Source organism: Sulfitobacter aestuarii (assembly GCF_042685005.1).
Taxonomy (GTDB): domain Bacteria; phylum Pseudomonadota; class Alphaproteobacteria; order Rhodobacterales; family Rhodobacteraceae; genus Sulfitobacter; species Sulfitobacter aestuarii.
In genome coordinates this window covers 1-109,284 of sequence record NZ_JBHUMP010000009.1, presented here as the reverse complement: position 1 = coordinate 109,284, position 109,284 = coordinate 1, and the positions used below count along the sequence as shown (strand labels likewise).

At 64.4% G+C, this 109,284-nt stretch carries 115 protein-coding genes (1 of these 115 only partly in view); 71 read left to right on the top strand and 44 right to left on the bottom strand.

What is annotated here, in order from left to right; all coding sequences use genetic code 11:
- From ACFSUD_RS11795 to ACFSUD_RS11775, 5 genes are all read left to right on the top strand, one after another.
- Window positions 1–873, top strand: the 3' portion of a protein-coding gene (locus ACFSUD_RS11795) for a sensor histidine kinase (RefSeq protein WP_386374729.1). Its footprint begins 438 nt before the window's first position; 873 of the gene's 1,311 nt are visible here — the last part of the coding sequence; the start codon falls outside the window, past its left edge; it ends in the stop codon at window positions 871–873.
- A gap of 74 nt (window positions 874–947) precedes the next feature.
- Window positions 948–2,375, top strand: a complete 1,428-nt coding sequence (locus ACFSUD_RS11790) for a cytochrome ubiquinol oxidase subunit I (protein WP_386374634.1) — start codon at window positions 948–950, stop codon at window positions 2,373–2,375.
- Window positions 2,362–3,369: a cytochrome d ubiquinol oxidase subunit II gene (gene cydB / locus ACFSUD_RS11785; protein WP_386374632.1), complete on the top strand. Its 1,008-nt coding sequence runs from the start codon at window positions 2,362–2,364 to the stop codon at window positions 3,367–3,369. Before ACFSUD_RS11790 ends, cydB begins: the two co-directional genes overlap by 14 nt.
- Window positions 3,369–3,476, top strand: a complete 108-nt coding sequence (locus ACFSUD_RS11780; RefSeq protein WP_386374630.1) for a DUF2474 family protein — start codon at window positions 3,369–3,371, stop codon at window positions 3,474–3,476. The genes cydB and ACFSUD_RS11780 overlap by 1 nt, the downstream gene beginning before the upstream one ends.
- An 86-nt stretch (window positions 3,477–3,562) precedes the next feature.
- Window positions 3,563–4,525: an NADPH:quinone oxidoreductase family protein gene (locus tag ACFSUD_RS11775; protein WP_386374628.1), complete on the top strand. Its 963-nt coding sequence runs from the start codon at window positions 3,563–3,565 to the stop codon at window positions 4,523–4,525.
- Window positions 4,526–4,529: 4 nt separating this feature from the next.
- Here ACFSUD_RS11775 and ACFSUD_RS11770 read toward each other — a convergent pair whose 3' ends face one another.
- Window positions 4,530–5,507, bottom strand: coding sequence for a DMT family transporter (locus ACFSUD_RS11770; protein ID WP_386374626.1), 978 nt, complete (start codon window positions 5,505–5,507; stop codon window positions 4,530–4,532).
- A gap of 106 nt (window positions 5,508–5,613) precedes the next feature.
- On the opposite strand from ACFSUD_RS11770, the gene ACFSUD_RS11765 reads away from it, so the two are divergent.
- The 11 genes from ACFSUD_RS11765 to ACFSUD_RS11715 all read left to right on the top strand — a co-directional run bounded on the left by ACFSUD_RS11765 (window position 5,614) and on the right by ACFSUD_RS11715 (window position 14,262).
- On the top strand, window positions 5,614–6,135 hold the full coding sequence (locus ACFSUD_RS11765; RefSeq protein ID WP_386374624.1) for a CoxG family protein: 522 nt from the start codon (window positions 5,614–5,616) through the stop codon (window positions 6,133–6,135).
- 59 nt (window positions 6,136–6,194) lie between these two features.
- Window positions 6,195–7,124: an ABC transporter ATP-binding protein gene (locus ACFSUD_RS11760; protein WP_386374622.1), complete on the top strand. Its 930-nt coding sequence runs from the start codon at window positions 6,195–6,197 to the stop codon at window positions 7,122–7,124.
- On the top strand, window positions 7,121–7,882 hold the full coding sequence (locus ACFSUD_RS11755; RefSeq protein ID WP_386374620.1) for an ABC transporter permease: 762 nt from the start codon (window positions 7,121–7,123) through the stop codon (window positions 7,880–7,882). Before ACFSUD_RS11760 ends, ACFSUD_RS11755 begins: the two co-directional genes overlap by 4 nt.
- 54 nt (window positions 7,883–7,936) lie before the next feature.
- A complete protein-coding gene (locus ACFSUD_RS11750; RefSeq protein WP_386374618.1) occupies window positions 7,937–8,734 on the top strand; it encodes a S49 family peptidase in 798 nt (265 codons plus the stop codon).
- A gap of 24 nt (window positions 8,735–8,758) precedes the next feature.
- Complete coding sequence (locus tag ACFSUD_RS11745; RefSeq protein WP_386374616.1) at window positions 8,759–8,902, top strand: hypothetical protein; 144 nt, start codon at window positions 8,759–8,761, stop codon at window positions 8,900–8,902.
- Window positions 8,903–8,904: 2 nt separating this feature from the next.
- Complete coding sequence (locus tag ACFSUD_RS11740; protein WP_386374727.1) at window positions 8,905–9,876, top strand: calcium/sodium antiporter; 972 nt, start codon at window positions 8,905–8,907, stop codon at window positions 9,874–9,876.
- A gap of 10 nt (window positions 9,877–9,886) precedes the next feature.
- A complete protein-coding gene (locus ACFSUD_RS11735; protein WP_386374614.1) occupies window positions 9,887–10,666 on the top strand; it encodes an SDR family oxidoreductase in 780 nt (259 codons plus the stop codon).
- Between the two features lie 290 nt (window positions 10,667–10,956).
- Entirely contained in the window at window positions 10,957–12,822 is a 1,866-nt protein-coding gene (gene uvrC, locus ACFSUD_RS11730) for an excinuclease ABC subunit UvrC (protein ID WP_386374612.1), read from the top strand.
- A gap of 84 nt (window positions 12,823–12,906) precedes the next feature.
- Window positions 12,907–13,572 carry a CDP-diacylglycerol--glycerol-3-phosphate 3-phosphatidyltransferase gene (pgsA, locus tag ACFSUD_RS11725; protein ID WP_386374610.1) on the top strand — a complete coding sequence of 222 codons (666 nt, stop codon included), beginning with the start codon at window positions 12,907–12,909 and terminating at the stop codon, window positions 13,570–13,572.
- Window positions 13,569–13,817 carry a molybdopterin converting factor subunit 1 gene (gene moaD / locus ACFSUD_RS11720; RefSeq protein ID WP_386374725.1) on the top strand — a complete coding sequence of 83 codons (249 nt, stop codon included), beginning with the start codon at window positions 13,569–13,571 and terminating at the stop codon, window positions 13,815–13,817. Before pgsA ends, moaD begins: the two co-directional genes overlap by 4 nt.
- Before the next feature lies 1 nt (window position 13,818).
- Entirely contained in the window at window positions 13,819–14,262 is a 444-nt protein-coding gene (locus tag ACFSUD_RS11715; protein WP_386374608.1) for a molybdenum cofactor biosynthesis protein MoaE, read from the top strand.
- A gap of 60 nt (window positions 14,263–14,322) precedes the next feature.
- Here the strand turns inward: ACFSUD_RS11715 and ACFSUD_RS11710 are convergent, their stop codons facing one another.
- The 3 genes from ACFSUD_RS11710 to ubiA form a co-directional block, all read right to left on the bottom strand.
- Window positions 14,323–14,649, bottom strand: coding sequence for a hypothetical protein (locus ACFSUD_RS11710; RefSeq protein ID WP_386374606.1), 327 nt, complete (start codon window positions 14,647–14,649; stop codon window positions 14,323–14,325).
- Entirely contained in the window at window positions 14,642–16,561 is a 1,920-nt protein-coding gene (locus ACFSUD_RS11705; protein WP_386374604.1) for an OmpA family protein, read from the bottom strand. The genes ACFSUD_RS11710 and ACFSUD_RS11705 overlap by 8 nt, the downstream gene beginning before the upstream one ends.
- Window positions 16,562–16,623: 62 nt before the next feature.
- Window positions 16,624–17,598: a 4-hydroxybenzoate octaprenyltransferase gene (gene ubiA, locus ACFSUD_RS11700; RefSeq protein WP_386374602.1), complete on the bottom strand. Its 975-nt coding sequence runs from the start codon at window positions 17,596–17,598 to the stop codon at window positions 16,624–16,626.
- Window positions 17,599–17,610: 12 nt separating this feature from the next.
- On the opposite strand from ubiA, the gene ACFSUD_RS11695 reads away from it, so the two are divergent.
- The 3 genes from ACFSUD_RS11695 to ACFSUD_RS11685 are packed head-to-tail and all read left to right on the top strand — an operon-like array spanning window position 17,611 to window position 20,367.
- On the top strand, window positions 17,611–18,351 hold the full coding sequence (locus tag ACFSUD_RS11695; protein ID WP_386374600.1) for a 16S rRNA (uracil(1498)-N(3))-methyltransferase: 741 nt from the start codon (window positions 17,611–17,613) through the stop codon (window positions 18,349–18,351).
- Window positions 18,352–18,409: 58 nt separating this feature from the next.
- On the top strand, window positions 18,410–18,937 hold the full coding sequence (locus ACFSUD_RS11690) for a hypothetical protein (protein ID WP_386374724.1): 528 nt from the start codon (window positions 18,410–18,412) through the stop codon (window positions 18,935–18,937).
- Window positions 18,938–18,996: 59 nt separating this feature from the next.
- Complete coding sequence (locus ACFSUD_RS11685; RefSeq protein WP_386374598.1) at window positions 18,997–20,367, top strand: glutamate--cysteine ligase; 1,371 nt, start codon at window positions 18,997–18,999, stop codon at window positions 20,365–20,367.
- A gap of 27 nt (window positions 20,368–20,394) precedes the next feature.
- Here the strand turns inward: ACFSUD_RS11685 and plsY are convergent, their stop codons facing one another.
- The 4 genes from plsY to ACFSUD_RS11665 form a co-directional block, all read right to left on the bottom strand.
- A complete protein-coding gene (plsY, locus tag ACFSUD_RS11680; RefSeq protein WP_386374596.1) occupies window positions 20,395–21,003 on the bottom strand; it encodes a glycerol-3-phosphate 1-O-acyltransferase PlsY in 609 nt (202 codons plus the stop codon).
- A complete protein-coding gene (gene pyrC, locus ACFSUD_RS11675; protein WP_386374594.1) occupies window positions 21,003–22,283 on the bottom strand; it encodes a dihydroorotase in 1,281 nt (426 codons plus the stop codon). The genes plsY and pyrC overlap by 1 nt, the downstream gene beginning before the upstream one ends.
- A gap of 279 nt (window positions 22,284–22,562) precedes the next feature.
- Window positions 22,563–23,102: a hypothetical protein gene (locus tag ACFSUD_RS11670; protein ID WP_386374592.1), complete on the bottom strand. Its 540-nt coding sequence runs from the start codon at window positions 23,100–23,102 to the stop codon at window positions 22,563–22,565.
- A gap of 98 nt (window positions 23,103–23,200) precedes the next feature.
- Window positions 23,201–24,142 carry an aspartate carbamoyltransferase catalytic subunit gene (locus ACFSUD_RS11665; protein WP_386374590.1) on the bottom strand — a complete coding sequence of 314 codons (942 nt, stop codon included), beginning with the start codon at window positions 24,140–24,142 and terminating at the stop codon, window positions 23,201–23,203.
- Window positions 24,143–24,291: 149 nt separating this feature from the next.
- On the opposite strand from ACFSUD_RS11665, the gene ACFSUD_RS11660 reads away from it, so the two are divergent.
- From ACFSUD_RS11660 to ACFSUD_RS11645, 4 genes are all read left to right on the top strand, one after another.
- On the top strand, window positions 24,292–25,071 hold the full coding sequence (locus ACFSUD_RS11660) for a uracil-DNA glycosylase (RefSeq protein WP_386374588.1): 780 nt from the start codon (window positions 24,292–24,294) through the stop codon (window positions 25,069–25,071).
- Window positions 25,072–25,126: 55 nt separating this feature from the next.
- Window positions 25,127–25,669, top strand: coding sequence for a molybdenum cofactor biosynthesis protein B (moaB, locus tag ACFSUD_RS11655; RefSeq protein WP_386374587.1), 543 nt, complete (start codon window positions 25,127–25,129; stop codon window positions 25,667–25,669).
- Window positions 25,670–25,817: 148 nt separating this feature from the next.
- Window positions 25,818–27,275, top strand: coding sequence for an efflux RND transporter periplasmic adaptor subunit (locus ACFSUD_RS11650; RefSeq protein WP_386374585.1), 1,458 nt, complete (start codon window positions 25,818–25,820; stop codon window positions 27,273–27,275).
- 2 nt (window positions 27,276–27,277) lie between these two features.
- Window positions 27,278–30,706, top strand: coding sequence for an efflux RND transporter permease subunit (locus tag ACFSUD_RS11645; protein WP_386374583.1), 3,429 nt, complete (start codon window positions 27,278–27,280; stop codon window positions 30,704–30,706).
- 45 nt (window positions 30,707–30,751) lie between these two features.
- Here ACFSUD_RS11645 and ACFSUD_RS11640 read toward each other — a convergent pair whose 3' ends face one another.
- Window positions 30,752–31,558 carry a protein-disulfide reductase DsbD domain-containing protein gene (locus ACFSUD_RS11640; RefSeq protein WP_386374582.1) on the bottom strand — a complete coding sequence of 269 codons (807 nt, stop codon included), beginning with the start codon at window positions 31,556–31,558 and terminating at the stop codon, window positions 30,752–30,754.
- A 153-nt stretch (window positions 31,559–31,711) separates the two neighbouring features.
- Between ACFSUD_RS11640 and ACFSUD_RS11635 the strand changes: the two genes are divergently transcribed.
- Window positions 31,712–32,266, top strand: a complete 555-nt coding sequence (locus ACFSUD_RS11635) for a YqgE/AlgH family protein (protein WP_386374722.1) — start codon at window positions 31,712–31,714, stop codon at window positions 32,264–32,266.
- 5 nt (window positions 32,267–32,271) lie between these two features.
- Here the strand turns inward: ACFSUD_RS11635 and ACFSUD_RS11630 are convergent, their stop codons facing one another.
- Window positions 32,272–33,213: an L-threonylcarbamoyladenylate synthase gene (locus ACFSUD_RS11630; RefSeq protein ID WP_386374580.1), complete on the bottom strand. Its 942-nt coding sequence runs from the start codon at window positions 33,211–33,213 to the stop codon at window positions 32,272–32,274.
- A 133-nt stretch (window positions 33,214–33,346) separates the two neighbouring features.
- Between ACFSUD_RS11630 and ACFSUD_RS11625 the strand changes: the two genes are divergently transcribed.
- From ACFSUD_RS11625 to ACFSUD_RS11605, 5 genes are all read left to right on the top strand, one after another.
- Complete coding sequence (locus ACFSUD_RS11625; protein WP_386374578.1) at window positions 33,347–35,059, top strand: acyl-CoA dehydrogenase; 1,713 nt, start codon at window positions 33,347–33,349, stop codon at window positions 35,057–35,059.
- The gene (locus tag ACFSUD_RS11620) at window positions 35,059–36,117 is read left to right on the top strand and encodes an MBL fold metallo-hydrolase (protein WP_386374576.1); all 1,059 of its coding nucleotides are present in this window, start codon (window positions 35,059–35,061) and stop codon (window positions 36,115–36,117) included. The genes ACFSUD_RS11625 and ACFSUD_RS11620 overlap by 1 nt, the downstream gene beginning before the upstream one ends.
- 3 nt (window positions 36,118–36,120) lie before the next feature.
- Entirely contained in the window at window positions 36,121–36,600 is a 480-nt protein-coding gene (locus tag ACFSUD_RS11615) for a DUF6173 family protein (RefSeq protein WP_386374574.1), read from the top strand.
- 109 nt (window positions 36,601–36,709) lie between these two features.
- Window positions 36,710–36,844 carry an aa3-type cytochrome c oxidase subunit IV gene (locus ACFSUD_RS11610; RefSeq protein ID WP_386374572.1) on the top strand — a complete coding sequence of 45 codons (135 nt, stop codon included), beginning with the start codon at window positions 36,710–36,712 and terminating at the stop codon, window positions 36,842–36,844.
- 35 nt (window positions 36,845–36,879) lie between these two features.
- Entirely contained in the window at window positions 36,880–37,485 is a 606-nt protein-coding gene (locus ACFSUD_RS11605; RefSeq protein ID WP_386374570.1) for a hypothetical protein, read from the top strand.
- A gap of 224 nt (window positions 37,486–37,709) precedes the next feature.
- Here ACFSUD_RS11605 and ACFSUD_RS11600 read toward each other — a convergent pair whose 3' ends face one another.
- Together ACFSUD_RS11600 and ACFSUD_RS11595 are read right to left on the bottom strand one after the other, a co-directional pair.
- Window positions 37,710–38,036 (bottom strand): AzlD domain-containing protein, encoded by a 327-nt coding sequence (locus ACFSUD_RS11600; RefSeq protein WP_386374569.1) that lies wholly within the window; start codon window positions 38,034–38,036, stop codon window positions 37,710–37,712.
- On the bottom strand, window positions 38,033–38,752 hold the full coding sequence (locus ACFSUD_RS11595) for an AzlC family ABC transporter permease (RefSeq protein WP_386374567.1): 720 nt from the start codon (window positions 38,750–38,752) through the stop codon (window positions 38,033–38,035). The genes ACFSUD_RS11600 and ACFSUD_RS11595 overlap by 4 nt, the downstream gene beginning before the upstream one ends.
- Window positions 38,753–38,799: 47 nt before the next feature.
- On the opposite strand from ACFSUD_RS11595, the gene ACFSUD_RS11590 reads away from it, so the two are divergent.
- Genes ACFSUD_RS11590 through ACFSUD_RS11575 form a run of 4 tightly spaced genes read left to right on the top strand, consistent with a single transcriptional unit; the run spans window position 38,800 to window position 42,837 of the window.
- Window positions 38,800–39,687, top strand: coding sequence for a formate dehydrogenase accessory sulfurtransferase FdhD (locus ACFSUD_RS11590; RefSeq protein ID WP_386374566.1), 888 nt, complete (start codon window positions 38,800–38,802; stop codon window positions 39,685–39,687).
- Window positions 39,684–40,286, top strand: a complete 603-nt coding sequence (gene mobA / locus ACFSUD_RS11585) for a molybdenum cofactor guanylyltransferase MobA (RefSeq protein ID WP_386374564.1) — start codon at window positions 39,684–39,686, stop codon at window positions 40,284–40,286. The genes ACFSUD_RS11590 and mobA overlap by 4 nt, the downstream gene beginning before the upstream one ends.
- On the top strand, window positions 40,283–40,774 hold the full coding sequence (mobB, locus tag ACFSUD_RS11580) for a molybdopterin-guanine dinucleotide biosynthesis protein B (RefSeq protein ID WP_386374562.1): 492 nt from the start codon (window positions 40,283–40,285) through the stop codon (window positions 40,772–40,774). Before mobA ends, mobB begins: the two co-directional genes overlap by 4 nt.
- Window positions 40,771–42,837 (top strand): molybdopterin-binding protein, encoded by a 2,067-nt coding sequence (locus tag ACFSUD_RS11575; RefSeq protein ID WP_386374560.1) that lies wholly within the window; start codon window positions 40,771–40,773, stop codon window positions 42,835–42,837. Before mobB ends, ACFSUD_RS11575 begins: the two co-directional genes overlap by 4 nt.
- A gap of 21 nt (window positions 42,838–42,858) precedes the next feature.
- On the opposite strand, the gene ACFSUD_RS11570 is transcribed toward ACFSUD_RS11575, so the two are convergent.
- Window positions 42,859–43,899, bottom strand: coding sequence for a hypothetical protein (locus ACFSUD_RS11570; protein ID WP_386374558.1), 1,041 nt, complete (start codon window positions 43,897–43,899; stop codon window positions 42,859–42,861).
- Between the two features lie 14 nt (window positions 43,900–43,913).
- On the bottom strand, window positions 43,914–44,384 hold the full coding sequence (gene greA, locus ACFSUD_RS11565; RefSeq protein WP_386374556.1) for a transcription elongation factor GreA: 471 nt from the start codon (window positions 44,382–44,384) through the stop codon (window positions 43,914–43,916).
- 358 nt (window positions 44,385–44,742) lie between these two features.
- Between greA and ACFSUD_RS11560 the strand changes: the two genes are divergently transcribed.
- From ACFSUD_RS11560 to ACFSUD_RS11550, 3 genes are all read left to right on the top strand, one after another.
- The gene (locus tag ACFSUD_RS11560) at window positions 44,743–46,392 is read left to right on the top strand and encodes an electron transfer flavoprotein-ubiquinone oxidoreductase (protein ID WP_386374554.1); all 1,650 of its coding nucleotides are present in this window, start codon (window positions 44,743–44,745) and stop codon (window positions 46,390–46,392) included.
- A 154-nt stretch (window positions 46,393–46,546) separates the two neighbouring features.
- Entirely contained in the window at window positions 46,547–48,262 is a 1,716-nt protein-coding gene (locus ACFSUD_RS11555) for a tetratricopeptide repeat protein (RefSeq protein WP_386374552.1), read from the top strand.
- Window positions 48,259–49,122, top strand: coding sequence for a 4-(cytidine 5'-diphospho)-2-C-methyl-D-erythritol kinase (locus ACFSUD_RS11550; protein WP_386374550.1), 864 nt, complete (start codon window positions 48,259–48,261; stop codon window positions 49,120–49,122). Before ACFSUD_RS11555 ends, ACFSUD_RS11550 begins: the two co-directional genes overlap by 4 nt.
- Here ACFSUD_RS11550 and ACFSUD_RS11545 read toward each other — a convergent pair.
- The gene (locus tag ACFSUD_RS11545; RefSeq protein WP_386374720.1) at window positions 49,115–50,020 is read right to left on the bottom strand and encodes a polyprenyl synthetase family protein; all 906 of its coding nucleotides are present in this window, start codon (window positions 50,018–50,020) and stop codon (window positions 49,115–49,117) included. The genes ACFSUD_RS11550 and ACFSUD_RS11545 overlap by 8 nt on opposite strands.
- A 150-nt stretch (window positions 50,021–50,170) precedes the next feature.
- On the opposite strand from ACFSUD_RS11545, the gene ACFSUD_RS11540 reads away from it, so the two are divergent.
- The 3 genes from ACFSUD_RS11540 (at window position 50,171) to ACFSUD_RS11530 (ending at window position 51,406) form a co-directional block, all read left to right on the top strand.
- On the top strand, window positions 50,171–50,386 hold the full coding sequence (locus ACFSUD_RS11540; RefSeq protein WP_386374548.1) for a putative signal transducing protein: 216 nt from the start codon (window positions 50,171–50,173) through the stop codon (window positions 50,384–50,386).
- Entirely contained in the window at window positions 50,383–51,135 is a 753-nt protein-coding gene (locus ACFSUD_RS11535) for a tRNA1(Val) (adenine(37)-N6)-methyltransferase (protein WP_386374546.1), read from the top strand. Before ACFSUD_RS11540 ends, ACFSUD_RS11535 begins: the two co-directional genes overlap by 4 nt.
- A 106-nt stretch (window positions 51,136–51,241) precedes the next feature.
- Window positions 51,242–51,406, top strand: coding sequence for a YdcH family protein (locus tag ACFSUD_RS11530; RefSeq protein ID WP_386374544.1), 165 nt, complete (start codon window positions 51,242–51,244; stop codon window positions 51,404–51,406).
- 5 nt (window positions 51,407–51,411) lie between these two features.
- Here the strand turns inward: ACFSUD_RS11530 and yddG are convergent, their stop codons facing one another.
- The 4 genes from yddG to ACFSUD_RS11510 all read right to left on the bottom strand — a co-directional run bounded on the left by yddG (window position 51,412) and on the right by ACFSUD_RS11510 (window position 55,363).
- A complete protein-coding gene (gene yddG / locus ACFSUD_RS11525; RefSeq protein ID WP_386374542.1) occupies window positions 51,412–52,278 on the bottom strand; it encodes an aromatic amino acid exporter YddG in 867 nt (288 codons plus the stop codon).
- A 91-nt stretch (window positions 52,279–52,369) separates the two neighbouring features.
- A complete protein-coding gene (gene phbB / locus ACFSUD_RS11520; RefSeq protein ID WP_386374540.1) occupies window positions 52,370–53,092 on the bottom strand; it encodes an acetoacetyl-CoA reductase in 723 nt (240 codons plus the stop codon).
- 74 nt (window positions 53,093–53,166) lie between these two features.
- Window positions 53,167–54,342, bottom strand: coding sequence for an acetyl-CoA C-acetyltransferase (locus ACFSUD_RS11515; protein ID WP_386374538.1), 1,176 nt, complete (start codon window positions 54,340–54,342; stop codon window positions 53,167–53,169).
- A gap of 178 nt (window positions 54,343–54,520) precedes the next feature.
- Window positions 54,521–55,363 carry an EAL domain-containing protein gene (locus ACFSUD_RS11510; RefSeq protein ID WP_386374535.1) on the bottom strand — a complete coding sequence of 281 codons (843 nt, stop codon included), beginning with the start codon at window positions 55,361–55,363 and terminating at the stop codon, window positions 54,521–54,523.
- Window positions 55,364–55,495: 132 nt separating this feature from the next.
- Between ACFSUD_RS11510 and ACFSUD_RS11505 the strand changes: the two genes are divergently transcribed.
- The 5 genes from ACFSUD_RS11505 (at window position 55,496) to ACFSUD_RS11485 (ending at window position 59,595) form a co-directional block, all read left to right on the top strand.
- Entirely contained in the window at window positions 55,496–56,071 is a 576-nt protein-coding gene (locus ACFSUD_RS11505) for a DNA-3-methyladenine glycosylase I (protein ID WP_386374533.1), read from the top strand.
- Between the two features lie 131 nt (window positions 56,072–56,202).
- A complete protein-coding gene (gene rpsD, locus ACFSUD_RS11500; protein ID WP_386374531.1) occupies window positions 56,203–56,823 on the top strand; it encodes a 30S ribosomal protein S4 in 621 nt (206 codons plus the stop codon).
- Window positions 56,824–56,954: 131 nt separating this feature from the next.
- A complete protein-coding gene (gene hisC, locus ACFSUD_RS11495; protein ID WP_386374529.1) occupies window positions 56,955–58,064 on the top strand; it encodes a histidinol-phosphate transaminase in 1,110 nt (369 codons plus the stop codon).
- Entirely contained in the window at window positions 58,064–58,984 is a 921-nt protein-coding gene (locus tag ACFSUD_RS11490) for a prephenate/arogenate dehydrogenase family protein (protein WP_386374527.1), read from the top strand. Before hisC ends, ACFSUD_RS11490 begins: the two co-directional genes overlap by 1 nt.
- Complete coding sequence (locus tag ACFSUD_RS11485; protein WP_386374525.1) at window positions 58,981–59,595, top strand: extensin-like domain-containing protein; 615 nt, start codon at window positions 58,981–58,983, stop codon at window positions 59,593–59,595. The genes ACFSUD_RS11490 and ACFSUD_RS11485 overlap by 4 nt, the downstream gene beginning before the upstream one ends.
- On the opposite strand, the gene ACFSUD_RS11480 is transcribed toward ACFSUD_RS11485, so the two are convergent.
- Window positions 59,596–60,600 carry a DUF2125 domain-containing protein gene (locus ACFSUD_RS11480; protein WP_386374523.1) on the bottom strand — a complete coding sequence of 335 codons (1,005 nt, stop codon included), beginning with the start codon at window positions 60,598–60,600 and terminating at the stop codon, window positions 59,596–59,598.
- A gap of 69 nt (window positions 60,601–60,669) precedes the next feature.
- Between ACFSUD_RS11480 and ACFSUD_RS11475 the strand changes: the two genes are divergently transcribed.
- The 3 genes from ACFSUD_RS11475 to ACFSUD_RS11465 all read left to right on the top strand — a co-directional run bounded on the left by ACFSUD_RS11475 (window position 60,670) and on the right by ACFSUD_RS11465 (window position 64,242).
- Window positions 60,670–61,200 (top strand): gamma-glutamylcyclotransferase, encoded by a 531-nt coding sequence (locus ACFSUD_RS11475; RefSeq protein ID WP_386374521.1) that lies wholly within the window; start codon window positions 60,670–60,672, stop codon window positions 61,198–61,200.
- A 73-nt stretch (window positions 61,201–61,273) separates the two neighbouring features.
- Window positions 61,274–62,482: a biopolymer transporter ExbB gene (locus ACFSUD_RS11470; RefSeq protein ID WP_386374519.1), complete on the top strand. Its 1,209-nt coding sequence runs from the start codon at window positions 61,274–61,276 to the stop codon at window positions 62,480–62,482.
- A 2-nt stretch (window positions 62,483–62,484) separates the two neighbouring features.
- Window positions 62,485–64,242, top strand: coding sequence for a peptidoglycan -binding protein (locus ACFSUD_RS11465; RefSeq protein ID WP_386374518.1), 1,758 nt, complete (start codon window positions 62,485–62,487; stop codon window positions 64,240–64,242).
- Between the two features lie 139 nt (window positions 64,243–64,381).
- On the opposite strand, the gene clpA is transcribed toward ACFSUD_RS11465, so the two are convergent.
- Together clpA and gloB are read right to left on the bottom strand one after the other, a co-directional pair.
- Window positions 64,382–66,703, bottom strand: a complete 2,322-nt coding sequence (clpA, locus tag ACFSUD_RS11460; RefSeq protein WP_386374516.1) for an ATP-dependent Clp protease ATP-binding subunit ClpA — start codon at window positions 66,701–66,703, stop codon at window positions 64,382–64,384.
- A gap of 242 nt (window positions 66,704–66,945) precedes the next feature.
- Window positions 66,946–67,713 (bottom strand): hydroxyacylglutathione hydrolase, encoded by a 768-nt coding sequence (gene gloB / locus ACFSUD_RS11455; RefSeq protein WP_386374514.1) that lies wholly within the window; start codon window positions 67,711–67,713, stop codon window positions 66,946–66,948.
- A 167-nt stretch (window positions 67,714–67,880) separates the two neighbouring features.
- Here gloB and ACFSUD_RS11450 point away from each other — a divergent pair, with 167 nt between their 5' ends.
- The 7 genes from ACFSUD_RS11450 (at window position 67,881) to ACFSUD_RS11420 (ending at window position 74,470) form a co-directional block, all read left to right on the top strand.
- Complete coding sequence (locus ACFSUD_RS11450) at window positions 67,881–68,696, top strand: class I SAM-dependent methyltransferase (protein ID WP_386374512.1); 816 nt, start codon at window positions 67,881–67,883, stop codon at window positions 68,694–68,696.
- 417 nt (window positions 68,697–69,113) lie between these two features.
- On the top strand, window positions 69,114–69,674 hold the full coding sequence (locus tag ACFSUD_RS11445) for a F0F1 ATP synthase subunit delta (protein ID WP_386374718.1): 561 nt from the start codon (window positions 69,114–69,116) through the stop codon (window positions 69,672–69,674).
- Window positions 69,675–71,213: a F0F1 ATP synthase subunit alpha gene (gene atpA, locus ACFSUD_RS11440; RefSeq protein WP_386374510.1), complete on the top strand. Its 1,539-nt coding sequence runs from the start codon at window positions 69,675–69,677 to the stop codon at window positions 71,211–71,213.
- A 14-nt stretch (window positions 71,214–71,227) separates the two neighbouring features.
- Window positions 71,228–72,106, top strand: coding sequence for a F0F1 ATP synthase subunit gamma (locus tag ACFSUD_RS11435; RefSeq protein ID WP_386374508.1), 879 nt, complete (start codon window positions 71,228–71,230; stop codon window positions 72,104–72,106).
- A gap of 19 nt (window positions 72,107–72,125) precedes the next feature.
- Window positions 72,126–73,550, top strand: coding sequence for a F0F1 ATP synthase subunit beta (atpD, locus tag ACFSUD_RS11430; RefSeq protein WP_386374506.1), 1,425 nt, complete (start codon window positions 72,126–72,128; stop codon window positions 73,548–73,550).
- Window positions 73,551–73,562: 12 nt separating this feature from the next.
- A complete protein-coding gene (locus ACFSUD_RS11425; RefSeq protein WP_386374504.1) occupies window positions 73,563–74,000 on the top strand; it encodes a F0F1 ATP synthase subunit epsilon in 438 nt (145 codons plus the stop codon).
- Between the two features lie 119 nt (window positions 74,001–74,119).
- Window positions 74,120–74,470, top strand: a complete 351-nt coding sequence (locus ACFSUD_RS11420) for an H-type lectin domain-containing protein (protein ID WP_386374502.1) — start codon at window positions 74,120–74,122, stop codon at window positions 74,468–74,470.
- Window positions 74,471–74,596: 126 nt separating this feature from the next.
- On the opposite strand, the gene ACFSUD_RS11415 is transcribed toward ACFSUD_RS11420, so the two are convergent.
- Window positions 74,597–75,616, bottom strand: a complete 1,020-nt coding sequence (locus ACFSUD_RS11415; protein WP_386374500.1) for a ribose-phosphate pyrophosphokinase — start codon at window positions 75,614–75,616, stop codon at window positions 74,597–74,599.
- A gap of 107 nt (window positions 75,617–75,723) precedes the next feature.
- Between ACFSUD_RS11415 and ACFSUD_RS11410 the strand changes: the two genes are divergently transcribed.
- Window positions 75,724–76,320, top strand: a complete 597-nt coding sequence (locus ACFSUD_RS11410; protein WP_386374498.1) for a 2-hydroxychromene-2-carboxylate isomerase — start codon at window positions 75,724–75,726, stop codon at window positions 76,318–76,320.
- Window positions 76,317–77,135 carry an alpha/beta fold hydrolase gene (locus ACFSUD_RS11405; RefSeq protein ID WP_386374496.1) on the top strand — a complete coding sequence of 273 codons (819 nt, stop codon included), beginning with the start codon at window positions 76,317–76,319 and terminating at the stop codon, window positions 77,133–77,135. The genes ACFSUD_RS11410 and ACFSUD_RS11405 overlap by 4 nt, the downstream gene beginning before the upstream one ends.
- On the opposite strand, the gene ACFSUD_RS11400 is transcribed toward ACFSUD_RS11405, so the two are convergent.
- From ACFSUD_RS11400 to ACFSUD_RS11370, 7 genes are all read right to left on the bottom strand, one after another.
- Window positions 77,088–78,128 carry a threonine aldolase family protein gene (locus ACFSUD_RS11400; protein WP_386374494.1) on the bottom strand — a complete coding sequence of 347 codons (1,041 nt, stop codon included), beginning with the start codon at window positions 78,126–78,128 and terminating at the stop codon, window positions 77,088–77,090. The two genes, ACFSUD_RS11405 and ACFSUD_RS11400, sit on opposite strands and share 48 nt — an antisense overlap.
- A complete protein-coding gene (locus tag ACFSUD_RS11395) occupies window positions 78,128–78,598 on the bottom strand; it encodes a YcgN family cysteine cluster protein (protein WP_386374492.1) in 471 nt (156 codons plus the stop codon). Before ACFSUD_RS11395 ends, ACFSUD_RS11400 begins: the two co-directional genes overlap by 1 nt.
- A complete protein-coding gene (locus ACFSUD_RS11390; protein WP_386374490.1) occupies window positions 78,595–79,527 on the bottom strand; it encodes a bifunctional riboflavin kinase/FAD synthetase in 933 nt (310 codons plus the stop codon). The genes ACFSUD_RS11395 and ACFSUD_RS11390 overlap by 4 nt, the downstream gene beginning before the upstream one ends.
- 79 nt (window positions 79,528–79,606) lie before the next feature.
- Window positions 79,607–80,050, bottom strand: coding sequence for a MaoC family dehydratase (locus tag ACFSUD_RS11385; RefSeq protein ID WP_386374488.1), 444 nt, complete (start codon window positions 80,048–80,050; stop codon window positions 79,607–79,609).
- An 87-nt stretch (window positions 80,051–80,137) separates the two neighbouring features.
- Window positions 80,138–81,010, bottom strand: coding sequence for a TIGR01459 family HAD-type hydrolase (locus ACFSUD_RS11380; RefSeq protein ID WP_386374486.1), 873 nt, complete (start codon window positions 81,008–81,010; stop codon window positions 80,138–80,140).
- A gap of 127 nt (window positions 81,011–81,137) precedes the next feature.
- Complete coding sequence (locus ACFSUD_RS11375) at window positions 81,138–82,058, bottom strand: manganese-dependent inorganic pyrophosphatase (RefSeq protein WP_386374484.1); 921 nt, start codon at window positions 82,056–82,058, stop codon at window positions 81,138–81,140.
- Between the two features lie 108 nt (window positions 82,059–82,166).
- A complete protein-coding gene (locus ACFSUD_RS11370) occupies window positions 82,167–82,520 on the bottom strand; it encodes an MmcQ/YjbR family DNA-binding protein (RefSeq protein WP_386374482.1) in 354 nt (117 codons plus the stop codon).
- 52 nt (window positions 82,521–82,572) lie between these two features.
- Here ACFSUD_RS11370 and ACFSUD_RS11365 point away from each other — a divergent pair, with 52 nt between their 5' ends.
- The 4 genes from ACFSUD_RS11365 to ACFSUD_RS11350 all read left to right on the top strand — a co-directional run bounded on the left by ACFSUD_RS11365 (window position 82,573) and on the right by ACFSUD_RS11350 (window position 86,491).
- Window positions 82,573–83,253, top strand: coding sequence for a DUF2161 domain-containing phosphodiesterase (locus ACFSUD_RS11365; protein WP_386374480.1), 681 nt, complete (start codon window positions 82,573–82,575; stop codon window positions 83,251–83,253).
- 189 nt (window positions 83,254–83,442) lie between these two features.
- Window positions 83,443–83,730, top strand: a complete 288-nt coding sequence (locus ACFSUD_RS11360) for a co-chaperone GroES (RefSeq protein ID WP_067920348.1) — start codon at window positions 83,443–83,445, stop codon at window positions 83,728–83,730.
- A gap of 92 nt (window positions 83,731–83,822) precedes the next feature.
- The gene (gene groL / locus ACFSUD_RS11355) at window positions 83,823–85,466 is read left to right on the top strand and encodes a chaperonin GroEL (RefSeq protein WP_386374477.1); all 1,644 of its coding nucleotides are present in this window, start codon (window positions 83,823–83,825) and stop codon (window positions 85,464–85,466) included.
- 176 nt (window positions 85,467–85,642) lie between these two features.
- Window positions 85,643–86,491 carry a DMT family transporter gene (locus tag ACFSUD_RS11350; protein WP_386374475.1) on the top strand — a complete coding sequence of 283 codons (849 nt, stop codon included), beginning with the start codon at window positions 85,643–85,645 and terminating at the stop codon, window positions 86,489–86,491.
- Here the strand turns inward: ACFSUD_RS11350 and ACFSUD_RS11345 are convergent.
- Window positions 86,457–86,915, bottom strand: a complete 459-nt coding sequence (locus tag ACFSUD_RS11345) for an NUDIX domain-containing protein (protein ID WP_386374473.1) — start codon at window positions 86,913–86,915, stop codon at window positions 86,457–86,459. The two genes, ACFSUD_RS11350 and ACFSUD_RS11345, sit on opposite strands and share 35 nt — an antisense overlap.
- A gap of 97 nt (window positions 86,916–87,012) precedes the next feature.
- Between ACFSUD_RS11345 and ACFSUD_RS11340 the strand changes: the two genes are divergently transcribed.
- Together ACFSUD_RS11340 and ACFSUD_RS11335 are read left to right on the top strand one after the other, a co-directional pair.
- Complete coding sequence (locus ACFSUD_RS11340) at window positions 87,013–87,807, top strand: esterase/lipase family protein (RefSeq protein ID WP_386374717.1); 795 nt, start codon at window positions 87,013–87,015, stop codon at window positions 87,805–87,807.
- Window positions 87,794–88,936, top strand: coding sequence for an alpha-D-ribose 1-methylphosphonate 5-triphosphate diphosphatase (locus ACFSUD_RS11335; RefSeq protein WP_386374471.1), 1,143 nt, complete (start codon window positions 87,794–87,796; stop codon window positions 88,934–88,936). The genes ACFSUD_RS11340 and ACFSUD_RS11335 overlap by 14 nt, the downstream gene beginning before the upstream one ends.
- 17 nt (window positions 88,937–88,953) lie before the next feature.
- Here the strand turns inward: ACFSUD_RS11335 and ACFSUD_RS11330 are convergent, their stop codons facing one another.
- From ACFSUD_RS11330 to ACFSUD_RS11320, 3 genes are all read right to left on the bottom strand, one after another.
- On the bottom strand, window positions 88,954–90,021 hold the full coding sequence (locus ACFSUD_RS11330; protein WP_386374469.1) for a 5-(carboxyamino)imidazole ribonucleotide synthase: 1,068 nt from the start codon (window positions 90,019–90,021) through the stop codon (window positions 88,954–88,956).
- Window positions 90,014–90,502, bottom strand: coding sequence for a 5-(carboxyamino)imidazole ribonucleotide mutase (gene purE, locus ACFSUD_RS11325; protein ID WP_386374468.1), 489 nt, complete (start codon window positions 90,500–90,502; stop codon window positions 90,014–90,016). The genes ACFSUD_RS11330 and purE overlap by 8 nt, the downstream gene beginning before the upstream one ends.
- A gap of 98 nt (window positions 90,503–90,600) precedes the next feature.
- Window positions 90,601–90,825, bottom strand: coding sequence for a YdcH family protein (locus ACFSUD_RS11320; protein WP_386374466.1), 225 nt, complete (start codon window positions 90,823–90,825; stop codon window positions 90,601–90,603).
- 165 nt (window positions 90,826–90,990) lie between these two features.
- Here ACFSUD_RS11320 and ACFSUD_RS11315 point away from each other — a divergent pair, with 165 nt between their 5' ends.
- Window positions 90,991–91,404 (top strand): Hsp20 family protein, encoded by a 414-nt coding sequence (locus ACFSUD_RS11315; RefSeq protein ID WP_386374464.1) that lies wholly within the window; start codon window positions 90,991–90,993, stop codon window positions 91,402–91,404.
- A gap of 4 nt (window positions 91,405–91,408) precedes the next feature.
- Window positions 91,409–91,627 carry a DUF1150 family protein gene (locus tag ACFSUD_RS11310; RefSeq protein ID WP_386374462.1) on the top strand — a complete coding sequence of 73 codons (219 nt, stop codon included), beginning with the start codon at window positions 91,409–91,411 and terminating at the stop codon, window positions 91,625–91,627.
- A gap of 133 nt (window positions 91,628–91,760) precedes the next feature.
- Here the strand turns inward: ACFSUD_RS11310 and ACFSUD_RS11305 are convergent, their stop codons facing one another.
- Together ACFSUD_RS11305 and trxB are read right to left on the bottom strand one after the other, a co-directional pair.
- The gene (locus ACFSUD_RS11305) at window positions 91,761–93,473 is read right to left on the bottom strand and encodes a bifunctional sulfate adenylyltransferase/adenylylsulfate kinase (protein ID WP_386374460.1); all 1,713 of its coding nucleotides are present in this window, start codon (window positions 93,471–93,473) and stop codon (window positions 91,761–91,763) included.
- Window positions 93,474–93,619: 146 nt separating this feature from the next.
- On the bottom strand, window positions 93,620–94,633 hold the full coding sequence (gene trxB, locus ACFSUD_RS11300) for a thioredoxin-disulfide reductase (RefSeq protein WP_386374458.1): 1,014 nt from the start codon (window positions 94,631–94,633) through the stop codon (window positions 93,620–93,622).
- 278 nt (window positions 94,634–94,911) lie between these two features.
- On the opposite strand from trxB, the gene ACFSUD_RS11295 reads away from it, so the two are divergent.
- Complete coding sequence (locus tag ACFSUD_RS11295) at window positions 94,912–95,412, top strand: Lrp/AsnC family transcriptional regulator (protein ID WP_386374455.1); 501 nt, start codon at window positions 94,912–94,914, stop codon at window positions 95,410–95,412.
- A 496-nt stretch (window positions 95,413–95,908) separates the two neighbouring features.
- On the opposite strand, the gene ACFSUD_RS11290 is transcribed toward ACFSUD_RS11295, so the two are convergent.
- From ACFSUD_RS11290 to lgt, 4 genes are all read right to left on the bottom strand, one after another.
- The gene (locus ACFSUD_RS11290) at window positions 95,909–96,052 is read right to left on the bottom strand and encodes a hypothetical protein (protein ID WP_386374454.1); all 144 of its coding nucleotides are present in this window, start codon (window positions 96,050–96,052) and stop codon (window positions 95,909–95,911) included.
- A gap of 285 nt (window positions 96,053–96,337) precedes the next feature.
- Window positions 96,338–97,093 (bottom strand): peptidoglycan editing factor PgeF, encoded by a 756-nt coding sequence (gene pgeF / locus ACFSUD_RS11285; RefSeq protein WP_386374452.1) that lies wholly within the window; start codon window positions 97,091–97,093, stop codon window positions 96,338–96,340.
- Window positions 97,090–98,154, bottom strand: a complete 1,065-nt coding sequence (locus tag ACFSUD_RS11280) for a class I SAM-dependent methyltransferase (protein WP_386374450.1) — start codon at window positions 98,152–98,154, stop codon at window positions 97,090–97,092. Before ACFSUD_RS11280 ends, pgeF begins: the two co-directional genes overlap by 4 nt.
- The gene (lgt, locus tag ACFSUD_RS11275) at window positions 98,151–99,047 is read right to left on the bottom strand and encodes a prolipoprotein diacylglyceryl transferase (protein WP_386374448.1); all 897 of its coding nucleotides are present in this window, start codon (window positions 99,045–99,047) and stop codon (window positions 98,151–98,153) included. The genes ACFSUD_RS11280 and lgt overlap by 4 nt, the downstream gene beginning before the upstream one ends.
- Before the next feature lie 94 nt (window positions 99,048–99,141).
- On the opposite strand from lgt, the gene ACFSUD_RS11270 reads away from it, so the two are divergent.
- From ACFSUD_RS11270 to ACFSUD_RS11250, 5 genes are all read left to right on the top strand, one after another.
- Window positions 99,142–99,384 carry an accessory factor UbiK family protein gene (locus ACFSUD_RS11270; RefSeq protein ID WP_386374446.1) on the top strand — a complete coding sequence of 81 codons (243 nt, stop codon included), beginning with the start codon at window positions 99,142–99,144 and terminating at the stop codon, window positions 99,382–99,384.
- Between the two features lie 333 nt (window positions 99,385–99,717).
- Window positions 99,718–100,218 carry a type III secretion system chaperone family protein gene (locus tag ACFSUD_RS11265; RefSeq protein WP_386374444.1) on the top strand — a complete coding sequence of 167 codons (501 nt, stop codon included), beginning with the start codon at window positions 99,718–99,720 and terminating at the stop codon, window positions 100,216–100,218.
- A gap of 36 nt (window positions 100,219–100,254) precedes the next feature.
- Complete coding sequence (gene proC / locus ACFSUD_RS11260) at window positions 100,255–101,070, top strand: pyrroline-5-carboxylate reductase (RefSeq protein ID WP_386374442.1); 816 nt, start codon at window positions 100,255–100,257, stop codon at window positions 101,068–101,070.
- Window positions 101,063–101,401: a tRNA-binding protein gene (locus ACFSUD_RS11255; protein ID WP_386374440.1), complete on the top strand. Its 339-nt coding sequence runs from the start codon at window positions 101,063–101,065 to the stop codon at window positions 101,399–101,401. Before proC ends, ACFSUD_RS11255 begins: the two co-directional genes overlap by 8 nt.
- The gene (locus ACFSUD_RS11250) at window positions 101,398–102,348 is read left to right on the top strand and encodes a 2-hydroxyacid dehydrogenase (protein WP_386374438.1); all 951 of its coding nucleotides are present in this window, start codon (window positions 101,398–101,400) and stop codon (window positions 102,346–102,348) included. The genes ACFSUD_RS11255 and ACFSUD_RS11250 overlap by 4 nt, the downstream gene beginning before the upstream one ends.
- Window positions 102,349–102,352: 4 nt before the next feature.
- Here the strand turns inward: ACFSUD_RS11250 and ACFSUD_RS11245 are convergent, their stop codons facing one another.
- The 4 genes from ACFSUD_RS11245 to ACFSUD_RS11230 form a co-directional block, all read right to left on the bottom strand.
- Window positions 102,353–102,934 carry a thymidine kinase gene (locus ACFSUD_RS11245; protein WP_386374436.1) on the bottom strand — a complete coding sequence of 194 codons (582 nt, stop codon included), beginning with the start codon at window positions 102,932–102,934 and terminating at the stop codon, window positions 102,353–102,355.
- A gap of 217 nt (window positions 102,935–103,151) precedes the next feature.
- Window positions 103,152–106,484 carry a carbamoyl-phosphate synthase large subunit gene (carB, locus tag ACFSUD_RS11240; RefSeq protein WP_386374434.1) on the bottom strand — a complete coding sequence of 1,111 codons (3,333 nt, stop codon included), beginning with the start codon at window positions 106,482–106,484 and terminating at the stop codon, window positions 103,152–103,154.
- Window positions 106,485–106,647: 163 nt separating this feature from the next.
- Entirely contained in the window at window positions 106,648–107,856 is a 1,209-nt protein-coding gene (locus tag ACFSUD_RS11235; protein ID WP_386374432.1) for a class I SAM-dependent methyltransferase, read from the bottom strand.
- An 88-nt stretch (window positions 107,857–107,944) separates the two neighbouring features.
- Complete coding sequence (locus ACFSUD_RS11230; RefSeq protein WP_386374430.1) at window positions 107,945–108,715, bottom strand: alpha/beta fold hydrolase; 771 nt, start codon at window positions 108,713–108,715, stop codon at window positions 107,945–107,947.
- A 54-nt stretch (window positions 108,716–108,769) separates the two neighbouring features.
- Here ACFSUD_RS11230 and ACFSUD_RS11225 point away from each other — a divergent pair, with 54 nt between their 5' ends.
- Entirely contained in the window at window positions 108,770–109,144 is a 375-nt protein-coding gene (locus ACFSUD_RS11225) for a hypothetical protein (protein WP_386374428.1), read from the top strand.
- Window positions 109,145–109,284 lie beyond the last annotated feature (140 nt).

Below are 109,284 nucleotides of genomic sequence, written 5' to 3'. Positions count from 1 at the left end.
AGCCTGCTGCCGACCATGCTGATCGCGCTTTCCGGCGGCCTTTACCTGGCGCGGCGCTCGAAACGCCATGTCGAGGTGATCGGCAGCACGCTCGATCAGCTCACCAACGGAGACCTCGGGGCGCGGGTCGCCGTGGCGCCGGGCTGGTCGGATGATCTCAGCCGGATCGGCGTCAAGGTGAACCAGATGGCGAAGGCGCAGGAAAGCTCGGTTGCCGCCCTGCGTCAGGTTTCCTCCGACATCGCCCATGACCTCAAGACGCCGATCCAGCGGGTTTCGGTCTATCTCGATGATCTCGCCCGGCAGATCCCGCCGGAGAGCGAGCAGGAGGCGCTGATCGGGCGGGCGCAGGACGAGCTGGCGCGTATCGCATCGGTCTTCCAGTCGCTGTTGCAGCTCGCGCAGGTCGAATCCGGCTCTCCGAAGGCGCGTTTCGCGCCGGTCGATCTCGAAGCGCTCTGTCAGACGCTGGCAGAGGTCTATGAACCCGCGGCGAGCCAGACCGGGCACCGGCTCAGCTGCGATGTTTCACGAGAAACGCCACGGATCGAGGGAGATCGCGACCTTGTGGCCCAGGCGCTGTCCAACCTGATCGAGAACAGCCTGCGCCACACGCCGCCGGGCACGGAAATCGTGCTGGGTCTCGCACATGAAAACGGTCGCATCCGGCTTTCGGTCTGCGATGATGGCCCCGGCATCCCCGCCGAGGAACGCGAGAAGGTGCTGCAAAGGCTCTACCGGCTTGATCGCAGCCGCAACACACCGGGCAATGGGCTGGGCCTCAGCCTCGTGCAATCGGTGGCGCAGCTGCACGGTGCCGAGCTGATATTAGCGGACAACGCGCCCGGCCTATGTGTTAGCCTGACCTTCTGATGCGGCATTTTGCATCCGTGCGCCATTTCAAGTCCCTCGATATAGGGGCGTTAAAGCAGCTATGAGGTTTGCCCATGTTGGACGCCTATTCCGCCGAAACGCTGGCCCGGGTGCAATTCGCCTTCACCGTGTCGTTTCACATCATCTTCCCTGCCTTTTCAATCGGCCTCGCAAGCTATCTCGCAGTGCTGAACGCCCTCTGGCTGCGGACCCGTGACGAAACCTATTTCGTCCTGTTCAACTACTGGAAGAAGATCTTCGCCGTGGCCTTCGGCATGGGTGTCGTCTCGGGCGTGGTGATGTCCTATCAGTTCGGCACCAACTGGGCAGCCTTCTCGGACAAGGCCGGGCCGGTGGTCGGGCCGCTGATGGCCTATGAGGTGCTATCGGCCTTCTTCCTCGAAGCCGGTTTCCTCGGCATCATGCTCTTTGGCCGTCGCCGGGTCGGGGATGGTCTGCACATGTTCGCCACCGCCATGGTGGCTTTCGGCACGCTGCTGTCGGCGACATGGATCCTCTCGGTCAATTCGTGGATGCAGACGCCGCAAGGCTTCGCGATGAACGATGTCGGCCAGTTCATCCCGGTGGATTGGTGGGCCATCGTCTTCAGCCCGTCCTTCCCCTATCGCCTGCTGCATATGGTGCTGGCGGCCTATCTGACCACGGCGCTGGTGGTTGGCGCGGTCGGCGCGCTGCATCTGCTGCGCGACCGGCAGGACCGGCCGAGTCGCCGGATGTTCTCCATGGCGATGTGGATGCTGGCGGTGGTGACGCCATTGCAGATCGTCGCCGGTGATTTTCACGGCATCAACACGCTGGAACACCAGCCCGCCAAGGTGATGGCGATGGAAGGGCATTTCGACAGCCACGAGAACGGCGCGCCGCTGATCCTATTCGGTATCCCCAACCAAGCCGAGAAACGTGTCGATTATGCGATCCAGATCCCCAAGCTCTCCTCGCTGATCCTCAAGCACAATCTCAACGCACCGCTCGACGGGCTCGACACCATCCCGGACGAGGACGAGCCGCCGGTGGCGATCGTCTTCTTCTCCTTCCGGATCATGGTCGCTCTCGGATTCGCGATGCTCGGTCTCGGGCTCTGGGGACTCTGGGCGCGCTATCGTCGCCGTCTCTATGACGCGCCGATGCTGCACCGGGCGGCGCTGGTGATGGGGCCGACGGGCTTCATCGCGGTGCTCGCGGGCTGGATCACCACGGAGGTCGGGCGTCAGCCCTTCACCGTCTATGGCCTGCTGCGCACTTCCGACAGTCTTGCCCCGGTGGCGGCGCCCGCCGTGGCCACCTCGCTGATCGCCTTCATTGTGGTCTATTTCTTCGTCTTCGGTGCGGGCACCTATTACATCCTGCGGATGATGGGTCACGCGGTGGTTCCTGAATCCCGCGACGCGCTGCGCAAGGAAGCGCCCACCCGCGCCGCGGGAACCACCCCGGTGGCACAATATGACGCCAGAACCAAGGAGCCGCGCCATGCTGGGTCTTGAACTCTCTTTCATCTGGGCCGGGATCATCGCGCTCGCGGTGTTGATCTACGTGATCCTCGACGGTTTTGACCTCGGGGTCGGACTGCTGTTCCCGCTCACCAAGGACGAGCAGGAACGCAACGTGATGATGAATTCGATCTCGCCGATCTGGGACGGCAACGAGACCTGGCTGGTGCTCGGCGGCGGCGGGCTCTTCGCGGTGTTTCCGCTGGCCTATGCGGTGGTGATGCCCGCGCTCTACATGCCGATCATCCTGATGCTGCTGGGGCTGATCTTCCGCGGTGTGGCCTTTGAATACCGCTGGCGCACCAAGCGGTGGAAACCGCTCTGGGATCTCGCTTTCTTCGGCGGCTCGCTGGTCGCGGCGCTCTGTCAGGGCATCGCGCTCGGGGCGCTGGTGCAGGGGATCGAGATCGAGAACCGGGTCTATGCCGGGGGCTGGTGGGACTGGCTGACGCCGTTCTCGCTGCTTACCGGGGTCGCGGTGACGGTGGGATATGCGATGCTCGGGGCGACCTGGCTCAACATGAAGCTCGAGGGGCGGATCCAGCGGCACATGCGCCGTCTCGCCTGGCCCTTCGCGCTCGCGACGCTGGTTTTCATGGCGCTGGTCAGCCTCTGGACCCCGTTCCAGCAGGCCGAATATTTCGGACGCTGGTTCGCCTGGCCCGCCATGCTGTTCAGCGGCGTTGTGCCGGTCCTGGTGGTACTGGCCTCGCTCGGCTTGCTGCAGGGCCTGCGCCGCCAGATGGATGTGCGGCCCTTCCTCTGCGCCCAGTCGCTGTTCATCCTCGGCTTCATCGGCATCGGTATCAGCTTTTATCCCAATATCGTGCCACCCTCGCTGACCATCGCCGAGGCCGCGGCACCGGACGAGAGCCTGCTTTTCACCCTGGTGGGCACGCTGGTGCTGCTGCCGATGATCCTGGGCTACACGGCCTATGCCTATTGGGTGTTCCGCGGCAAGGTCGATCCCGAGGAGGGCTATCACTGATGCGGCGCTGGCTGGCGCGCAGCGGTTGGTTCGTGCTGATCTGGCTGGTCAGCATCGTGGCGCTCGGGATCGTGGCCTATGGTATCCGCAGCGTCCTGATGCCCTGATCCTGCGGGGCAGGGATCAATCCGACCTTGCCATTCGCCGACAGCTCTGGCCCTTTATCCGCGAACAGAAAAGAGGAGCCCGCCCGATGCGCGCCATGCAAGTTATCGCTCATGACCAAGAGCTCAGCCTGCAGAACTTGGAGATGCCCAAGCCGCAGCCCGGACAGGTGCTGGTGCAGATCGAAACCTGCGGGCTCAACTTCGGCGATCTGCTGATCATCAAGGGCACCTATCAGGAGAAGCCGGAGCTCCCGGTGACGCTCGGCATGGAGCTTGCCGGCCGGGTGGTCGGGCTTGGTGACGGGGTCGAGACCCTGGAGGTCGGCCAGCGCATCGCGGCCTATTCCGGCTTTGGCGGGCTGGCCGAATATGCGGCGATCCCGGCGGACATCTGCGTGCCGATCCCCGATGCCATGGACGCCGTCGATGCCGCGGCCTTCCTGATTGCCTATGGCACGAGCCATGTGGCGCTCGATTACAAGGCGCATCTGAAACCGGGCGAGCGGCTGCTGGTGCTTGGCGCCTCGGGCGGGGTGGGGCTGACGGCGGTGGAGCTTGGCAAGCTGATGGGCGCAGAGGTCGTGGCGGTGGCGCGCGGAGCGCAGAAGCTCGAGATCTGCAAAGCCGCCGGCGCCGATCACCTGATCGATTCCGGCTCCGAGGACATCCGCGCCATCGTCAAGTCGCTGGGCGGGGCCGACGTGGTCTATGATCCCATCGGCGGCGAGCAGTTCAAGGCCGCGATGCGTGCCTGCAACCCCGAGGCGCGGCTGCTGCCGCTGGGCTTTGCCAGCGGCGAGGTGCCGCAGATCCCCGCCAATATCCTGTTGGTCAAGAATCTTAGCGTGCTCGGCCTCTACTGGGGCGGTTATGCGCGGCTCAAACCATCGGTGCTCACCGACAGTTTCCGCCGGCTGATCGACTGGTACGAGGCGGGCCGACTGAAGCCGCATGTCAGCCATGTACTGCCCCTCGAACAGGCCAACGAGGCGCTCGACCTGCTGCGCCGCCGCGAGGCGACCGGCAAGGTGGTGGTGCAGATCTCCTGAGGGCTCAGCGCCGGGTGCCGATGCCCCGGCTCAGGATCCGCGCCTTGCGACGCTCGCGGACGAAGACGAAAAGCCCCGAGCCGAGGATCAGCGCGATACCGATCCAGACCTCCCAGGCCGGTATCTCGCCGAAGATCGCGAGCCCCCAGAATACCGCCAGCGGCAGGCCGATATATTCAAACGGCGCCACGGTGGCGGCATCGGCGAGGCGATAGGCCTGGCTCAGGCAATAGCCGATCACCGCCGCGTTGAGCCCGAGCGCGCAGAACACCCAGACATCCCCGTCCGAAGGCCAGACCCAGGCGCGCAGCAGGAATTGCAGCGCGTCCGGACTCCCGGCATCGATGAAACGCCCATCCCCGGCCACGAGGTAGAAAAGCATCGACACCAACAGGAACGTCCCCTGGATATAGACCGCCAGCGCCGAGGCCTTGGCCCGCACGCCGAGCTTGCGGGTCATCAGCTGGTTGAGCGCATAGAACAGCGCCGCCAGCAGCGGCAGCAGCAGCACCAGCCGCGACACCGCCAGACCTTGCTCGCCCGCCCAGGGGCGCTGCATGATGATGACCCCGACGAAACCCACGGCAACGGCACTGAGCCGCAACATGCCGACCTTCTCGCCGAGGATCGGGATCGAGAGCAGGGTGATGAACAGCGGCGCGGCAAAGAACAGCGCGGTGGCATCGGCCAGCGGCAGCACCGAGAGCCCGACGAAGAAGGTCATGTTGGAGACAACCACCGTCGCACCACGCAGCAGGTGAAGCCCCGGCTGATCGGTCTTGAGCACCTGCCAGCCACCTTCGGCCTGAACCATCACGAGACTGAAGAGAATGGCGATGGCGGAGCGGGTGAAGACGATCTGATGCAGCGGATAACCGCCCGATAACTGCTTGATCAGCATGTCGTTGATCGAGATCGCGCCAACCCCGAGCAGCACGGAAAGGATTGCCAGACCGGCGCGGTTTTGGGCTGCGGTATTCATGCCTCAAGTCCTATCAGCCTTTCGGTTGCTGTCCAGAACCTTTGCCGTTGGCCCGGGCAGCGGATCCGCGCTAGGTTTCGCTCAGCACAGTCAAAGGAGCATTCTCATGCAGATGTCCGACACCCGCCACATCGCCGCCAGTCCGGCCGAGGTCTATGCCGCGCTGCTCGATCCCCGGATGCTGCAGAATTGCGTGCCCGGCGCGCAGGAGGTCAGCGGCTCGGTCGAAGACGGCTACGAGGCGACGGTGGTGCAGAAGGTCGGTCCGGTGAAGGCGACGTTCAGGGGCCGGGTCGTCCTGTCCGATCTGGTGCCGAACGAAGCGCTGAGGATCACCGGCGACGGGAAGGGCGGCGCTGCCGGATTTGCCAAGGGCGGCGCCGATGTGCGGCTGGCGCCCAAGGACGGCGGCACCGAGCTTTCCTATGATGTCGAGGCCAAGGTCGGCGGCAAGCTGGCCCAGCTTGGCAGCCGGATCATCGACGGTTTCGCCAAGAAGATGGCCGATCAGTTCTTCACCAATCTGCAATCCTCGCTCGAAGGCCCGGGCGAAGCGGCGGATGACGTCGCGGAACAGGCGCAGGAACCCCCCGCGAAAAAGGGCTGGTTCGGCAAGTCGAAGTCCTGACGGCCCTGTTAACTATCCGCAAATCCCGCTAGCGTCCCGCAAAATTCGCGGAGAAGACGATGGCAGACATTCTGAAGATCGAGGACCTGCGCAAATCCTACGCCGGAGGTTTCGAGGCGCTGAAAGGCGTCAGCCTACGGATCAGGGAAGGCGAGATCCTCGCGCTGCTCGGGCCGAATGGCGCGGGCAAGACAACGCTGATCTCGACCATCTGCGGCATCACCACCCCGACCGGGGGACATGTCGAGGTGGGCGGCCATGACATTCTCAAGGATTACCGCGCGGCGCGTTCGATGATCGGGCTGGTGCCGCAGGAGATTAATCTCGAACCGTTCGAGAAAGTGATCAACACCGTGCGCTTCTCGCGCGGGCTGTTCGGCAAGCCAGCCGATGATGCCGCACTCGAGCGGATCCTGCGCCAGCTCTCGCTCTGGGACAAGAAAGACAGCCAGATCCGCGCGCTGTCGGGCGGCATGAAACGCCGGGTGCTGATCGCCAAGGCGCTGTCGCATGAGCCGCGCGTGCTGTTTCTCGACGAGCCCACGGCTGGGGTCGATGTCGAGCTGCGCAAGGACATGTGGCAGATCGTGGCAGGGCTGAAGGCGGATGGCGTCACGATCATCCTGACCACCCATTATATCGAGGAAGCGGAGGCCATCGCCGACCGGATCGGGGTGATCGCCAAAGGCGAGCTGCTGCTGGTCGAGGAGAAGGACAAGCTGATGGCGCGGATGGGCAAGAAGGAGCTGGAGGTACAGCTTTCCGAGCCGATCTCCAGCGTCCCGGCCTCCCTGCAGTCGCAGGCCTTGCGGCTTTCGGCCGACGGTTCGGCGCTGATCTACACCTATGACACCAATGCCGAACGTACCGGCATCACCAAGCTCTTGTCGGAGGTCGCCGCCGCCGGGCTGGTGCTGCGCGATGTGGTCACGCGGCAAAGCAGCCTGGAGGATATCTTCGTGGACCTGGTGCAGGAGGGCGCGGCATGAACTGGACCGCTATCAAGGCGATCTACGCTTTCGAGATGGCGCGCTTCTTTCGCACCATCGCCCAGAGCATCATCTCCCCGGTGCTCTCCACCTCGCTCTATTTCGTGGTCTTCGGCGCCGCCATCGGCAGTCGTATCCAGGAGGTCGAAGGGGTCAGCTACGGCGCCTTCATCGTGCCGGGGCTGATCATGCTGTCGGTCATCACCCAATCGATCTCGAACGCCTCTTTCGGGATCTATTTTCCGAAGTTTATCGGCACGATCTTCGAACTGCTCTCGGCGCCGGTCAATTTCTTCGAGATCGTCATCGGTTATGTCGGGGCGGCGGCCACCAAGGCGCTGTTTATCGGGACGATCATCCTGATCACCGCCTTCTTCTTCGTCGATATCTCCATTGCGCATCCTCTGGCGATGGTGGCCTTCCTGATCCTGACCTGCATCAGCTTCGCGCTGATGGGCTTCATCATCGGCATCTGGGCAGGGAATTTCGAGCAATTGCAGCTGGTGCCACTCTTGATCGTGACGCCGCTGGTGTTCCTCGGCGGCTCCTTCTACTCGATTTCGATGCTGCCGCCGGTCTGGCAGACGATCTCGATGTTCAATCCGGTCGTCTATCTGATCTCCGGCTTCCGCTGGGCCTTCTTTGGTTCCGCCGACGTGCCGATCCTGACCAGCCTGCTGGCCATCGGATTGTTTACCGGCCTCTGTCTCGAGGTGATCTGGTGGATCTTCCGGACCGGCTGGCGTATCCGGCAGTAATCTCTTGCGGACGCCGCCTTGTTTGCGCCGCGCCCGCACTCTACATGGACAGACATGAAACGCTGGCTCCCCTTCCTCAAATCCAGACCCTCGGTTGCCGTCATCCACCTTTCCGGGATGATCAGCAGCCAGAGCCGCGCGGTCCTGAACGATATCACCATCGGCCCGGTGATCGAGAAGGCCTTCTCGCGCGGCAAGCCCGATGCGGTGGCGCTGGTGGTCAATTCCCCCGGCGGCAGCCCGGTGCAATCCTCGCTGATCGGCGCCCGCATCCGGCGGCTGGCCAGCGAGAAGGACATTCCCGTCATCGCCTTCGTCGAGGACGTCGCCGCCTCGGGCGGCTACTGGCTCGCCGCGGCGGCGGATGAGATCTATGCCGATGCCTCCTCTGTGCTCGGGTCGATCGGTGTGATCTCGGCCTCTTTCGGGGCGCACGAGTTCCTGCGCGAACATGGTATCGAGCGGCGGGTGCATACCGCCGGAGAGTCGAAATCGATGCTCGACCCGTTCCGCCCGGAAAAGCCGGAGGATGTGGCCCGGCTCAAGCGGCTCCTGGAAGACATCCACGACAACTTCATCGAGCATGTGCGGGAGCGGCGCGGCGCGAAGCTTGCCGAGGGACAGGATCTGTTCACCGGCGAGATCTGGCTGGCCAAACGCGCCACCGAGCTCGGGTTGATCGACGGGGTCGGCCATCTGCGCCCGATGATGAAGGACCGTTTCGGCGACAAGGTACGGTTCCGCAGATACGGCGCGAAACGCGGTCTGCTGGCGCGGTTCGGGGCGCAGCTCTTCTCCGAAGCGGTGCAGGGCATCGAAGAACGCGCCGCCTATGCGCGTTTTGGCCTCTGATTCATGATTCTCAAAATTGTCCTCTTGTTCCTGATCGGCATGGGCGTGCTGGCGTGGTTCGGCAAGATGCACTGGCTGGGCGGCAAGCGCCTACGGCAGCGCAAATGTCCGAAATGCGGCCGCTACCAGATCGGCAAGGGGCGGTGTAACTGCAAGGAAATGCGTTGATGTTGTTGCCGTGGTTGTTGTGCCTGCTCGGCCTGGTGATCCTGTTGTTTGCCGGGGATGCGCTGGTCAAGGGCGCGGTGAACCTCAGCCTGCGTCTCGGTGTTCCGGCCCTGATCGTCAGCCTGACCATCGTCGCCTTCGGCACCTCGGCGCCGGAACTGCTGGTCTCGATCAAGGCGGTGCTCGACAACGCGCCGGGTATCGCGCTCGGCAACGTGGTGGGCTCCAACACCGCCAATATCCTCCTGGTGCTCGGTATCCCGGCGCTGCTGGCGACGATGCACACCTCCGCCTGCAGTACCCGCAAGACCTATAACCAGATGATTGCCGCCTCTATCCTGTTCATCGTGCTCGCCTTCCGCGGCGTCTTTGACTGGCTTTCCGGTCTGGTGCTGCTCGGGGGGCTTGCCTACATGCTCTGGGATGCCTTTGGCGATGCGAAGGATCACCGGCGGGCCGGGGCGATCGCCGACAACAGCGGTCCCGAGGAAGAGGAAGAAGAAGAGGTCGAGGGCGCCGATCCGGACATGCCCGGCTGGAAGGTCGGGACCTATCTGCTGCTCGGCCTCGTCGGTCTGCCGCTCGGCGCGGATCTGCTGGTGCGCAACGCCACGATCATTGCCCAGACCTACGGGATCAGCGACACGGTGATCGGGCTGACGCTGGTGGCGATCGGCACCTCGCTGCCGGAACTCGCGACGACCGTGATGGCGGCCCTGCGCCGACAGGCTGACGTGGCGCTCGGCAATGTCATCGGCTCCAATATGTTCAACCTCCTTGCGATCATCGGCATCACCAGTTTCATCGGCAAGATCGAGGTCGATCCGGAATTCCTGCGCTTCGATCTCTGGGTCATGCTCGGCGCGTCGCTGCTGCTGATTCCCTTCGTCTATCTGGGGCGCGACATCACTCGGCGCTGGGGTATTGCACTGTCAGCGTTCTATGGGCTCTATATTTTCGTGGTACTACAGTAAGGAGGCATGAATGACCCGTGCTTTGGTAACCGGCGCCGGGGCGCGCCTGGGCCGTGAGATGGCGCTCTATCTGGCGCGGCGCGGTCATGACGTGGCAGTGCATTATGCCTCCTCCGAAAAAGGCGCGCAGGACGTCGTGGCAGAGATCCGCGACCTGGGCCGCGATGCCGTGGCACTGCAGGCCGATCTGCTGGACGAGACCGCCACCGAGGCGCTGCTGCCCGCTGCCGCCGAGGCGCTCGGCGGGCCGATCACCTGTCTGGTTAACAACGCTTCGATCTTCGAATACGACACGATCAAGAGCGCCACGCGGGAGAGCTGGGACCGGCACATGCACAGCAACCTGCGCGCGCCCTTCCTGCTGATCCAGGCAATGGCGGCGCAGGGGCTCGCCCCTGTCACCGACAGGAACGGAGAGCCGCAGGCGACCGGGCTTGTGGTCAACATGCTCGACCAGCGGGTGCGCAAGCTGACGCCGGAGTTCATGACCTACACGCTGGCAAAGATGGGGCTCTGGGCGCTGACCCGGACGGCCGCGCAGGGGCTGGCACCAGCGATCCGCGTTAACGCCATCGGACCGGGGCCGACGATGCAGGGCAGCCGACAGAGCGACCGCCACTTCGCCGACCAGCGCCGCCATACAGTGCTTACGCGTGGCTCCAATCCGGAGGATATCAGCGCGGCTCTCGGTTTCTTCCTCGATGCCCCCGCAGTGACCGGTCAATTGCTCTGCGTGGACGGCGGTCAACATCTGGCATGGCAGACTCCGGACATCCTCGGCGTCGAGTGATGCTGCGCTGCGGCGTAAGTTTTGCACCGTTTTCGCAGGGGTCACGAAAGTGTTACAAAAAGGCTAATGATCTCAATAGCTTGCAATGATCATCTTTAATTTTCATGCAAGATCAAGGGTTTGAGAAACTGCCTAAAAATTGGGCAAATCGGTGAAAGCTGCCGAAAACAACAAGAATTGTCAGATGACCCAAAGTTATCGTCAGACTTATCCACAAGAATCGTGGACATGTTAACGCTTGAGGTAGCTGCCCAGCCATTGCAGCCAGACCGGAGAATCAGATCGACGCGATGACCCAGGAATCCGCCCCGCCAAAGCAAGGCCGCAAGGTCATCCAGGCCTATCTCAAGACGCTTGATAGCTCCCCCGGCGTCTACCGGATGCTCGATGCCGAGAGCCGGGTGCTCTATGTGGGCAAGGCGCGAAATCTGCGGGCGCGGGTATCGAGCTATGCGCGGCCCACCGGGCATACGCCGCGCATCGCCCGGATGATCGCCAATACTGCGTCGATGATGTTTCTGACCACGCGGACCGAGACCGAGGCTCTGCTGCTCGAACAGAACCTGATCAAGCAGCTCAAGCCCAAGTTCAACGTGCTGCTGCGTGATGACAAGAGCTTCCCGAACATCCTGGTCACCGCCGATCACGCCTATCCGCAGATCAAGAAACACCGCGGCGCCAAGAAGGAGAAGGGCAGCTATTACGGCCCTTTCGCCAGCGCCGGGGCGGTGAACCGGACGCTGAACCAGCTGCAGCGGGTGTTCCTGCTGCGCGATTGCTCGAACGCGATGTTCGAAAGCCGCACGCGGCCCTGCCTGCAGCACCAGATCAAACGCTGCTCCGCGCCCTGTGTGGGAAAAATTTCCGCCGAGGATTACCGCCAGACGGTTCGCGATGCGGAACGGTTTCTCAGTGGCAAGACCACCGATATCCAGTCGCGGTTGGCCGGTGAGATGGCGGCGGCCTCCGAAGCGATGGAATTCGAGCGTGCCGCGGCCCTGCGCGACCGGATCAAGGCGCTCACCCAGGTGCAGAGCGCGCAGGGGATCAATCCCAAGGGAGTCGCCGAGGCCGATATCATCGCGCTGCACATGGACAGCGGTCAGGCCTGCGTGCAGGTTTTCTTCATTCGGGCCAACCAGAACTGGGGCAACCGCGATTACTATCCGCGCGTCGGCACCGATGTGGAGCCCGCCGAAGTTCTTGAAGCCTTCATCGGCCAGTTCTATGACAGCCGTGAACCGGCGCGTCAGTTGATCCTGTCCAACCAGATCGAAAGCCCGGACCTGATGGCCGAGGCCCTGTCGGGCAAGCTCGGGCGCAAGGTCGAGCTGCTGGTGCCGCAACGCGGCGAGAAGGCGGAGCTGGTGGAGGGGGCGCTGCGCAATGCCCGTGAATCGCTGGCCCGCAAGATGGCCGAAACCGCGACACAGGGACGATTGTTGAGCGGTCTCGCCGAGGCCTTCGACCTGCCAGCGCCGCCGCAGCGCATCGAGGTCTATGACAACAGCCACATCCAGGGCACCAACGCGGTCGGCGGGATGATCGTCGCCGGGCCAGAGGGGCTGCTGAAGAACCAGTATCGCAAGTTCAACATTCGGGGCGATGAGCTGACGCCGGGGGATGATTTCGGGATGATGAAGGAAGTGCTCACCCGCCGTTTCAAACGCCTGATCAAGGAGGATCCCGAGCGCAAGCAGGGTCAGTGGCCCGATCTGCTGCTGATTGACGGCGGTGCCGGTCAGGTCAGCGCCGTGGCTTCGATCATGCGGGAATTCGGGGTCGAGGATATTCCGATGGTCGGGGTTGCCAAGGGCATTGATCGCGATGCCGGCAAGGAGGAGTTCCACCGCGTCGGCAAGCGGCCCATGGCGTTGCGGCACAACGACCCGGTGCTCTATTTCATCCAGCGCCTGCGCGACGAGGCGCATCGGTTCGCCATCGGCACCCATCGCGCCAAACGGGCCAAGGCGGTCGGCGCCACGCCGCTCGATGACGTGCCGGGGGTCGGCGCGACCCGCAAACGCGCGTTGCTCTCCCATTTCGGTTCCGCAAAGGCAGTTGCGCGCGCCAATCTAAGCGATCTCAAGGCGGTAGACGGCGTCTCCGGCGCTCTTGCCGAGACGATCTACGCCTATTTCCATGAACGCGGCTGAGCGGATATCGTGGCGGTGCGATTGCCGCCCGGGATGGTCGGTATCGTACTTTCGCCTGCACAAAGAGCAGGGTAGGGTGGCGCCATGAAATGGAACCTGCCCAATATCCTGACCTTCATCCGCCTGCTCGCCGCCCCCGGCGTGGCGGTGATGTTCCTCTATTTTACCCGGCCCTATGCCGATTGGTTCGCGCTGCTGCTGTTCGTCGGCGCCAGCATCACCGACTGGTTCGACGGCTATCTGGCGCGGGCCTGGAAACAGGAGACCAAGCTAGGCGCGATGCTCGATCCGATTGCGGACAAGGCGATGGTGGTGATCGCCCTGATGGTGATCATCGGCTTTTCGAGCTGGCAACCCTGGCTGGTCCTGCCCGCCACGGTGATCCTGTTCCGCGAGGTTTTCGTCTCCGGGCTGCGCGAATATCTTGGCGACGTGGCGGGCACGCTCAAGGTCACGCAGCTGGCCAAGTGGAAAACGACCTTGCAGATGATCGCCATCGCGGTGCTGTTCAGCCAGGGCGTCTTCGAACATTACCTCGGCATGTCGGTCTTCGGCATGGATCAGGCGATGATCGAGGCGATCCTGAGCGGGCGGGAAGAGGATGTGCTCGGGCTCGGCTGGAAGCTCGCCGGAATGGAATGGGCGGGCCGGATCGGGCTGGCCCTGCTCTGGGTCGCGGCGACGTTGACGGCGCTGACCGGGGCGGATTACCTGCTCAAGGCCCTGCCGCATCTGAAGGAGGCACGCTGATGGATGTGTTGTATTTTGCCTGGGTGCGTGAGCGCATCGGTCTGCCGCGCGAGCGGATCGAAACGAGCGCCACCACGGTGGCCGAGTTGGTCGCCGAGCTGCGCGACCGCGAGCCGCGCTATGAGGCGGCGTTCAGCGACCTGTCGGCACTGCGTGTCGCCGTGGATCAGGAGCTGAGCGATTTCGACGCGCCGCTCGACGGGGTCCGTGAAGTGGCGTTCTTCCCGCCGATGACCGGGGGCTGAGATGCATATCTCGGTACAGGAAGCGCCCTTCGATCTCGGCGCTGAACTGACGCGGTTTTCCGATTCCGGCACCGACATAGGCGCGGTGGTGAGTTTCACCGGCCTGGTGCGTGACCTGCCGGAAGCGCCGCTGCAGGTCATGGAGATCGAACATTATCCCGGCATGACCGAGGTGGCGCTGCGTAAAATTGCCGAGCAGGCGCAGACACGGTTCTCGCTCGGTGACGTGCTGGTGATTCACCGCTATGGTCGGCTGGCACCCGGTGACATGATCATGATGGTCGCCACCGCCGCGCGACACCGCAAGGATGCCTTTGAGGCTGCGGAATTCCTGATGGATTACCTGAAATCGCGGGCCCCATTCTGGAAGCGGGAGATCACCGCCGAGGGGGCTGCCTGGGTCGAATCCAGATCGGAAGACGAGGATGCACTGTCCCGTTGGTAGGGCAGGGCTCTGCGTTCCGACAATTCAGATAATGTGGACCGCGCAAGAGCGCGCGAAGGCTCAGCTGGCCTTCTGCCGGTCGATATAGGCGCGCATTTCCTCGGCCTCGTGGCGCGCATCGCGCAGCCCGTCCATGGCGGCGCGCAGCTCGGCCTCGGTCTGGGCCAACTGGTTGGTCAGCTCGGCCTCCCGCTGCTGCAGATAGGTGATCGCCTGGTCGCGGGTTTCTTCGGCTTCGTGCAGCTCCTGGCTCATCCGGTCAAGCTGCGCCACGTCATCGGCGGCGACCCGGGTGAAGCGATGCAGCAGCCAGTTGGCAAACCAGCCGAGGCAGAATGCCACGAACAGGATGATCGCCGTCGCAAGGACAAATTCGGTTCTACTCATCGCCGCTGCCTTCTTCGGTGCTGCCGTCGGTTTCGGACTCGGTCGGCACTGTATCGCCTGTTTCGGCATTGCTTTCCAGCGTTGTTTCGCTCACCTGTTCATCTGAATCGGGGCGAATGAGGCGAAATTCGATACGCCGGTTGGCTTCGCGCCCTGCTTCGGTCTTGTTGTCGGCGATCGGCTCCGCCTCGCCATAGCCCCTGGCGGCGAAGGAGCCGGTCAGTACCCGACGGGCGCGCAATTCGTTGAGAACCGATTCTGCCCGTGACTGGCTGAGCGCGAGATTCATTTCCTCGCGACCCTGGCTGTCGGTATAGCCTTGGATCTCCAGCGGCAGGTCGCTGCATCTCTTCAGGATCTCGGCAATATCATCCATCGTGCCGAGCGCCGAGGCGTCGATCGTGGCGCTGCCGGGTTCGAAATTGATCTTGCCAACCTTCAGGATCTCGCCGATCTCGGCAACGCATTCCTCCGGCGTCGGCAGCCCGGCGATCGGGTCGAGCTTCTTTCGGTAGGTCACGTCGATATTGTAATCGCTGCCCTCTCCGAGCCGCCCTGCGAGCAGCGTGGAAATCTCGGTATTGGCTTCCGCATTGCCGGTGTCTCCGGCGATGCTGAGCGTCGTCGGGGTCACGGTCACCGCACCATGGGCCAGCGAAGAGAGCGCCTCCAGCGCGACGAGCACCCGCGCCGACCAATCCGCGGGCAGCCCCTCGACGATCCGCGCGGCGGTATAGACCTTGTCGGAGCCGAAACGCGCCTTGGCGTAGCTTTCCGCCAGATCGCGCAGCGCCGCGTCGGAGAGCCGGCCGCGCAGCTGTACCTGCCCTTCGGGAGAGAGCGTGGCGGAGAATTCCGGCGGCCCGGCATCGGGATCTTCGGCCTCCGGCAGACGGGCGCGCAGGGCGAAAACCTCCGGCAGGGCGTTTTCCAGCTCGCCGACCACATGATCAAACTTGTTCCGGGCGGTGCCAGGCGCAGCGGTCAGGGTGATGTCGGCATCCGCGAAGCTCACCGAACCTGCGCCGAGCTCGCTCAGCGCCGCGATCGAACGGGAGACCGCCTCGGCCCATCTCGGGCTCGGCACGCCGAGCCCGATGGTGCAGCGGCTGTCCTCGGCAGCACCCGCCTCGTTTCCCGCGGCGAGGATGCGGCGTCGCGCGGCCTCGGTATCGGCCGAACAGGCATCGAACCGCGCCCCTTCGTCGTCGATCTCGAAACGCAGGGTGAAGGGGGTGATCACCGGACGCGGTGCGGCGATGTCCAGGGTCAGCCTGAGGCGGGGCGGCGCGGCTTTCTTCAGCTTGTTCTCCATCTGCGCCTTGGCCGTGGCGGAATCCGAGATCGCGGTGATCGAGACGCGGTTGGCCTCGACGGAGGCCTTGGCGCGCGGCAGCTGCGCGATGGCGGTGATCGCGAAGGCCAGCGCGTCATCCCAGCCGCCGGGCGCCGGGTAATCCGCCGTTTCCAGAAGGTCCGCGACCCTGGCCTTCCCCGCCACCGCGCCGAAACGCTCCGCCACCGCCTCGCGATCGGTGCTCGCCGGGATCAGTCCGATGATCGAGATGCCGGAATCGTTGCGCAGGATCTCGACCGAGAAACGCGGCGGGGCGATATCGGCCTGCGCCTGCACATCGAGCTGGTCGATGACCCTCGCCGCATCGACCACTGAACCGGCGGTAGTGAGGGCGCTGAAGCGCACCGCCTCGGTAGGGGCGGTGCCGGTCAGCGTCACCTTGAGCCCGTCGGCCTGCACCTCGGCCCAGGTCATGCCCTGCCGATCGAGCGCGTCGCGCACGCCGATCTCGGAATTGTCCTCGATGAGCTCCACCGAGAAGCTGGCAGCCACCAGCGCGATGACGGCGGCGGCGGTGAAGGTCAGGATGATGCTGAGCAGGGCGGACAGGCGCATGCGGACTTTCTGTTACCAGTGAAACCTGCGGGTCTGATACGCCGCAGGGCAGGAGGGTGCAATCACGCCAGCAAAGCTGCGGCGAAAAACAGCAAGGGGATCATGCCGGTATCGCGGTTGGCGCGGAACAGCCGCAGGAGCTTGTCATTATCCTCTATATCAAGCCCGCGCAGCTGCCAGGCCATGTGCCAGCCCATCGCCCAGGGACCGCCGAGCGCGAGCGCCAGCGCCAGCACCGAGGCCTGCGGCAGCGCCGAGAAGATCACGGCAAGCCCCATGAGACCGACCGTCGCCATCAGGAACCGGCGCAGCCAGGGCGCGGTCTGCGCGCCGAACAGCCGGGCGGTGGATTTCACGCCGATCAGCGCGTCGTCCTCGGTGTCCTGATGGGCATAGATCGTATCGTAGAACAGCGTCCAGGCGATGCCCGCGACATAGAGCAACAACGCGGGCGCTTCGAGCCTGCCGCTATGCGCCGTCCAGGCCAGCAGCGCGCCCCAGTTGAAGGCAAGACCGAGAAAGACCTGCGGCCACCAGGTGAAACGCTTGGCGAAGGGATAGACCGCAACCGGCGCCAGGGCCAGGATCCCCAGCGCGATGGCGGCCATGTTGAAGCTGAGCAGGATCAGCGCGGAGATCAGCATCTGCAGCACCATCCAGGCAAGCGCGCCCTTGACGCTCACCTGCCCCGAGGGGATGGGCCGCGAGCGGGTGCGTGCCACCTTGCCGTCGATATGCCGGTCGGTGATGTCGTTCCAGGTGCAGCCCGCCCCGCGCATCAGGAAGGCGCCGATGCCGCAGCCTGCGAAGATCCACAGGTCGAAGAGCTCGGCGCGCTGGTCATGCAGCATCGAGAGCGCCAGCCCCCACCAGCAGGGCAGCAGCAGCAGCCAGGTCCCGATTGGCCGGTCGGCACGGCTGAGCCGCAGATAGGGACGCAGGGCGCGCGGCGCGTGTCGGTCGACCCAATTGTCGGCCGGGGCATCCGCGACCCGATTGATGTCGGGCGCATCTGGCGAAGGCGGAAGGTCTTGCATATATCTGGGCCCATGAATGCGAAAATCAGATTGTATGTAGAGCAGGGGCTGGGGCAGGGGCAAACGGTTCCTTTGAGCCGCGACCAGGCGCATTACCTCTTCGGAGTGATGCGGCTTGCACCCGGGGCCTCGGTGCTGCTGTTCAACGGCAGTGACGGCGAATGGCGCGCCGAGGTGCTGGAAGCGGGCAAACGGGGCGGGATCCTGCGCTGCGAGGTGCAGACGCGGGCGCTGCAGATGCCGCCCGATCTCTGGCTGCTCTTCGCACCGATCAAGAAGGCCCGCACGGATTTCATCGTCGAAAAGGCCGCTGAGATGGGCGCGGCGAAGATCCTGCCGGTGCTCACCGATTTCACCAATGCCGCGCGGGTGCAGCGCGAGCGGCTGCAGGCCCATGCGATAGAGGCGGCGGAACAATGCGGCGGCACCTATGTTCCCCAGGTTGCCGAGGCGCGGAAACTCGGGCGGATGCTTGACGGGTGGGACCCGGCGCGCCGCATCCTCTTTTGTGACGAAACGCTGGCGGGAGAGGCCTCCGGCCTTGGCGCGCTGTTGCAGGAACGGCGCGGGCACGGGGAGCCCTGGGCGATCCTGATCGGCCCCGAGGGCGGGTTTTCCGATGCCGAACGGGCGCGGCTGCGCGGGCTCGATCATGCTCATGCGGTGACGTTGGGACCGCGGATCCTGCGCGCGGATACGGCGGCCGTGGCGGCGCTGGCGCTCTGGCAGCAAGGTCTGGGGGATTGGGCGTGAGCAAGAGATTTCCGGCCTCCGGCGGAGGTATTTCCAGCCAGGAGAAATTGGCTTGCCTGTGACTTTCCTGCGGCCGGAGGCCACGGCGCTGCTGTGGCGCTGGCGCGAGGCGCTGCTTGGCGCGGCGCTTCTGGCCCCGGGGGGGTGGCTGGTTCTCGCCCCGGGATGGCTGCTCGCCTTGCCGGGCTATGGGCTGCTGTTTCTCGGGCTGGCGCTGATCTGGCTCGGCGCGCAGCGCGGGCGCTTTCGCGGCAGCGACGAGGGCCGCGGTGCGGTACAGGTGGACGAGGGGCAGATCAGCTACTTCGGTCCGCTCACCGGCGGCAGCGTGGCCATGCGCGAGCTCGAACGGCTGACGCTGGACCGGCAGATGTTTCCCGCCCATTGGAAGCTCGATCAGCCCGGCCAGCCGCCGCTGCTGATCCCGGTCAATGCCGCAGGTTCGGAAGCGCTCTTTGATGCTTTCGCCGCCCTGCCGGGCCTGCGCACCGAGCGGATGCTGTTCGAGCTGCGCAAGACACGGCACGACGCGGTGGTGATCTGGGAGCGCGCGCCGCTGCGCCCGGCCTCCGCGCTCCTGCATTGACAGCGCGGGCAATTCCGCCCATCCCTCTAACCCTGTGAAACGCATACCGGAGCCATCTCATGTCCATTCCTCAATCCGGCGGTGGTCCAATCGAACATCACGACCAGTTGGCGCAATATCTGGCCGATGGCTGCAAGCCCAGGGAAGACTGGCGGATCGGCACGGAACACGAGAAGTTCGGCTATTGCACCGACACGTTGAAACCGCTGCCCTACGAGGGGGAACGCTCGATCCGGGCGATGCTGGAGGGGTTGCGCGACCGTCACGGCTGGGCGCCGGTCGAGGAGGGCGGCAAGCTTATCGGGCTCGAGAAGGACGGGGCCAATGTCTCGCTTGAGCCGGGCGGGCAGCTGGAATTGTCCGGTGCCCCGGTGGAGACGATCCACGAGACCTGCGACGAGGTGAATACGCATCTGCGCGAGGTGAAGGATGTCGCCGACGAGATCGGCGTCGGTTTCATCGGGCTGGGTGCAGCGCCGGTCTGGACCCATGAGCAGATGGATCTGATGCCCAAGGGCCGCTACAAGCTGATGGATGCCTATATGGGCAAGGTCGGCGGCATGGGCCGGGTAATGATGCGCCGCACCTGCACGGTACAGGTCAATCTCGATTTCGGCTCAGAGGCCGACATGGTGCAGAAGCTGCGCGTGGCGCTGGCGCTGCAGCCGGTAGCGACGGCGCTCTTTGCCAATTCGCCGTTCTTCGAGGGGCGGCCCAACGGCCATAAATCCTGGCGCAGCCGGGTCTGGCGCGATCTTGACGATGCGCGCACCGGCATGTTGCCTTTCGTCTTCGAAGAGGGCATGGGATTCGAGGCCTGGGTGCAATACGCGCTCGATGTGCCGATGTATTTCGTCTATCGCGACGGCGTCTATATCGACGCGCTCGGCCAGTCCTTCCGCGACTTTCTGAAAGGCGAGCTGCCGGCGCTGCCCGGTGAGATGCCGACCCTGAGCGACTGGGCCGATCACCTGACCACCGCCTTCCCGGAAGCGCGGATTAAGAAATTCATCGAGATGCGCGGTGCCGATGGCGGACCCTGGCGGCGGCTCTGCGCGCTGCCGGCCTTCTGGGTCGGGCTGATGTATGACCAGGGCGCGCTCGACGGGGCATGGGATCTGGTCAAGGGCTGGGACGCCGAGACCCGCGAGGGGCTGCGCGTCGCGGCTTCGGTCGAGGGGCTGCAGGCCGAGGTTGCCGGGGTGCGGATGCATGACATCGCGCGCGAGGCGGTAGCGCTGTCCGAAGCCGGGTTGAAGGCGCGGGCGCGCGGCGGTGCGGGCGGGCTGGTCCCGGACGAGACGCATTTCCTCAATGCGCTCAAGGAGAGCATCGAGACCGGCAAGGTGCCCGCCGACGAATTGCTGGAGGATTACCACGGTAAGTGGCAGGGCGATCTCAGCCGGATCTATGCGGAATATTCCTATTGAACGGCAGCGGCCGGGCCGCGGCGCGGCTCAGCCTTTCTGACCGATCCGCGGTTCGGTACCGGCCTTGATCCGGCGTATGTTGCTGCGATGGCGCCAGAAAAGGAGCAGGGTCAGCAGGACGCCGAGCAGAAGCGCCTCGCCATAGCCGAGGAAAACCAGGAGGAAGGTCGAGACCGACGCCGAGAACAGCGCCGCTAGCGAGGAGGTACGGCTGATCACAGCGGCGATCAGCCAGGCGAGGCAGCAGCCGAGTCCCACCGGCCAGGCCAGCGCCAGCAGCACGCCGAGAAAGGTCGCGACACCCTTGCCGCCGCGAAAGCCGATCCATACCGGATAGCAATGGCCGAGCATCGCCGCCAGGCCGGCCAGTTGAGCTGCGTCCTCACCGGCGAAGAAACGGGCCAGCAGCACTGCGGCGGCGCCCTTGGCGCCATCCAGCAGCAGGGTCATGGCGGCGGCCTTCTTGCTGCCGGTGCGCAGCACGTTGGTGGCGCCGATATTGCCCGAACCGATATTGCGCAGATCGCCAAGCTTCATCAACCGTGCCAGCACCATGCCGAAGGGGATCGAACCGATGAGATAGGCGAGCAGCGCCCAGAGAAGCAGCAGGGCGGCGGCGGTGTCGATCAATGGCATCAAGTGACCTCGTGAACGCAGGAACCGGAAACATAGGTTGCCAGGACCTTACCCTGCATGCGCATGCCGTCAAACGGCGTGTTGCGGGATTTCGATTTCAGGTTGGCGCGATCCAGCAGGAACGGGGCGTCGGCGTCAAAGAGCACCAGATCGGCGGGGGCGCCGGGGGCGAGCCGTCCGCCCGGCAGGCCGAGACGCCGCGCCGGGTTCAGCGACAGGGCGCGCCAGAGTACCGGCAGTTCGATCAGCCCGGCATGGACCAGCCGCAGTGCCGCGGGCAGCAATGTTTCGAGCGCCACTGCACCGGAGGCGGCTTCCTCAAAGGGCAGGCGTTTGCTCTCTTCATCCTGCGGCGTATGCATGGAGCAGATCACGTCGATCAGCCCGGAGGCCACCGCTTCGGCCACGGCGAGCCGGTCGTCCTCGTCGCGCAACGGCGGCTTGAGCTTGAAAAAAGTGCGGTAATCGGCCACGTCGAGCGCGTTCAGCGTCAGGTGGTGAATGCCCACACCGGCGGTAATGTCGAGCCCGTTGTTCTTGGCGCGCTGCAGCGCGGGCAGGGCGCGGGCCGTGGTGATCTGATCCGCGTGATAGCGCGCGCCGGTCATCTCGATCAGCGCAATGTCGCGGTCGAGCCCCATGCGTTCGGCCATCGGGGTGACCGCAGGCAGGCCGCGCAGCGAGGCGAACTTGCCCGAGGTGGCGGCGGCGCCTCGGCTCAGCCCCGGTTCCTGGGGATGCGCGATGACCAGGGCACCGAGGCTGCGGGCATAGGTAAGCGCGCGCGAAAAGACCTTGGTGTCGGTGATCACCCGGTCGCAATCGGTGAAGGCGGCGGCACCGGCATCCATCAGGAAACCGATCTCGGTCATCTCGCGGCCCTCTCGGCCCTTGGTCAACGCCGCCATCGGCACCACATGCACCGGCGTTGCCTCCTTGGCGCGGCGGGTGACGAATTCGAGGGTCTCGGGATTGTCGATGCTGGGCGTGGTGTCAGGGCGGGTGATCATCGTCGTCACGCCCCCTGCCGCCGCGGCCAGACCGGCGGAACGGTAGCTTTCCTTGTGGCGTTCGCCCGGCTCGCAGACCTTGACACCGAGATCGACAATGCCGGGCGCGAGGTGCTTTCCGCGGCAATCGACAATATCGGCCTTGCCGTCAAGCTCGGCAGCATCGGCGACCACCCGGGTGATCCGGCCGTTGCTCACCTCGAGCGCGCCGGTGCGCACCGTGCCGGCCTCGGGATCGATCAGTCGGGCGTTGATGAAATGCAGCGTCATGACGGGCCTCTCTGCGACGCGAGCTTGCGTCTGGCCGGTGTCATGCAATAATTCCCGCGCTGAACCAAGGCCGAAATTGCTGGGAGTGTTCGAGTCAAAAGGGGGGCGAACCGGTCTTTCGCCGCTCAGCCGACCCAGAGCATCAGTCCGACCACGCCGAAGGCGACGAGCAGTGCAATCATCGCGATGCGGCCGGACATTTTTGGATCTGGTTTCGGTTCCTGCATGGGCTTGCTCTAGCGTGAAACGCGCCAAAGCACCAGCGCCATCGCGTCCGGTTCAGGCAATCGCCCACCATGCCAGCAGGATCAGCAGCGCGATCAATGCCAGCACCAACATGCCACCGCCCGCCCTGCCACGCGGGGCGCTGCGCGGCGTCGTGCTCGGCGCGCCGGTATAGGGCTGCGCCGCTTCGTTGGGCAGGGAGATCGCGCTCATGTCGGGCTGCGCCTCGCCATAGGTGCCGATCAGCGTCAGATCCGGACTGGGGTCGAGCATCGTTTCGCGCCCGCCGAAGGCGCTGGAGAAGACCAGCAGGACATAGCCGTCCAGTGCCGTCAGCTTGCCGCGGTCGCGGGTGAGCTCGGCCTCGCTGACCGCGTAGCCCTCGCTCAGATAGCCGGGCAGGCCGACGCCGGTAAGGTCGGAGACCGCGAAGATTTCCACATGATCGGCGGCGACCTCGGGTCCCAGAAGCTCCTCGACGAGCGCGTCCTTGGAGCCGCCTTTCAGCCTGTTGGAGACATCCTGAAAGGCGCGGTTGATCGCGAAGACGCGGATCTGGCCATGCTCATGGGCGGGAATCTGGATCGGGCTCATGATTGGAAACCTTCATTGCGACAAGCGGTGCGACTATGGAGGAAACCGACCAGCGGCCCGATCTGTTCCCGATCTTGTTGCCGGGGCCGACCGCCGGTTCAGGCGGCGCGGCTTTCGCGCAGGTTGCGCGCCAACAGATCCATCGCCGCCATGCGCACCGCGACGCCCATCTCCACCTGATCCTGGATCACGCTGCGATTGATGTCATCGGCCAGCGTGCCGTCGATCTCCACCCCGCGGTTCATCGGGCCGGGGTGCATCACGATGGCATCGTCCTTGGCATGGCTCAGCTTCTCTGCATCGAGTCCGAAACGGTGGTAATATTCCCGCTCCGAGGGGATGAAGCCGCCGTCCATGCGTTCCTTCTGCAGCCGCAGCATCATCACCACGTCGACGTCTTTCAGACCTTCTTCCATGTCATCGAAGACCTCGACGCCGAACTGGTCGATCTGGGCGGGCATCAGCGTCGGCGGTCCGATCAGGCGCAGGCGGTTCTCCATCTTGCCAAGCAGCATGATGTTGGAACGCGCGACACGGGAATGGGCGATGTCGCCGCAGATCGCGATGGACAGCCGGTGCAGCCGCCCCTTGGCGCGACGGATCGTCAGCGCGTCGAGCAGCGCCTGTGTCGGGTGTTCGTGGCGGCCATCCCCCGCATTGAGCACGGCGCAATTGACCTTCTGGGCCAGCAGGTCGACCGCGCCCGATTGCGGATGGCGCACCACCAGAAGGTCGGGATGCATCGCATTTAGCGTCATCGCCGTGTCGATCAGCGTCTCGCCCTTCTTGATGGAGCTGGCCTGCATCGCCATGTTCATCACATCCGCGCCGAGCCTTTTGCCGGCGATCTCGAAACTCGCCTGGGTGCGGGTGGAATTTTCGAAGAACATGTTGATCTGGGTCAGGCCGCGCAGCGCATCGCCGTGTTTGTCGGGCTGTCGGTTCAGCTCGGCATAGCTGTCGGCGCGGTCCAGCAGCGCGGTGATATCCGTCGGCGAAAGCGGTTCGATGCCGAGCAGGTGGCGGTGTGAGAAAGACATCGGCGGCCCCTTGTTGCTGTCGTGGCTTTATAGGCGCGCCGGTGGCGTGGCGGCAAGGTTGCGGCAATGCGCTTCTTGCGTTCGCTGCCGTTTTCGCCGCATCTGCATGGATGGTTTCGGTTCGGCGCTCAGGCGCATAGATTGGGCTTATGGATTCGGTCGAATATCATCAGGCGGTGGCTCTGCTGGACTGGCAGGTGGAACTCGGTGCGACCGAGGCAATCTGCGATTCGCCGGTCAACCGTTACGAATTGCCTGCCGCGATGGAAAAGCCGAAGGCGCCGACGGCGGTGGCTCCCGGCAAGCCCGAGTTGTTCCGCCCCCGGCAGGCCGACCCGGTTGCGGAGGCCGAACGCGCCGCTGCCGGGGCCAGCACTCTGGAGGATCTGCGTGCCGCGCTGGCCGGGTTCGAACATTGCGAATTGCGCAAGGGAGCGCGCAACCTGGTGTTTTCGGACGGGATCGCGGGCGCGCCGCTGATGGTGGTGGGCGAGGCGCCGGGGCGGCAGGAGGACCGCGCCGGACGGCCTCTGATCGGCCCGGCGGGACAGATGCTCGACCGGATGCTGGCGGCGATCGGCATGGGCAGGGACAGGGCCGAGGCGCCGGTCTATATCGCCAACGTACTGCCCTGGCGACCGCCGCAGGGCCGTGACGCCAGTGCCGAGGAAATCGCGATGATGCGCCCGTTCATGCTGCGGCATATCGCGTTGGCAGGTCCGAAAGCGCTGGTCCTGATCGGCAATACCTCCTGCGAGACCCTGCTCGAAAAACGCGGCATCACGCGGTTGCGCGGTCAATGGGCGGAGGTGGCGGGGATCCCGGCGCTGCCGATGCTGCACCCGGCCTATCTGTTGCGCAATCCCGCTGCCAAACGCGAGAGCTGGGCCGACCTGCTGAGCCTGCAGGCGCGGCTGCGCGATGGTTGACTGGCGGTCCGTGGAGCGGTGACGATGCGATTGATTTGTGACGATGGGAGCGGACATGAGCCGTATTGACGAGACGATCGAATTCATCCCGGTGCGGATTGCTGTGCTGACCGTGTCGGACAGCCGCGATCTGGCGCAGGATCGCTCGGGTGACGTGCTGAGCGGGCGGATCGAGGCGGCGGGGCACCTGCTGGCCGACCGCAGGATTATCCGCGACGAACGCGCCGAGATCGCCGCGCAGCTGCGCGACTGGTGCGCGGATCCGCAGATCGACGTAGTGATCAGCACCGGCGGCACCGGGCTCACCGGGCGCGACGTGACGGTCGAGGCGCATCGCGATGTCTATGAAAAGGAGATCGACGCCTTCGGCCCCGTCTTCACCCATGTCTCCATGCAGAAGATCGGCACCAGCGCGGTCCAGAGCCGCGCCACCGGCGGTGTTGCCAATGGCACCTATCTCTTTGCGCTGCCGGGCTCGCCGGGGGCCTGCAAGGATGCCTGGGACGAAATCCTGGTGAAGCAGCTCGACTACCGCCATCGCCCCTGCAATTTCGTCGAGATCATGCCGCGGCTGTCGGAACATCAGCGCAGGAAATAGCGGTTCCTGCAGCCCTGTATCGCAGCCGCGAAAAGGAACGAGGCATTTTCGGTGATCCGGCCTATCATGTCGGGCGTATCATGATGGTGATCGGGCACGACGCGGCGTCGGACAGGACTGCGTCGCGCGCCCGGTTGATGGGAGTAAGATGCGGTTTTTAAGGCAAAGTATGTTCGGCCTGTTTCTGGCGGCGGTCGCGCTCGGTCTTCTGGTCTTCGCCGGTCAGATGATCGGCAGCGCGCTGTCCGTGCGGCTGGCGGACGAAGAGCGCGCGCCGCCACCACGCGAGCGGGTCTTCGCGGTTAACGTGACACGGGCCGAGCTTGAGGACGTCACCCCCGTCCTGCAGAGTTTCGGCGAGATCCGCAGCCGCCGCAGTCTGGAACTGCGCGCCGCCGTGCCGGGCCGGGTGATCGAATTGGCGGAGACTTTCGAGGAAGGCGGCAGGGTCGAGGCCGGGTCGGTGCTGCTGCGGATCGACCCGCTCGATGCACAGGCGGCGCTCGACCGGGCGCAGAGCGATCTCGCCGATGCCGCGGCCGAAGGGCGCGAGGCGGGACGCGCCTTGGCGCTGGCGCGCGACGAGCTGGCGGCCGCGGAGGAACAGGCGGCGCTGCGCGAACGCGCTCTTGCCCGGCAACGCGATCTCGGCACCCGCGGGGTCGGCACCACCGCGGCGAGCGAGACGGCGGAACTGGCAGCGGCGGCGGCGCGTCAGGCGGTGCTGTCACGCGCGCAGGCGCTCGCGCAGGCGGAAGTGCGTGTGGATCGGGCCGAAACCCTTGCCACACGGGCCGAAATCGCGCTGGCGGAGGCGGAGCGGCGGCGGGCAGACACCGTGCTGCGCGCGCCTTTCGACGGTATCCTGAGCGCCCCGAATGTCGTCGTCGGGGGCCTGGTCTCGGGCAATGAACGTCTGGCCGAGCTCATCGACCCGTCGGCTCTGGAAGTTTCCTTCCGGCTCTCGAACACGCAATTCGCCCGGCTGCTGGATGAGAACAGCACGCTGCGCCGTGCCGATCTGCGCGCGACGCTGGACGTGGCCGGGCTGGACCTCGTGGCACGGGGTCAGATCTCGCGCGTTGCGGCCACCACCGGGGAGGGCGCGAGCGGACGGCTGGTCTTTGCCGAACTCAAGGATGCGCCGGGCTTCAGGCCGGGCGACTTTGTCACCGTGACGCTACGCGAGCCCGAACTCGCCGGGGTCATCCGCCTGCCCGCCGCCGCGCTCGATGCGTCGGGCGACGTGCTCGTGCTCGGCGAGGCTGACCGGCTCGAGGCGGTCGCGGTCGAGCTGCTGCGGCGACAGGGAGACACGGTTCTGGTGCGTGGCCCGATCGCCGGGCGCGACGTGGTCGAGGCGCGTTCGCCGCTGCTCGGCGCCGGAATCAGGGTCCGTCCGCTGCGCGGCGCGGAGGCCGCAGTCGAGACCGGGCTGCCGACGATGATCGAGATCAGCGAGGCGCACCGGGCGCGGCTGGTGGCGCTGGTCGAGGGCAACAACCGCATGCCGGTGGCGGCCAAGGCGCGGGTGCTGGCACAGCTCGCCGAACCGCTGGTTCCGGCCAGGATCATCGAGCGGATCGAAAACCGCATGGGGGGCTGAGGATGGCGCGCAAGATCCCCGGCGCCGCGCGCGGGCTTCTGTCCTATTTCACCCGTCACCGCACCGCGGCGAACCTGCTGTTGGTGCTGCTGCTGGTCTCGGGCCTGGCGGCAGCACCGAACATGCGGGCGCAGTTCTTCCCCGACGTGATCGTCGACAATGTCACCGTCACGACGATCTGGGAAGGGGCAGGGGCGGAGGATATCGACAATGCCGTGGTGCACGTGCTCGAAGCCGCGCTGCTTTCGGTCGAGGGCGTGGAGGGATCGAGCGCCACGTCGCAGGAGAATTCCGGTCGCGTGACGCTGGATTTCGAACCCGGCTGGGACATGGCCCGCGCGACTGCCGATGTGCAGAGTGCGGTGGACACGATCACCGGTCTGCCCGAGGAGGCCGAGGAACCGGTGGTGCGGCGCGGCGCATGGCGCGACCGGGTGAGCGATGTGGTGATCACCGGACCTGTCGGGCCCGCGCAATTGGCCCGATTTGCCGATGAGCTGGTCACAAGGCTCTTTGCCGTCGGGGTGACGCGCACCGTCATTCGCGGCGTCGCGGCACCGCAGATGCTGGTCGAAGTGCCCTCGCTGGAGCTCATCGCCCATGACATCAGCATGGCCGAGATTGCCAAGGCGATTGCGGCCGAGGTCGATGCCGACCCGGCGGGCGACGTCAGCGGCGCCAATACCAGGGTGCGCACCGGCATCGCGAAACGTTCGGCTACCGAGATCGCGGGGATTGTGCTTCGGTCAGAGCCCGACGGTTCGACCCTTCGGATCGGCGATCTGGCGCAGGTGCGTGCGCAACGAGTGGACCGCGAAGAGAGCTATTTCGTCGGCGAGGATCCGGCGATCTCGCTCCGGGTGGACCGTTCGGACGGCGGCGATGCGATCGCCATCCAGCAGCAGATCGAGGAGGTCGCGGCACAGCTGCAGGCCGTGCTGCCGCCCGAGGTCTCGGTGGAGCTGATCCGTACCCGCGCAGAGGCGATCAGCGGGCGGCTCGACCTGCTGCTGCGCAACGGGCTGACCGGGCTGGCGCTGGTGGTGGGTCTGCTGTTCCTGTTTCTGAACGCGCGCACGGCCTTCTGGGTGGCGGCGGGCATTCCGGTCTCGATGGCGACAGCGCTGGCGCTGATGTATGCGGGGGGGCTGACGCTCAACATGATTTCGCTGTTCGGGCTGATCATCACCCTCGGGATCGTGGTCGATGACGCGATCGTCGTAGGCGAACATGCCGATCACCGGTTCCGGCAACTCGGCGAGAGCGCGGTGGCGGCCGCGGAAAACGCCGCCCGGCGCATGGCGCTGCCGGTAGTGGCCGCGACCCTGACCACGATCATCGCATTTTTCGGGCTGGTGGTGGTGGGCGGGCGTTTCGGCGACCTGATCCGCGACATTCCCTTCACCGTGATCGCCGTGCTCGCGGCATCGCTGGTCGAATGTTTCCTGATCCTGCCCAACCACATGGCCCATGCGATGCGCAGCGCACGCAAGGAGCATTGGTATGACCTGCCGAGCCGCGTGGTCAATCGCGGTTTCGTGTGGATGCGCGAACGGCTGTTTCGCCCCTTCATGGCCGGGGTCATCACGGCGCGCTACGTGGTGCTGGCGGCGGCGGTGGCGATATTGGCGAGCCAGGTGGCGCTGTTCATCCGCGGCGATGTGCAATGGCGGTTCTTCAACGCGCCGGAACGCGGCTCGATCACCGGCAATTTCGCCATGGCCGAGGGCGCGAGCCGCGCCGATAGCCTGGCGATGATGCGCGAGATGCAGCGCGCGACCGAGGCGCTGGGCGCCAAATACGAGGCCGAGTACGGGCGCAATCCGCTCGACTACGTGACGGCCCAGATCGGCGGCAATGCCGGGCGCGGATTGGCCGGGGCCGACACCAAGGATGCGGATCTGCTGGGCGGAATCTCGATCGAGCTCATCGACGCCGACCTGCGCCCCTATTCGAGCTTCGCCTTCGTGGCGGATCTGCAGGAAAGCGTGGTGCAGCACCCGCTGGCCGAGACCGTGAGCTTTCGCGGATGGCGCTCCGGTCCCGGGGGCGATGCGCTCGATGTGCAGTTTTCCGGGGGCGACACGGCGCGGCTCAAGGCGGCTTCGGAAGAATTGCAGGCGGCGCTGCGGCGCTATGCCGAGGTCAGCGCGGTGCAGGACAACCTGGCCTATGACAAGGAGGAGCTGCTGCTCGACCTGACCCCGCAGGGCAAGGCGCTGGGCTTCACCATCGCGGAACTGGGCCGTATCCTGCGGCATCGTCTCGGCGGGATCGAGGCGGCGAGCTATCCCGACGGGCCGCGCTCGGCCACCATCCGGGTGGAACTTCCGGAAGGCGAGCTGACCGCCGATTTTCTCGACAGGGTGCAGCTGCGCAGCCCGCGGGGGATCTATGTGCCGCTCTCCGATATCGTCAGCGTCGAGCGGCGCAGCGGGTTCAGCACCGTGCGCCGCGAGAACGGCGTCCGGCTGATCTCGGTCAGCGGCGACATCTCGGAGGATGATCCAGCCCGCGCAAGCGAGATCATGCGCGCGCTGGAGGAGGATATCCTGCCGGGAATCGCCGCGCGGCAGCAGGTGGAGTGGCGGCTGTCCGGGCTGAGCGAGCAGGAGAGCGATTTTCTCGGCGACGCACTGACCGGGCTGATCCTTTGTCTGACCGGGATCTTCCTGGTGCTGGCCTGGATTTTCGGCAGCTGGACACGGCCGCTGGTGGTGATGGTGATCATCCCCTTCGGGCTGGTCGGGACGATTTATGGGCATGCCTATTGGGAGGTCCCGCTGAGCATGTTCACGGTGGTCGGGCTGCTCGGCATGACCGGGATCATCATCAATGACTCGATCGTGCTGGTCACCACGATCGACGAATATGCCGAGACCCGCGGCTTGATCCCCTCGATCGTCGATGGCGCGGCGGACCGGCTGCGCCCGGTGATGCTCACCACGATGACCACGGTACTGGGCATGGCGCCGCTGCTCTATGAGAAAAGCCAGCAGGCGCAATTCCTGAAGCCGACGGTGATCACCCTGGTCTACGGGCTGGGCTTCGGCATGGTGCTGGTGCTGCTCGTGGTTCCGGCGCTGGTTGCGGTGCAGCATGACCTGGCGCGCCAGATGGCGGCGATGCGGCGCGGGCTGCGCGTCCCGGTCCCGTCGCTGCGACGTCTGCTGCTGGCGGTCTGGGCATTGGTCCTGGTCTGGGGGGCGCTGACCCTGGGCTGGGTGATCTGGCAGGGAGCGCTGCCGCCCCTGCTTCTGATGCTGCTACCCTTCCTCAATGGCATGGCGCCGAACGGCGCGGCGCTGCTGCTGTTCCTTCTCGGCGCGGCGGGCTTTGCGATCATGGGCTATGTCCTTGGCGCGGTGCTGTTCACGCGCGGCCGGGCGCAGCCGGTGAGCGGGCAGGGGGGCCGGCCCCCCATCGCCTGAAACGGCGATTCCCCCCGAGGTATTTGACGCCAGAAGAAGGAGAGGTCAGGCCGGGGCGCAGCCGATGATCTCAACGCTGCGCTGGCTGCCGAGCACGGTGATGCGGATCGCCGAACGGTCGAGCGCCAGGGCGCCGCCACCCCGGGCAATGAGATCGCCTCGGGCGGTGAGCTGTTCACCCTGGCGGGTGACGTCGGTCTCGCTCATCCAGAGATCGGGTCTGCCCGGCTCGATCACGACGACCTCCTCCCGACCGGTGCTGGGCAGGACGAGACGCGCCTCGATCTCCAGACCGTCCTTGCCGGGATTGATGGCGCAGCGGGCGGCCTGCACATTGGCTTCGGCAGCCGAATAGGGCCGCTGGGCGAGGGCGGCGGCGATGGCCGGGGTCGGGGCCGCGCCCGGATCGTCGAGCCTGGCGCTCAGCGAGAGCGTCTCGGGCATGCAGATGTCGAGGCAGACGCCGAGTTCGATATCGGCCTGCAGGATCACCGGTGCGTCCGCATCGCGCGGGCGGATTGTCAGCGGCAGGATCACCTGATCCTGGTAGCCGATGCTGCGCATGCCGCTTTGCCGGAACACGATTGGAGTCGGATAGCTGACCTCGATACCCTGCAGGTTGACCGATCCCGACCAATCGAACCGGGGCGGGATACCGGCATCGCCCGGCGCACGCCAATAGGTCTTCCAGCCCGGCGCAAGCGACAATTTGAGCCCGGCGATGCGGCTGCCGTCGGGCTGCTGCCAGCCGGGCAGAATTTCGGCGCGCAGGGGCGCGGGCAAATTCTGCGCCCCGGCAGAGAGCGGGGTAAGGCAGAGGAGGCAAAGGGCGGTGAGACGTGAGATCAGCATGACCTCTAGATGCGCCAGTTTGCAGCGCCTGCCAAGTCACGTTTGCATTATCCATATTGCGCGGAACTGCGGCGCTGCTCTTGTCAGATCGCCGTCGCAGGGCCATTGTTGGAGGATATTGCGGTGAAGGGAGGCCCCGTGGACAGCAAGGAGATGGATCTGACCGGCAAGTTGCTGGTGGCGATGCCGGGCATGGGAGACCCGCGGTTTTCCCATGCGGTCATCTATCTTTGCGCGCATTCCGAGGATGGCGCCATGGGGCTGATCGTCAACCGCCCGGCGCCGGACCTGCGGCTCTCCGATGTGCTCGATCAGTTGGTCTCCGAACCCGCCGAGGGGCAGTCCGAGCTTGGCGTGCATATCGGCGGGCCGGTGGAGACAGGGCGGGGTTTCGTGCTGCATTCGGACGAGTACCGCTCGGCGATGCAGACGCTGGAGGTCGCGGACGGATTTGCAATGACCGCGACGCTCGACATATTGGAGGCGATTGCCGCGGGGCTCGGCCCGGAGCGGGCGCTGTTGATGCTCGGCTATGCCGGCTGGGGCCCCGGGCAGCTCGAGGCGGAGATTGCGCAGAATGGCTGGCTGACCTGCGATGCCGGTATGGCGTTGGTCTTCGATCAGCCCGATGCCAAGAAATGGGGGGCGGCGTTGAATTCGATCGGGATCGATCCGCTCGGGCTGTCGTCTTCGGCCGGGCGGGCCTGAACGGCTCAGCGCGGCGCGGCGGCGCGGCGCAGACGGTCGTTGATCGCGCGGCCCAGGCCATGATCGGGGATCGGTGCGACCGCAATCGGCTTTTGCAGCGCATCGAGCCGATGCAGATATTCAAACAGGTTGGCGGCAGCCTCGGTCAGATCGCCGCCGGGTGAGAGGTTGAGGGTGCAGTCCATATGACCAAATCCGAGCAGCGCTTCGCCCTTGCGCGCGACCTGCGCGTCAAGGCGCACCGCGGCTGCGGGGGCGTAATGGGATTGCAGCTGGCCGGGGGCAATGATTTCGGCGCCGCTGACCACGTCCGGTGCCGCGCCGAGGGCGGCTTCGAGGGCCTCGGGCGGCAGACCGCCGGCGCGCAGCAGGCTCGGTCGTGACCCGGTGAGGCCAATGATGGTGCTCTCCAGCCCGACCGTGCAGGGGCCGTCATCGAGTATCGCGGCGATCTTCCCATCAAGACCGGTAAGCACATGGGCGGCGCTGGTGGCGCTGATCCGGCCTGACGGATTGGCCGAGGGCGCGGCGAGCGGGCCATCGAAAGCCTTCAGAAGACGCCGTGCATTCTCGTGTTCCGGTACCCGCAGCGCCAGGCTGTCGAGCCCGGCAGTCACGAGCGAGGAGAGGCCGTGCCCCGCGCGCAGCGGCAGCACCAGCGTCAGCGGGCCGGGCCAGAAGGCGGAGGCGAGGATCTCGGCTGCATCGTTCCAGCGTACATAGCGGCGCGCTTCTTCCGGATCGGCGAGATGGACGATCAGCGGATTGAAGCTCGGCCTTCCCTTGGCGGCATAGATCCCCGCCACCGCCTGACCATTGCGCGCATCGGCGCCGAGCCCGTAGACGGTTTCGGTCGGGAAGGCGACGAGCCGCCCGGCGCGCAGCAGGGCGGCGGCCTCGGCGAGGCCGGGAGCGTCGGGGCGGAGGATTTTGGTCGCTTGGCTCATCGGTTCTCTCGTGACGCCGCGTTTTGGGTTGCGGGTAAGAACGTGGCGTTTCATGCTGTTGCACAGATCCCCTCTGCCCATATCAGGGTGACGTCGGGCTTGCCAAGAGCGGCCCTTTCTCAGGAGAAGACCCATGCCATACCGCGCCGCCGTGGAAGATTTCAATTTTCTGTTCGATCACGTGGTGGATTTCGAGGCGCTGCGCCAGACCGAACGCTTTGCGGAGGCGACCGATGATGTGACGCGGGCGATCCTCGGCGAGGCGGGCAAGCTCTGCGATACGGTGCTCGCACCGCTCCAGCGCAATGGCGATCTGCATCCGGCGAAGTTGGAGAATGGCGTGGTACGCACCTCGCCCGGTTTCGCCGAAGGGTTCAAGGCGATTGCAGAGGGCGGTTGGATCGGCATGTCGGCGGATCCCGAATATGGCGGCATGGGGCTGCCCATGACGCTGACCTCGGCGGTCAACGAGATGATGGCGGGCGCCTGCCTGTCGCTGCAACTTGCGCCGTTGATGAGTCAGGGCCAGATCGAGGCGCTGGAGCATCACGCCTCGGATGCGGTCAAGGCGCTTTACCTGCCCAAGCTGATCAGCGGCGAATGGACCGGCACGATGAACCTGACCGAACCGCAGGCGGGGTCGGATGTCGGCGCGCTGTCCTGCAAGGCGGAGGAGAGGGGCGACGGAACTTATGCGGTCTCGGGCCAGAAGATCTATATCAGCTGGGGCGACAATGATCTGGCCGAGAATGTCTGCCATCTGGTGCTGGCGCGGCTTCCCGGTGCGCCTGCCGGAACCAAGGGGATCAGCCTGTTCTTAGTCCCGAAGTTCGTTCCCGATTCCGAGGGCAACCCTGGCAAGCGCAATGGCGTGAGCGTGGTCAGTCTCGAGCACAAGATGGGGCTGCACGGATCGCCGACCGCGGTGATGCAATATGACGACGCCGTCGGCTGGCTGATCGGCGCGGAACAGGGCGGTATGGCGGCAATGTTTACCATGATGAACAATGCGCGGCTCGGCGTGGGTGGGCAGGGGATCGGCGCGGCCGAGGGCGCCTATCAGCATGCGCTGGCCTATGCGCTGGAGCGCAAGCAGGGACGCACGGGCGAGGGCGGCACCGGCACGATCGTCGATCACGCCGATGTGCGGCGCATGTTGCTGAGCATGAAGGCAGATGTTTTTGCGGCGCGGGCGATTGCCCTGAGCTGTGCCTTCGCCAGTGACATGGCACGCGCCACCGGCGGCGCGGATTGGGCTGCGCGGGCGGCCTTCCTGACCCCGATCACCAAGGCTTTCGGCACCGATACCGGCATTGCGGTGGCAGAGATGGGCGTGCAGGTGCATGGCGGCATGGGGTTCATCGAAGAAACCGGCGCCGCGCAATTCAGCCGCGATGTCCGGGTCACGGCGATCTATGAAGGCACCAACGGTATCCAGGCGATGGACCTCGTGGCGCGCAAGATGATGGATGGCGGCGAGGCAGCGTCGCGGCTGCTCGACGAGATCGAGGCCGATGCCGAGGCCGCGCGGGAGGTTTTCCCCAACATGGCCGATGCGGTCTGGCAGGCCAGCGAGACGCTGCGCGAGGCGACGGAATGGCTGGTGTCGCAGGACAATCTGAACACCCGTTTTGCCGGCGCCGTGCCCTATCTGCGCGGCTTTGCGCGGGTGCTGGGCGGGCATCTGCATCTGAAGGCGGCGATGGCCGACCGGGGCGGGGCACGTGAGAAACTGGCGCGGTTCTACATCCAGCGTCTGCTGCCCGAACATGTCGGGCTGTTGACCCATGCCCAGGCAGGTGAGACAGAGTTGTTCGCGATGAGTGCAGAAGAATTGGCCGCCTGATGAACAACGTGACGAAGACCCGTGCCCCCGAGGGGCTGCGCTATCCCTGGGATGAACCGCCGGAACATGGTGCCGGCATCGAGGTGGCGCCGGGGGTGCTCTGGCTGCGGCTGCCGCTGCCGATGAAGCTCGATCACGTCAATGTCTATGCGCTTGATGAGGGCGATCACTGGAGCATCATCGACACCGGGTTCGCCTCGAAGAAGACCAAGGCAATCTGGCGGGAGATCATGGCCGGGCCGCTCGGCGGCAAGCCGGTGCGCCGGGTGGTCGTGACCCATCACCACCCCGATCACATCGGGCTTGCGGGCTGGTTTCAAAGCGAGTTCGGTGCCGAGCTGGTCACCACACGCACCGCCTGGCTGACCGCGCGGATGCTGACGCTGGATGAGCAGGAGGTTCCGGCAGCGGAATCGCTGTCCTTCTATCGCAAGTCCGGGATGCGCAGTGAGATATATGAAAAGCGCAGCCGCGAGCGGCCGTTCAATTTCTCCGATGTCGTGGCGCCGCTGCCGCTGGGCTATACGCGGATCAAGCAGGGCAGCAGCGTCAAAATGGGCGGCCGGACCTGGGACGTGCATATCGGCAACGGCCACGCGCCTGAACACGCGACCTTCTGGAGCCGTGACGACAACCTCGTGATCGCGGGCGATCAGATCCTGCCCTCGATCAGCCCGAATGTCGGCGTCTATCCGACCGAACCTATGGCCGACCCGATCGGCGAATGGCTGGAGGCCTGCGAACGGCTGGCGCCGCTGGCGCGCGAGGATCATCTGGTGCTCGGCGGGCACAAACTGCCCTTCACCGGCCTGCCGACGCGGATGCGCCAGCTGATCGACAATCACCACGGCGCGCTGAAACGGCTGCTGTCCTTTATAGAGACCCCTCATGCGGCGGCGGAATGTTTCGCCCCGTTGTTCAAACGCGAGATCGGCGAGGCGGAATACGGTCTCGCGCTGGTTGAAGCGGTCGCGCATTTGAGCCACCTTTACCAGAGCGGCCTGGCCACGCGACACATGCGTGAGGATGGCGCCTGGGTCTATCAACGCAAGAGGTGAGGGATGAGCGACGAGATCAGAACGGCGGCCGAGGCCTATGAGGCGGACGCCCTGCCGCGGCTTTACGAGGCCCACACCGACCCCGAACGGACCAGGGCGCAGGACCGGGAAGTCCCGAAATGCGTCAGCGACACCCCGGTAAGCAAGAAATCCCCGGCGCAATGGGCCTATGAGCGGGTGGTGCTCTATCTGAAAAATTTCGAGGAGCAGCTCGACAACGAGCATGAGGTGGCGATGGGTTTTACCGGCTCAGGGGCCGGTACCGGCGTGCTGCGGATCGAGGGGATGGGCTATTTCGATCCCGATATCGTGACCTTCTACGGCGCCGATCCGACCGGCGGGCGCACCCAGCTTGTGCAGCATGTCAGCCAGCTCAACGTGGTGCTGCGTGCGTTGCCCAAGGAGATCAAGGACGAGAAGCCCAACCGCATCGGCTTCCGGCTGGTGGAAGACCTCGAAAAGGCCAATGCCGCCGCATCCTGAAACCATTTGGCCAATCGCGCCTTGCCGGTCAAAGTGCCGCGTTGATGGCGTGACACGGATGTGCGAATAGGCTAATCAGCCGCTAAATCAATTCACGAGGACCGCAACGATGGCCGAACACGAACATGGCACCATGGATTCCAGCACCCAGGAAAAGACCTTCGAAGGTTTCATGACCTTTGTCACCCGCACGGTGATCTTCCTGATCGTCCTGCTGGTTCTGATGGCGATCTTCATCGGCTGAGATCCGCGCCCCTCGTCCTCGTGACGGAGTAACCAGTGAAGCGTTTATTTCTCGTTCTGGCCTGTGTCGGCACGCTCGCCGGTTGTGCCGCGGACAATGGCAAGGACAGCCCGCCCGAAGCGGTGGCGGCCGCCGCCTATCGGGCGCCCGGCCCGCCAAGCCTCACGCTCTTTACGATGGTCAACAACCGGACCGGCAGCGGCGGACATAGCGCGCTGCTGGTCAACGCATCACAACAGGTGATCTTCGACCCGGCCGGTTCGTTTCGCGACCCACGCGTGGTCGAACGCGGCGATGTGCTCTACGGGATCACGCCGACATGGCTGCAGACCTATAAATCGGCCCATGCCCGGGCAAGCTACCACGTGGTCAGCCAGAATATCGAAGTAACCCCCGCCCAGGCCGAGAGGGCCTTGCAGTTGGTCATGGCCAATGGCGCGGTGCCCGGCGCCTATTGCACGAAATCGACCACGGCGCTGCTTTCCAGCATCCCCGGTTTCGGGCAGATCCACTCGACCTTCTATCCGACCAAGCTGATGGCGCAGTTCGAGACCCTGCCGGGGGTCAGCACCACGCGGTATTACGAAGATGACGCGGGCGACGTGATCGACGCGGTACAGGCGGCACAATTGCAGCCCTGATCGCGGGGCGGGTTCGGGGCGTTCGACGGATAGATTTTGGGATAATCCGGTGAGGGATTTCGCGTTGCTTCAGGGATGCGCCGGTGAAGGCGTGCGCGCGTGTCTTGGAGGTGCGCGGGAGGGGGCGCACGGTGGCGGATCTAGAGGTGCTCTTCAGAGCGCGTGCCGGATGGTTGGGAGGTGCCCTTGAGAGGGCGCGCCCGCTGGTTATGAGATACTCGGCTTTAGCCGAGTAGATACAACCATGCGTAGAGGGTTGCGGCGCCCGAGAGGATGGCGGCGAAAACGTTCTTGCTGGTGAGCCCGACCAGCAGGGTCACCGCGGCGGCGGCCATTCTCGCGGGGTCGGGTGCGCCGTCGGTCGCGGCGGGCCAGAACACCTGGGGCGCCACCAGGGCAGGCAGGATCGCCACCGCCGTATAGCGCAGATGCCGCAGCAGGCCGGGGGTCATCGCACGTTCGCCGATCAATCCGGTAAAGACGAAGCGCAGCGCGAAACTGCCGAGCCCGAGCCCGATGATCACGATCCAGATTTCCACAGTGCCGCTCATGCCTTCGCCTCGCGCCACCGTTCGAGCCAGAGCTCGGTCTGCGCCCCGGCCACCATCCCGGCGATCCCCGCAAGGATCAGCCCGAGCGAATAGGGCACCGAGACCGCCAGCAGGCTGACCAGTACCGCGACCAGGGCCGCGACCACATGGGCAAGTGTGCGGAACATCGGCGCGATCATGGCCAGAAAGGTGATCGGCAGCGCGAAATCAAGCGCCCAGCTTTCCGGCACCTTGGTGCCGAGCAGCGCCCCGATCAGGGTGAACCCGTACCACAATGGCGCCACCGGCGTGGCCGCGCCGAAGAAATAGGCCATGCGCTGCGGCACGCTCATCTGCGGCGCCTTCTCATATTGCGCGATGGCGCAGATATAGGCCTGATCGACGGTCAGATAAGCGGCCAGCGCCCGCTGCCACAGCGGTGCCGCGCCGATATAGGGGGTGAGGGACGCCGAATACATCGCCATGCGCAGGTTTACCGCCAGCGCCGAAGCGAGCACGATGAGCGTCGGCGCATGTTCCTGCATCAGCTGCAGCGCGGTGAATTGCGCCGCCCCGGCGATCACCATGACCGAAAACGCCAGCGTCTCGATCACGCTGAGCCCGGCTTCGTTCGCCAGGATGCCGAACAGCGCCGCAAAAGGCATGATCACCAGCACGAAAGGGAGCGCGTCGGCTACGCCTTTGAAATAGGCGGATTTGGTGGTGGTGATGGCCATGCGTTGCCCCTAGATTGCCCCTGACGCTTAGCGGCTGGCCAAGGAGGATGCAATTGTCCCGAGAACCCGACGTTTCCGATTATCTGATCGCCCCGGATCCGAAGGCGCCGCGGCTGACCCGTGCTGTCGAAGGGGTGGACCACACCGGCGCGCTAACGACGATCCGCGTGGTCGAGGAACGCCCGCTGACGATTTTCCTCAACGCGCAGGAGATCGTCACGGCGATGACCATCGGCGATTACCCGGAATACCTGGCACTCGGCTTCCTGCGCAATCAGGGGATGCTGCGCGATGGCGAGGCGATTACCCGCGTCGATTATGACGAGGAACTCGAAACCGTCGTGGTGCGCACCGAACGGGCCACGGATTACGAGGACAAGCTGAAGAAGAAGACCCGGACCAGCGGCTGCGCCGTCGGCACGGTCTTCGGCGATATGATGGAGGGGCTCGAGAACGTGCGCCTGCCGGATACGCAATTGCGCAGCTCTTGGCTCTATGCGCTCAGCGCGCAGATCAATCGCACCCCGAGCCTCTATCTCGAAGCCGGGGCGATCCATGGCACGGTGCTGTGCCATCAGGATCGTCCGCTTGTCTATATGGAAGATGTCGGACGCCACAATGCGGTCGACAAGATCGCCGGCTGGATGCTTTCCGAGAAGGTCGGGCCGGGGGACAAGATACTCTACACCACCGGGCGGCTGACCTCGGAAATGGTGATCAAGACCGCGATGATGGGCATTCCGGTGCTGGCGTCGCGCTCCGGTTTCACCGCCTGGGGGGTGGAGATCGCCCAGCAGGTCGGGCTCACGCTGATCGGGCGGATGCGCGGACAGCGTTTCGTCTGCCTCAGCGGAGAGAAACGGCTGATCCGCGATGCCGACCCGAGCCAGATCGCCGATGAACCGCGCCGCGCCGGGCACAAGGGGGCGAAATGAAACAGCCTTTGGGGGTGATTCTGGCCGGCGGTCAGGCACGGCGTATGGGTGGCGGTGACAAGGGCTTGCTGGCACTCGGGCAGGGCACGCTGCTCAGCCACGTGATCGCACGGATCGAACCGCAGGTCGCGGGGCTCGCGCTCAATGCCAATGGCGATCCGGCGCGTTTTGGCGGGCTCGGCCTGCCGGTGCTGGGCGATTCCATCGAGGGTTTCGTCGGACCGCTGGCCGGCGTGCTCGCCGGGCTCGACTGGGCGGCGGCACAGGGCGGCGAGAGCATCGTGACCGTCGCCGCCGACACGCCGTTTTTCCCTTGCGATCTGGTGCCGCAATTGTTGCTGGCGGCAGAAGGTATGGACCACCCATTGGCGCTGGCCGCGACGCCGGACCCGGAGCGCGGCATCTCGCGGCATCCGACTTTCGGTCTCTGGCCGGTGGCATTGCGTGAGGACCTTCGCGATGCGTTGCAGGGCGGTCTGCGCAAGGTCGTGCAATGGACCGACCGGCATGGCGCGCAGCAGGCGCTGTTCGCCGAGGCGGACGCCTTTTTCAACGTCAACACGCCCGAAGATTTGGACCGCGCGGAGGCGATGCTGTGAGGCTCTATGGCGTCGTCGGCTGGAAGAACGCGGGCAAGACCGGGTTGATGGAGCGGTTGGTCAGCGAGATCACCGGGCGCGGTTTTTCGGTCTCCACCGTCAAGCACGCGCATCACAGTTTCGATGTCGATCACCCCGGCAAGGACAGCCACCGTCACCGCGTCGCCGGGGCGCGCGAAGTGCTTTTGGCGTCGCGCAATCGGTTCGCATTGATGCACGAGCTGCAGGGCGAGGAAGAGCCGACGCTGGAGGACCTGCTGACCCGGCTGAGCCCTGTCGATCTGGTGCTGATCGAAGGCTACAAACGCGACCAGCATCCGAAAGTGGAAGCGCATCGCGCCGAGACCGGCAATCCGCTGATCGCGCCGGATGATCCAAGCGTGCGGGCGGTGGCGAGCGATGTGGCCCTGACGCTTGATCGCCCGGTGTTTGATCTCAACGACACCGCCGCCATCGCCGGTTTCATTCTTGCGGAGGTCGGGTTGTGAGCCGCTTTGACACGATCCTGATTGTCGATTGGTCCGGCGGCAAGGACCGCGGCGCCAGCCCCAAGGCTGATGCGATCTGGGCCGGGGTCAACCGGGGCGGCGCGGCGGAGCCGCCGGTCTATCTGTGCAACCGTCAGGAAGCCGAGCGCTGGCTGTCGGATTTTTTCGCAAGTGAGCTGGCGGCGGAGCGCCGGCTGCTGGCCGGTTTCGACTTTCCCTTCGGCTATCCGAAGGGCTTTTGCGGCGCTCTCACCGGCTGCGAAGACCCTCTGGCGCTCTGGGACTGGTTCGGCGCGCGGATCGAGGATGCGCCGGAAGCCAATAACCGTTTCGATCTGGCGGGCGAGATCAACCGTCAGCTGGGCGGCAACGGGCCGTTCTGGGGCAATGGTCTGGCGCGGGACATCGACGGGCTGCCGCGCCGCAAGGAGGGGTATCATAACCCCTTTGCGGACAAACGCGCCTGTGAGCATCGCGCGAACGGGGCCTTTACCTGCTGGCAGATGGCCGGGGCCGGGGCGGTCGGTTCGCAGGTGTTCATGGGGCTGCCGGTGCTGGCACGGCTGCGCCGCGCTTTTACGGTCAGGGTCTGGCCCTTCGAGCGGCTTGACGCACCGATTGCCTTTGTCGAGGTCTGGCCCTCGCTCACCGTCGGTCCGGCCCCGGCGGGGCAGGTCAAGGACGCCTGGCAAGTCAGCGAAGCGGCCCGTCAGATCGCGGCCCTGCCCGCCGCGACGCTGGCCGATATTCTCGATGTGAACGCTCCCGAGGAAGGATGGATCTTCGGTCTCGGCCATGAGGCCGACCTGACCGCCGAAGCGCCGCCGCCGCTGCGCAACGATTGTTTTGCCCTGCCGCCGGGCGTCCATTGGACCCCGGTGGAGGAGGCGCTGGCGGTGCTCAAGGAGCGTCTCCACCCCCTGACCGGTCGCGAGACATTGCCCCTCTCCGAGGCGCTTGGGCGGATTGCGGCGGCAGATGTGGATGCGCTACGCGCCAACCCACCGCTGCCCAATACCGCGGTCGATGGCTATGGTTTCGCCGGGGGGCGCGAAGCCGGGACCCATGCTTTGCCATTGATGGAAGGGCGCGCCGCTGCCGGGGATGCGCCGGTGGAGCTGCGGCAAGGCCATGCGATCCGGGTGCTGACCGGCGCGGCGCTGCCCGAGGGCGTCGATACCGTTGTGTTGCAGGAAGACGTGCTGCGCGAGCCGGGGCAGATCCGCTTTTCCGGCCCCGTGCGACAGGGAGCGAACACGCGGCGCGCCGGGGAAGACGTGCAGGCGGGGGAACCGGTGCTGCGGGCCGGGGCACGCATCCGCCCGCCGGAACTGGCGCTGTTGGCGGCCACCGGGTTGGCGGAGCTGCCGGTGCGGCGGCGCCTGCGGGTCGGGGTGCTGTCCACCGGCGATGAGCTGGTCGAGAGCGGCGAAGATGCGGGAAGCGGTCAGATCTATGACGCCAACCGTCCGATGCTGCTCGGACTGGCGCGGCGGTTCGGCTATGAGCCGGTCGATCTCGGCCGTGCCGCGGATGACCGCGCCGCGCTGCGGGACCGTCTCGACTGCGCGGCGCAGGATGCCGATGTGATCCTGACCAGCGGCGGTGCTTCTGCCGGGGACGAGGATCACGTCTCTGCCCTGCTCGAAGAAGCCGGAGCACTGGCACTCTGGCGCATCGCGGTTAAGCCGGGGCGGCCGCTGGCGCTCGGGGTCTGGAACGGCGTCCCGGTCTTCGGCCTGCCGGGCAATCCGGTGGCGGCGCTGGTCTGCACGCTGGTCTTCGCGCGCCCGGCCATGGCGCTGCTGGCCGGGGAAGGCTGGCGTGAGCCGCAGGGGTTCGAGGTGCCCGCCGGCTTCGCCAAGCGCAAGAAGGCGGGGCGGCGCGAATATCTGCGCGCCCGGATCCGCGACGGCAGGGCCGAGGTCTTCGCCTCCGAAGGCTCGGGCCGGATCAGCGGGCTGAGCTGGGCGGAAGGATTGGTGGAACTGCCCGAAGCTGCCCTGGAGATCGCGCCGGGCGATCCGGTGCGCTACATTCCCTATGACAGTTTCGGGCTCTGATGCCACGTGGGCGGCGCGGCGTCAGTCGAACGTGCCCGCGCAGCGCCCAAGCAGCATGAAGGCGCGCGCGGTACGGGTATCGGAAAGATTGGAGATCTCGCTGTCGCTCGCCTCTTTCTCGAATTCCGCGAAGATACGGTCGAACCGCCGCAGGAAATGATGCGCCGCATCGCGGAAGATCGGGTCCTGCTTCATCCGCCCGTTGCACATGGCGAGCGCGGCCTTGTCGTGGATGCCGCCAAGCGGCGCGATCGTGCGGCCGCGGGCGCCTTCGGCGAACTGGCGCCAGACCTCGGGGCGTGCCCGGTCGGGGTTAAGATCGTCCATGTAGATGCCATCCTGGCTGAGCAGGGTCAGCACATCCTGCGCTGCCTGGATCAGATGCGCGGCACCGCGATCCTTGAGCGCCCGGCGCAGCGCAGCGAAGCCTTCCTTGTCCTCGGCAGTCTCGGGAAAGTTCATCGCGCGGATGAAATCCTCCTTGGAGAGCGGCGGCGTCATGTCGCCGGCCTGGGTGCCGAGCGCCAGCGCCGGCTGTTCTTCGGCCGGGCGCGCGTCCGATGCGGGGTCGCGCCGCGGATCGGTGGCGACCGGCTGCGGCATCGGCGGCGTGGCTTCGACCGGGCTCGTGGCGGATCTATCGGCCTGTCTGCGCGAAGCGGCAGCGTCGCCGCGACGGTTGTGACCCTGCTGCTGGGCGATATAGGCATGGCGGATCGCGTCTATCGCCGCCTGCAGACGATCGCTTTCCTCGCGCATCACCCGGCTGGCGCGCACCGCCACCGCCGCGACCCAGATCAGCGCCAGCGGCATGAAGACGGCAAGCAGCACCATCACAAGGCGCAGCGTCCCCCCGGCCTCCACCGCGGCCGGATTGGCCTCCCTGGCGAACAAGTAGAAGGCACCGACCCCGAGCAGCCAGACCGCGCTGAGGGCGATGGCGATCAGCTCGATCTCCGTCAGGAGCTCGGTCTTTGGCCGGTTATAGATACCGAGCGGCGTCGGGCCGCCGGAATCGCGCGGCCGTTCGACGCGATGCGGCGTCTCCTCGCTGTCGGACATGTCAGGACGCCCGCTCAGGCATAGACGATTTTGACGACCTCATAGGATTTCTCACCTCCCGGTGTGCGTACCTCGACCGAATCGCCCTCTTCCTTGCCGATCAGGGCACGGGCAATGGGCGATTTGATGTTGAGCCGACCGTTCTCGATATCGGCTTCGTATTCTCCGACGATCTGATAGGTTTTCTCTTCGTCGGTATCCTCGTCCACCAGTGTCACCTGCGCGCCGAACTTGATCGCGCCGGAGAGCTTGGCAGGGTCGATGACCTCGGCAAGGGAGATCACGCCTTCGAGCTCCTTGATGCGGCCCTCGATGAAGGATTGTTTCTCCTTGGCCGAATGATACTCGGCATTCTCCGACAGATCGCCATGCTCGCGGGCCTCGGCGATCGCCTTGATGATCGCGGGTCGCTCCACCGATTTCAGATGCTTGAGTTCGGATTCAAGGGCGGTGTGACCCTGGCGGGTCATGGGGATCTTTTCCATGTGACGTCGGCCTAAGTAATGGGGCCGCCCCCCGGGTTTTCGGAGGGCGGCCGTTTGCAATCTTCACTTGTCAATTACCTGACCCAAAGCGGCGGCCAATTGCAAGAGGGCAGGGCAGCACATTTGAGCGACAGCCCGCGCATTCCGCTGCGCCCTGCCTGACGGGGTGCCGCGCAGCTCCCATCGCCGCTTGCCCGCCCGAAGCCCGGCCGCGCCCGTGTCGCAGAGCGGAACCCGGCGGAAGAATCTGACCCGATGAGCCCGGTTTTGCGCAATAAACCTAGGGTCGCGATTGCAATGGTCTGGCGCGTGGTTTAGCCAAATCCAAACGTTTTTGTTGCCGGGAGGAAATGCCGCGATGGCCGAGATTGAACGCGAAGCGATGGAATATGACGTGGTGATCGTCGGTGCTGGTCCTGCGGGGCTATCGGCGGCGATCCGGCTCAAGCAGCTCGACGCTGAATGCAACGTCGTGGTGCTCGAGAAAGGCTCCGAGGTAGGCGCCCATATTCTTTCGGGCGCGGTGCTCGATCCCTGTGGTCTCGATGCGCTGATCCCCGACTGGAAGGACAAGGGCGCGCCGGTCAAGGTCGAGGTCAAGGAAGACAATTTCTTCATGCTCGGCGAATCCGGCAAGATCCGCGTTCCGAACTTCCCGATGCCGCCGCTGATGCACAACCATGGCAATTACATCGTCTCGATGGGCAACGTCTGCCGCTGGATGGCCGAACAGGCCGAAGAGCTTGGCGTCGAGATCTTCCCCGGCATGGCCTGTTCCGAGCTGGTCTATGGCGACAATGGCGAGGTCAAGGGCGTGGTCGCGGGCGAGTTCGGCATCGAGGCCGACGGCACCAAGGGCGCGAATTACGAACCCGGGATGGAGCTGCACGGCAAATACGTGTTCCTCTCCGAAGGAGTGCGCGGCAGCCTCGGCAAGCAGGTGATCGCCAAGTACAATCTCGACGAGGGCAAGGAGCCGCAGAAATACGGGCTCGGCATGAAGGAGATCTGGGAGATCGACCCGGCCAAGCATCGTGAGGGCACGGTGACCCACACGATGGGCTGGCCGTTGAACAAGAATGCCGGTGGCGGGTCCTTCATCTATCACCTCGAAAACAATCAGGTCTATGTCGGATTCGTGGTGCATCTGGGTTACAAGAACCCGCATGTCTTCCCCTACATGGAATTCCAGCGCTTCAAGCATCACCCGATGGTTGCCGAGCTGCTTGAGGGGGGCAAGCGCGTCGCCTATGGCGCGCGGGCGATCACCGAGGGCGGCTGGCAATCGATGCCCAAGATGGTCGCGCCGGGCGTGGCGCTGCTCGGCTGCGAGGTCGGCATGGTCAACGTCCCGCGCATCAAGGGCAACCACAATGCGATGCTTTCGGGCAAGGCGGCGGCCGAGGCGGCTCATGCGGCGATCAAGGCCGGTCGCAGCGCCGATGAGCTGGATGATTACGAGACCGAAGTCCGCGAGGGCGCGATTGGCGAAGACCTGCGCAAGGTGCGTAACGTCAAGCCGCTCTGGTCGAAATACGGGCTTACCGCGTCGCTGCTGCTTGGCGGGTTCGACATGTGGACCAATACGCTCGGCTTCTCGCTGCTCGGGACCATCGGCCATGGGAAATCCGATGCCGACGCGACGGAAGAGGCGAGCAAGCATGAGAAGATTGACTATCCCAAGCCCGACGGGAAACTGTCCTTCGACCGCCTGACCAACGTGGCGTTTTCCTTCACCAACCACGAAGAAAGCCAGCCTGCACATCTCAAGCTCAAGGATCCGAGCATCCCGGTGTCCTATAACCTGCCGAAATATGCGGGTCCCTCGGCACGCTATTGCCCGGCCGGGGTCTATGAATTCGTCGAGGAGCCGGGCAAGGAGGCGCGTTTCGTGATCAACTTCCAGAACTGCGTGCATTGCAAGACCTGCGATATCAAGGATCCCGCGCAGAACATCGTCTGGACCACGCCGCAGGGCGGAGACGGGCCGAACTACCCGAACATGTAGGCGCTGGCCTGCTCAGACCGGAAGGGCGGGGTGACCCTCCGCCCTTTTCGCGAAGTCCTGCCGAGCCCTTCCCGGCGCTGCGCTGCCGCCCCCTGCGCCATTGCGCTCAGAGGCAGGTCTGATAGCCTTGCAGCGAACCAGCAGGGGCAGGGTGATGTTGCGCAGTTTGAGAATTTCGGCCAGTGCGCTGGCCATGACATTGGGCCTGGCCCTGACGCTTGAGGCCGAACCGGCCTCCGGTCCCTATCTGGCGGGCCGACACGCTGCGCTGAACAGCGATTTCAGTGCCGCCGCGCGGTATTACAGCGAAGCCCTGATGCGCGATCCCGGCAATCCAGAGATGATGGAGAGCGCGGCGCTGTCTTTCCTCTCGCTTGGGCAGGTCGACAAGGCGTTGCCGCTGGCCAAGGCGATGGAACGGGGCGGGCAGCGCAGTCAGGTGGCGCAGCTGCTGGTAGTCGCAGGGCTGGCGAAACAGGGCGACTTCGAAGCGCTGCTGGCGCGCGACGCCGATCATTCCGATCTCGGCCCCTGGGTTGACGGGCTGGTCCGGGCCTGGGCGCACATGGGGGCGGGCGATGTCACGGCGGCCCTGGCGCAGTTCGACGCGCTCGGCAAGGAAGCCGGGATGCAGGGTTTCGTGATGTATCACAAGGCGCTTGCCCTGGCCTCGGTCGGCGATTTCGAAGGTGCCGACGCGATCTTCTCCGCCGATGGTGCCGGGTCCGCCAGCCAGACGCGGCGGGGCGCCATCGCCCATGCGCAGATCCTCGCCCAGCTGGAACGCCCGCAAGCCGCGCTGACCCTGCTCGAGAAAAGTTTCGGCGAGGCCACGGACCCCGAGCTCGAACAACTGACCACGGCGCTGGAAACCGGCGAGAGCGTGACCTTCAGCCTGGTGCCCGACGCCGCGGCGGGGATCGCCGAAGTGTTCTTCACCTTCGGGGCCGTGCTCAAGAGCGAGGCGGCCGGGGATTATTACGTGCTGCTCTATTCCCGCATCGCCCGCTATCTCAAGCCCGATCACATCGAGGCGCTTCTGCTGACCGCCGATCTGCTGGAAAACCTCGGCCAACACGATCCGGCGATCGAGGAATACAAGGCGGTTCCGGCTTCCGACCCGGCCTATCATGCGGCCGAACTGGGCCGGGCCGACGCGCTGCGTCGCTCGGGCAAAATCGTGCAGGCCATCGAAGTGCTCGAACAGCTGAGCCGCAGTCACGGCGATCTGGCGGTGGTTCATTCCACCCTCGGCGACGTTTTGCGCAGCGAGGAGCAATATGACGCCGCGATCGCCGCCTATGGCCGTGCGCTCGACCGCACGAGCGAAGCGAACCCGGCGCGATGGGTGCTTTTCTATTCCCGCGGCATCGCCCATGAACGGTCCGGCAATGGAGAGGCGGCGGAAGAGGATTTCCGCGCGGCGCTGACGCTCAACCCCGAACAGCCGCAGGTGTTGAACTATCTCGGCTATTCGCTGGTCGAGCAGCAGCGCAACCTCGACGAGGCGCTCGACATGATCGAACGCGCCGTCGCCGCCAGCCCGGACAGCGGCTATATCGTCGACTCGCTCGGCTGGGTGCTCTACCGGCTCGGGCGCTATGACGAGGCCAAGAAGCATATGGAAAGGGCTGTCGAACTGCTGCCCGTCGATCCGGTGGTCAATGACCATCTCGGGGACGTCTATTGGGCTGTCGGACGCAAGCGGGAAGCCGAGTTCCAGTGGCGGCGGGCGCTGTCCTTTACCGGCGGGGCGGAGGATGACGGCGAAGCCGATCCCAAGCGTATCCGGCGCAAGCTCGAAGTCGGTCTCGACGCGGTGCTGCAGGCCGAGGGCGCTGCACCGCTGAAGGTTGCCGCCGAGAAATGAACGACGCTGACAGCGCTGCCGCGCCGGTGCGGTGGATCGAGCGACAGGGTTTCGCCAAGATCAACCTGACCCTGCATGTGACCGGGCAGCGGCAGGATGGCTATCACCTGCTGGATTCGCTGGTGGTGCGGGCCGGGGTGGGCGATCGGATCCGGGTCACGGCGGCCGAGACCCTGAGCCTCAAGGTGAACGGCCCGCTGGCCGATGGCGTGCCTGTCGATGCGCGCAATCTGGTGCTGCGCGCGGCCGAATTTCTCGATGACGGTGCCGGGCGGGGCGCGACAATCCACCTGACCAAGAATCTGCCCCCCGCCTCGGGCATCGGCGGCGGCTCCGCGGATGCGGCAGCCACCCTGCAAGCGCTGGCGGAGCTCTGGTCGGTTCCCCTTCCCGTGGACGTCAGCAGCCTCGGCGCGGATGTCCCCGTCTGCATGGAGACCGGGCCGCAGCGCATGTCCGGCGTAGGGGAAAGGCTCATTGCGCTGCCCGCGCTGCCACCTTGCTGGCTGGTGCTGGTCAATCCGCACGTCGCGGTCACGACGCCTGCCGTCTTCGAGTCGCTCGAAAACAAGCAGAACCCGGCGATGGCGCGGCAAATCCCGATTTTTTCGCAAGCTCGCGACGTCGCTGAATGGCTCGCGACCCAGCGCAATGACCTGCAGGCTCCGGCCCTGAAGCTGGTGCCGCAGATCGCCGCCTGCCTCGGTGCTCTGGAAGATGCGCTTCTGGCGCGGATGTCGGGCTCCGGCGCGACCTGCTTCGGGCTTTTCGCAAGCGCCGATGCCGCCGAAGCGGCGGCAGCGCGGATTACCCGTGACCATCCGGACTGGTGGGTCGCGTCGGCGCCGCTGCTCAGTTGATCCGGGCGACCACGTAATCGGCGAGGTCGCGCAGCATGTCGGTGATCTCGTGCTCGGGCAGGGCGGTCAGCGCCACCTTGGCCTTTTCCGCCCAGGCCCGCGCATCGGTCTCGGTCTCGCGCAGCGTGTCGTGTTTGTGAAGCAGCGCCAGCGCCTGTTCGAGATCGCCGTCTTCCTGGCGGCCCTTCTCGATGGTGCGGCGCCAGAAGGCATGCTCCTCGTCCGTCGCCCTGGCCACCGCCTTGATCACCGGCAGCGTCAGTTTGCGCTCGCGGAAATCGTCACCGACATTCTTGCCGGTGGCTTTGGCATCGCCGCGGTAATCAAGGAGGTCATCGACGATCTGGAAGGCCACCCCGAGCGCGTCGCCATAATCGAACAGCGCCTTGACCGTCGCATCCTCAACCCCGGCGATCACCCCGCCAACCTCGGTCGCGGCCGAGAACAGTGCCGCTGTCTTGCCGCGCACCACCTGCAGGTAGATGTCCTCGTCCGTGGCCAGGTTCTGCGCCGCGGTGAGCTGCAGCACTTCGCCTTCGGCGATCGTGGCGGAGGCGTTGGCGAGGATGTCGAGCACCCGGATCGAGCCGGTCTCGGTCATCAACTGGAAGCTGCGGGCAAAGAGGTAATCCCCGACCAGCACGGAAGACTTGTTATCCCACAACAGGTTGGCGGTCGGCCGTCCGCGCCGCTGGGCGCTCTCATCGACTACATCGTCATGCAGCAGCGTCGCCGTGTGGATGAACTCCACCGTCGCGGCGAGATGCACGTGATAGGGGCCCTCATAGCCACAGAGCCGCGCCGAGGCGAGGGTCAGCATCGGGCGCAGGCGCTTGCCGCCGGCCTCGACGAGATGCGCGGTGACTTCGGGGATCCGCGGCGCATGTTTCGAGGCCATCCGCTCGCGGATCAGCGTGCCGACCGCCTTTAGATCCGCCTCCAGATAGGAAGCCAGCCGGTCATGCGGTTTTGCGTCTGCGTCATTTTTCGTCAACATGATCCCACCCTGGCGCTCGACAATGCGGCCCCTTGCCCTTACATCGCTGATATGAAGGAACTTTTGCGTAGCACCGACCTGACCGTCATCGCCTTTGCCACCGCCCTTCTTCAGGGCGAGGATATAGACTGCTTCGAGATGGACGTAAACATGAGCGTGCTCGAAGGCGGGATCGGAATTTTTCCGCGCCGGTTGATGGTCCATCCCGACGATCACGCCGCCGCCGAACGGGTCTTGCGGGACAATGACATCCCGCTGGGGTTTTGAGCGGTTTTTCCGAGGACGCGCTGACGCGGGACGCGTTTCTGGGCGGCAGGCTGCATCTCTGGCAACCGCGCAGCGGCTACCGTGCCGGGGTCGATCCGGTCCTGTTGGCCGCCAGCGTGCCCGCCGTCGCCGGGCAGCGGGTGCTGGAGCTGGGCTGCGGCGTCGGCGCTGCGATATTATGTCTCGGAGCGCGGGTGCCGGGGCTCCGCCTTACCGGGGTCGAACGGATGCCCGATCACGCCGCGCTGGCCCGGCGCAATGGCGGCACCGCGCTGGAAGTGGTGACCGCGGATCTCAGCGCGCTGCCGCTTGAAGTGCGTCAGCGGCAGTTCGATCACGTGCTGGCCAACCCGCCCTATTTCGACCGCGGCGCTTCGATTTCTTCGCAGCATCGGGCGCGGGAATCCGCGCATGGTGAACAGACCCCGCTGGCGGAATGGGTACGGGTCGCGGGAAAGCGTCTGGCGCCGAAGGGGCAGATGCATTTCATCCATCGGGCCGAGCGCCTGCCGGACCTGCTGCGTGCCCTGCCGCCCGATCTCGGCTCCATTGAAGTCCTGCCCCTGATCCCTCGGGAGGGCCGCCCGGCCGAACGGGTGATTCTGCGTGCGCGCAAGAACGGCCGGGCTGCTTTCCGTCTCCTTGCGGGCCTTGTGATGCACGAAGGCGCGCGACATCTGCATGACGGTGACAGCTTTGTCCCCGCCATTCGCGCGGTCCTGCGCGAAGGTGCGGCGCTGACGTTCTGAGCGCTCAGCAAAATAATACCGAAGGTTGAATCTCGCTGCGGCGCAGCGTGACTTGCACCGGCGAATATGGTCCACTCCAGATGCGATATTGATCAAGGAGGAATACATGGCTCTGAACGCACATCTCGAGGCTCTGAAACGGAAGCATCAGGCGATGAGCGAGGCGGTCGAACGCGCTCAGCGCGCCCCCGGAACCGATGATCTGGAAGTTGCATCGATGAAAAAGGAAAAGCTGCGCCTGAAAGAGGAGATCTCGCGCCTTTCCGAATGATTTCCCTATGTCACAGAGAGGCTGGCGCGTGCCGCTAGCAAGGCGCCGCCCGTGATCAACAGCGCCGCCCAGAGCAGCATCATGCTCGGGGCGGCTACTCCCGCGAGTACCAGCACAAGGGTCGAGAGCAGCGGCGCCGCATAGGAGCTGGTGCCGAGCAGCTGGATGTCGCCGCGTTTCACCCCGATGTCCCAGACATAGAAAGCCAGCCCGACCGGGCCGAGACCAAGGCCGATAATCGACGCCCAGCCGAGCGCGGTGGCGGGTAATTGCGTGACTTCGAAGATCAGGTGCAGGGGCAGTGACAGCGCGGCGCTGGCCAGACAGAAGATTGCCACCGAGGCGGTCGGTGCCTGTCCCACGCGGCGCGAGAGGACGGAATAGCTGGCCCAAGTCAGCGCACAAAGCAGCGCCAGTGCATAGCCGGAGAGATGCGCAAGCGAGAATCCGGTGCCGCCGCCGCTGATGATCAGCGCAGCCCCGGCAAGGCCGAACCCGGCGCCGAGCAGATGACCCCGGTGCAGCCGCTCTCCAGGCAGGTGGCCGGAGAAAACCACGATCAGCAGCGGCCAAAGATAGGCGATGAGCCCGGCCTCGGCAGGTGGTGCCAGGCGCAGTGCCGAGAAATAAAGCGCGTGATAGCCGAAAAGCCCGGTGGTGCCGAAAAGATAGACGCGCCAATGCACCCGCGACAGCCCGCCGAGGGCCCCCGTGGCGCCCGCCCAGATCAGCCCCAGGCCGCCCCCGATCGCAAAACAGATGGTGTTGAGCAGCAGCGGCGGGGTGGGCGCGGAGCCGACGGTGAACAGTGCGAGCAGGGCCCAGAGCAGGACTGCGATGAAACCGATGGCGGTGGCGCGTGAACGGGGCAAAGGCGGGATCCGGCAGGGGAGAAGGGCAGCGGGGCCGATCCTTGCGGACCGGCCCCGAGTTTTTTCACATTTGGTTCAGATGCCGCGCGTGTCAGGCGAAGAACTGCGCGCCGTTGGCGGAGATCGTCGAGCCGTTGATGAAACCGGCGTCATCGGACACCAGGAATTTCACCGCGCGGGCGATTTCCTCAGGCTCGCCGAGGCGACCGGCGGGGATCTGCGCGATGATCGAGTCGCGCACCTTTTCCGGCACGGCCATGACCATCTCGGTGGCGATGTAACCGGGGCAGATCGCGTTGGCGGTAATGCCTGCGCGGGCGCCTTCCTGGGCCAGGGATTTGACGATGCCAAGATCGCCGGCCTTGGTCGCAGCGTAGTTCACCTGGGCGAACTGGCCCTTCTGACCGTTGATCGAGGAGATCACCACGATACGACCGAACTTGCGCTCGCGCATGCCGGGCCAGATCGGGTGGATGGTGTTGAACACGCCGGTGAGGTTGGTGTCGATCACGTCTTTCCACTGCTGCGGGGTCATCTTGTGGAAGGGCGCGTCGCGGGTGATCCCGGCGTTGGCCACGACCACTTCGATGGCGCCGAGCTCTGCTTCGACCTTCTCGATCCCCGCCTTGGACTCGTCGTAATCCGCGACGTTCCACTTATAGGTCTTGATGCCGGTTTCTTCGGTGAATTTCGAAGCGGCCTCGTCATTGCCGGCATAGGTGGCGGCGACGGTGTATCCGGCTTCCTTCAATGTGGTCGAGATGGCGGCGCCGATGCCACGGCTGCCTCCGGTAACAAGTGCGACACGAGACATTCAGTTCCTCCCAGGGGTAACGTTCTTGCGGTATTCAGGGCGAGCGCGCAACTATGTTGCGCGCTCGATCCTTCTTAGGGGCGCTCGAGGCACATGGCAACACCCATGCCGCCACCGATACACAATGTCGCAAGTCCTTTTTTCGCATCGCGGCGTTTCATCTCGAACAACAGCGTGTTGAGGATCCGCGCGCCGGAAGCGCCGATTGGGTGGCCGATGGCGATGGCGCCGCCGTTGACGTTGACGATTTGGGGGTCCCAGCCCATGTCCTTGTTAACGGCGCAGGCCTGTGCCGCGAAGGCTTCGTTGGCCTCCACGAGGTCGAGATCCTCCGGCTTCCAGCCCGCTTTCTCCAGCGCCTTGCGCGAGGCGTAGATCGGCCCGACACCCATGATCGACGGATCGAGCCCGGCGGTGGCATAGGAGGCGATCCGCGCAAGCGGTTCGATGCCGCGCTTCTCTGCCTCTTCGGCGCTCATCAGCAGCGCGCCGGCCGCACCGTCATTGAGGCCCGAGGCATTGGCCGCGGTGACCGAGCCGTCCTTGGTGAAGGCGGGACGCAGTTTCTGCATCGCCTCCATGGTGGCGCCGTGGCGGATATATTCGTCCTGATCCACCACGTTCTCGCCCTTGCGGGTCTTCACCGTATAGGCGACGATCTCGTCCTGGAACTTCCCGGCCTTCTGCGCCGCTTCGGCCTTGTTTTGCGAGGCGACGGCGAACTCGTCCTGCTGCTCGCGGCTGATCTGCCATTTCTCGGCGACATTCTCGGCGGTCTGGCCCATGTGATAGCCGTTGAACGCGTCCCAGAGACCGTCGCGGATCATCGTGTCGATGAACTGCAGATCGCCCATCTTCTGGCCTGCACGAAGGTTTTGCGCATGCGGGCTGAGGGTCATGTTCTCCTGACCGCCGGCCGCGACGATGTTGGCGTCGCCAAGCTGGATATGCTGGGCGGCGAGGGCCACGGCGCGCAGGCCCGAGCCGCAGACCTGATTGATGCCCCAGGCGGCGCTTTCCTGCGGGAAGCCGGCGTTGATATGGGCCTGGCGGGCTGGGTTCTGGCCCTGGGCGGCGGTCAGCACCTGACCGAGGATGGTCTCGGACACTTCCGACGCGTCGACACCGGCCCGTGCGACAAGCTCGCGGAGTACGGTGGCGCCCAGATCATGAGCGGGCGTATTGGCGAAAGAGCCGCCGAAGCTGCCGACAGCGGTACGGGCTGCGGATGCGATTACAACGTTGGTCATTTATGGTCTGTCCTCTACCTTCCTGACGGAAGAAACCTGCGGCAACAGACCCTCCTTCGCCCGTTGCCACTCCTCCGCCTTCTGGTCGGGACATACCGCATCTGCTGCATCGCGGCAACGATTTCGGCCCGCCTGCGCCGCGATGCCGCGTTGACGACGGGCGGTAGCGGACCCTGGGTCACCCCGCTGCCCGCCGGGGCCCACGGCGCAGCCAGGTCGGCCGGGTCGTTGGCGCGGCGAAGTGATAGCCCTGCAGGCAATCCACTCCCATCTCGCAAAGGAGCGCGGCATCGGCGGCATTTTCCACGGATTCGGCAACCGTCAGCATGTCGAAATGCCGCGCGATGGAGATCAGAGCCGCGGTCACCACCCGGTTGTCGGGATTGCCGGAGATGCCGCGGATGAATTGGCCGTCAATTTTCAGGATATCGAAGTAGAAATCCCTGAAATAACGGATGGCCGTCTGGCCGGATCCGAAATCGTCCAGGGCGAAGCAGATCCCCTTCGGCTGCAGGTGATCCATGAAGTCGATCACCAGCTCGGGCACCAGCATCGCGGAGCTTTCGGTGATTTCGAGGATCAGCCGCTCGCCGATGGTCGAATCGCGCTGCAGCCAGCGGTTGAGCATCGTCATCCAGCCCTTGTAGCCGATCGAACGGGCCGACATGTTGATCGACAGTCGCAACGCGCGATTGCCATGGAGCGCCGCGAGACCGCTGCGCAACGCCAGCACGTCGATCTCCCGCCCGGTTTCGCAATTCTCGATGGTGGAGATGAAATCGCGGGCGGGAATCACCCTGCCGCTGGCATCGAGCACCCGGATCAGCCCTTCATGGAAGGCGACCTTTTGCGGATCGTCGGCGCGCATCACCGGCTGATAGGCGAGCAGGGTCTGGCGGTGGGCGATCGCCTCGCGCACCATGTCGAGTGTCGAGCGGTCGCGCCGCGCCAGCGCGTGGTTCAGCGGCGTTTCCGCGCCGGGCGGCAGGTTGGCAAGACGGCGTTTGTATCGGCTGAGCACGAGGGTACACTCTTGGCTATGGCAAGGCAGGGACCTGCGGATGATCTTGCGCACGATTGGATAAGGAAGATTTAATCGCGCCGGATAACGATGGCGAAACCTCGTCAACTTGCAGGCAGAACGGGAATTTTCATGGAAAGATGCGGCTGGGCCGGGCCCGAGCAGATCTATATTGATTATCACGACCGGGAGTGGGGCGTTCCGGAATACGACAGCCGCGCGCTATGGGAGAAGCTGATTCTCGACGGGTTCCAGGCCGGTCTGAGCTGGATCACCATCCTGAAGAAACGCGAGAATTTCCGTGCCGCCTTCGACGGGTTCGATCCCCATGTCATCGCCGAATGGGGAGAGGAGGACGTGACGCGATTGCTCGGCGATCCCGGCATCATCCGCCACCGCGGCAAGATCGAGGCGGCGATCGGCAATGCCCGCGCCTGGCAGGAGATCGAGGCGCGCGAAGGGTTTGACGCGTTCATGTGGCGCTACGTCGAGGGCGTGCCGCTGCAGAACAACTGGCAGAGTCTCGCGGAAGTGCCGCCCGCCACCGCGCTTTCCGAACAGGTAGCCAAGGATCTCAGGAAGGCCGGGTTCCGGTTCTGCGGGCCGACGATCACCTATGCCTGGATGGAAGCCTGCGGGCTGGTCAACGACCATCTCGTGACCTGCCCCCGCCACGCGCCGGTGGCGGCCATGGCAAAGGGGCGTTGACTCTGGCGGGATGGCCCGTATAAGCGCGGCTTCATTGGTGTTGGTGGCCCCCGCGAGGGGATGCCTGTCGGGCTCTAGCCAAAGGACAACGCCCTTCCCGCCCGCAAGGGCCTATTTGAAGGAGAACAGCCGTGACCAAACGCACAGCTGCCAAGCACAAGATCGACCGCCGCATGGGCGAAAACATCTGGGGCCGTCCGAAATCCCCGGTGAACCGCCGCGAATACGGCCCCGGCCAGCACGGCCAGCGCCGCAAGGGCAAGATTTCCGATTTCGGTATCCAGCTGCGCGCCAAGCAGAAGCTCAAGGGCTATTACGGCGACCTGACCGAAAAGCAGTTCCGTCGCATCTACGGCGAAGCCGAGCGCGTCAAGGGCGATACCGGTGAAAACCTGATCGGCCTGCTCGAGCGCCGCCTCGATGCCGTCGTCTACCGCGCCAAGTTCGTCGCCACCGTTTTCGCGGCGCGTCAGTTCGTGAACCACGGCCATGTCAAGGTTAACGGCAAGAAGGTGAACATCCCTTCCTACCGCGTGAAAGAGGGTGACGTGATCGAGGTCCGTGACCGTTCCAAACAGATGGTCGCCCTTCTGGAAGCGACCCAGCTGGCCGAGCGTGACGTGCCCGATTACATCGACGCCGACCATTCCAAGATGACTGCGACCTTCGTGCGCACTCCGGCTCTGGGCGATGTGCCCTATCCGGTGATGATGGAACCGAACCTCGTCGTGGAATTCTACGCGAAGAACTGATCTTCGCCGCAAGTTTCAAGCTACCTCACAGGGGCCGCGACGGGAAACCGCCGCGGCCTTTGCCGTTTCAGGCTGGTCGCTTGCAGGATCAACCGATAGAACCACCCCGATCACCAAGGGAAGACCGAGACATGACGATGATCGAGCCGCAACCCGGCATCATGCAGATCGACCTCTACCAGGGCGGCGCCGCAGCGGTGGCCGGGCTGGAGAATGTGGTCAAGCTGAGCTCGAACGAAAACCCGCTAGGGCCGAGCCCCGCCGCGCTCGAGGCCTATCGCCGTGCCGGGTATGATCTGCATCGCTACCCGTCCTCGGATCATGCCGCCCTGCGCGGCGCGATCGCTGACGTGCTCGGGCTCGAGGCCGCGCGGATCATCTGCGGGGCCGGGTCGGACGAGATCATCGCTTTTCTCTGCCAGGCCTATGCCGGGCCGGGGGACGAGGTGATCCATACCGAACACGGGTTTGCCATGTACCGGATTTCGGCGCTTGCCGCCGGGGCGACCCCGGTGGAGGTGCCCGAGCGCGAGCGCGTCACCGATGTCGATGCGATCCTCGCCGCCTGTACTGAGGCGACACGGCTGGTGTTTGTGGCCAATCCCAACAACCCGACCGGCACGATGATCGGCAGTGGCGAGATCGCCCGGCTGGCCGAGAACCTGCCGCCGCGGGCTCTGCTGGTGCTTGATGGCGCCTATGCCGAATATGTCGAGGGCTATGACGGCGGGGCGGCCTTGGTCGAGGCGCGCGACAATGTCGTGATGACCCGGACCTTTTCCAAGCTGCACGGGCTTGGCGGGCTGCGCGTCGGCTGGGGCTATGGACCGAGCCATGTGATCGACGTGCTCAATCGGGTCCGGGGCCCGTTCAACCTTACCCATACCGGGCTCGCTGCCGCCGAGGCGGCGATCCGCGACACCGCTTACGCCGCGCATTGCCGGGTCGAGAATGCCCGTTGGCGCGGCTGGCTGGCCGATGCGCTGGCCGAGATCGGCGTGCCCTCGGATGTCTCCTGCGCCAATTTCGTGCTCGCGCGTTTCGCCGACCGGGAGGAGGCCGAGGCCTGTGACGAGTATCTTAAGACACAGGGGCTGATCGTGCGCCGTGTCGCGGGATACAACCTGCCGCATTGCCTGCGCATCACCGTGGGCGACGAAAGCGCCTGCCGCCGGGTCGTCCATGCGGTGCGCCAGTTCAAGAATGCGGCGCAGGATCAGCCCCAGACCGGGGGCGCATGATGGCGCAGGTCTATGACAGGGTGGCGCTGATCGGGCTCGGATTGATTGCCTCGTCGATGTATTGGGCAATGAAACGCAACGGTCTGGCGGGCGAGGTCACCGGCTTTGCGCGCAGCGCCGAGACCCGCGAGACAGCGCGCGAGATCGGCCTGTGTGATCGTGTGTGTGACAGCCTGACCGAAGCGGTCGAGGGCGCCGATCTGGTGGTGCTCTGCGTGCCGGTTGGCGCCATGGGCGCGGTTGCGGAGCAGATCGCGCCGCTGCTGGTACCGGGTGCGACGGTCACCGATGTCGGCTCGGTCAAGGGCGACGTGATCGCGCAGGTCGGTCCGCATCTGCCGGAGGGCGTGCATTTCATCCCGGGCCATCCGCTCGCCGGGACCGAACATTCCGGCCCCCGCAGCGGCTTTGCCGAGCTGTTCGACAACCGCTGGTGCCTGCTGGTGCCCGCCGAAGGGTCCGACCCTGAAGCCGTGGCAAGGCTGCGTCGTCTCTGGGAGGGGATCGGTGCCAATGTCGAGGAGATGGATGCCGACCATCATGATCTGGTGCTGGCGGTGACCAGCCATGCGCCGCATCTCATCGCTTACACGATGGTCGGCGTCGCCGATGATCTGCGCCGGGTGACCGACAGCGAGGTGATCAAATATTCCGCCGCCGGTTTTCGGGATTTCACCCGTATTGCCGCCAGCGATCCGACCATGTGGCGCGATGTCTTCCTGACCAACAAGGACGCGACGTTAGAGATTCTCGGTCGTTTCACCGAAGAGCTCTTCGCGCTGCAACGGGCGATCCGCACCGGCGACGGCGATCATCTGCACGCCTATTTCACCCGCACCCGGGCGATCCGCCGGGGCATTATCGAGGCCGGGCAGGACACGGATGCACCTGATTTCGGCCGGGGAGCGCGCAAGCCATGAACCGCGCATTGATCCTGACCCTGCTGGCGCTGCTGCTGGCCTCCTGTTCACGCTCCGAACGCGATGACAATATCTCGTTGCGCGTCGGCGGTCCGGTTTGCGGTGACGCGGCACTGCGCGGCGAGCCTGTCGGCTTTGTCGAGGGGCGGATCAATGGCTGCGGGATCGATCATGCGGTTCGCCTGCGCGCGGTTTCCGGGGTTGCGTTGAGCCAGGGCGCGGTGATGGATTGCGATACGGCGCGGGCGCTGAAGTCCTGGGTCGAGACCAGCGCAAGACCGGCCTTGAAGCGCAAGGGGGGCGGGCTGCGCGGGCTGAGGGTCGCCGCCCATTATTCCTGCCGAACCCGCAACAACCAGCCCGGGGCGAAGATCTCCGAACACGGGCGCGGCAAGGCGATCGACATTTCCGGCTTCATCCTCGCCGATGGGTCACGGATCTCCGTGCTTGAAGGCTGGAAGAAACGCTCCTCGGCAAAGGCGTTGCGCCGTATGCATGGCGGCGCCTGCGGACCTTTCGGCACCGTGCTGGGCCCGGATGCCGACCGTTTCCATCGCGATCATTTCCATTTCGACACGGCCAATTACCGTTTCGGCGGCTATTGCCGCTGATCAGCGCAGCAGCAAGCGCGGCGCCGGGCCGAGCCTGATCGGCCCGAGCGCCATTTCGCCATCGGCAAAGTGCAACGTGAGGTCGAGCGCCTCCGCCTCGCCGCCGAGATTGGCCAGCGCCCGGAACATCATCTCCGTCTGACCGCGCATCCGCGGTTGCAGCAGTCCAGCGGCTTGCGCCAGGTCGAGCAGCATCGGCCAGTTCTCGACTTCAAGGCGCAATGCGCCGGTCGGGATACCCTCGGCATCGATGCTCAGTTGACCCGCGGCCGATAGGCGCAGCGCGCCCCAGATCGCTTCGAGCCGCGCCAGATCGAGCGCGCGTGGTTGCGGCAGGCGGTCGGCGCGCGCGTGACGGTCGAAGGGCCGGTCAAATGTCGCGCGCATTTCGGCAGCGAATCCGTCGAACGTCACGGGCCATTCCGCGGGCAGGTCGAGCAGGCCGCGCAGAGCGGCGCCGGGGGTTAGCTCACCGGCGTCCATACTGATGTGATAGGTCGCGGCGTCCTGCGCATCCTGCTCGGCCAGCCCGCGCAGGACGTCACCGGCAATCAGCTCGCCAAGATCGTTTTCCAGCCGCCAGGCGGCGACGATCAGCTGCAGCCGCTGCAGCTCCAGTGCCGCGCCGGGACGCAGGCGCAGCACGCCATGCCCGTCGCTGAGTTCAAGCCGGGCGGTGCCGGATGGTGATTGCAGCGAGATCGGAGTCTCCGGCAGGCCGAGGCTCACATGGCCGGGCCAATAGGCCGGCGCCGACAACCCGAGCCGGTCGGCCGCGACGGAAAGCCCGCGTGCCGGGGCGGTGAGTGTCGGTTGGGCAAGTTCGCCCTCCAGCCGCAGGGGATAGCCGCCGATCTCGAACCCGGCGAAATCGAGCTGCCAACCCTCACCGGCGGAGGTTTGCGCGGCCTGATCAAGGAAACGTTCCGTCCCTGTGGCGACAAGCCACCACCAGCCGCTCCAGAGCGCGGCGAGCATGGCGGCGAACAAGACGAACCTGCGCATCTGTGGAAAACCCCTTTAACTCATACCCGAGATGCGGTTTACCCAAGGCAGGGGGAAAGGACCAGCACGATGGCAATGTGGGTATTCGGATATGGCAGCCTGCTGTGGAATCCCGGTTTCGAGGTCGCGGAAAGCGTGATCGCGACCCTGCCGGGCTATGCACGGTCCTTTTGCATGCGCTCGATCCATCACCGGGGCAGCGTTGAAGATCCGGGGCTGGTGCTGGCACTGGACGAAGATGTCGCCACCGCCTGCGAAGGGGTGGCTCTGCGCGTCGCCGATGGCGCCGAGGATGTGACGCTGGCCTATCTGCGCGAACGCGAGCTGATTTCCTCGGCCTATCTGGAAAAGACCCATGTGGTGCATCTGCGGGACAATCGCGATGTCGAGGCGCTTGTCTATGTTATCGACCCGCACCACGTGCAATACTGCGGCGGGCTACCGCTGGAAGAGCAGGCGCAGATCATCGCGCGCGCAGTGGGGGACCGAGGGCCGAACGCGGAATACCTGCTGAACACGGCGCGCCATATCCAGGAGCTGGATCTGCATGATCCGGCGCTCGAATGGCTGCATGATCGGGTAAAAACATTGATGTCCTAAACCCTTGGCACTCGTCGCGGGTTTTGGTGTAGATTGCCGGAAGGCAGAGTAACAGGGTCAGGAGCAAGGCCACATGGCGCAGCCAGACCGGCAGGCAAAACCGCAATTCTCCCAACCGGTGCGACAGATCGCATCAATGCTGATCGTGCTCGGCCTGACCGGCGTCGGCGTGTTTCTGGCATTGCCGAGGGTGATGCCGATCTTCATCGCCAATCCCTATCTCAATGGTTTCATCATCTTCGTCTTCGTGATCGGGGTGCTGGCCTGTTTTTATCAGGTCTTCCAGTTGATAGGTTCGGTGCGCTGGATCGAGAATTTCGCTTCGGAAGCGCCGGATCCCGATGCCGTGCCGCCGCAATTGCTGGCGCCGCTGGCGGCTCTGCTGCGGGCGCGCGGGGCGCGCATGCAGGTCTCGGCTTCCTCGTCCCGCTCGATCCTCGATTCCGTCGCCTCGCGGGTGGATGAGGCCCGCGAGATCACCCGATATATCGTCAACATGCTGATCTTTCTCGGGTTGCTCGGCACGTTCTACGGGCTCGCCACCACCGTGCCGGCGGTGGTCGACACGATCCGCTCGCTCGCGCCGAGCGAGGGCGAGGCCGGGGTCGATGTTTTCGGACGGCTGATGACCGGGCTGGAGGCGCAGCTTGGCGGCATGGGCGTCGCTTTCGGCTCATCGCTGCTCGGGCTGGCGGGTTCGCTGGTTGTCGGGCTGCTGGAACTTTTTGCCGGGCATGGGCAGAATCGCTTTTATCAGGAGCTCGAGGACTGGCTGAGCTCGATCACCCGTGTGGGTTTCACCACCGGCGAGGAAGGTACCGCCGAACAGGCGATGCTGGCGGCGATGGTCGATCACATGGCTGAACAGATGGAAAACCTGCAACATGTTTTCCGCCAGTCCGATTCCAGCCGCAGCCTGGTGGACGCCAAGATCGGACGGCTGGCCGAGGCGGTGGAGCAGATGACCGGGCATCTGCAGGAATCCGCTCCCGCGGGCGTCGCGCTGGCCAAGCTCGCCGAAGGGCAGGACCGGCTGATCGCAGTGCTCGAACGGCGGGCGGATGAAGAAGGCGACGGGCTCGATGCGGAAAGCCGGATGCGGCTGCGCTCGATCGACGTGCAGATGCTGCGCATCCTGGAAGAGATCTCCGCCGGGCGGCAGGAATCGATGGCCGAGCTGCGCAAGGACCTGGCCGAACTTACCGAGGTCATGTCCACCCCCTGGACCGGCGCCGCGCGGCGGCTGCGCCAGCCAGAAAGCCCCGGCGGCGGGGACCGCTAGACATGGCCCTGTCGCGCCGCACCGGGACGCGTTTCCAGGGGTCGATCTGGCCCGGCTTCGTCGATGCGATGACCGGGCTGTTGCTGGTGCTGATGTTCGTGCTGACGATTTTCATGGTCGTGCAATTCGTGCTGACCGAGCGGATTTCCGGACAGGAAAGCGAACTAGATAATCTCGCGGGCGAGGTGGCGGCGCTGGCCCAGGCATTGGGGCTGGAGGAACGTGAGAATTCCCGGCTGGAAGCGCGAATGGGCGCGCTCGATGCCTCCCTCAGCGAGGCGCGCGACAAGGCGCAGGAACAGGCGGCACGCATTGCGGCGCTTGCGCGGGAACGGGACGAAAGGGCAGCGGAACTGGCGGAGGCCGAAACCCGGATCACCTCTTTCGAAGCGCAGGTCGCGGCTTTGCTCGGGCAGCGGGATCGCGCGCTTGGCGAGGTCGAGACGCTCGAAGGCGAGCGCGCCGCGCTGCTCAGCGAGCAGGAGGCGCTCAATACGGCGCTGGCGCAGGCGCGGGGGGAGATCGACGCGCAGCTCGAGGCGGCCCGGCTGGCCGCGGCGCGCCGCGAAGCGGTGCAGGCGCTGGTCGCCGATCTGAAAAGCCGCAATGCCGAGAACGAGTCGCAGATTGCTGACCTCGGGTCGCGAATCGAGGAACAGGCGCAGGCGCTCAGCGATGAGGAGGCGGCGCGGCTGGCCGAGGCGGCAGCAGCGGAGGCGCTGCGCGCGCGGTTGCGGGAATCCGACAGCGAATTGACCGCGATGACCCTGGCGCTCGAAGCGCAGCGCAAGAAGGCCGAGGACACGCTGACCCTGCTCGCTGCCGCCCGCGCCGCGGAGGCAGAGCTCGACGCGACGCTGGCCTCTGCGCTTCAGGAACTCGAAACCGCGCAGAGCGGTGCCGAGAATGCCGCCGATCTGCGTGCGCGGCTGTCGGAAGCGCTGGCGGCGAAGCTCGCGGCCGAGACGACGGTCGACGAAACCATGAGCGAGGCGGAGCGCAACGCCGCGCTTCTGGCTGCGGCGCGGCAGGAATTATCCCGCGAGGAAGAGATCAGCGCCGAGGCACAGCGCCAGACCGAATTGCTGAACCAGCAGGTGGCGGCGCTGCGTGAGCAGCTCGGCGGTTTGCAGGCGCTGCTCGATGATGCGGTGGCCCGCGATGCGGCGAAGGACATCCAGCTGCAATCGCTGGGCGCCGATCTCAACACCGCGCTGGCGCGGGTGGCGGCCGAGGAGCGCCGTCGCGCTGAACTGGAAGCTGCCGAGCGCAAGCGGCTGGAAACGCAGGCCAGGGATCTCGAACGCTACCGGTCGGAATTCTTCGGACGGCTGCGCGATCTGCTCGGGCAGCAGGAGGGGGTCCGCATCGCCGGTGACCGTTTCGTCTTCTCTTCGGAGGTGCTGTTTTCGCCGGGTAGCGCTGTGCTTTCCGCCGAAGGACGCGCCGAGATCGCCAAGGTGGCTGAAATCCTCGGCGGCATCGCCGATGACATCCCGCCGGAGATCGATTGGGTGATCCGTGTCGATGGTCATACCGATGACGTGCCGCTGTCCGGGCGCGGCGCCTTCTCCGACAATTGGGAGTTGAGTCAGGCGCGGGCGCTATCGGTGGTGAAATACATGGCCTCCGCGCTCGGCATCCCGCCCGATCGACTGGCGGCCAATGGCTTCGGGCAATATCAACCGGTGGCCGAGGGCGATTCCGAGGAAGCCCGGGCGCAGAACCGGCGGATCGAATTGAAACTGACGGAGAAATAAGGCTCTCGACCAACGGAATTCTGGAAAAATTCCGGGACGGGAAATTTCAAATTTCCTGGTGCTCCATCTGATCATGAGGGGGATAAAAAAACCCGCCGGGATGGCCCGGCGGGTGAAAAAATTTCGGCTTTGCTATCGCTTATTCAGCGGTGAGCAGCGGCGGCTTGTTGCCCGAGAGACGTGGGCTTTCGAGGCCGTCGATGATCAGATCGAGCTCGCCTTTCTTGACGCCGACCTTGACGACGCCGCCCTTGGCCAGCTTGCCGAACAGAAGCTCCTCTGCCAGTGGCTTCTTGATGTGCTCCTGGATGACCCGGCCGAGCGGGCGGGCGCCCATCTTGTCGTCATAGCCTTTGTCGGCCAGCCATTCGGCGGCTTTCTTGCTGAGGTCGATGGTCACGTTGCGATCCATCAGCTGCGCTTCGAGCTGCAGCACGAATTTCTCGACCACCCGCAGAATCACCTCCTTGGGCAGCGGCGCGAAGCTGATCACCGCATCGAGACGGTTGCGGAACTCCGGCGTGAAGGTGCGCTCGATCGCTGCCGTATCCTCGCCGGTGCGCCGGTCGCGGCCAAAGCCGATGGCCTCTTTCGCCTGTTCCGCCGCGCCCGCGTTGGAGGTCATGATCAACACGACATTGCGGAAATCCACGGTGCGACCGTTGTGATCGGTCAGACGGCCGTGATCCATCACCTGCAGCAGGATGTTGTAGACATCCGGATGCGCCTTCTCCATCTCGTCGAGCAGCAGCACGCAGTGAGGATGCTGATCGACACCGTCGGTGAGCATGCCGCCCTGATCGAACCCCACATAACCCGGAGGCGCCCCGATCAGCCGGGATACCGCGTGTTTCTCCATATACTCACTCATGTCGAAACGCAGCAGCTCGACGCCGAGCGTATCGGCGAGCTGCTTGGCCACCTCGGTCTTGCCGACGCCCGTGGGCCCGGCAAACAGGTAGTTGCCGATCGGCTTCTCGGGTTCGCGCAGACCGGCACGTGCCAGCTTGATCGCGCTTGACAGGGCCTCGATCGCCTTGTCCTGGCCGAAGACCACGCGTTTGAGCGAGGCTTCGAGATCCTTGAGGACGATCACGTCGTCCTTGGAGACGTTTTTCGGCGGGATCCGGGCGATCTTGGCCACTACGGCCTCGACCTCCTTGGTGCCGATGGTCTTGCGGCGCTTGGATGCAACGATCAGATGCTGCGCGGCCCCGGCCTCGTCGATCACGTCGATGGCCGAGTCCGGCAGTTTGCGGTCGTTGATGTAGCGATGCGCCAGCTCAACCGAGGTCTTGATCGCTTCGGCGGTGTACTTGACGCTGTGATGCTCCTCGAAATAGGGCTTGAGGCCCTTGAGAATCTTGGTGGCGTCCGCGACCGAAGGCTCGTTGATGTCGATCTTCTGGAACCGGCGGCTCAGCGCGCGGTCCTTTTCGAAATGCTGGCGGAACTCCTTGTAGGTGGTGGAGCCCATGGTGCGCAGTTTGCCGCCCTGAAGCGCGGGTTTCAGCAGGTTGGAAGCATCCATCGCGCCGCCCGAGGTGGCACCCGCACCGATCACCGTATGGATCTCGTCGATGAACAGCACCGCGTCCTTATGCTCTTCAAGCTCCGTCACCACCGCCTTCAGACGCTCCTCGAAGTCGCCGCGATAGCGGGTACCGGCCAGCAGCGCGCCCATGTCGAGGGAATAGATCGTGGTGTTTTCCAGCACCTCGGGAGTTTCCCCCGCGACGATCTTGCGGGCCAGCCCTTCGGCGATGGCGGTCTTGCCGACGCCCGGATCGCCCACCAGCAGCGGGTTGTTCTTGCGGCGGCGGCACAGCACCTGGATGCAGCGTTCGACTTCGTCGTCGCGCCCGATGAGCGGGTCGATCGCGCCCTCGCGCGATTTGGCGTTGAGGTCGACACAATATTTGGCGAGTGCCGATTCCTTCTTTTCGCCCTCGGTGACGCCCTGAGGCTCCTCCTCGGCTTCCGGGGCGCCGGCCACGGGCCGGGATTCGCCATAGGCCGGATCCTTGGCGACGCCATGGGCGATGAAATTGACCGCGTCGTAACGGGTCATGTCCTGCTCCTGCAAGAAATAGGCCGCATTGGATTCCCGTTCGGCGAAGATCGCGACCAGCACGTTGGCACCGGTCACCTCGGTGCGCCCAGACGATTGCACATGAATCGCCGCGCGCTGGATCACGCGCTGGAAGGCCGCGGTCGGCACGGCTTCGGAACCGTCGATATCGGTAACCAGATTGCTCAGGTCCTCGTCGACGAATTCGACCAGGGTATCGCGCAATTCGGAAACGTCCACGGAACAGGCCTTCATCACCTGCGCGGCATCGGGCTCGTCGATCAGGGCCAGCAGCAGATGCTCCAGCGTGGCGAATTCGTGACGGCGGGCATTGGCCAACGCCAAAGCTGCGTGGATTGCCTGCTCAAGTGTATTCGAGAATGAAGGCACGGGCGTGCTCCTTTTCGATCGGGGTCGGAGAGGTTCTGCGGGATATCAGGACCCCGATCCGACCATGGCCTCGTAATATTAGAGTTTGGTTGATCATCGCCGCTCTTCAAGGCTTTTCTTTGAAAACCCAGTCACATTTTGTCGTGAACAAGCTTTTTTGCCCGTCAATGCGGCGCGGTTGCCGCGGATAGGACAGTTTTTCGTCCCTAAAAACCGAAGGGTATCGCGCCCTTGCAGGCAGATCAGAACCGGTCCTTGCGGGCCCGGATCTCGGCGAAAACCTCGGTATCCTCGGCGTCTGGCATCCCCAGGTTCGCGCGGATGCCCGGATCGGCGGGGCGCAGGAAGGGATTGGTTTCGAGTTCGGTTGAGAGTTGCGAAGGAACGGTCGGGCGGCCCGCGGCGCGGGCGGATTCGATTTCCCGTGCCCGAGATATAAGGGCGGGATTTTCCGGATCAATGGCGAGGGCGAATTTTGCATTGTTCGCGGTATATTCATGGCCCGAGCAGATTGCCGTCTCTCCGGGCAGGGCCATCAGCTTTTGCAGCGATTCCCACATCTGTGCGGCGCTGCCTTCGAACAGGCGGCCGCAGCCAAGTGCCATCAGGCTGTCGGCGGTGAAGGCGCAATCGGCATCCGGCACATGCAGGGCGATATGGCCGATCGTATGGCCGGGGACCTCGATCACATGGGCGGTAAGCCCGCCGAGGTGGATCTTGTCGCCTTCTGACACCTCGCGATCGAGCGGCGGCAAGCGATGCGCGTCGGCCTTGGCGCCGACAATCTGTGCCGGGTGGGCAGCGGTAAGCTCCTCCACGCCCTGTATGTGATCCGGGTGGTGATGGGTCAGCCAGATCTGGTCGAGCGTCCAGCCGCGGCGTTCGAGTTCGGCGGCGATCGGGGCGGCCTCAGGCACGTCGATCAATGCCACCTCATCACTGTCGTGATCGCGCAGCAGAAAGGCATAATTATCCGACAGGCAGGGGATGGTAACGAGATCGAAGGACATGGCGCGGTTCCTGTGCAAGAATGTTTGTCGCGAACCTAGCCCAGGCGCCGGGCCAAGGTAAACGGGGCAGGGGAGGATCGGCGCGGCTGCGCGGATCGCTCAGCAAGGTTTTGTCCAACGATTTTATCGGGTAGAGATGGAACCGGGCGCTGTGAAAGGGCTGAAAGATGCATCTGGATGTGCAGGATCTGCGCAATTTCTATTACCGCAGCGCCCTGGGGCGGGCGGCCCAGAAATCGCTGCGGATGCGGATGCTGGAGCTCTGGCCGGAGGCCGAGGGCGAGACCGTGGTCGGCTATGGCTTTGCCGCGCCGCTGTTGCGTCCCTACCTGGCCAAGGCCCGGCGGGTCGTGACGCTGATGCCGGGGCCGCAGGGGGTGATGTCCTGGCCGCCGGGTCTGCCCAATACATCGGTGCTGACGGAAGAGACGTGCTGGCCGATCGAGACCGGACGGGTTGATCGGCTGGTGGTGATGCATGGGCTCGAAACCTGCGAACATCCCGCCGATCTGCTGGAAGAATGCTGGCGCGTGCTCGGCCCCGGCGGGCGGGTGCTGTTCATCGTGCCCAACCGGGGGGGCTTCTGGGCGCGGCGTGACATCACGCCTTTCGGCTATGGGCGGCCCTATTCGCCGGGGCAGCTCGAAACCCAGCTGCGCAAGCATCAGTTCCTGCCGGAACGCCATGTCGGCGCGCTCTACCAGATGCCCTCGCAGCGTCGGCTCTGGATGAAATCGGCCGGGCTGTTTGAGGGGATCGGACGCTATGTGCCCACCATGATGGCCGGTGGCGCTTTCATGGTGGAGGCGAGCAAGCAGGTCTATCCGCCGAAGGGCAAGGTGCAGCCAAGCAAGGCGCGCCGGGCGATCAAGGTGCTCGAGGGCATCGCGGAGCCGAGCGCCAAGCCGGTCGGCGCCCGGCGTCTGCCGGTCGTGACGGGAGAGCGCGGCGATCTTGCGCGGGCGGATGTGACTTTCAGGTAACGGCCGGGGCGGCTGGTTCCGGCGACCTTCGCGCGGCTACGTGACCGCTGCGCGTCCCGGTCGCGCAAGCATGACGGTCCGCCCTTCAGCAGCAAGCTTTCCTGCCGCAACGTCATGAAAACAGGCCCCGGACGTCGCTGCGGAGGTCAAGTGGTTGCAATTATCGTCAAACTGAAACGAGAATCCTTCGCATTGCGCGTGGATATGCTAGGGCAGCAGTGCCGAACCCGCGCCGCGACATTGCTGCAATTATCCCGAGCGGCGCCGTATCGTGATCATGATACTGTGTTGCGGGGTTCGGATCGGTCTGCTACATCGCCCCTGATTTAGACGTCTTGGGTAACTTCAAGCCGCGCCAACACCTCCGGTGACGCGATGGATTCGCATATCCGGCTTCTGACCTATGAGAGGATGGACGTGTCCGAACCAGCTTCGATTTCCACTGGCATTGCACAACGCTATGCGACCGCCGTGTATGAGCTGGCCAAAGAGGCCAGCAAGGTTCCCGCGATCGAGGGCGATATCGACGCCCTGCAGACGGCGCTCGCGGACAGCGAAGACTTCCGCAACCTGATCCATTCGCCGCTCTACAGCCGTGAACAGCAGGGCTCTGCGGTCGCGGCGCTGGCCGGGAAAATGGGCCTGTCGGAGATCATGAGCAACACGCTGGCGCTGCTGGCCAAGAAACGTCGCCTCTTCGTGCTGCCGCACCTGATCACGACGTTGCGCAGCATCATCGCCGAGGAAAAGGGCGAGATGATCGCCGATGTCACCTCCGCCAAGGCGCTGACCAAGACCCAGGCCGAGAAGCTGAGCAAGTCGCTGAATGCTTCGACAGGCAAAACCGTTACGTTGAATGCGACCGTTGATGAATCCCTCATTGGCGGTCTTGTCGTTAAAGTGGGCTCCAAGATGATCGATACGTCGATCCGCGCGAAGCTGAATTCCCTCCAGAATGCAATGAAAGAGGTCGGATAAATGGGTATCCAAGCAGCAGAGATTTCTGCGATCCTGAAGGACCAGATCAAGAATTTCGGGCAAGAAGCCGAAGTCGCCGAAGTGGGCCGGGTGCTGTCCGTCGGCGATGGTATCGCCCGTGTTCACGGTCTGGACAATGTTCAGGCTGGTGAAATGGTCGAATTCCCCGGTGGCATTCAGGGCATGGCCCTGAACCTCGAAGCCGACAACGTCGGTGTGGTGATCTTCGGCTCTGACCGGGAGATCAAGGAAGGCGACACCGTCAAGCGCACCAACTCCATCGTGGACGTGCCGATCGGTGACGAGCTGCTCGGCCGTGTTGTTGACGGTCTGGGCAATCCCATTGACGGCAAGGGCCCGATCGGCGCTTCCAAGCGCGGCCTGGCCGACGTGAAGGCACCGGGTATCATCCCGCGTAAATCGGTGCACGAGCCGATGGCGACCGGCATGAAATCGGTCGACGCGATGATCCCGATCGGTCGTGGCCAGCGCGAACTGATCATCGGCGACCGTCAGACCGGCAAGACCGCTCTGGCGCTCGACGCGATCCTGAACCAGAAATCCTACAACGATGCCGCGGGCGATGACGAGAGCAAGAAACTCTACTGCGTCTATGTCGCCATCGGTCAGAAGCGTTCCACCGTGGCGCAGCTGGTCAAGAAGCTGGAAGAGACCGGCGCCATCGATTATTCGATCGTCGTCGCCGCCACGGCGTCCGAGCCCGCACCGATGCAGTTCCTCGCACCCTATGCCGCCACCGCCATGGCCGAGCATTTCCGCGACAACGGCCGTCACGCGCTGATCATCTACGATGACCTGTCCAAACAGGCCGTGTCCTACCGCCAGATGTCGCTGCTGCTGCGCCGTCCGCCCGGCCGCGAAGCCTATCCCGGCGACGTTTTCTATCTCCACTCCCGCCTGCTCGAGCGTTCGGCAAAGCTGGGTGATGCGGCCGGTAACGGTTCGCTGACCGCGCTGCCGATCATCGAAACCCAGGGCGGCGACGTTTCCGCGTTCATCCCGACAAACGTGATCTCGATCACCGACGGTCAGATCTTCCTGGAAACCGAATTGTTCTACCAGGGTATCCGCCCCGCCGTGAACACCGGTCTGTCGGTGTCCCGCGTCGGCTCCTCGGCCCAGACCAAGGCGATGTCGAGCGTGGCCGGTCCGGTGAAACTGTCGCTGGCCCAGTATCGCGAGATGGCCGCCTTTGCCCAGTTCGGCTCCGATCTCGACGCCGCCACTCAGCAGCTGCTGAACCGCGGTGCGCGCCTGACCGAGCTGATGAAGCAGCCGCAATATTCGCCGCTGACCAACGCGGAAATCGTCGTGGTGATCTTCGCCGGGACCAACGGTTATCTCGACAAGGTCGCGGTCAAGGACGTGAAGCGTTTCGAGGACGGTCTGCTCAACCACATGCGCTCCAAGCATGCGGATGTGCTGGACTGGATCACCAATGAGGACCCGAAGATCAAAGGCGATGCCGCCGACAAGCTCAAGGCCGCCATCGATACCTTCGCCGCTGACTTCGCTTAAGGAGAGATAAGGCAATGCCAAGTCTCAAGGACCTTAAAAACCGGATCGAGTCGGTCAAATCGACCCGCAAGATCACCAAGGCCATGCAAATGGTTGCCGCGGCGAAGCTTCGCCGCGCGCAGGAGGCTGCCGAACAGTCCCGCCCCTACACCGAGCGTTTCAACGCCGTGATGACCTCGCTGGCCGCTTCGGTCGGCGGTTCGGACACGGCGCCGAAGCTGTTGTCGGGCACCGGCAGCGACAAGGTGCAGCTTCTGGTCGTGATGACCTCGGAACGTGGGCTCTGCGGTGGTTTCAACACCAATATCGTGAAGCTGGCGAAAACGAAGGCGCGCGAGCTTCTCGCCGAAGGCAAGGAGCTGAAGATCCTGACTGTCGGCAAGAAGGGCCGCGACCAGCTCAAGCGCGACTTCGGGCAATATCTGATCGACCATGTCGATCTCACCGACGTCAAGCGGGTGGGCTACAGCGACGCGCAGAACATCGCCAAGGAAATTCTTGGCCGGTTCGACGCTGGCGAATTCGACGTGGCGACGATCTTCTTTGCCGAGTTTGTCAACGTGGTCAGCCAGATCCCGACGGCGCAGCAGATCATCCCGGCGAAATTCGACGCCGAGAAGCCAGTCGACGCGTCGACGACGCTGTTCGATTACGAGCCGTCCGAGGAAGAGATCCTCGCCGATCTGCTGCCGCGCGGTGTCGCGACGGCGATCTTCTCGGCTTTGCTCGAGAACGGCGCTTCCGAACAGGGGGCACGGATGTCAGCGATGGACAACGCCACGCGCAACGCGGGCGAGATGATCGACAAGCTGACCATCCAGTACAACCGTTCGCGTCAGGCCGTCATCACCAACGAGCTGATCGAAATTATTTCCGGCGCTGAAGCGCTGTAAGACAAATCGGAGAAACGACATGGCAAATGCAGTCGGCAAAATTACCCAGGTCATCGGCGCCGTCGTTGACGTGCAGTTCGAGGAACACCTGCCGGAAATCCTCAACGCCCTGAATACGAGCAACCAGGGCAAGAACCTGGTGCTCGAAGTGGCCCAGCACCTCGGCGAGAACACCGTGCGGACCATCGCGATGGACGCGACCGAAGGTCTGGTCCGCGGCCAGTCCGTCACCGACACCGGCGGTCCGATCTCGATCCCCGTGGGCAACGCGACCCTGGGCCGGATCATGAACGTCGTCGGCGAGCCGGTGGACGAGCAGGGCGACGTGAACGCGGATGAAAAGCGCTCCATCCACCAGAACGCGCCGGAATTCTCCGAACAATCGACGACCTCGGAAGTGCTGGAAACCGGCATCAAGGTCATCGACCTGCTGGCCCCCTATGCCAAGGGCGGCAAGATCGGCCTCTTCGGCGGTGCCGGCGTGGGCAAGACCGTTCTGATCATGGAACTGATCAACAACATCGCCAAGGTGCACTCGGGCTTCTCCGTGTTCGCCGGTGTGGGCGAGCGGACCCGTGAGGGCAACGACCTTTACCACGAGATGATCGAATCCGGCGTTATCGTTCCCGACAACCTGGTCGATTCGAAAGTGGCGCTGGTCTATGGCCAGATGAACGAGCCTCCCGGTGCCCGTATGCGTGTGGCCCTGACCGGTCTGACCCTCGCCGAGCAGTTCCGCGACCAATCCGGGACCGACGTTCTGTTCTTCGTGGACAACATCTTCCGCTTCACCCAGGCGGGTTCGGAAGTGTCGGCTCTTCTCGGCCGTATCCCCTCCGCCGTGGGCTACCAGCCGACGCTGGCCACCGACATGGGCCAGATGCAGGAACGCATCACCTCGACCAAAGCCGGTTCGATCACCTCCGTGCAGGCCGTCTACGTGCCTGCGGATGACCTCACCGACCCGGCCCCGGCGACCTCCTTTGCCCACCTTGACGCAACAACGGTTCTGTCCCGCGCGATTTCCGAGCTCGGCATCTACCCGGCCGTTGACCCGCTCGACTCCACCTCGCGTCTGATGGACCCGGCGGTTGTCGGCGAGGAGCATTACCAGGTGGCGCGTGAGGTGCAGGGGATCTTGCAGCGCTACAAGTCGCTTCAGGACATCATCGCCATTCTCGGCATGGACGAGCTCAGCGAAGAGGACAAGCTGACCGTGGCCCGTGCCCGGAAGATCCAGCGTTTCCTGAGCCAGCCCTTCGACGTCGCCAAGGTCTTCACCGGCTCGGACGGTGTTCAGGTGCCGCTGACCGAAACTATCCAGTCGTTCAAGGCAGTGGTTGCGGGCGAGTATGATCACCTGCCCGAAGGTGCCTTCTACATGGTGGGTGGCATCGACGAAGTGAAAGCGAAAGCTGAAAAAATGGCGGCCGACGCCGCTTAAGGAGCCCGATCCATGGCAGACACAATGCAATTCGACCTCGTCTCGCCTGAGCGGCGGCTGGCCTCGATGCAGGTGACGGCAGTGCAGATTCCCGGGACGGACGGGGACATGACGGCGATGCCCGATCATGCCCCGACCATCACCACGCTGCGCCCCGGTGTGCTGCGTGTGGAAGGGCCCGAGGGCGCGTCCGATTATGTCGTGACCGGCGGGTTCGCCGAGATCAGCGCGCGGGGCGTTTCGGTTCTGGCCGAACGCGCCCTGGCACGTGGCGACATGACCCAGGAACAGCTCGACAGCATGATGGAAGAGGCGCGGGACTTCTACAAGCAGACCAAGGTCGAGTTCGAGAACGAGCCCGGACCTGTCGATGATGCGGCCAAGCTGCTCGCCGACATGGTGGCAATGGGGGACGAGATCGGCCTGTCGTCCAAACAGCCGAACCTCTGAACCGCGGTTTCGCGACAGACTTCGAGAAGCCCCGCCTTGCGCGGGGCTTTTTGCTTTTCGACCCATCGGATTTGCGCGACTGTGCAATCGATTGAAGCTATGCTGTTTGCGGGTCCTGAATGAAAAAGCTGCGTTGCCACATGGTCGCCGTCGACAGCGGCGAGGTGGTTCTCTTCAAGGATTTCGAGGATGGCGGGGCCATGTGGACGGGCCGGGGCCAGCGCGAACGTCGCCGCCGCGTCACCTTCTCCGAACCGTTCCGCCAGCCGCCGAGCGTGCAGCTTTCCGTCTCCCTCTGGGATGTAGATGCAGTGACGGTGATACGCGCCGATATCGCTGCCGAATCCGTCACCGAGCAGGGTTTCGACATGGTTTTCCGTACATGGGGAGACACCCGCGTGGCGCGGGTCCGTCTCTCCTGGATGGCGATCGGGGAGGTCAGCGATGAGGATGACTGGGAAGTGCGCTAGCGCCTTCCGATAGCCTTGGAGCCTGCCCTCAGACAAGTCTCAGTCAGGTCGAAACCAGGGGGCCGCGCTCGCAAGAATGGCGCGACCCCGTAATGTCTCGGGAGAGGCACAGAGCCCCTCTCAGGCTTATTCGGTTTCGTACATGCCGTCGTAGATCGGGCCAAGCGTGTCCTGTTCGAACAGCGAGGAAACGGAGGTGCCGTTCCAGATGTTCAGGATCGCCTGGGCAAAGACCGGCGCGGTCGGCACGATGCGGATGTTTTCCGCTTTGGTGATCGGGCTGGTTGGCGCGATACTGTCTGTCAGCACCAGCGATTTCATCACCGACTTGCTGACCCGTTCCACGGCCGGACCGGACATCACGCCATGGGTGATGTAGGAATGAACCTCCTTGGCGCCATTCTCCAACAATACTTCGGCGGCCTTGCAAAGTGTCCCGGCCGTGTCGCAGATGTCATCGACGATCAGGCAGGTCTTGCCCTTCACATCGCCGATCACGGTCATCTCGGCGACCTCGCCGGCCTTCTCGCGGCGCTTGTCGACAATGGCCAGCGGCGAGTTGATCCGCTTGGCGAGTTCGCGGGCACGGGCGACGCCGCCGACATCGGGAGACACCACCATCAGCTCCCCCATACGGCCCTTGAACGTATGTTTGATGTCGAGTGCGAAGACCGGCGAGGCATAGAGGTTGTCGACCGGGATGTCGAAGAAGCCCTGGATCTGCGCGGCGTGCAGGTCCATGGTCAGCACCCGCTCGATCCCGGCTTCGGCGATCATGTTGGCGACCAGCTTGGCGGAGATCGGGGTGCGGGCCTTGGCACGGCGGTCCTGGCGGGCATAGCCGAAATAGGGGATCACGGCGGTGATACGCTTGGCCGAGGAGCGGCGCAGCGCGTCGGACATGATCAGCAGTTCCATCAGGTTGTCATTCGCCGGGTTCGAGGTCGGCTGGATCAGGAACATGTCCTCCCCGCGCACGTTCTCGTAGACCTCGACAAAGATCTCGCCATCGTTGAACCGCTCGACGCGGGCATCGACGAGCCCCACGTTGACACCCCGGTGCAGGGACATCCGACGGGCAATGGCCTTCGCCAATGGCATGTTGGCATTGCCGGAGATCAGTTTGGGCTCAGTTGTGCGTGGCATATTCAGGGTTCCCAGAGCAGCGCGAGGTGACAGATTCGTGATGTTGACACCGCTTAGCATGGCCTTACCGTCACGCAAAGCAGCAGCGCCCTTGACCGGAGTTCGAAATGACCCATATCGACTACTTTTTCTCGATGCTTTCACCTTATTGTTATCTCGCCGGGCAGCGGCTCGAGGCGATCGCGGAGAAGCACGGCGCGCGGATCGCCTACAAACCCTTCGATATCGTCGCGGCCTTTCCGCGTACCGGCGGCACGCCCCCGGCGGAGCGGCACCCGAGCCGGATGGCATATCGCGCTCAGGAATTGCCGCGTCAGGCCCGCAAGCTCGACATGCCATTCACGCTCAAACCAGCGCATTGGCCGACCAATGGCGCGCCCGCGGCCTATGCCTTCATCGCGGCGCAGAATGCTGGCGGCGGCGATCTCGGCAAGCTGGCGCATGAATTTACCCGGCGCATCTGGGCCGAGAATGAGGATATCGCCGAGGATTCCGTGATCAAGTCCTGCCTTACGGCGGCAGGGTTCGACTCGTCGCTGGCCGATAGCGGTCTGCTGCAGGGGGCAGAAACCTATGGCGCGAATCTTGAGGAGGCAGTGGAGCGCGGCGTCTTCGGCGCACCATTCTACATTGTTGGGGAACAGCGGTTCTGGGGGCAGGACAAGCTGGAGGATCTAGACCTGCATCTGGCGGGGCGCATATGAGCATGGAGATCGCCACGCGCAGCTATGGCCACGGCGCGCGGCAGGCTCTGGCGATTCACTGCTCGCTGGCCCATGCGGGCGCCTGGCGCGGGCTCGGCGCGGCGCTTGACGCCGACGCCCGGCTGCTGGCGTTCGATCTGCCTTGGCACGGCCGCTCCGCGAATTGGGACGAGCAGGGGGACATTCATGATGCCTCGACCGCGATGGCGCGCGCGTTGCTGACCGAACCCATGGACCTCGTCGGCCATTCCTTCGGCGCGACCGTGGCGCTGCGGCTAGCGGTGGAACGACCCGAGCTGGTGCGCAGCCTCTGCCTGATCGAGCCGGTGTATTTCGCCGCCGCGCGTCTCGACGCGCCGGAACGGGCCGCCGCCTATAGCGCGCAAAGCCAGGCCCTTGCCGGGATGATCGCGCGGGGCGATCGCGAGACCGCGACACGCGATTTCAACCGGCGCTGGGGAGACGGCAGGCGTTGGCATGACTTTCCGCAGCGCAGCCGCGATTACATGATGGAGCGGATCGGCTTCATCTCCGCCTCGGCGCCCTTCATCGAACATGATTGTGCCGGGTTGCTGCGCGACGGGTTGCTCAGCCGGGCGACGATGCCGGTGCTGCTCGTGGAGGGGGATCAATCCCCCGATGTGGTCGGAGCGATCAACGACGCGATCGAGAAGCGCCTGCCGGATGCGCGGCGGGCCAAGATCACCGGCGCCGGGCATATGGCGCCGATCACTCATCCCGAGCCGGTCGCGGAGGCGATCCGGGAGCTATGGAAAGTGACTCAGGAACGCGTCGATCTGCGTGCGGCTGATTGACCAGTCGCAGACCAGCCGCGCACCGAGCATTGCTTCGGGATCGTCGCCTTCGAGCAGGTCGTTCCACAGGTAATATTGCGCCCCGGCATCGTGCAGGCTCTGATGAATATTGCGCGGGAAGCGGGCGAAGATCATGTTGGCGTCGGGTTCATGCAGGAACTCCGCCCCCGCCGCCTGCAGACCCTTCGCCAGATGGGCCGCGTTGTCATTGGCCTGCCGGGCGAGGGTGAGCCAGAGGTCGTCCTGCAAATAGCCTGCCATCTGCGCCGACAGGAAACGGTGTTTTGAAAACAGATGCGCCCCGCGCTTACGGCGCAGCTCGAATTCCCAGGCCTTGGCGGGATCGAAGAAGATCACCGCCTCGACCCCCATGCAGCCGTTCTTGGTGCTGCCGAAGCTCACCACATCCACACCCGCCTTCCAGGTCATTTCGGCGGGTGAACAGCCGAGTGCCGCCAGCGCATTGGCGAAACGTGCGCCGTCGAGATGCACCGGCAGATCGAATTCGCGGGCGACGGCGGTGAGGGCGCGCAGCTCTTCCAGCGCATGCACCGTGCCCCGCTCGCTGACCTGGGTGATCGACACCGGGCCGCGCTGTGCGGAATGGACGTTGCCCGGCTCGCGCGGCAGGATCGCGGCGCGCAAGGCGTCGGGGGTCATTCGGTCCTCGGTCGGAATCACGGTGAGCTTGGCGGCGCCTGCATAGAATTCGGGCGCGTTGCACTCGTCCTCGTTGATATGAGCGGTTTCGGCACAGAAGATCGTCTGCCAGGGCGCGCAATAGCTCGCCAGCGCCAGCGCATTGGCGGCGGTGCCAGTGGCCACCAGATAGACCGCCGCTTGCGGAGCCTCGAAAATCCGGCGGATCCCGGCGCGCACCTCCTCCATGATCGCATCGTTGCCGTAGGGCATGGCGTGTTGCGCATTGGCCTGCAGAACCCGTTCCATGATCTTCGGATGCACCGGGCCGGCGTTGTCGGAAGCAAAAAACATCAGGACGGCTCCTCGATAATATAGTCTTCCCATTCCTCGAACGGGGTGTCGAATTCCGAAACCGTGCCACCCTGCACCGAGATCCCCGCCTCGTGCACCGTTTCGGGCGAGCCGGAGATCAGCGGATGCCAGTCATAGAGCGGTTTGCCCTCCCAGAGCAGGCGATAGGCGCAGGTCTGCGGCATCCAATAGGCATGAGTGTCGAGATTGTCGGGACGCAGCACGATACAATCGGGCACGAATTTGTGCCGGTTTTCATAATGGGCGCAGCGGCAGGTGGCATCGTCGAGGAGACGGCAGGCGACGCGGGTGAGGGCAACTTCGCCGCTGTCCTCGTCCTCGAGCTTGTTGAGACAGCATTTGCCGCAACCGTCGCAGAGCGCCTCCCATTCGTCGGGGTTCATCTTGGTGAGCGGCTTATTCTCCCAAAACCGCGGGCTCAATCCCTTGCGCGCGATCAACTCGCTCATAGCGCCTCCAGAATCTGCCGGGCGCGCAGGCAATCGGCATCCATCTGGGTGATCAGCGCATCGAGACTGTCGAACTTCTCTTCGCCGCGCAGATGTTCGACCAGCCCGACCGACAGCGGCGTGCCGTAGAGATCGCCCTTGAAGTCGAAGATGAAGGTTTCGAGATTGGCCTTGTTCTCGCCGAACATGGGCCGCACGCCGAGGCTGGCGGCACCGTGATAGCTGCCCCGGTGCGGCCCTTCGAGCACATCAACCAACACCGCATAAACGCCGTAGGCAGGCGGATGCAGCCCGTCGATCGACATGTTGGCCGTCGGAAAGCCGAGCTCGCGGCCGCGTTGCTCGCCGCCGATCACCGGCGCTTCGATCCGGTGCCAATGGCCCAGCATCGCGGCGGCATCGCGGGGGCGGCCCTCGCTCAGCGCGCGCCGGATCGCGGTGGAGGAGACCGTCTGCGCCTCGCGCGCCATGAGTGGCGCCAGCGTGACGCCGAAGCCAAGCTCTTCGCCAAAACGCAGCAGATCCTGCGCGCTGCCCGCCCGGTCCTTGCCAAAGCAGAAATCCGCACCGACCACGACATGCTTCAGCCCCAGCCCGCGGTGCAGCACCGCCTGGGCAAACTCGCGGGGGCTGAGAGAGGCGAGGGCGGCGTTGAACGGCAGTTCGTAAAGTTTCTGGACGTCGAGCTTCTCGAGCCGATGGGCGCGGGCGTCACGGCCCATCAACCGGAAGGGCGGTGCATCGGGGGCGAAGAACTCGCGCGGATGCGGTTCGAAAGTGACGATGCCGAGGGGGGCGTCCGGCGTCGCGTTCCGAGCCAGCTCGATGACCGAGCGGTGACCCAGATGCACGCCGTCGAAATTGCCGATCGCGGCGCTGGCACCGCGATCCTGTGGTTCGACAAATTGATAATCCCGGATGATCCGCATGCGCCTTGCCTAGCGGCGGGCCGCGTCAAGGGCAAGGTGGTGAGCAGGGTCCGACCGGCAAATAATCAGCTGCGCAAACTCAGCCGCGCGCCCGGGACGGCGCCAGGACGCTGGCTTCGCCGACGAGCACTTTCTTTCCGTCCACGGCACAATGACATGCCATCTTCACACGGTTCTTTTCGCGGTCGATCTCGGTGACCATGACTTCGGCATAGACGAGATCGCCCGGGCGTACCGGCGCAAGGAATTTCAGCGACTGGCTGAGATAGACGGTGCCATGGCCGGGCAATTGCTCCCCGATGACCGCGGAGATCAGCCCGGCGGTCAGCATGCCATGGGCAATGCGTCCCTTGAACATGGTCCCGGCGGCATATTCCTCATCAAGATGCACCGGATTGTGGTCGGTCGAGAGACCGGCGAACATCTCGATATCCGCATCGGAGATCACCTTGCTCAGATGACGTTGAACGCCGACCTCAAGGTCTTCGATAAAGAGAGTTCCGCGGGGAAGGTCATCCAACATGTTCACCTCGTCGAGTAATAATGTGCCATCAGATCGCTCATGGTGGCAACTTTATTGCTTTGCGACTGCAGAAAATCAAGGAAAACTTTATCTCAAATAGCCAATTGTGAACCGTGGTGAAGATTTTTCCTTGTGAAGAAAGGCCTTCAGCGCTGCGCAGTCCGGGTCCGAGGCCGTCCCGGTTTCCGCCGCGGCAAGGCCTCCGGAGATGAAAAGCGAATCGATCCGCGCATCGGCGGCCCCCTTGATATCGGTCAGCACCCCGTCACCGATCGCCAGGATCCGGCTGTCGGGCACTTCGGCGCCGAGGGCTTTCAGGCGGCGGCGGGCGAGGTCGTAGATCGGTGCATGGGGTTTTCCGAAATAGAGGCTCTCGCCCCCCATCTCGGTATAAAGTGCCGCGAGGGCCCCGGCGCACCATTCGCGCACCTCGCCGCGATCCACGACGATATCCGGGTTGGCGCAGAGCAGTTTCAGCCGCTGTTCGCGGGCTTGTTCGAATTGCGGACGCAGGATGCCGGGGTCGGCCATCGGGTCGAAGGGGCCGGAGCAGACGATGCCCTGGGCGTCCTGCAGATCAACGCGTTGGATATCGACCGGGTTTTCGAGGATATGCAGGGGTTCAAAGAACTTGGTGTCATGCTCCGTACCGATGAACCAGATCTTTTCGCCGACCACGCCGCGGAACATCGCGGAACGGGCGGAATCGCCCGAGGTGGCGATACTGTCCCAGGCATCTTCCGGCACGCCGAATTGCACCAGCTGCTTTTCCACCCCGGCGCGCGGGCGCGGCGAATTGGTCACCAGGACCACCTTGCCGCCGCGCTCGCGGTAATTCTGCAGAGCCGCGACGGCGCTGGGGAAAGCCTTGACGCCATTATGGACGCAGCCCCAGAGATCGACGAACAGCGCGTCGTAATCCTGGGAAATTTCACTGAGGCTTCGGATGATCTGGGTCATGGGTCTCTCCGGCTGGGACATGATGGCCTTAGACCAAGCGCACCGGATTTGAAAGCTGCCGCCGACCCCGGGGCGGCGATGCGCCCCCGATGAGGAGGGGGCGCATCACAAGCAATTCACAAGCGTATCACATCTTCAGGTTGGGAATGATCTGCTTCTTGCGGCTCATCACCCCCGGCAGCACCACGGTATCGCCAGAGACATCCGCGCCGAAGCTTTGCTCGGCGATATGCTTGACCATGTCGTTGGGCACCAGCAGCGTCGCTTCTTCCTTGAGGATATCGACGATGAACAGCAGTACCTGCGCGGCGCCGTCGGCCTCGGCAACACCGGGCATCGCCGTCATCAGCGCATCCTTGCGCGCCAGCAGCGGCGCGGGAGAGGTGGTTTCCAGAACCGAGACGCGCAGGCCAGTACCGGCAAGGTCGAATTCCTTGCTGTCCATCCGCAGCAGCTCTTCCTCGGAGAAGGCCGAGACATCGGATTTGGCGGCGAACATCGCGGCGGCATATTCGGAGATGTCGACGTCGAGATCCTGCGCCAGCGCCTCGGCGACGGCGCGGTCTTCCTGTGTCGTCGTGGGGCTGCGGAATTCCAGCGTGTCGGACAGGATGCAGGACAAGGCCGCCCCCTTGACGCCGCGCGGCGCCTGCGCCCAGTCATCGCCGATCATCTTGTACATGATCGTCGCGGTGCAGGCGAGCGGCTGGATGTTGATCTCGATCGGGCTGCGGGTCTCGAGCCCGGACACCAGCCGGTGGTGATCGATGATGCCGGTGATGTCGGCGTCGTTGATGTTGTCGGGCAGCTCGGCCGGGTTGTTGGTGTCCACGATCACGACCTGGGTGTCGGCCGCCAGCTCGGTCAGGATTTCCGGCTTTTCAAGGTCCCAATGTTCCAGCACGAAGAGGGCCTCGGTATTGGGCTCGCCGAGCAGCATCGGCTTGGCGACGACCCCCTTTATCTCGTTGAGATACCAGGCCCAGATGATCGGGCTGCCGGTGCTGTCGGTGTCGGGGGACTTGTGGCCGAAGACGAGGGTGCTCATGGATGCTGTCCTGCATGTTGAACGGTTTGATTTGCGCGCCTTATAGGTAAGTCGCGAACCTTTGTCACCCTCTTGCGCTGCAGTGCAGCATAACGCGGGCAAAACGCGTCAGAGACCCAGTTCGGCACGCTTGCGCTTGCTCAGGCGAGCCAGCGCCATGTCATAGGAAGCGCGGATATGCGCCCGCAGGCTGTCGTCGGACAGACCGGGAGTTGCGTAATGCTGCAGCCATTTGAGGCCGCGTGATGCGAGATATGGCGCGGGACGGATGCCGGGGCTGTCACAAAGGATCTCGAAAGCCATGTCGCTGGCCTTGAAGGTCACCTGCGCCATGCCGTCTTCCTCCCGCGCCAGCGCGATGACCTTGCCGCCGATTTTCCAGACATCGGCGCCGCCCCATTGCACCACATGTTCGGCGCCCGGCAGGTTGCGGCAGAAATCGTTGAATGTCTCGAGATCCATGGCGTGAGGGTAGGGGATTGGCGCTGCCTTGCAAATGGGGCAGGTTGCGCCGATGGACCCCGCGCGCGAAACCGACCTTTATGCCCCGATCAAGGCCTTCCTCGAAGATCAGGGCTATGTGGTGAAATCCGAGGTCGGAGCCGCCGATGTCGTGGCGCTGCGCGGCGGCGAACCGCCGGTCGTGGTCGAGCTGAAGCTGGGATTCAGCCTGGCGCTGTTTCATCAGGGTGTCGCGCGCCTGGCGCTCTGCGATACCGTTTATCTCGCCGTGGCCCGTGCGCCCGGCAAACGGTTCGCCCGGGCGCTCAGGGACAATATCAGACTCGCGCGGCGGCTCGGCCTGGGGCTGTTGACCGTGCGGCTTTCGGATGCGCTGGTCGAAGTGCATTGCGACCCCGGCCCCTATGCCCCGCGCAAATCGCCGCGGCGCCAGGGCCAGCTCCTGCGCGAGTTCGCCCGCCGACAGGGAGACCCGAATGAAGGCGGTCAGACCCGTGCGGGGCTGATCACCGCCTATCGGCAGGACGCTTTGAAACTGGCGCTGTTTCTGTACGAGGTCGGGGCCAGCAAGGGGGCTGATGTGGCCCGTGAAACCGGTGTCGCCGCCGCCACGCGGGTGATGCGCGAGAACCACTACGGCTGGTTTGAAAGACTGGGCAAAGGTGTTTATGGTCTGACCGCTGACGGCGCCGGGGCAGTGGCGACGACCGGCCGGAATCTCGGCTGCGACTGAGCGATCTCTCGGGCAGTTGGACTGGCCGGAGATTTCCGGCAAAAATTTATACACGAAATCGTTGACTCAAAAGATTTCCGTGCCTAGCTATGCGCCATTAGCACTCGAACCCGATGAGTGCTAATGACCGGACCGCAGAGGCGGGCCGGTTGGAATAAGAGTAACTTTGAGCCTTAAGGAGCTGCAAAGATGGCATTGAAACCGCTTCATGACCGCGTGCTCGTGCGCCGCACGGAAAGCGAAGAAAAGACCAAGGGTGGTCTGATCATCCCCGATTCCGCCAAGGAAAAGCCCTCTGAAGGTGAAGTCGTTGCCTGCGGCGACGGCGCGCGCAAGGACAGCGGCGAGCTGATCGAGATGGCTGTGAAGCCCGGCGACAAGATCCTGTTCGGCAAATGGTCGGGCACCGAGGTCACGCTGGACGGCGAAGAACTGCTGATGATGAAAGAAAGCGACATCATGGGGATCATCTCCTGAACGCAGGGGATGGCGGGACCAGCTCCCGCCCTTTGAGCGGTGGGTTTCACCCGCCCTACGACGCTTCAATTCAAGAAACATGGAGAAGATAAATGGCTGCTAAGGACGTCAAATTTGACACCGATGCCCGCAACAAGATGCTCAAGGGTGTGAACATCCTGGCCGATGCGGTAAAAGTCACGCTGGGCCCCAAGGGCCGCAACGTGGTTCTGGACAAATCTTTCGGCGCACCGCGCATCACCAAGGACGGCGTGTCCGTGGCGAAAGAGATCGAGCTTGAGGACAAGTTCGAGAACATGGGCGCCCAGATGGTCAAGGAAGTCGCTTCCCGGACCAATGACGAAGCCGGGGACGGTACCACGACAGCGACCGTGCTGGCCCAGGCCATCGTCAAGGAAGGCATGAAATCGGTTGCAGCGGGCATGAACCCGATGGACCTCAAGCGCGGCATCGATCTGGCGACCGTGAAAGTCGTCGAGGCGATCAAGGCGGCTGCCCGTGACGTTTCGGACTCTGCCGAAGTCGCACAGGTCGGCACCATCTCCGCCAATGGCGAAGCCGAGATCGGCCGCCAGATCGCGGATGCGATGCAGAAAGTCGGCAACGAAGGCGTGATCACCGTCGAAGAGAACAAAGGTCTGGAAACCGAGACCGATGTCGTCGAAGGCATGCAGTTCGACCGTGGCTACCTGTCGCCCTATTTCGTCACCAACCCCGACAAGATGACCGTCGAGCTGGAAGACGCGATCGTCCTGCTGCACGAGAAGAAGCTCTCGTCGCTGCAGCCGATGGTGCCGCTGCTCGAGCAGGTGATCCAGTCCCAGAAGCCGCTGCTGATCATCGCCGAAGACGTCGAGGGCGAAGCCCTGGCGACCCTCGTCGTGAACAAGCTGCGCGGTGGTCTGAAGATCGCGGCCGTGAAGGCTCCGGGCTTTGGTGACCGTCGCAAGGCCATGCTGCAGGACCTTGCGATCCTGACCGGCGGCCAGGTGATCTCCGAAGACCTCGGCATGAAGCTCGAGTCGGTGACCATGGACATGCTGGGTTCGGCCAAGAAAGTGTCGATCACCAAGGACGAGACCACTGTCGTTGACGGCGCTGGCGAGAAGGCCGAGATCGAGGCACGTGTTGCCCAGATCCGCAACCAGATCGAAGAGACCACCTCCGACTACGACCGTGAGAAACTGCAGGAACGCGTTGCCAAGCTGGCAGGCGGTGTTGCCGTGATCCGCGTCGGCGGCATGACCGAAGTCGAAGTGAAAGAGCGCAAGGACCGCGTTGATGACGCCCTGAACGCGACCCGTGCGGCCGTGCAGGAAGGCATCGTCGTCGGTGGCGGCGTGGCTCTGGTTCAGGCGGCCAAGAAGCTCGAAAATCTCACCGGTGACAACAGCGACCAGAACGTCGGTATCTCCATCGTCCGCAAGGCGCTGGAAGCTCCGCTGCGCCAGATTGCCGAGAACGCCGGTGTGGACGGTTCCGTCGTGGCGGGCAAGATCCGCGAAAGCGACGACCTGAAGTTCGGCTTCAACGCGCAGACCGAAGAATATGGCGACATGTTTGCCTTCGGCGTCATCGACCCGGCGAAAGTCGTGCGTACCGCGCTGCAGGACGCCGCGTCGATCGCAGGTCTGCTGATCACCACCGAAGCGATGGTCGCGGATCGTCCGCAGAAGGACGGCGGATCTGCAGGTGGCGGCATGCCCGACATGGGCGGCATGGGTGGCATGATGTAATCACATTCGCGCCAGCGAATGTGGTTTCCCCCGAAGGCCTGTACATGGCCATCGCGGGGAGGGCCGACCAAGAGCAGATTGAACGGAAGGGCGCGCCATCTGACGCGCCCTTTCTCGTTGCGGGAACGGGCCGGACTGGACTTGGCGTGGGCGGATCGAAGCGCTAGGCGTTGCAGATGCGCCTTGCCCTGCTGACCGCCCTTGCCATGATCGCCTTCGCCGCCAATTCGGTGCTGACCCGGTTGGCCATCGACGGCACCCATATGGACCCGGTGAGCTTCGCGCTCGTCCGGGTAGCGTCCGGTGCGGCCATGCTGGGGTTCCTCATCGCGTTGCGGGGCGGCGCGCTGCCGCTGCTGCGGCGCAGGCGCTGGCCCGGGGCTGTCAGTCTGGCGCTCTACATGATCGGGTTCTCGCTGGCCTATCTGACCCTCGATGCGGGGCTTGGTGCGCTGATCCTATTCGGAGTTGTGCAGATCAGCATGTTCATGCACGGCTATTGGCGCGGCGCGGCGCCGACCCTGCGCCAGATCAGCGGCGCAGGGATCGCCTTTGCCGGGCTCATGCTGGCGCTTTGGCCCGGGCCAGGCGGGCAGGCCGACCCGTTGGGGGCCGGACTGATGGTCCTCGCCGGGCTCGGCTGGGCGGCTTATACGATCATCGGGCGCGGCTCGGTCGATCCGTTGGCGGCCACTGCGGCAAATTTCCTGCTTTGTCTGCCGCTCGTTGCGGTGCTGCTACCGGGCGCGGCTCTGGCAGTCACCGCGCCGGGGCTTCTGCTGGCGGTCATGAGCGGCGGGCTCACCTCGGGTCTCGGATATGCGCTCTGGTATGCGGTGTTGCCCCGGCTCGATCAGGGCATTGCCGCGATCGTGCAGCTCAGCGTACCGCTGCTTGCCATCCTTGGCGGGGCGGTGTTGCTGGGGGAGAAGGTCAGCCTGTTGGTCCTGCTTGCCGCGGTGCTGGTATTGGGCGGAATCGGTTGGGCGCTCAGCGCAGGATCTCCTCGAGCGGATCGTAGCTGAGCCCTTCTCCGGGTTGTCCGAAGGCCACCGCTCCCAGAGAGTCGGGCTTGTGCTGCAGCCCGGCCAGCTCGGCCTCGCTGACCCAGTGCCACTGGCTGACGATCGCCTCGCGGTCCTGCCAGTCCGGGTCGATCCGCGCGGAGCCGTTGAGCCGACAACGGAAATAGATATCGACCTGATGGAAACCGCTCTGCGGGTCATGGAACTCGTTGACCAGACAGGGCGCTCCGACGCTGATGTCGAGCCCGGTTTCCTCATGGACTTCGCGGCGCAGGTTGTCGGGAAGCGAGGCGCCGGGTTCAACCCCGCCGCCGGGGGCGCAGAGCAGCGCGCTCTGACCGGCGGGATAGGCGTTGACCAGCAACAGCCGCGCCTCATTTATGATGACGGCTCTCACGGCCAGTCGAGGAGATTTCGGACGCATGACGGAACTTTCACTTGGACAATCGCGGCCAAGCATTTCACAGCGCCGCAAATCAGTCTATCTAGCGGGCATGAGATTGATCGCGCGTATAACGGCCTTGCTGCTGCTTTCCCTTGGCGGGACGGCGGCCGCAGTGGCGGGACAGGGCAAGGGCTGCGTCGTGCTGCTGCATGGGCTGGCGCGGACCGAGACGTCCTTCGCGCTGATGGAAGCGGCATTGCGCGCCGAGGGCTATCGCGTGCAGCGACCGGGTTATCCCTCCACCGAGGCGCCGGTGGCGGCGCTGACGCGTCAGACAGTCCCGGAGGCGGTGGCAGCCTGCGGTACGGAGAAAGTCGATTTCGTGACCCATTCGATGGGCGGCATCATGGTGCGGCAATGGGCGGCGGAGAACGGCTCGGCGCGGATCGGCCGGGTGGTGATGCTGAGCCCGCCCAATCACGGCAGCGAGGTGGTGGACGAATTGAGCGATCTGGCCGCTTTCGACTGGATGAACGGCCCCGCGGGCGCCGAGATGGGCACCGGCCCCGATGCGCTGCCCGAACAGCTCCCGCCTGTCGATTTCGAGCTCGGGGTGATTGCCGGGTCGCAATCGCTGAATCCCTATTTCTCCTCGCTTCTGCCGGGACGCGATGACGGCAAGGTTTCCGTGGCCTCGACCAAAGTTACCGGGATGAAGGACCACCTCGTGCTGCCTGTCACCCACACTTTCATGATGAACAACCCGCGAGTCATCGCGCAGACGATGGAATTCCTCGAACACGGAAAATTCGATCGTAGCATGAACTGGGTCGATGCGGTGCTCGAGGCGTTGCAATGCGAGAAGGGCGGCTGTCTGCCGGGCGTGACACCAACAGAGACCGCTCCGGAGTCCGAAAATGGCCGACCTTGAGCTGACCGGCGCCGAGGTGCTTGGCCCCGAGGGGCTGCACCGCGACGGCCTGTCGTTCCGCGACGGGGTGATCGTCGCGGCGAACGGCGGGCGGCGCGTCGATCTTTCCGGCTACCTGGTCCTGCCGGGGATCGTCGATCTGCATGGCGACGGTTTCGAGCGCCATCTCGCGCCCCGGCGCGGGGCGATGAAACAGCTCGACGAGGGGCTGGTCGCCGCCGAAGCGGAGCTGGCGGCCAATGGCATCACCACGGCGGTTCTGGCGCAGTTCATCAGCTGGGAAGGAGGGCTGCGCGGGTTCGATTTCGCGGCACAGGTCTTCGAGGCGATCCGCGATACCGCGCCGGGACTCGTCACCGACCTGCGCGCGCAGCTGCGGTTCGAGACCCATCTGCTCGATTTTTATAACGAACTGCCCGCGCTGCTGCGCGAGTGGCATGTCTCCTATGTGGTGTTTAACGATCACCTGCCCCATGAACGCCTCGCTGCCGGTCGGCAGCCGCGACGGTTGGTAGGGCAGGCATTGAAGGCCGGGCGCAGCCCCGAGGCGCATTATGCGTTGATGCAGGCGCTGCACGCCCAGAATGGCGAAGTGCCCGGCGCGCTGAAACGGCTCTGCATGGAACTGAAGGCCGCCGGGATCCGCATGGGCAGCCATGACGATCACAGCGCTGCCGCGCGCGCCGACTGGCGCACCCGCGGTGTCGATGTCGCGGAATTTCCCGAAACCATGGCCGCGGCCGAAGCCGCCCATGCGGCCGGGGACGCGGTGATCATGGGCGCGCCCAACGTCGTGCGCGGCGGTTCGCATAACGGCAATCTTTCGGCGCTGGACCTGATCTCGATGGGCATGTGCGATGCGCTTGCCTCGGACTACCATTATCCGTCGCCGCGCCGTGCGGCGTTGATGCTGGTGGCGTCCGGTGTGCTCGACCTTCCGGCCGCCTGGCGGCTGGTCTCGGCCGGACCGGCGGCGGTACTGGGCCTGCACGACAGGGGCGAGCTCACCCCCGGCCAGCGCGCCGATCTGGTGGTGCTCGATGCCGAGACGAAACGCGTCGCCGCCACCTTCGTCGCCGGTCGGACCTCATACCTGTCCGGGGCCATCGCCAGCCGCTTCATCGGCTGACACCGCCGCAAATCGGTTCAGCGCTTGACCCGGTTCACATGTCCCATCTTGCGACCCGGCTTCACCTCGGCCTTGCCATAGAGATGGATCGCGGTATCCGCCTCGCGCGCCAGCGCCGGAACCCTGTCCATGTCATCGCCAATCAGGTTTTCCATTACCACATCGGTACGGCGCGTGCCGTCGCCGAGGGGCCAGCCCGTCACGGCGCGGATATGCTGCTCGAACTGATCGACGGTACAGCCGTTCTGGGTCCAGTGACCGGAATTATGGACGCGGGGCGCGATCTCGTTGACGATCAGTCCGCCGGAGGTCACGAAAAGCTCCACGCCCATGACGCCGATATAATCGAGCGCGTTGAGGATCTTCGCCGCCAGCAGCACCGCATCCATGCGCTGTCCGGCGCTGAGCGTGGCGGGCACCGTGGTGGTATGCAGGATCCCGTCCCGATGCACGTTCTCGCCGGGGTCGAAACAGGCGACATCGCCCGCGGCATTGCGCGCCGCGATCACCGATACTTCGTGGGAGAAATCGACGAAACCTTCGAGAATGGCCGGGGCGCCCGCCATGTCCCTGAGCGCACGCTCGGCATCCTCAGGACCTTGCAGGCGCGACTGACCCTTGCCGTCATAGCCGAAACGCCGGGTCTTGAGGATCGCCGGGGTGCCGATCCGCACCAGCGCCGCATCCAAAGCGGCACGGTCGGGAATGTCGGCAAACGGTGCGACATTGAGCCCGAGCTCCTGCAGAAAGGTCTTCTCGGTGAGCCGGTCCTGTGAAATGCGCAGCGCCTCGCGGCCGGGGTGGATCGGCACGATGGCCTCGATCACGTCAAGCGCGGCGGTCGGGATGTTTTCGAATTCGTAGGTCACCACATCGACAGACTGCGCGAAACGGGTCAGTGCCGCGGTGTCCTCATAGCTGGCGGTGGTGAGCGCGTGAGCGGTATCGGCAGCAGGCGGGTTGGCACCGGGTTCGAAGATATGGCTGCGAAAGCCGAGCCGCGCCGCGGCCACGGCAAGCATCCGGCCCAATTGGCCGCCGCCGAGAATGCCGATCGTGGCGCCGGGAATTAGCGGGTCAGTCATTGCTGGGCTCCTCTGGGATGGAGGCGCTGAGCGCGGCGCGCCACTCGTCGAGCCGCCGGGCCAGCGCCGGGTCCTGCAGAGCCAGGATACCGGCGGCCATGAGCGCCGCATTGGCCGCTCCGGCAGCGCCGATCGCCATGGTCGCGACGGGATAGCCGCGCGGCATCTGCAGGATCGAATAGAGTGAATCGATACCCGACAGCGCCTTGGTCTGGATCGGCACGCCGATCACCGGCACCCGCGTCTTGGAGGCCATCATGCCGGGCAGATGCGCCGCGCCGCCGGCCCCGGCGATGATCACCTGCAGCCCCCGGTCGGCAGCGGTCCTGCCATATTCCCAGAGCCGGTCCGGCGTGCGATGTGCCGAAACGATCCGCGTTTCATATCCGATGCCGAGTTCTTCCAGCAGGCTGGCCGCTTCGCGCATGGTGGGCCAATCGGACTGGGAGCCCATGATGATACCGACGGGTGGGGTGGTCATGCAGCCATGCCTTTGCTTCTGGGTCAGACGGATCGGAGCGCGCACTATAGCCAATGCGATCCGGCACGCAATGCATCCGCGCACCGCGGATGGCGCTCTCAGGCAATGATATCGGGGGTCAGGCGGTCCTCGATCTGCGCGATCAGGTCCTTCAGCCGCAGCTTGCGCCGTTTCAGCCGCTGCAGGGTCAGCTGATCGGCGGTGCCCTTCTCCGACAGCGCATGGATCGAATCGTCGAGATCGCGATGTTCGCGCTTGAAAACCTCGAGCTCGACCCGCAGCACTTCGTCATTTTTCATCGACAGATCGGAAGGGGCGTTCATGTGTCGGGTGATTCCGTAACCTCAGGAAATCACAATATAGGCGCAAGTGCCGCACAGGCATAGCCCTTGCGCAAAAGCCTTTGCCCTCCCATATTTACCCCAGACGGCTGCCGCATTCGGGGCCGGAAACAGAGACTGTCGCTTGACCTGATAAGGACGTGTCGCATGACGAAAATGACGCTTGGATCGTATCCCCATATGCTGGGATTCGAACAATTGGAGCGGGTGCTGGAACGCACCGCCAAGGCGGGGAACGAAGGCTATCCGCCGTTCAATATCGAACAGACTTCGGATTACAGCTATCGCATCACACTGGCGGTGGCGGGATTCTCGGAACAAAACCTGTCCATCACGGTTGAGGACAGACAGCTGGTCATCCGCGGCCGCCACAGCGAGGACAGCGGGGAACGCGTCTTCCTGCATCGCGGCATAGCTGCCCGGCAGTTCCTGCGTTCCTTCGTGCTGGCCGACGGGGTCGAGGTGGGTGAGGCTTTGATGGAAAACGGTCTGCTGCACGTGGACCTGACCCGCGCCAAACCGGAAACGGTCGTTCAGACGATCAAGATCAAGAAAGGGTAGAAAGATGCATAATATCAACGCCCATGAAAGTGACCGGACGGTTTACGTCAAGACGATTCCGGTAAGGGATCTGCCGCGTGAAGTGCGTGATCAGGCCGAGGGGCTCGACCTGCTTTATGCGGTTCACGACGCCCAGGGCCAGCAGCTCGCGCTCGTCGGCAACCGCAAGCTCGCCTTCCGGCTCGCCCGTGAACATGATTATGCGCCCGTGCTGGTCCACTAGGTTTGTTCCGGGTGCATCGCGCTCACGCTGAGAACAGGACGTTCCAGAACGAGAGAAGGCCGCAGCGAACTGCGGCCTTTTTTGCTTGTTAGTCTGAGGCGGGTTTTGCGGCCCTCCTGCTGGCAGGGCAGGTTCAGCCCTTGATCAGCCCCATGTTTTCCAGCTTCAGCAACACCTGGTGGGCGCAATTGTCCACGTCAGTACCTTCGGTCTCGACGCGCAATTCCGGATTCTGCGGCACATCGTAAGGGTCGGAGATCCCGGTGAATTCCTTGATCTTGCCTTCCCGCGCCAGTTTGTAGAGTCCCTTGCGATCCCGGCGCTCGCATTCCTCGATGCTGGTGGCGACATGGACTTCGACGAAGGCGCCGAAGCTTTCCACATCCTCGCGCACGGCGCGGCGGGTGGTCGCATAGGGCGCGATCGGCGCGCAGATCGCGATCCCGCCGTTCTTGGTGATCTCGCTGGCAACATAGCCGATACGGCGGATGTTGAGGTCCCGGTGCTCCTTGGAGAAACCCAGCTCGGAGCTGAGGTTCTTGCGCACGATGTCGCCATCGAGCAGGGTGACCGGACGGCCGCCCATTTCCATCAGCTTGACCATCAGCGCGTTGGCGATGGTGGATTTGCCCGAGCCGGAGAAACCGGTGAAGAACACGGTGAAACCCTGTTGGCTGCGCGGCGGTTTGGTGCGGCGCAATTCCTTGACTACGTCCGGGAAAGAAAACCATTCGGGGATTTCCAGCCCTTCGGAGAGACGGCGGCGCAGTTCGGTGCCGGAGATGTTCAGGATCGTGACATTGTCGCGGTCCTCGATCTCGTCGTTGGGCTCATACTGGGCGCGTTCCTGCACATAGACCATGTGTTTGAAATCGACCATCTCGATGCCCATTTCCTCCTGATGCTCGCGGAAGAGATCCTGTGCATCATAGGGGCCATAGAAATCCTCACCGGCGGAATTCTTGCCCGGACCCGCATGGTCGCGACCGACGATGAAATGGGTGCAGCCGTGGTTCTTGCGGATCAGCCCGTGCCAGACCGCCTCGCGCGGACCGGCCATGCGCATCGCAAGGTTCAGCAGGCTCATGGAGGTCGTCGCCGAAGGGTATTTGTCGAGCACCGCCTCATAGCAGCGCACCCGGGTGAAGTGATCGACGTCGCCGGGCTTGGTCATGCCGACGACCGGATGAATGAGCAGGTTGGCCTGCGCCTCGCGGGCGGCACGGAAGGTCAGCTCCTGATGCGCACGGTGCAAGGGGTTGCGGGTCTGGAAGGCGACGATGCGGCGCCAGCCGAGCTTGCGAAAATAGGCGCGCAGCTCGTTGGGCGTGTCACGCCGGGCGCGGAAATCGTAATGCACCGGCTGCTGGATGCCGACGACCGGGCCGCCGAGATAGATCTTGCCTGCCTGGTTATGCAGGTAATTCACCGCTGGATGTGCGTCGTCATCGGCGCCAAACACCTTCTCGGCCTCGCGGGCCTTGTTGGGTTCCCAGCGGTCGCTGATCGTCATGGTGGCCAGGATCACGCCTTCCTGGTCGCGCAGCGCGATGTCCTGACCGATCTCCAGACTGGCGGCGAAATCTTCCGAAACATCGAGGTTGATCGGCATCGGCCAGAGCGTACCATCGGCGAGGCGCATGTTTTCCACGACGCCGTTGTAATCGTCTTCCGACAGGAAGCCTTTCAGCGGGTTGAAACCGCCATTCATCAGCAGTTCCAGATCGCAGATCTGGCGCGGCGTCAGATCGAGACTGACCAGCTCCCCAGCCTCGATCTTGAGTTTCTGGGCTGAATCATAGGAGACGTAGAGTTCCGGGATCGGAGTCAAATTCGAAGTCTGCATGAAATTCTCGTATCTGGTTAAAGGGCATCGGGCCCGGATTGACGCGGTCCTAACCGCACAGGCTGATCGAAATCAACCTGCGCAGATTGTTTTACCGCTGTCACCGGCCATCCCGGAGCATTTAGGGAAATAATCGTCGTCCGTGTCTATTCTGCGGAAACATCTTCCCGGATCTCGGCGCCATAGCCGAGTGGCAGAGATGTGTCCTTGCCCGCGTCATCACCGACCTCCGCGAGGAAGCGCTCCGCTTCGAGCGCGGCCATGCAGCCCATGCCGGCGCTGGTCACCGCTTGGCGGTATTTGTGATCGGTGAGGTCCCCCGCGGCGAAGACACCGGGGATCGAAGTCTCGGTGCTGTCAGGCTTGGTGACTACATAACCGCCCATATGGGTTTCGAGCGCATCCTTGACCAGCTCATTGGCCGGGGCATGGCCAATCGCCACGAAAACGCCCTTGGCGGGAATATCGGTGATCTCGCCGGTCTTCACATGCCGAACCTTCACCCCTTCGACACCAAGCGGGTTCTCGCTGCCATAAACCTTTTCGAGCTCATGGAACCACAAAGGTTCGATCTTAGGATTCTTCATCAGACGGTCGATGAGGATCTTCTCGGCGCGCAGTTCGTCGCGGCGGTGCACCAGCGTCACCTTGGAGGCGAAATTGGTCAGGAACAGCGCTTCCTCCACCGCGGTATTGCCGCCGCCGATCACCACGATCTCCTGGCCGCGATAAAAGAACCCGTCACAGGTGGCACAGGCCGACACGCCGAAACCCTTGAACTTCTCCTCGCTTTCCAGCCCCAGCCACTTGGCCCGCGCGCCGGTCGCAAGGATCACCGCATCGGCGACATAGGTGGTGCCGCTGTCGCCCTTGGCATGGAACGGACGCGAGGACAGGTCGAGATCGGTGATGATGTCACCGATGATCTCGGTACCCATGGCCTTGGCATGCTCCTGCATCCGGATCATCAGGTCCGGTCCCTGTACCTCGCTGTCACCGGGCCAGTTCTCGACTTCGGTCGTTGTGGTCAATTGGCCGCCGGGCTCGAGCCCCTGCACCAAGATCGGCTCGAGCATGGCGCGGCTGGCATAGACCCCGGCGGTATAGCCCGCAGGGCCGGAACCGATGATCAGAACCTTGGTTTTTCGTGTCTCGGCCATCTGGCGTCTCCGGAGCAAATTGTTTCGACCCCGAGGATATAGACCTGCGCAGCACCGCTTGTAACCCCCTGTCCGGCGCGCCTCTTTATGCTGCCAATACTCCGGGGGGATCGCGGCCTGCCGCGATGGGGGCTGGCCCCCATTCCGCCGCGCCGCCGAGCAGGGGGCCTTGGAACGGTCCGAAACGGACGTGCGGAAAGATTCTTGCGCAACCACGAAACTTTATTGCGCGCAAAACCGCCGGTGGTATAAGAAACGCTAATTCATAGGGGAATCTGATGGCAGGAACGCGGCTCGATCCGATCGATCGGAAAATTCTGGCCGAATTGCAGGCAGACGGACGTATGACCAATGTCGAATTGGCCAAACGGGTCGGGATTTCCGCACCGCCCTGTCTGCGCCGGGTCCGCACGCTGGAAGAGCAGGGCTATATCAAGGGCTATCACGCCGATGTCGATGCCCGCGAACTGGGATTCGAAGTTCAGGTCTATGCGATGGTCGGGCTCGCGAGCCAGGCGGAGGCGGATCTGAGCGCCTTTGAGGAGAAATGCCGCCACTGGCCACTCGTGCGCGAATGTCACATGCTGAACGGCGAGGTCGATTTCATCCTGAAATGCGTGGCGCCGGACCTGTCGGGCTTTCAGAAGTTTCTCACCGGGCAATTGCTGACCACCGCCAATGTCGCCAGCGTCAAGACCAGCCTGGTGATCCGCGGCGCCAAGGATGAGCCGGGCGTGCCTTTCGACATTCTTGAAGAGCGGCTGAGCACGCTGCCCTGATCCGCCCCGATCATTCAGGATTCCGGCGCGCGGGGATGCGCCAGCGGGCCGAAGTCGGAAGGCTGCGACAGACGGGGAAACATCGACAGGGACCGGTGGCGCAGCGCATGGGGCAAGAGTGCATCAGGAAAGGTGTCTCGATCGGCAAGAACTGTCCTGCGGATGGCCGGAGCCGCAAGCGTTCACATGCGATAACCTTTGATCAATAGGTCACATCCGGCTCGGCCCCCATAGATGTGCCGGACGCGACTGCGGGACTCACGTCAGGTCGGTGACGAAGCCAAGGCACCTGGTTCGGTTGAGTTTGTCAAAGTCTGAACAACATCGCGCTGAACTTTCGCTCAAACTTGTGCAAAAGCAGCGTTCTGTTTCCGATCCGGACGCCGACAATGTCACAATCGCGACATAAAAGACCCCCGGCGAATCAGCGCGCGGGGGCCTATTCGGTCAGGTGAACTGACCGAGGGAAACTCTTTGCAATCGTCTGAAGCAGTCCTCAGGCGCTCTTGCGCTGCTCCGACAGGGCGGCGCGTTTGGCGATGAAGGCGCTGCGGCGCTTGCCGCGGCTCCAGGGCATCTCGGCGTCGTTCTTGGCAGCGGCATCGACGATCGACTTGATAAAACGAATGTTGGTCTTCATGGCGCGGTCCTCTTCTCATTGTCCGGGGCGGGCGATCGCCCTCGCTTGACACCAATATGGCCGGTCTTTCGGGCCAGTTTTGGGCGTTGGCGCAGAAACTTCACCTCCTGCACGGCCCCGCGCGCCACGATTCAAGGCAATTCCGCCACATTCTCCCGAACGCCTTGTTTGCAAGGCGCGGGGATGATGTTTCTTGCGCAATCTACGCTGCACGACCGGATTGTTTCGAAAATTTCACCGTTTTCAGGCGGTCAAAGGGCGATGCCCGCCGCAAATCCGCCCTAATCAGAGGGCGATAGCGGCGATCAGGCGGCCGTAGTCGGCCTCCTTGGCATGGGTGGTGCGGCGATAGGAATAGAATCGCTCCGCATCGCTATAGGTGCAATGGCGGGTCCATTCCGCATGGCCGATCCCGGCTTCGCGCAGCCTGTTAAGGCCAAAACCCGGCAGGTCGAAAAGCATCTTGTCGCCCTCTCCCTGGGCGAAGAAACGGGCGAATTCAGGGTCTTCGGCCAGGAAGGTATCGAGGAATTCCGGCCCGACCTCATAGGCGCGCTGGCTGATCGTCGGGCCAATCACCGCAACGATATCCTCACGCGCTGCGCCGAGATCGACCATCGCCGAGACCGTCGCTTCGAGCACCCCGTCAAGCGCCCCGCGCCAACCCGCATGGGCGGCTCCGATGACTCCGGCCTGCGGATCGGCAAACAGCACCGGCTGGCAATCGGCGGTCAGCACCGACAGCGCCAGTCCCGGTGTACGGGTGACCAGCGCATCGGCGCGCGGTTTTTCCTCCAGCGGTGCTTCGATCTTCACCACACTGGCGGAGTGGACCTGATGCACTCCCACCAGATAGTCCGGCGTCACCCCCATCGCCTCGGCGACACGACCACGGTTGATCGCGACGATCTCGCTCTGATCGGAACTGCCGGTGCCGCAGTTGAGCCCGGCAAAGACACCGGAGGACGCGCCACCGCGCCGGGTGAAGAAACCATGGCGCAAGGGCGTGAGGCTGTCGGAGGTCAAAATCTCGAGTGTCATGCTTCCAATCCGGGGGGCGGGGCGGCTTGCCGAGGGTAGAGCCCCATCACTTTGAACAGACTTCCCATTTCTTCGGGATGCGTCAACCGCCGATGTGCGGCGATATGCGCGGCAAGCGGCTCACCGTGCAGATGTCGGGCCAGGGTCTGCGCCCGCCCGGTGATCCCGAGCCGTTCCAGAAACACGCCCTGCGGCGTCAGCCGGGTTACCGCGCAGGCGGTGCCTGCAGCGGCGGCCAGCGCGGCGAAATCGACATGCGCGGTCAGATCGGCGCTGCCCGGCTCCGCCAGCGGATCGGCAGGGGCATGGTCGCGCAACGCCTGGAACGTATCGCCGAGCGAGAGCCAATCGCCATAATCCACGATCAGCGCCGCGCCGCCGAATGCCCCGATCAGCCGGGCAATGCGATCGATCACCGGCGTCGCGGCATCGCAGGTTTCGACCAGGTCACCGGGCGCGGCATCGTCGCGGCTAGCAGTGAGCGCCGGTTGCGGCAGGACCGGGCCGAGCCCGAACCGCAATCCGTCCCCGACCAGTCCCACCTGACGTTCATGCCAGCCGGTTTCTGCGCGCAGGAACTGACGGATCGGCAAAGCGTCGAAAAATTCGTTGGCGATCAAGAACAGCGGCGCATCGGGCAGGGCGGTGAGATCCGAGGCCCAACGCACCCGATGTCCCGAAAGCGTCTGGCGCTGACGATCGCGCAGTGCCGGGGAGGCCTCGACAAGCAGGATATCCGCCGCCTCCAGAAACCCCGGCACGGCCCGGCAGGCGCGCAGGGCATCGGCCATCAGACTGCCGCGACCGGGACCGAGCTCGGCCAGGGTGAAGCTTTCCGGAGCTCCCTGCGCGAGCCAGTTTTGCGCGAGACAAAGGCCGAGCAATTCGCCGAACATCTGGCTGATTTCCGGTGCGGTGGTGAAATCGCCCGTTTTGCCGAAGGGATCGCGGGTCGTGTAATAGCCGTATTCGGGATGCAGCAGGCAGGTTTGCATATATTCATCGAGCCGCATCGGTCCTTGCGCGGCGATACGCGCCCTGATCAGCGCCAGCAGGCTCATGCGGCGACAGACACGCGCCGCCGGGCCCGCAGGATGAGGAACAGACCGATGGCGATCATCGGCAGACTGAGAATCTGCCCCATGGTCAGCCCGTAGCCACCGACATGGAACGCCAGACCCAGCGGATTGCCTGCGGTGACGAATTGGGGATCCGGCTGGCGGACGAATTCCACGAGGAAACGCGCCAGACCATACCCGGCCAGGAAAGTCCCGCCGATCAGCCCCGGATACCGCAGCGCGCCGCGTCGCCAGGCCATCCAGATCAGCAGGGCACCAAGCAGCAGCCCTTCGAGCAGCGCTTCATAGAGCTGCGAGGGGTGCCGTGCGCAGATGCCTGCCACGTCCGGGCAGAATTGGGCGGCATCGCCCGGGAAGGCGACGCCCCAGGGCAGATCGGTCGGACGGCCCCAGAGCTCGGCATTGATGAAATTGGCCAACCGCCCGAGAAACAGACCTGGCGCGAGACCGAGGCAGACGAGATCGCCGGTCGAGATGACCGGGATACGGTGCCGGGTGGTATAGAACAACCCCGCCAGAATCACCCCGAGCGCGCCGCCGTGAAAGGACATGCCGCCCTCCCACAATTGCAGAATCCGCGCAGGATTTTGCAGGTAGAAGCCCGGCTGGTAGAACAGGACATATCCAAGCCGCCCGCCGAGGATCACCCCGAGGATCACCCAGAACAGCAGATCCTCGATCTGCCCCGGGGTCATCACCGGCCTGTCGTCCCGCCACAGGCGCGGCGTCCGTGCGGCGCGCAGCACGACGCGCCAGCCGAGCAGGATGCCGACGATATAGGCCAGGGCATACCAGCGCAGGGCAAAGGTCATGCCGAAAAGCGAGATCGAGAAGATCTCGGGCGAAATCTCGGGGAAGGGGAGCATGGCGATCATGGGGGTGAATGACCTTGACGCGGCGGGGAAGTCAACCTTGCGGGACGCGACGTTGCGCCCCATATAGAGAACATTCAGAGCCCGGAGACCAGACATGCAGACGCGCAACAAGTTTTTCGACGATCTTTCGCAGATCATGACCAATGCGATGGGCGTGGCCCAGGGCGCCAAGGAGGAGGCCGAGACCGCCTTCAAGGGGATGCTCGATCGCTGGCTGGCGGATCGCGATTTCGTGACCCGCGAAGAATTCGATGCGGTAAGGGCGATGGCCCAGAAGGCCCGAGAGGAGAATGAAGCGCTGAAGGCGCGACTCGATACGCTCGAAAGCAAAGGCTGACCGGGATTGCCGCGACTTGCGGTGTCGCGGGGGTAGCATTGTCTCTTCCGGCCCTACGCGAGCTGTAATGGTCGGAATTGAGTATTTCCTGCATAAAGAAGCGGCTTGGGTTCTACCAATCATAGACTTGGTGTTTATCCCCGAGTTCCCCACAAGTTATTGAGGTTATCCCCTACGAATTGTGCTTATCCCCAGAAAGGGGGTTGCCAGCTTTGCCCCTTTGGCTCCACCATATCTGGTATAGGTGGTGGTAGATCCCACGCCTTCTAGCGCAGGCACCTAGCATCGGCGGCAGTCAAGACCGTCGGCGAGGTCAGACAAAGAGGTGGCGAAATGGCCCTGTCCGAGCAATACCTTGAAGACGACATTCATCCGATCGACATCGTCGAGACCCTGGCGGCCCATCACGACTGGGAATTCGACCGGATCGCCGACGATCAGATCGCCATGGCCGTGGAGGGCCAGTGGCGCACCTATTCGATCACCCTGGCCTGGTCGGCCAAGGATGAGACGCTGCGACTGATCTGTACCTATGAGATGGAGCCTCCGGCGGAGACGATGCCGGGGCTTCTGGAATTGCTGAACCTGGTCAATGACCAATGCTGGGTCGGCGGTTTCAGCTTCTGGGCGGAAGAAAAGCTGATGGTCTACCGCTACGGGCTGGTGCTTGCCGGCGGACAGGATGCGAGCCCCGAGCAGATCGACACGATGATCGGCGCCGCGGTGATGAGTGCTGAACGCTATTATCCGGCGCTGCAATTGCTGGCCTGGGGCGGTCGCAGTCCGCGGGATGCGTTGCAGGTCGCCATTGCAGAGGCTTACGGGCGCGCGTAACACTTCGCCCCGAAAGGTCATTCGGGGGAAGAAGATATGCGGGATGGACGGATTGCCGAGCGGGGGCTGGTGCTGCTCGGCTGTGGCAAGATGGGCTCGGCGATGCTCGCAGGTTGGCTGGGGCGCGGATTGCCCGCGGCTTCGGTCTGGGTCATCGATCCGCAACCCTCCGACTGGCTGCAGCGTCAGGGTGTCAATCTCAACGCCGACCTCCCGGCCGCGCCGGCGGTGGTGCTGGTCGCGGTGAAACCGCAGATGATGGATGCAGGGCTGCCCGCGCTGACTGGGATGGGCAATGGCGAGACCTTGTTCATCAGTGTCGCGGCAGGCACGCCGATCGCGCATTTCGAAAAGATACTGGGGAGCGACACGCCGATCATCCGGGCGATGCCGAACACCCCCGCCGCAATCTCGCAGGGCATTACGGCGATCATCGGCAACTCCAATGCCGGGGCAGCACGGTTGTCGGAGGCCGAGACCTTGCTTAGCGCCATCGGTGAGGTCGTGCGGCTGGAGCGGGAGGCCCAGATCGACGCGGTCACCGGGGTCAGCGGTTCCGGCCCGGCCTATGTCTTTCACATGATCGAGGCGCTGGCCGCTGCGGGTGAGGCGGAGGGGCTGAGCGCCGCCTTGTCGCTTCAGCTCGCCCGGGCGACGGTGGCCGGAGCCGGGGCGCTGGCGATGGCCGCGGAGGAAGACCCGGCGCAGCTGCGGATCAATGTCACCAGCCCGAATGGCACCACGGAAGCAGCGCTCAAGGTTCTGATGGACAAGGATCACGGGTTTTCGCCACTGCTGCGCCGCGCCGTGGCGGCGGCGGCGGATCGGTCCCGGGAATTGTCCCATGGATAAGATCAATTTCGACGATTTCATGAAGGTCGACATACGCGCGGGTACGGTGCGTCGCGCCGAGAACTTTCCCGAAGCGCGCAAACCGGCGCTGAAGCTCTGGATCGATTTCGGCCCCGGGATTGGCGAGCGCAGGACCTCGGCGCAGCTGACCGGACATTATACGCCCAAGGCGCTGATCGGGCGGCAGGTCATGGCGGTTATCAATTTCCCGCCGCGCCAGATCGGGCCGTTCATGTCGGAGGTGCTGGTGCTGGGGGTTGCCGATGAGCAGGGCGCCATCGTGTTGCTGCAGCCCGATCGACAAGTACCGGATGGAGGACGGATGCATTGACCAGGATTTTGATCACCAGACCGCTGCCGGAAACGGTGCTGGCGCCGCTTGCGGGCTATGAACTCACCCGGCGCGAAAAAACCACGCCGCTCGATGCCGAGGAACTGCGCGCCGCGTTGCGCGACTTTGACGGGGTGCTGCCGACCTTGGGCGATCTGTTCACGGCCGATGTGTTTGCGGATGTGGCACGACCGCGCTGCCGGGTGTTGGCGAATTTCGGGGTCGGGTATAATCATATCGATGTCGGCGCGGCCAAGGCTGCCGGTGTCGTGGTGAGCAATACGCCGGGAGCGGTGACCGATGCCACCGCGGATATCGCGATGACGTTGATGCTGATGAGTGCCCGGCGGGCCGGGGAGGGCGAACGGCTGGTGCGGGCAGAGATGTGGGAGGGCTGGCATCCGACCCAGATGCTGGGGCTGCATCTCAGCGGCAAGAGCGTCGGAATCGTCGGCATGGGCCGGATCGGCCAGGCGATTGCGCGGCGTTGTCATTTCGGATTCGGCATGTCGGTGAAATATGTCAGCCGCAGCAGCAAGACGCTGGCCTTCCCGGCGGAGCGCATCCCCGATCTCAAGGCATTGGCCGGGCAGGTCGATGTGCTGGTGATCGCGGTGCCGGGCGGTCGCGAGACCCGTCATCTGATCGACGCTAAAGTGCTCGGCGCGATGCAGAAACATGCGCATCTTGTCAACATCGCACGCGGTGATGTTGTGGAGGAGAGCGCGTTGATTGACGCTTTGCAGAAAGGGCGTATCGGTGGCGCGGGGCTTGATGTCTATGAGTTCGAGCCCCGGGTGCCGCAGGCGCTGCGGGAATTGGAGAATGTCGTTCTGCTGCCGCATCTTGGCACTGCGGCGCTTGAAGTTCGCGAGGACATGGGACGGATGGCGGTTGCGAACCTCACGGCCTATTTCGAGGGCAGGGATCTGCCCAACCCGGTCTGAGCCTTCAGCAATCTCCGACGGCCGCGCGCCAGTGCCGCCGACACAGGGACACATAGGTCTCGTTACCGCCGATCTGCACCTGCGCGCCTTCGCGCAGGGCGCGCCCGTCGGGACCTTGCCGTACCACCATCGTGGCTTTCTTGCCGCAATGACAGATGGTGCGGACTTCGCGGATCTCGTCGGCAATCGCCAGAAGACTGGCCGAACCGGGGAATAACTTGCCGCGGAAGTCGACACGCAGCCCATAGCACATGATCGGGACCTTGAGGTCATCGACCGCGCGCGCGAGTTGCCAGACCTGCGCTTCGGTGAGGAACTGCGCTTCATCCACAAAGATGCAGGCACAGGGGCCATCGTCGAGCCGGGCGCGGATCTTGGCGAAAAGGTTCTCCTCGGTGTTGAAGGTTTCCGCGTCCTTTCCAATTCCGATCCGCGAGGCAATCCGCCCTTTGCCGGCACGGTCATCGACCTGCGCGGTCAGCAGATAGGTCGCCATGCCGCGCTCGACGTAGTTATGGGCGGCCTGAAGCAGCACCGTCGATTTGCCCGCATTCATAGTCGAATAGTGGAAATAGAGCTTCGCCATGGCGCGGTGTTATGCGGCGGGCACGCGTGATTCAAGCCTGAGCCTTGTCGAGATGGCCGGATTGTAACGCCCTTGCCTTGTCGGTGTCGTCCTCCCTGCAAATCATTCGTGCCGACGGATCTAGAGACACCAGATTAAGAAGGCGTGAATGGAAACGAGACGACGCGCGTCGCTTGGAGCGCGTCGTTCGTCAGTCACGATCATCCAAAAGGTCTGTTCAGCCTTGCAGGGGCTTCACCCCGATATCGTCCTCGGCCTGAGCCTTGATCGCCAGTGCGGCGGCATGGGCGCCTGCGGCGGTGGTGAAATAGGGGATCTTGTCATAGAGGGCGATGGAGCGAATCGACTTGGAATCCTCGACCGCCTGCGCGCCTTCCGTCGTGTTCATCACGAGATCGACGCCGCCGTCCTTCATCAGGTCGGTGATGTCGGGGCGGCCCTCATAGACCTTGTTAACGGTTTCGCAAGCAATCTCCTGCGAAGATAGCCAGGCCGCGGTGCCGCGGGTGGCCATGATCGTGAAGCCCTGATCGATCAGAATGCGCGCGGCGTCGAGCATGTCGGCATTCTTGTCGGCATCCTTGATCGAGAAGAAGACGCGACCCTGCCGCGGCAGCGGGTTGCCTGCACCCATCTGCGCCTTGAGGAACGCACGGGGGAAGTCGCGGTCCCAGCCCATGACCTCGCCGGTGGAGCGCATTTCCGGCCCCAGCAGGGTATCGACGCCGGGGAAGCGAGCGAAGGGCAGCACCGCCTCCTTGACCGAGAACCAGGGCATGTCCGGATCGGCAAGGCTCATCGGGTCGCCGAGCGGCAGAATGTCGTCATAGGCGGCCTTGGCATCATAGGGCGGGCGCTGCGGGAAGTTGGCGAGTTTTTCGCCCGCCATGACCCGCGCTGCGATGGAGGCGATGGCGCTGTCGGTCGCCTTCGCGACGAAGGGCACGGTGCGTGACGCGCGGGGATTGACCTCGATGAGGAAGATCTCGCCATCCTTGATCGCGAACTGGATGTTCATCAGCCCGACCACGTCGAGCGCACGGGCCAGCGCGCGGGTCTGTTCCTTGACCTCGTCGATGATCTCGCGCGAGAGCGAATAGGGCGGCAGCGAGCAGGCGCTGTCGCCGGAATGGACACCGGCCTCCTCGATATGCTGCATGATCCCGGCGACATGCACGTCTGTCCCGTCGCTGAGCGCATCGACGTCAAGCTCGACCGCACCGGCGAGATAGCTGTCGAGCAGGACCGGGCTCTTGCCCGAGACCACGACCGCCTCCCGGATATAGCGCTCAAGACTGGCCTGATCGCGGACGATTTCCATGGCGCGGCCGCCCAGCACATAGGAGGGGCGGATCACCAGTGGGAAGCCGATTTCCTTGGCAATGGCGAAGGCCTGCTCGTCAGTGGAAGCGATGCCATTGCGTGGTTGTTTCAGACCGAGCTTCTGCACAAGCTGCTGGAAACGCTCGCGGTCTTCGGCGAGGTCGATCTTGTCGGGCGTTGTCCCGAGGATCGGGATGCCCGAGTCCTGCAGCGCATTGGCAAGCTTCAGCGGGGTCTGGCCGCCGAACTGGACGATCACCCCATGCAATGTACCGTTCTCCTGCTCGACGCGTAGGATCTCCATCACATGTTCGAAAGTCAGCGGCTCGAAATAGAGCCGGTCCGATGTGTCGTAATCGGTCGAGACCGTCTCGGGGTTGCAATTGACCATGATGGTCTCATAGCCCGCGTCGGTCAGCGCGTAGCAGGCGTGACAGCAGCAGTAATCGAATTCGATCCCCTGACCGATCCGGTTCGGTCCGCCACCGAGGATGACGACTTTCTTGCGATCGGAGGGGCGCGCCTCGCATTCGGCCTCGCCCATCATCGGCGCTTCATAGGTGGAGTACATGTAGGGTGTCTGGGCCTCGAATTCGGCGGCACAGGTGTCGATCCGCTTGAACACCGCCTTGACGCCAAGGTCGAGCCGCACCTTGCGGACGTCCTCTTCGGTCTTGCCTGCGAGCTGCGCGAGCCGGGCGTCGGTGAAGCCCATCATCTTGAGGTGACGCAGCCCGGTCTCGTCGCTCGGCAGGCCATCGGCCCTGACCTGCTCCTCGGCCTCGACGATTTCGCGGATACGGGCCAGGAACCATGGGTCGAACATGGTGATGCCGTGGATGTCGTCATCGGACATGCCGTGGCGCATCGCCTGGGCGATGGTACGCATCCGGTCCGGAGTCTGCTTGCTGATCGCCTTGATCAGGGACGCCTGTTCCGGCGCGCCGGGGATCTCGATCTCGTCAAAGCCGGTGAGTCCGGATTCCATCGAGGCGAGAGCCTTCTGCAGCGATTCGTGGATGGTCCGGCCGATCGCCATGGCCTCGCCGACCGACTTCATCGCGGTGGTCAAATAGGGTTCGGATCCGGGGAATTTCTCGAAGGCGAATTTCGGGATCTTGGTGACCACATAGTCGATCGTCGGCTCGAAAGAGGCGGGGGTGACGCCGGTGATGTCGTTGTCGAGCTCATCGAGGGTGAAGCCGACCGCCAACTTGGCCGCGATCTTGGCAATCGGGAAGCCGGTTGCCTTGGAGGCCAGCGCCGAGGAGCGGCTGACGCGGGGATTCATCTCGATTACCACCATGCGGCCGTCCGCCGGGTTCACCGCCCATTGCACGTTCGAGCCGCCGGTTTCCACGCCGATCTCGCGCAGAACCGCCATCGAGTGGTTGCGCATGATCTGGTATTCCTTGTCGGTCAGCGTCAGCGCCGGGGCCACGGTGATCGAATCACCGGTATGCACACCCATCGGATCGACGTTCTCGATGGAGCAAACGATGATCGCGTTGTCGGCGGTGTCGCGCACCACCTCCATTTCGTATTCCTTCCAGCCGAGCAGGCTCTCGTCGACGAGGATCTGTCCCATCGGCGAGGCGTCCATGCCCGAGCGGCAGAAATGTTCGTAATCGTCCCGGTTATAGGCGACGCCGCCGCCGGTGCCGCCCATGGTAAAGGCGGGGCGGATGATCGCGGGCAGGCCGATGTCCTCGAGCGCCTCAAGCGCCAGCGCCACACCGGCGGCGAGGTCCTTCTTGCCCGCTTCGTTCTTCGGCGCGGTGACGATGGTGGCGCGCGGGTTCTCGATACCCAGGCGGTCCATCGCGTCGCGGAACAGCTTGCGGTCTTCGGCCATTTCAATGGCTTCGCGCTTGGCGCCGATCATCTCGACACCGAATTTCTCCAGCACGCCCATTTCTTCCAGCGCCAGCGAGGTGTTGAGCCCGGTCTGCCCGCCCATGGTCGGCAGCAGCGCGTCGGGGCGTTCCTTCTCGATGATCTTCGCGACGATCTCCGGCGTGATCGGCTCGATATAGGTGGCATCGGCCAGGCCCGGATCGGTCATGATCGTGGCGGGGTTGGAGTTGACCAGGATGACCCGGTAGCCTTCTTCCTTCAGCGCCTTGCAGGCCTGGGCACCGGAATAGTCGAATTCGCAGGCCTGACCGATCACGATGGGGCCCGCGCCTATGATCATGATCGACTGGATGTCGGTTCTCTTTGGCATCGTTCCGGCCCTCTGGATATATGTGATGTGTTGCCTGCGGCGCACGCCCGCAAATTGTCGTGGGTTATAGGGATGGAGGCGGAAGGTGCAAGGGGGCAATGGCTCCGGTCGCGGCCGGACGACCGCTGTCACTGCCTAGCGCGGCATTGGGCCGAGGTGCGGTTCAGCGGTCCTGCGGGTTGCACAGATACGCGCGGGTAAGCGGCACGGCATCGCGGCGATGCGCGAGCTGCAGCTGGTAGACCCCGTGCATCTGATGTTCGAACGTCGCGATACAGATTGCGAAGTAATAGCGGAACATGGCGATGAAACGATCGTCATAGCGGGCGTGGATCTGTTCGAGATTGTCCTCGAAACGCTTTCGCCAATGACGCAGGGTGCGCGCGTAATGCAGGCGCCAGACCTCGATGTCGCATTGCCAGAGGCCGCTGCGTTCCAGCGGTCCGATCAGTTCGGAAAGCGACGGGACATAGCCGCCCGGAAAGATGTATTTGTTGAGCCAGGGGCTGTGATGCACCGGCGGTGCGCTGCGCCCGATCGAATGGATGAGCGCGACGCCATCCGGCGCCAGCAGCCGCGCCACCGTGTTGAAATAGGTGCCGTAATTGGGCACGCCCACATGTTCGAGCATGCCGACGCTGACGATCCGGTCGAAGGTCTCGCTGACCTGCCGGTAATCCTGCAGGCGGAAATCGACCAGCCTGTCGAGCCCCTCGGCGCTGGCGCGGGCCTGTGCGGTCGAAAGCTGGTTCTGCGACAGGGTGATGCCCGTGACCCTGACCCCGTAATCCCGCGCCAGCGTCAGCGCCATTCCGCCCCAGCCGCAGCCGATGTCGAGCACATGGCAACCCGGCTTCAGGCAGAGCTTGGCGGCGATATGCGCCTTCTTGGCTTCCTGCGCCGCATCGAGGGACATGTCGGCCTCGGGAAAATAGGCGCAGGAATATTGCATGTCGCGATCGAGAAACAGCGCGTAGAGCTCGTCCGAGATATCGTAGTGATGCGCGACATTGGCGCGGGCGCGGTTCGGGGAATTATGCTGGATGATGCGGCGCAGGTGGTAGCGGGCATGATTGGCCGCGGTGATCCATGCGGGCAGGTGGCCGTGCTCCCGGTTGCGCAGCAGGATGCGGATCAGATCGTCGAGACTGCCCTCGGTGATGCTGAGCGTGCCGTCCATATAGGCTTCGCCGAGGGTCAGCTCGGGGTTGAGGACGAGGCCGCGCAGCGTCGGCTCGTCGTGGATGGTGATGTGGACCGTCTCCCCGTGACTGGGGCCGAAATTGCGGGTCGTGCCGTCCGGAAAGGTAACCCGCAGACAATCACAGACCATCATTCCGCGCAGAAAATGCTGAAAGAGCCGAGACCACATCGCTTTTCTCCACGCTTGAAAACGCTTTGGAAACAAGGTGACACGGGAGGCGTCGCTGTCAAGCCCCGGCGCCGGGGGGCGGCGGTGATCAGGCGTCGAGGAAGGTGCGCAGGGCGGCTTCGAATTCGCGCGGCTTCTCGGCATGGAGCCAATGTCCGGCACCCGGCAGCTTGGCGAAGCGCGCGGTCGGGAACAACGACTTTATCCGGTCGCGGTGCTCGGGGAGAACGTATTCCGATTCCGCACCGGAGAGGAACAGGGTGGGACCGGAAAAACTGCCGACAAGCGTCTCGGGCCAGCCGATGATCTTGTCCATCTCTGCATCGAGCACATTGAGGTTGAGCCGCCATTGTCGGTTGGTCACGTCGAGCGACTGGGTGAAGAAACTCTGCAAGGACCGGTCCACCCCCGCCTCCGCAAGCTGGCTCTCCGCTTCGGAGCGCCGGGTCAGGGTCGAGAGATCGACGCGGCGCATGGCGTCGATGAATTGCTGTTGGTCATGGGAATAGGCGACAGGCGCAATATCCGCGACGATCAGCTTGCGCAGTTTTTCGGGATGCAGCAGCGCCAGCGCCATCGCCGCCTTGCCGCCCATGGAATGACCGCAGAGATCGACCGGCCCGCCCAGATGTTCGATCAACTCGGCGAGGTCTTCGGCCATGTCCGGATAGCTATGGCTCGGCGCGCGCGGGCTGTGACCGTGGTTTCGCATGTCGAGCGTGACGACCCGGCGGCTGTCGCCGAGGCGCCGCGCGATCACGCCCCAGTTGCGTCCTGAACCGTAAAGCCCATGCACGATGAGGAGGGCGGGGTTCTCTGCGGTGGGCGTGTGGTCGCCGAATTCGGTAAAGCTGAGCATGGGGCCAGAGGTAGTGACATTGCAGGCGATGCGCCAGTGGGTTTAGATGCGCCCATGATGGAATCCCGGGACATGCAGGCCAAGGCCGAAGCGCTGCAGCGGCTGCTGCAGGAACGGCTCGGCATCAAGGCACGCAACCTGCGCCAGGGCTTCCGACAGGCGCGGCGGCATCTGCCGCGTCCGGTCCGGCGGCAGGCACGGATGCTGGGGGAGGCCGAACAGCTCGTCGGTCATCCCCGCATTGCCCGGCAACTCGACCCAGCGGTGATGGAGAACGCCTTTGCCTCGGTCCGGAGTCATCTGCGCGGCATCGATGCAGGGGATCTGCGCAAGGCACGGATCCTGGCGGTGGCCGGTTCGATAGCCTGGAAACTGCTGCTGCTGGCCGGGGTGTTCGTGACCTTCCTGTGGTGGCGCGGCTACGTCTGATGCTTGTCGATCGAAACCAAAACGGCCCCGCGCATTTCTGCCGGGGCCGTTCTTCGTTTCGGGTGATCCGCTTCAGAGCTCGGGATACATCGGGAAGCGTTTGCAGAGGGCCTCGACCTCGCCGCGCACCCGGGCCTCGA

What these genes read in the sequence shown, in the direction of transcription:
- ACFSUD_RS11790 (WP_386374634.1), top strand. Translation starts at nt 948, where the DNA reads ATGTTGGACGCCTATTCCGCCGAAACGCTGGCCCGGGTGCAATTCGCC.
- cydB (WP_386374632.1), top strand. Translation starts at nt 2,362, where the DNA reads ATGCTGGGTCTTGAACTCTCTTTCATCTGGGCCGGGATCATCGCGCTC.
- ACFSUD_RS11780 (WP_386374630.1), top strand. Translation starts at nt 3,369, where the DNA reads ATGCGGCGCTGGCTGGCGCGCAGCGGTTGGTTCGTGCTGATCTGGCTG.
- ACFSUD_RS11775 (WP_386374628.1), top strand. Translation starts at nt 3,563, where the DNA reads ATGCGCGCCATGCAAGTTATCGCTCATGACCAAGAGCTCAGCCTGCAG.
- ACFSUD_RS11770 (WP_386374626.1), bottom strand. Translation starts at nt 5,507, where the DNA reads ATGAATACCGCAGCCCAAAACCGCGCCGGTCTGGCAATCCTTTCCGTG.
- ACFSUD_RS11765 (WP_386374624.1), top strand. Translation starts at nt 5,614, where the DNA reads ATGCAGATGTCCGACACCCGCCACATCGCCGCCAGTCCGGCCGAGGTC.
- ACFSUD_RS11760 (WP_386374622.1), top strand. Translation starts at nt 6,195, where the DNA reads ATGGCAGACATTCTGAAGATCGAGGACCTGCGCAAATCCTACGCCGGA.
- ACFSUD_RS11755 (WP_386374620.1), top strand. Translation starts at nt 7,121, where the DNA reads ATGAACTGGACCGCTATCAAGGCGATCTACGCTTTCGAGATGGCGCGC.
- ACFSUD_RS11750 (WP_386374618.1), top strand. Translation starts at nt 7,937, where the DNA reads ATGAAACGCTGGCTCCCCTTCCTCAAATCCAGACCCTCGGTTGCCGTC.
- ACFSUD_RS11735 (WP_386374614.1), top strand. Translation starts at nt 9,887, where the DNA reads ATGACCCGTGCTTTGGTAACCGGCGCCGGGGCGCGCCTGGGCCGTGAG.
- uvrC (WP_386374612.1), top strand. Translation starts at nt 10,957, where the DNA reads ATGACCCAGGAATCCGCCCCGCCAAAGCAAGGCCGCAAGGTCATCCAG.
- pgsA (WP_386374610.1), top strand. Translation starts at nt 12,907, where the DNA reads ATGAAATGGAACCTGCCCAATATCCTGACCTTCATCCGCCTGCTCGCC.
- ACFSUD_RS11715 (WP_386374608.1), top strand. Translation starts at nt 13,819, where the DNA reads ATGCATATCTCGGTACAGGAAGCGCCCTTCGATCTCGGCGCTGAACTG.
- ACFSUD_RS11710 (WP_386374606.1), bottom strand. Translation starts at nt 14,649, where the DNA reads ATGAGTAGAACCGAATTTGTCCTTGCGACGGCGATCATCCTGTTCGTG.
- ACFSUD_RS11705 (WP_386374604.1), bottom strand. Translation starts at nt 16,561, where the DNA reads ATGCGCCTGTCCGCCCTGCTCAGCATCATCCTGACCTTCACCGCCGCC.
- ubiA (WP_386374602.1), bottom strand. Translation starts at nt 17,598, where the DNA reads ATGCAAGACCTTCCGCCTTCGCCAGATGCGCCCGACATCAATCGGGTC.
- ACFSUD_RS11695 (WP_386374600.1), top strand. Translation starts at nt 17,611, where the DNA reads ATGAATGCGAAAATCAGATTGTATGTAGAGCAGGGGCTGGGGCAGGGG.
- ACFSUD_RS11685 (WP_386374598.1), top strand. Translation starts at nt 18,997, where the DNA reads ATGTCCATTCCTCAATCCGGCGGTGGTCCAATCGAACATCACGACCAG.
- plsY (WP_386374596.1), bottom strand. Translation starts at nt 21,003, where the DNA reads ATGCCATTGATCGACACCGCCGCCGCCCTGCTGCTTCTCTGGGCGCTG.
- pyrC (WP_386374594.1), bottom strand. Translation starts at nt 22,283, where the DNA reads ATGACGCTGCATTTCATCAACGCCCGACTGATCGATCCCGAGGCCGGC.
- ACFSUD_RS11670 (WP_386374592.1), bottom strand. Translation starts at nt 23,102, where the DNA reads ATGAGCCCGATCCAGATTCCCGCCCATGAGCATGGCCAGATCCGCGTC.
- ACFSUD_RS11665 (WP_386374590.1), bottom strand. Translation starts at nt 24,142, where the DNA reads ATGTCTTTCTCACACCGCCACCTGCTCGGCATCGAACCGCTTTCGCCG.
- ACFSUD_RS11660 (WP_386374588.1), top strand. Translation starts at nt 24,292, where the DNA reads ATGGATTCGGTCGAATATCATCAGGCGGTGGCTCTGCTGGACTGGCAG.
- moaB (WP_386374587.1), top strand. Translation starts at nt 25,127, where the DNA reads ATGAGCCGTATTGACGAGACGATCGAATTCATCCCGGTGCGGATTGCT.
- ACFSUD_RS11650 (WP_386374585.1), top strand. Translation starts at nt 25,818, where the DNA reads ATGCGGTTTTTAAGGCAAAGTATGTTCGGCCTGTTTCTGGCGGCGGTC.
- ACFSUD_RS11645 (WP_386374583.1), top strand. Translation starts at nt 27,278, where the DNA reads ATGGCGCGCAAGATCCCCGGCGCCGCGCGCGGGCTTCTGTCCTATTTC.
- ACFSUD_RS11640 (WP_386374582.1), bottom strand. Translation starts at nt 31,558, where the DNA reads ATGCTGATCTCACGTCTCACCGCCCTTTGCCTCCTCTGCCTTACCCCG.
- ACFSUD_RS11635 (WP_386374722.1), top strand. Translation starts at nt 31,712, where the DNA reads ATGGATCTGACCGGCAAGTTGCTGGTGGCGATGCCGGGCATGGGAGAC.
- ACFSUD_RS11630 (WP_386374580.1), bottom strand. Translation starts at nt 33,213, where the DNA reads ATGAGCCAAGCGACCAAAATCCTCCGCCCCGACGCTCCCGGCCTCGCC.
- ACFSUD_RS11625 (WP_386374578.1), top strand. Translation starts at nt 33,347, where the DNA reads ATGCCATACCGCGCCGCCGTGGAAGATTTCAATTTTCTGTTCGATCAC.
- ACFSUD_RS11620 (WP_386374576.1), top strand. Translation starts at nt 35,059, where the DNA reads ATGAACAACGTGACGAAGACCCGTGCCCCCGAGGGGCTGCGCTATCCC.
- ACFSUD_RS11615 (WP_386374574.1), top strand. Translation starts at nt 36,121, where the DNA reads ATGAGCGACGAGATCAGAACGGCGGCCGAGGCCTATGAGGCGGACGCC.
- ACFSUD_RS11610 (WP_386374572.1), top strand. Translation starts at nt 36,710, where the DNA reads ATGGCCGAACACGAACATGGCACCATGGATTCCAGCACCCAGGAAAAG.
- ACFSUD_RS11600 (WP_386374569.1), bottom strand. Translation starts at nt 38,036, where the DNA reads ATGAGCGGCACTGTGGAAATCTGGATCGTGATCATCGGGCTCGGGCTC.
- ACFSUD_RS11595 (WP_386374567.1), bottom strand. Translation starts at nt 38,752, where the DNA reads ATGGCCATCACCACCACCAAATCCGCCTATTTCAAAGGCGTAGCCGAC.
- ACFSUD_RS11590 (WP_386374566.1), top strand. Translation starts at nt 38,800, where the DNA reads ATGCAATTGTCCCGAGAACCCGACGTTTCCGATTATCTGATCGCCCCG.
- mobA (WP_386374564.1), top strand. Translation starts at nt 39,684, where the DNA reads ATGAAACAGCCTTTGGGGGTGATTCTGGCCGGCGGTCAGGCACGGCGT.
- ACFSUD_RS11570 (WP_386374558.1), bottom strand. Translation starts at nt 43,899, where the DNA reads ATGTCCGACAGCGAGGAGACGCCGCATCGCGTCGAACGGCCGCGCGAT.
- greA (WP_386374556.1), bottom strand. Translation starts at nt 44,384, where the DNA reads ATGGAAAAGATCCCCATGACCCGCCAGGGTCACACCGCCCTTGAATCC.
- ACFSUD_RS11560 (WP_386374554.1), top strand. Translation starts at nt 44,743, where the DNA reads ATGGCCGAGATTGAACGCGAAGCGATGGAATATGACGTGGTGATCGTC.
- ACFSUD_RS11555 (WP_386374552.1), top strand. Translation starts at nt 46,547, where the DNA reads ATGTTGCGCAGTTTGAGAATTTCGGCCAGTGCGCTGGCCATGACATTG.
- ACFSUD_RS11550 (WP_386374550.1), top strand. Translation starts at nt 48,259, where the DNA reads ATGAACGACGCTGACAGCGCTGCCGCGCCGGTGCGGTGGATCGAGCGA.
- ACFSUD_RS11545 (WP_386374720.1), bottom strand. Translation starts at nt 50,020, where the DNA reads ATGGCCTCGAAACATGCGCCGCGGATCCCCGAAGTCACCGCGCATCTC.
- ACFSUD_RS11540 (WP_386374548.1), top strand. Translation starts at nt 50,171, where the DNA reads ATGAAGGAACTTTTGCGTAGCACCGACCTGACCGTCATCGCCTTTGCC.
- ACFSUD_RS11530 (WP_386374544.1), top strand. Translation starts at nt 51,242, where the DNA reads ATGGCTCTGAACGCACATCTCGAGGCTCTGAAACGGAAGCATCAGGCG.
- phbB (WP_386374540.1), bottom strand. Translation starts at nt 53,092, where the DNA reads ATGTCTCGTGTCGCACTTGTTACCGGAGGCAGCCGTGGCATCGGCGCC.
- ACFSUD_RS11515 (WP_386374538.1), bottom strand. Translation starts at nt 54,342, where the DNA reads ATGACCAACGTTGTAATCGCATCCGCAGCCCGTACCGCTGTCGGCAGC.
- ACFSUD_RS11505 (WP_386374533.1), top strand. Translation starts at nt 55,496, where the DNA reads ATGGAAAGATGCGGCTGGGCCGGGCCCGAGCAGATCTATATTGATTAT.
- hisC (WP_386374529.1), top strand. Translation starts at nt 56,955, where the DNA reads ATGACGATGATCGAGCCGCAACCCGGCATCATGCAGATCGACCTCTAC.
- ACFSUD_RS11490 (WP_386374527.1), top strand. Translation starts at nt 58,064, where the DNA reads ATGGCGCAGGTCTATGACAGGGTGGCGCTGATCGGGCTCGGATTGATT.
- ACFSUD_RS11485 (WP_386374525.1), top strand. Translation starts at nt 58,981, where the DNA reads ATGAACCGCGCATTGATCCTGACCCTGCTGGCGCTGCTGCTGGCCTCC.
- ACFSUD_RS11480 (WP_386374523.1), bottom strand. Translation starts at nt 60,600, where the DNA reads ATGCGCAGGTTCGTCTTGTTCGCCGCCATGCTCGCCGCGCTCTGGAGC.
- ACFSUD_RS11475 (WP_386374521.1), top strand. Translation starts at nt 60,670, where the DNA reads ATGGCAATGTGGGTATTCGGATATGGCAGCCTGCTGTGGAATCCCGGT.
- ACFSUD_RS11470 (WP_386374519.1), top strand. Translation starts at nt 61,274, where the DNA reads ATGGCGCAGCCAGACCGGCAGGCAAAACCGCAATTCTCCCAACCGGTG.
- ACFSUD_RS11465 (WP_386374518.1), top strand. Translation starts at nt 62,485, where the DNA reads ATGGCCCTGTCGCGCCGCACCGGGACGCGTTTCCAGGGGTCGATCTGG.
- gloB (WP_386374514.1), bottom strand. Translation starts at nt 67,713, where the DNA reads ATGTCCTTCGATCTCGTTACCATCCCCTGCCTGTCGGATAATTATGCC.
- ACFSUD_RS11450 (WP_386374512.1), top strand. Translation starts at nt 67,881, where the DNA reads ATGCATCTGGATGTGCAGGATCTGCGCAATTTCTATTACCGCAGCGCC.
- atpA (WP_386374510.1), top strand. Translation starts at nt 69,675, where the DNA reads ATGGGTATCCAAGCAGCAGAGATTTCTGCGATCCTGAAGGACCAGATC.
- ACFSUD_RS11435 (WP_386374508.1), top strand. Translation starts at nt 71,228, where the DNA reads ATGCCAAGTCTCAAGGACCTTAAAAACCGGATCGAGTCGGTCAAATCG.
- atpD (WP_386374506.1), top strand. Translation starts at nt 72,126, where the DNA reads ATGGCAAATGCAGTCGGCAAAATTACCCAGGTCATCGGCGCCGTCGTT.
- ACFSUD_RS11425 (WP_386374504.1), top strand. Translation starts at nt 73,563, where the DNA reads ATGGCAGACACAATGCAATTCGACCTCGTCTCGCCTGAGCGGCGGCTG.
- ACFSUD_RS11420 (WP_386374502.1), top strand. Translation starts at nt 74,120, where the DNA reads ATGAAAAAGCTGCGTTGCCACATGGTCGCCGTCGACAGCGGCGAGGTG.
- ACFSUD_RS11415 (WP_386374500.1), bottom strand. Translation starts at nt 75,616, where the DNA reads ATGCCACGCACAACTGAGCCCAAACTGATCTCCGGCAATGCCAACATG.
- ACFSUD_RS11410 (WP_386374498.1), top strand. Translation starts at nt 75,724, where the DNA reads ATGACCCATATCGACTACTTTTTCTCGATGCTTTCACCTTATTGTTAT.
- ACFSUD_RS11405 (WP_386374496.1), top strand. Translation starts at nt 76,317, where the DNA reads ATGAGCATGGAGATCGCCACGCGCAGCTATGGCCACGGCGCGCGGCAG.
- ACFSUD_RS11400 (WP_386374494.1), bottom strand. Translation starts at nt 78,128, where the DNA reads ATGTTTTTTGCTTCCGACAACGCCGGCCCGGTGCATCCGAAGATCATG.
- ACFSUD_RS11395 (WP_386374492.1), bottom strand. Translation starts at nt 78,598, where the DNA reads ATGAGCGAGTTGATCGCGCGCAAGGGATTGAGCCCGCGGTTTTGGGAG.
- ACFSUD_RS11390 (WP_386374490.1), bottom strand. Translation starts at nt 79,527, where the DNA reads ATGCGGATCATCCGGGATTATCAATTTGTCGAACCACAGGATCGCGGT.
- ACFSUD_RS11385 (WP_386374488.1), bottom strand. Translation starts at nt 80,050, where the DNA reads ATGTTGGATGACCTTCCCCGCGGAACTCTCTTTATCGAAGACCTTGAG.
- ACFSUD_RS11380 (WP_386374486.1), bottom strand. Translation starts at nt 81,010, where the DNA reads ATGACCCAGATCATCCGAAGCCTCAGTGAAATTTCCCAGGATTACGAC.
- ACFSUD_RS11375 (WP_386374484.1), bottom strand. Translation starts at nt 82,058, where the DNA reads ATGAGCACCCTCGTCTTCGGCCACAAGTCCCCCGACACCGACAGCACC.
- ACFSUD_RS11370 (WP_386374482.1), bottom strand. Translation starts at nt 82,520, where the DNA reads ATGGATCTCGAGACATTCAACGATTTCTGCCGCAACCTGCCGGGCGCC.
- ACFSUD_RS11365 (WP_386374480.1), top strand. Translation starts at nt 82,573, where the DNA reads ATGGACCCCGCGCGCGAAACCGACCTTTATGCCCCGATCAAGGCCTTC.
- ACFSUD_RS11360 (WP_067920348.1), top strand. Translation starts at nt 83,443, where the DNA reads ATGGCATTGAAACCGCTTCATGACCGCGTGCTCGTGCGCCGCACGGAA.
- groL (WP_386374477.1), top strand. Translation starts at nt 83,823, where the DNA reads ATGGCTGCTAAGGACGTCAAATTTGACACCGATGCCCGCAACAAGATG.
- ACFSUD_RS11350 (WP_386374475.1), top strand. Translation starts at nt 85,643, where the DNA reads ATGCGCCTTGCCCTGCTGACCGCCCTTGCCATGATCGCCTTCGCCGCC.
- ACFSUD_RS11345 (WP_386374473.1), bottom strand. Translation starts at nt 86,915, where the DNA reads ATGCGTCCGAAATCTCCTCGACTGGCCGTGAGAGCCGTCATCATAAAT.
- ACFSUD_RS11335 (WP_386374471.1), top strand. Translation starts at nt 87,794, where the DNA reads ATGGCCGACCTTGAGCTGACCGGCGCCGAGGTGCTTGGCCCCGAGGGG.
- ACFSUD_RS11330 (WP_386374469.1), bottom strand. Translation starts at nt 90,021, where the DNA reads ATGACTGACCCGCTAATTCCCGGCGCCACGATCGGCATTCTCGGCGGC.
- purE (WP_386374468.1), bottom strand. Translation starts at nt 90,502, where the DNA reads ATGACCACCCCACCCGTCGGTATCATCATGGGCTCCCAGTCCGATTGG.
- ACFSUD_RS11320 (WP_386374466.1), bottom strand. Translation starts at nt 90,825, where the DNA reads ATGAACGCCCCTTCCGATCTGTCGATGAAAAATGACGAAGTGCTGCGG.
- ACFSUD_RS11315 (WP_386374464.1), top strand. Translation starts at nt 90,991, where the DNA reads ATGACGAAAATGACGCTTGGATCGTATCCCCATATGCTGGGATTCGAA.
- ACFSUD_RS11310 (WP_386374462.1), top strand. Translation starts at nt 91,409, where the DNA reads ATGCATAATATCAACGCCCATGAAAGTGACCGGACGGTTTACGTCAAG.
- ACFSUD_RS11305 (WP_386374460.1), bottom strand. Translation starts at nt 93,473, where the DNA reads ATGCAGACTTCGAATTTGACTCCGATCCCGGAACTCTACGTCTCCTAT.
- trxB (WP_386374458.1), bottom strand. Translation starts at nt 94,633, where the DNA reads ATGGCCGAGACACGAAAAACCAAGGTTCTGATCATCGGTTCCGGCCCT.
- ACFSUD_RS11295 (WP_386374455.1), top strand. Translation starts at nt 94,912, where the DNA reads ATGGCAGGAACGCGGCTCGATCCGATCGATCGGAAAATTCTGGCCGAA.
- ACFSUD_RS11290 (WP_386374454.1), bottom strand. Translation starts at nt 96,052, where the DNA reads ATGAAGACCAACATTCGTTTTATCAAGTCGATCGTCGATGCCGCTGCC.
- pgeF (WP_386374452.1), bottom strand. Translation starts at nt 97,093, where the DNA reads ATGACACTCGAGATTTTGACCTCCGACAGCCTCACGCCCTTGCGCCAT.
- ACFSUD_RS11280 (WP_386374450.1), bottom strand. Translation starts at nt 98,154, where the DNA reads ATGAGCCTGCTGGCGCTGATCAGGGCGCGTATCGCCGCGCAAGGACCG.
- lgt (WP_386374448.1), bottom strand. Translation starts at nt 99,047, where the DNA reads ATGATCGCCATGCTCCCCTTCCCCGAGATTTCGCCCGAGATCTTCTCG.
- ACFSUD_RS11270 (WP_386374446.1), top strand. Translation starts at nt 99,142, where the DNA reads ATGCAGACGCGCAACAAGTTTTTCGACGATCTTTCGCAGATCATGACC.
- ACFSUD_RS11265 (WP_386374444.1), top strand. Translation starts at nt 99,718, where the DNA reads ATGGCCCTGTCCGAGCAATACCTTGAAGACGACATTCATCCGATCGAC.
- proC (WP_386374442.1), top strand. Translation starts at nt 100,255, where the DNA reads ATGCGGGATGGACGGATTGCCGAGCGGGGGCTGGTGCTGCTCGGCTGT.
- ACFSUD_RS11255 (WP_386374440.1), top strand. Translation starts at nt 101,063, where the DNA reads ATGGATAAGATCAATTTCGACGATTTCATGAAGGTCGACATACGCGCG.
- ACFSUD_RS11245 (WP_386374436.1), bottom strand. Translation starts at nt 102,934, where the DNA reads ATGGCGAAGCTCTATTTCCACTATTCGACTATGAATGCGGGCAAATCG.
- carB (WP_386374434.1), bottom strand. Translation starts at nt 106,484, where the DNA reads ATGCCAAAGAGAACCGACATCCAGTCGATCATGATCATAGGCGCGGGC.
- ACFSUD_RS11235 (WP_386374432.1), bottom strand. Translation starts at nt 107,856, where the DNA reads ATGTGGTCTCGGCTCTTTCAGCATTTTCTGCGCGGAATGATGGTCTGT.
- ACFSUD_RS11230 (WP_386374430.1), bottom strand. Translation starts at nt 108,715, where the DNA reads ATGCTCAGCTTTACCGAATTCGGCGACCACACGCCCACCGCAGAGAAC.
- ACFSUD_RS11225 (WP_386374428.1), top strand. Translation starts at nt 108,770, where the DNA reads ATGATGGAATCCCGGGACATGCAGGCCAAGGCCGAAGCGCTGCAGCGG.